General features: G+C 61.0%; 102 protein-coding genes and 13 pseudogenes (2 of these 115 cut by a window edge). 53 read left to right on the top strand and 62 right to left on the bottom strand.

The genetic code is table 11. The features are described 5' to 3' along the window. The 14 genes from AMC88_RS31665 to oiaX all read right to left on the bottom strand — a co-directional run. Positions 1–488: the 5' end (the start) of an extracellular solute-binding protein gene (locus AMC88_RS31665; protein ID WP_037147111.1), read on the bottom strand. Its footprint begins 766 nt before the window's first position; 488 of the gene's 1,254 nt are visible here — the first part of the coding sequence; its start codon is at positions 486–488; its stop codon lies beyond the left edge, outside the window. Positions 489–558: 70 nt separating this feature from the next. Continuing rightward, entirely contained in the window at positions 559–1,206 is a 648-nt protein-coding gene (gene dhaL, locus AMC88_RS31660; protein WP_037147114.1) for a dihydroxyacetone kinase subunit DhaL, read from the bottom strand. A gap of 3 nt (positions 1,207–1,209) precedes the next feature. Then, entirely contained in the window at positions 1,210–2,214 is a 1,005-nt protein-coding gene (locus tag AMC88_RS31655) for a dihydroxyacetone kinase subunit DhaK (RefSeq protein ID WP_012490389.1), read from the bottom strand. A 138-nt stretch (positions 2,215–2,352) separates the two neighbouring features. Continuing rightward, the gene (apnL, locus tag AMC88_RS31650) at positions 2,353–4,227 is read right to left on the bottom strand and encodes a D-apionate lactonase (protein WP_037147117.1); all 1,875 of its coding nucleotides are present in this window, start codon (positions 4,225–4,227) and stop codon (positions 2,353–2,355) included. After that, a complete protein-coding gene (locus tag AMC88_RS31645) occupies positions 4,224–5,258 on the bottom strand; it encodes a Gfo/Idh/MocA family protein (protein ID WP_037147120.1) in 1,035 nt (344 codons plus the stop codon). The genes apnL and AMC88_RS31645 overlap by 4 nt, the downstream gene beginning before the upstream one ends. Position 5,259: 1 nt before the next feature. Beyond that, positions 5,260–6,321 (bottom strand): ABC transporter permease, encoded by a 1,062-nt coding sequence (locus AMC88_RS31640; RefSeq protein ID WP_004678742.1) that lies wholly within the window; start codon positions 6,319–6,321, stop codon positions 5,260–5,262. Further along, positions 6,318–7,868 carry a sugar ABC transporter ATP-binding protein gene (locus AMC88_RS31635; RefSeq protein ID WP_064820541.1) on the bottom strand — a complete coding sequence of 517 codons (1,551 nt, stop codon included), beginning with the start codon at positions 7,866–7,868 and terminating at the stop codon, positions 6,318–6,320. The genes AMC88_RS31640 and AMC88_RS31635 overlap by 4 nt, the downstream gene beginning before the upstream one ends. Next, a complete protein-coding gene (locus AMC88_RS31630) occupies positions 7,865–8,509 on the bottom strand; it encodes a DUF2291 family protein (protein ID WP_029531710.1) in 645 nt (214 codons plus the stop codon). Before AMC88_RS31630 ends, AMC88_RS31635 begins: the two co-directional genes overlap by 4 nt. A gap of 73 nt (positions 8,510–8,582) precedes the next feature. After that, on the bottom strand, positions 8,583–9,524 hold the full coding sequence (locus AMC88_RS31625) for a D-ribose ABC transporter substrate-binding protein (protein WP_004678737.1): 942 nt from the start codon (positions 9,522–9,524) through the stop codon (positions 8,583–8,585). Positions 9,525–9,620: 96 nt separating this feature from the next. Then, a complete protein-coding gene (locus AMC88_RS31620; protein ID WP_004678736.1) occupies positions 9,621–10,448 on the bottom strand; it encodes a phosphogluconate dehydrogenase C-terminal domain-containing protein in 828 nt (275 codons plus the stop codon). Positions 10,449–10,525: 77 nt separating this feature from the next. Next, positions 10,526–10,972 carry a D-erythrulose-4-phosphate isomerase gene (gene derI, locus AMC88_RS31615; RefSeq protein ID WP_037147126.1) on the bottom strand — a complete coding sequence of 149 codons (447 nt, stop codon included), beginning with the start codon at positions 10,970–10,972 and terminating at the stop codon, positions 10,526–10,528. Further along, positions 10,969–11,772: a triose-phosphate isomerase gene (locus AMC88_RS31610; protein WP_037147129.1), complete on the bottom strand. Its 804-nt coding sequence runs from the start codon at positions 11,770–11,772 to the stop codon at positions 10,969–10,971. The genes derI and AMC88_RS31610 overlap by 4 nt, the downstream gene beginning before the upstream one ends. A 1-nt stretch (position 11,773) precedes the next feature. Further along, positions 11,774–13,108, bottom strand: coding sequence for a four-carbon acid sugar kinase family protein (locus tag AMC88_RS31605; RefSeq protein WP_064820591.1), 1,335 nt, complete (start codon positions 13,106–13,108; stop codon positions 11,774–11,776). A gap of 5 nt (positions 13,109–13,113) precedes the next feature. Next, entirely contained in the window at positions 13,114–14,409 is a 1,296-nt protein-coding gene (gene oiaX, locus AMC88_RS31600) for a 3-oxo-isoapionate-4-phosphate decarboxylase OiaX (RefSeq protein ID WP_237353200.1), read from the bottom strand. Between the two features lie 140 nt (positions 14,410–14,549). Between oiaX and AMC88_RS31595 the strand changes: the two genes are divergently transcribed. The 4 genes from AMC88_RS31595 to AMC88_RS31580 all read left to right on the top strand — a co-directional run bounded on the left by AMC88_RS31595 (position 14,550) and on the right by AMC88_RS31580 (position 19,511). Continuing rightward, positions 14,550–15,254, top strand: a complete 705-nt coding sequence (locus AMC88_RS31595) for a transcriptional regulator NanR (RefSeq protein ID WP_016735333.1) — start codon at positions 14,550–14,552, stop codon at positions 15,252–15,254. Between the two features lie 269 nt (positions 15,255–15,523). Further along, positions 15,524–17,665, top strand: coding sequence for a caspase family protein (locus tag AMC88_RS31590; RefSeq protein ID WP_064820540.1), 2,142 nt, complete (start codon positions 15,524–15,526; stop codon positions 17,663–17,665). 32 nt (positions 17,666–17,697) lie between these two features. Next, positions 17,698–18,996, top strand: a complete 1,299-nt coding sequence (locus tag AMC88_RS31585; RefSeq protein ID WP_064820539.1) for a phosphoribosyltransferase family protein — start codon at positions 17,698–17,700, stop codon at positions 18,994–18,996. A 194-nt stretch (positions 18,997–19,190) separates the two neighbouring features. Next, a complete protein-coding gene (locus AMC88_RS31580; protein WP_009997671.1) occupies positions 19,191–19,511 on the top strand; it encodes a hypothetical protein in 321 nt (106 codons plus the stop codon). Between the two features lie 163 nt (positions 19,512–19,674). On the opposite strand, the gene AMC88_RS34780 is transcribed toward AMC88_RS31580, so the two are convergent. Then, on the bottom strand, positions 19,675–20,790 hold the full coding sequence (locus tag AMC88_RS34780) for a hypothetical protein (RefSeq protein WP_418314122.1): 1,116 nt from the start codon (positions 20,788–20,790) through the stop codon (positions 19,675–19,677). A gap of 12 nt (positions 20,791–20,802) precedes the next feature. On the opposite strand from AMC88_RS34780, the gene AMC88_RS34435 reads away from it, so the two are divergent. The 4 genes from AMC88_RS34435 to AMC88_RS31560 all read left to right on the top strand — a co-directional run bounded on the left by AMC88_RS34435 (position 20,803) and on the right by AMC88_RS31560 (position 25,138). Continuing rightward, positions 20,803–21,852 carry a glycosyltransferase gene (locus AMC88_RS34435; protein ID WP_237353212.1) on the top strand — a complete coding sequence of 350 codons (1,050 nt, stop codon included), beginning with the start codon at positions 20,803–20,805 and terminating at the stop codon, positions 21,850–21,852. Between the two features lie 192 nt (positions 21,853–22,044). After that, positions 22,045–24,351, top strand: coding sequence for a type VI secretion system Vgr family protein (locus tag AMC88_RS31570; protein ID WP_037147143.1), 2,307 nt, complete (start codon positions 22,045–22,047; stop codon positions 24,349–24,351). A gap of 11 nt (positions 24,352–24,362) precedes the next feature. Next, positions 24,363–24,788 carry a DUF6484 domain-containing protein gene (locus tag AMC88_RS31565; protein ID WP_004678716.1) on the top strand — a complete coding sequence of 142 codons (426 nt, stop codon included), beginning with the start codon at positions 24,363–24,365 and terminating at the stop codon, positions 24,786–24,788. Further along, positions 24,788–25,138: a hypothetical protein gene (locus tag AMC88_RS31560; protein WP_004678714.1), complete on the top strand. Its 351-nt coding sequence runs from the start codon at positions 24,788–24,790 to the stop codon at positions 25,136–25,138. The genes AMC88_RS31565 and AMC88_RS31560 overlap by 1 nt, the downstream gene beginning before the upstream one ends. 7 nt (positions 25,139–25,145) lie before the next feature. Here AMC88_RS31560 and AMC88_RS31555 read toward each other — a convergent pair whose 3' ends face one another. The 18 genes from AMC88_RS31555 to AMC88_RS31470 form a co-directional block, all read right to left on the bottom strand. Then, entirely contained in the window at positions 25,146–26,075 is a 930-nt protein-coding gene (locus AMC88_RS31555; protein ID WP_064820538.1) for a beta propeller repeat protein, read from the bottom strand. Continuing rightward, positions 26,075–27,067, bottom strand: coding sequence for a DUF4150 domain-containing protein (locus AMC88_RS31550; RefSeq protein ID WP_064820537.1), 993 nt, complete (start codon positions 27,065–27,067; stop codon positions 26,075–26,077). Before AMC88_RS31550 ends, AMC88_RS31555 begins: the two co-directional genes overlap by 1 nt. Continuing rightward, on the bottom strand, positions 27,067–28,089 hold the full coding sequence (locus AMC88_RS31545) for a 3-oxoacyl-ACP synthase (RefSeq protein WP_004678708.1): 1,023 nt from the start codon (positions 28,087–28,089) through the stop codon (positions 27,067–27,069). The genes AMC88_RS31550 and AMC88_RS31545 overlap by 1 nt, the downstream gene beginning before the upstream one ends. Next, a complete protein-coding gene (locus AMC88_RS31540) occupies positions 28,086–29,192 on the bottom strand; it encodes a DUF2169 family type VI secretion system accessory protein (protein WP_064820536.1) in 1,107 nt (368 codons plus the stop codon). Before AMC88_RS31540 ends, AMC88_RS31545 begins: the two co-directional genes overlap by 4 nt. Next, positions 29,192–29,737 (bottom strand): type VI secretion system-associated protein TagF, encoded by a 546-nt coding sequence (gene tagF / locus AMC88_RS31535; RefSeq protein ID WP_051679620.1) that lies wholly within the window; start codon positions 29,735–29,737, stop codon positions 29,192–29,194. Before tagF ends, AMC88_RS31540 begins: the two co-directional genes overlap by 1 nt. Further along, positions 29,719–33,249 (bottom strand): type VI secretion system membrane subunit TssM, encoded by a 3,531-nt coding sequence (gene tssM, locus AMC88_RS31530; protein WP_064820534.1) that lies wholly within the window; start codon positions 33,247–33,249, stop codon positions 29,719–29,721. Before tssM ends, tagF begins: the two co-directional genes overlap by 19 nt. A 1-nt stretch (position 33,250) precedes the next feature. Further along, positions 33,251–34,576, bottom strand: a complete 1,326-nt coding sequence (icmH, locus tag AMC88_RS31525) for a type IVB secretion system protein IcmH/DotU (protein ID WP_004671483.1) — start codon at positions 34,574–34,576, stop codon at positions 33,251–33,253. A 4-nt stretch (positions 34,577–34,580) separates the two neighbouring features. After that, on the bottom strand, positions 34,581–35,915 hold the full coding sequence (tssK, locus tag AMC88_RS31520; RefSeq protein ID WP_037147154.1) for a type VI secretion system baseplate subunit TssK: 1,335 nt from the start codon (positions 35,913–35,915) through the stop codon (positions 34,581–34,583). Positions 35,916–35,932: 17 nt separating this feature from the next. Beyond that, positions 35,933–36,394, bottom strand: a complete 462-nt coding sequence (gene tssJ, locus AMC88_RS31515; RefSeq protein WP_004671480.1) for a type VI secretion system lipoprotein TssJ — start codon at positions 36,392–36,394, stop codon at positions 35,933–35,935. After that, on the bottom strand, positions 36,394–37,668 hold the full coding sequence (gene tagH / locus AMC88_RS31510) for a type VI secretion system-associated FHA domain protein TagH (RefSeq protein ID WP_037147157.1): 1,275 nt from the start codon (positions 37,666–37,668) through the stop codon (positions 36,394–36,396). The genes tssJ and tagH overlap by 1 nt, the downstream gene beginning before the upstream one ends. After that, on the bottom strand, positions 37,659–38,729 hold the full coding sequence (tssG, locus tag AMC88_RS31505; protein ID WP_037147160.1) for a type VI secretion system baseplate subunit TssG: 1,071 nt from the start codon (positions 38,727–38,729) through the stop codon (positions 37,659–37,661). Before tssG ends, tagH begins: the two co-directional genes overlap by 10 nt. Next, positions 38,693–40,567, bottom strand: coding sequence for a type VI secretion system baseplate subunit TssF (gene tssF, locus AMC88_RS31500; RefSeq protein WP_037147164.1), 1,875 nt, complete (start codon positions 40,565–40,567; stop codon positions 38,693–38,695). The genes tssG and tssF overlap by 37 nt, the downstream gene beginning before the upstream one ends. A 1-nt stretch (position 40,568) precedes the next feature. Then, positions 40,569–41,330, bottom strand: a complete 762-nt coding sequence (gene tssE / locus AMC88_RS31495; RefSeq protein WP_037113946.1) for a type VI secretion system baseplate subunit TssE — start codon at positions 41,328–41,330, stop codon at positions 40,569–40,571. Then, a complete protein-coding gene (locus AMC88_RS31490) occupies positions 41,317–41,766 on the bottom strand; it encodes an Hcp family type VI secretion system effector (protein WP_004671470.1) in 450 nt (149 codons plus the stop codon). Before AMC88_RS31490 ends, tssE begins: the two co-directional genes overlap by 14 nt. Positions 41,767–41,786: 20 nt before the next feature. Then, on the bottom strand, positions 41,787–43,295 hold the full coding sequence (tssC, locus tag AMC88_RS31485) for a type VI secretion system contractile sheath large subunit (RefSeq protein WP_004671468.1): 1,509 nt from the start codon (positions 43,293–43,295) through the stop codon (positions 41,787–41,789). Positions 43,296–43,298: 3 nt separating this feature from the next. Further along, entirely contained in the window at positions 43,299–43,835 is a 537-nt protein-coding gene (gene tssB, locus AMC88_RS31480) for a type VI secretion system contractile sheath small subunit (RefSeq protein WP_004671466.1), read from the bottom strand. Then, positions 43,832–44,995: a type VI secretion system protein TssA gene (gene tssA, locus AMC88_RS31475; RefSeq protein WP_004671464.1), complete on the bottom strand. Its 1,164-nt coding sequence runs from the start codon at positions 44,993–44,995 to the stop codon at positions 43,832–43,834. The genes tssB and tssA overlap by 4 nt, the downstream gene beginning before the upstream one ends. A gap of 91 nt (positions 44,996–45,086) precedes the next feature. Continuing rightward, positions 45,087–47,180, bottom strand: coding sequence for a serine/threonine-protein kinase (locus AMC88_RS31470; RefSeq protein ID WP_037147167.1), 2,094 nt, complete (start codon positions 47,178–47,180; stop codon positions 45,087–45,089). Positions 47,181–47,325: 145 nt separating this feature from the next. On the opposite strand from AMC88_RS31470, the gene tssH reads away from it, so the two are divergent. Beyond that, complete coding sequence (gene tssH, locus AMC88_RS31465) at positions 47,326–50,058, top strand: type VI secretion system ATPase TssH (protein ID WP_064820533.1); 2,733 nt, start codon at positions 47,326–47,328, stop codon at positions 50,056–50,058. A gap of 33 nt (positions 50,059–50,091) precedes the next feature. Here the strand turns inward: tssH and AMC88_RS31460 are convergent, their stop codons facing one another. Continuing rightward, positions 50,092–50,832, bottom strand: coding sequence for an OmpA family protein (locus tag AMC88_RS31460; RefSeq protein ID WP_064820532.1), 741 nt, complete (start codon positions 50,830–50,832; stop codon positions 50,092–50,094). 120 nt (positions 50,833–50,952) lie between these two features. Between AMC88_RS31460 and AMC88_RS31455 the strand changes: the two genes are divergently transcribed. The 4 genes and pseudogenes from AMC88_RS31455 to AMC88_RS34775 all read left to right on the top strand — a co-directional run. Then, positions 50,953–51,723 carry a PP2C family protein-serine/threonine phosphatase gene (locus AMC88_RS31455; RefSeq protein ID WP_064820531.1) on the top strand — a complete coding sequence of 257 codons (771 nt, stop codon included), beginning with the start codon at positions 50,953–50,955 and terminating at the stop codon, positions 51,721–51,723. 5 nt (positions 51,724–51,728) lie between these two features. Further along, on the top strand, positions 51,729–52,628 hold the full coding sequence (locus AMC88_RS31450) for a M15 family metallopeptidase (protein ID WP_064820530.1): 900 nt from the start codon (positions 51,729–51,731) through the stop codon (positions 52,626–52,628). A gap of 32 nt (positions 52,629–52,660) precedes the next feature. Continuing rightward, positions 52,661–55,090: an ImcF-related family protein gene (locus AMC88_RS31445; protein ID WP_064830327.1), complete on the top strand. Its 2,430-nt coding sequence runs from the start codon at positions 52,661–52,663 to the stop codon at positions 55,088–55,090. Positions 55,091–55,253: 163 nt separating this feature from the next. Further along, a pseudogene (locus AMC88_RS34775) lies at positions 55,254–55,340 on the top strand (nucleoside deaminase); the annotation flags it as partial. A 7-nt stretch (positions 55,341–55,347) separates the two neighbouring features. Here AMC88_RS34775 and AMC88_RS33850 read toward each other — a convergent pair. The 9 genes from AMC88_RS33850 to AMC88_RS31405 form a co-directional block, all read right to left on the bottom strand. Next, positions 55,348–55,524, bottom strand: coding sequence for a hypothetical protein (locus AMC88_RS33850; RefSeq protein WP_167355303.1), 177 nt, complete (start codon positions 55,522–55,524; stop codon positions 55,348–55,350). A gap of 29 nt (positions 55,525–55,553) precedes the next feature. After that, positions 55,554–56,999, bottom strand: coding sequence for an aldehyde dehydrogenase (locus AMC88_RS31440; RefSeq protein WP_064830307.1), 1,446 nt, complete (start codon positions 56,997–56,999; stop codon positions 55,554–55,556). Positions 57,000–57,023: 24 nt separating this feature from the next. Further along, positions 57,024–57,809 carry a coniferyl-alcohol dehydrogenase gene (locus AMC88_RS31435; protein WP_064830306.1) on the bottom strand — a complete coding sequence of 262 codons (786 nt, stop codon included), beginning with the start codon at positions 57,807–57,809 and terminating at the stop codon, positions 57,024–57,026. A 40-nt stretch (positions 57,810–57,849) separates the two neighbouring features. Then, positions 57,850–58,887 (bottom strand): branched-chain amino acid ABC transporter permease, encoded by a 1,038-nt coding sequence (locus AMC88_RS31430; RefSeq protein ID WP_064830305.1) that lies wholly within the window; start codon positions 58,885–58,887, stop codon positions 57,850–57,852. Beyond that, positions 58,884–59,798 carry a branched-chain amino acid ABC transporter permease gene (locus AMC88_RS31425; protein WP_012490353.1) on the bottom strand — a complete coding sequence of 305 codons (915 nt, stop codon included), beginning with the start codon at positions 59,796–59,798 and terminating at the stop codon, positions 58,884–58,886. The genes AMC88_RS31430 and AMC88_RS31425 overlap by 4 nt, the downstream gene beginning before the upstream one ends. Continuing rightward, positions 59,795–60,523 (bottom strand): ABC transporter ATP-binding protein, encoded by a 729-nt coding sequence (locus AMC88_RS31420; RefSeq protein ID WP_004671441.1) that lies wholly within the window; start codon positions 60,521–60,523, stop codon positions 59,795–59,797. The genes AMC88_RS31425 and AMC88_RS31420 overlap by 4 nt, the downstream gene beginning before the upstream one ends. Beyond that, a complete protein-coding gene (locus AMC88_RS31415) occupies positions 60,520–61,272 on the bottom strand; it encodes an ABC transporter ATP-binding protein (RefSeq protein WP_064830304.1) in 753 nt (250 codons plus the stop codon). Before AMC88_RS31415 ends, AMC88_RS31420 begins: the two co-directional genes overlap by 4 nt. A 6-nt stretch (positions 61,273–61,278) precedes the next feature. Next, positions 61,279–62,583 (bottom strand): ABC transporter substrate-binding protein, encoded by a 1,305-nt coding sequence (locus AMC88_RS31410; RefSeq protein WP_064830303.1) that lies wholly within the window; start codon positions 62,581–62,583, stop codon positions 61,279–61,281. A gap of 66 nt (positions 62,584–62,649) precedes the next feature. Continuing rightward, complete coding sequence (locus tag AMC88_RS31405) at positions 62,650–64,083, bottom strand: aldehyde dehydrogenase (RefSeq protein ID WP_190311521.1); 1,434 nt, start codon at positions 64,081–64,083, stop codon at positions 62,650–62,652. Positions 64,084–64,344: 261 nt separating this feature from the next. Here AMC88_RS31405 and AMC88_RS31400 point away from each other — a divergent pair, with 261 nt between their 5' ends. Next, positions 64,345–65,244: a helix-turn-helix transcriptional regulator gene (locus AMC88_RS31400; protein WP_064830301.1), complete on the top strand. Its 900-nt coding sequence runs from the start codon at positions 64,345–64,347 to the stop codon at positions 65,242–65,244. Between the two features lie 33 nt (positions 65,245–65,277). Here the strand turns inward: AMC88_RS31400 and AMC88_RS31395 are convergent, their stop codons facing one another. Next, a complete protein-coding gene (locus AMC88_RS31395; protein ID WP_064830300.1) occupies positions 65,278–65,763 on the bottom strand; it encodes a MarR family winged helix-turn-helix transcriptional regulator in 486 nt (161 codons plus the stop codon). Between the two features lie 197 nt (positions 65,764–65,960). Between AMC88_RS31395 and AMC88_RS31390 the strand changes: the two genes are divergently transcribed. Genes AMC88_RS31390 through AMC88_RS31375 form a run of 4 tightly spaced genes read left to right on the top strand, consistent with a single transcriptional unit; the run spans position 65,961 to position 71,035 of the window. Next, complete coding sequence (locus AMC88_RS31390; RefSeq protein WP_064830299.1) at positions 65,961–67,547, top strand: AMP-binding protein; 1,587 nt, start codon at positions 65,961–65,963, stop codon at positions 67,545–67,547. A 42-nt stretch (positions 67,548–67,589) separates the two neighbouring features. Then, the gene (locus tag AMC88_RS31385; protein ID WP_064830298.1) at positions 67,590–68,414 is read left to right on the top strand and encodes a p-hydroxycinnamoyl CoA hydratase/lyase; all 825 of its coding nucleotides are present in this window, start codon (positions 67,590–67,592) and stop codon (positions 68,412–68,414) included. Positions 68,415–68,467: 53 nt separating this feature from the next. Then, entirely contained in the window at positions 68,468–69,574 is a 1,107-nt protein-coding gene (locus tag AMC88_RS31380; RefSeq protein WP_064830297.1) for an NAD(P)-dependent alcohol dehydrogenase, read from the top strand. Between the two features lie 21 nt (positions 69,575–69,595). Continuing rightward, complete coding sequence (locus tag AMC88_RS31375; protein WP_064830296.1) at positions 69,596–71,035, top strand: coniferyl aldehyde dehydrogenase; 1,440 nt, start codon at positions 69,596–69,598, stop codon at positions 71,033–71,035. Positions 71,036–71,140: 105 nt separating this feature from the next. Here AMC88_RS31375 and AMC88_RS31370 read toward each other — a convergent pair. Together AMC88_RS31370 and AMC88_RS34430 are read right to left on the bottom strand one after the other, a co-directional pair. Beyond that, positions 71,141–71,296: pseudogene (locus tag AMC88_RS31370) on the bottom strand (cupin domain-containing protein); the annotation flags it as partial. Further along, positions 71,289–71,762 (bottom strand): annotated as a pseudogene (locus AMC88_RS34430) (cysteine hydrolase family protein); the annotation flags it as partial. The pseudogenes AMC88_RS34430 and AMC88_RS31370, both read right to left, overlap by 8 nt. Before the next feature lie 108 nt (positions 71,763–71,870). Here AMC88_RS34430 and AMC88_RS31360 point away from each other — a divergent pair. From AMC88_RS31360 to AMC88_RS32920, 3 genes and pseudogenes are all read left to right on the top strand, one after another. After that, positions 71,871–73,928, top strand: a complete 2,058-nt coding sequence (locus tag AMC88_RS31360; protein WP_150128092.1) for a ParB/RepB/Spo0J family partition protein — start codon at positions 71,871–71,873, stop codon at positions 73,926–73,928. Positions 73,929–74,062: 134 nt separating this feature from the next. Further along, positions 74,063–74,719, top strand: a complete 657-nt coding sequence (locus AMC88_RS31355) for a hypothetical protein (RefSeq protein ID WP_064830295.1) — start codon at positions 74,063–74,065, stop codon at positions 74,717–74,719. A gap of 73 nt (positions 74,720–74,792) precedes the next feature. Continuing rightward, positions 74,793–75,194: pseudogene (locus tag AMC88_RS32920) on the top strand (DUF932 domain-containing protein); the annotation flags it as partial. Positions 75,195–75,327: 133 nt separating this feature from the next. On the opposite strand, the gene AMC88_RS31345 reads toward AMC88_RS32920, so the two are convergent. Then, positions 75,328–75,882 carry a PadR family transcriptional regulator gene (locus AMC88_RS31345; protein ID WP_064830293.1) on the bottom strand — a complete coding sequence of 185 codons (555 nt, stop codon included), beginning with the start codon at positions 75,880–75,882 and terminating at the stop codon, positions 75,328–75,330. Positions 75,883–76,067: 185 nt separating this feature from the next. Between AMC88_RS31345 and AMC88_RS31340 the strand changes: the two genes are divergently transcribed. Genes AMC88_RS31340 through AMC88_RS31330 form a run of 3 tightly spaced genes read left to right on the top strand, consistent with a single transcriptional unit; the run spans position 76,068 to position 78,658 of the window. Then, complete coding sequence (locus tag AMC88_RS31340) at positions 76,068–76,955, top strand: zinc-binding dehydrogenase (protein ID WP_167355302.1); 888 nt, start codon at positions 76,068–76,070, stop codon at positions 76,953–76,955. Positions 76,956–76,994: 39 nt separating this feature from the next. After that, entirely contained in the window at positions 76,995–78,104 is a 1,110-nt protein-coding gene (locus tag AMC88_RS31335) for a WD40/YVTN/BNR-like repeat-containing protein (RefSeq protein WP_064830291.1), read from the top strand. Then, positions 78,062–78,658: a ketosteroid isomerase family protein gene (locus AMC88_RS31330; RefSeq protein WP_150128091.1), complete on the top strand. Its 597-nt coding sequence runs from the start codon at positions 78,062–78,064 to the stop codon at positions 78,656–78,658. Before AMC88_RS31335 ends, AMC88_RS31330 begins: the two co-directional genes overlap by 43 nt. A gap of 64 nt (positions 78,659–78,722) precedes the next feature. Here the strand turns inward: AMC88_RS31330 and AMC88_RS31325 are convergent, their stop codons facing one another. Then, entirely contained in the window at positions 78,723–79,634 is a 912-nt protein-coding gene (locus AMC88_RS31325; protein WP_064830289.1) for an AraC family transcriptional regulator, read from the bottom strand. A gap of 301 nt (positions 79,635–79,935) precedes the next feature. Between AMC88_RS31325 and AMC88_RS31320 the strand changes: the two are divergent. The 5 genes and pseudogenes from AMC88_RS31320 (at position 79,936) to AMC88_RS31300 (ending at position 84,348) form a co-directional block, all read left to right on the top strand. Continuing rightward, a pseudogene (locus tag AMC88_RS31320) lies at positions 79,936–80,822 on the top strand (oxidoreductase). Positions 80,823–80,996: 174 nt separating this feature from the next. Then, a complete protein-coding gene (locus AMC88_RS31315) occupies positions 80,997–81,911 on the top strand; it encodes an SDR family oxidoreductase (RefSeq protein WP_064830288.1) in 915 nt (304 codons plus the stop codon). Positions 81,912–82,034: 123 nt separating this feature from the next. After that, entirely contained in the window at positions 82,035–82,664 is a 630-nt protein-coding gene (locus AMC88_RS31310; RefSeq protein ID WP_064830287.1) for an MBL fold metallo-hydrolase, read from the top strand. Positions 82,665–82,790: 126 nt separating this feature from the next. Continuing rightward, positions 82,791–83,774, top strand: a complete 984-nt coding sequence (locus AMC88_RS31305) for an aldo/keto reductase (RefSeq protein ID WP_037144241.1) — start codon at positions 82,791–82,793, stop codon at positions 83,772–83,774. Between the two features lie 199 nt (positions 83,775–83,973). Then, complete coding sequence (locus AMC88_RS31300) at positions 83,974–84,348, top strand: YybH family protein (RefSeq protein ID WP_064830286.1); 375 nt, start codon at positions 83,974–83,976, stop codon at positions 84,346–84,348. Positions 84,349–84,628: 280 nt separating this feature from the next. On the opposite strand, the pseudogene AMC88_RS32915 reads toward AMC88_RS31300, so the two are convergent. Together AMC88_RS32915 and AMC88_RS31285 are read right to left on the bottom strand one after the other, a co-directional pair. Next, positions 84,629–85,649 (bottom strand): annotated as a pseudogene (locus AMC88_RS32915) (nucleotidyl transferase AbiEii/AbiGii toxin family protein). Next, positions 85,642–86,235, bottom strand: a complete 594-nt coding sequence (locus tag AMC88_RS31285; RefSeq protein ID WP_064820420.1) for a DUF6088 family protein — start codon at positions 86,233–86,235, stop codon at positions 85,642–85,644. Before AMC88_RS31285 ends, AMC88_RS32915 begins: the two are co-directional and overlap by 8 nt. Before the next feature lie 438 nt (positions 86,236–86,673). Between AMC88_RS31285 and AMC88_RS34425 the strand changes: the two are divergent. Beyond that, positions 86,674–86,883: pseudogene (locus AMC88_RS34425) on the top strand (transcriptional regulator); the annotation flags it as partial. On the opposite strand, the gene AMC88_RS31280 reads toward AMC88_RS34425, so the two are convergent. The 5 genes and pseudogenes from AMC88_RS31280 to AMC88_RS31260 form a co-directional block, all read right to left on the bottom strand. Continuing rightward, positions 86,871–87,071, bottom strand: coding sequence for an NUDIX hydrolase N-terminal domain-containing protein (locus AMC88_RS31280; RefSeq protein ID WP_064820419.1), 201 nt, complete (start codon positions 87,069–87,071; stop codon positions 86,871–86,873). The pseudogene AMC88_RS34425 and the gene AMC88_RS31280 sit on opposite strands and share 13 nt — an antisense overlap. A 290-nt stretch (positions 87,072–87,361) precedes the next feature. Further along, entirely contained in the window at positions 87,362–87,802 is a 441-nt protein-coding gene (locus AMC88_RS31275) for a type II toxin-antitoxin system VapC family toxin (protein WP_167355301.1), read from the bottom strand. Then, positions 87,795–88,385: a DUF433 domain-containing protein gene (locus AMC88_RS31270; protein ID WP_064820418.1), complete on the bottom strand. Its 591-nt coding sequence runs from the start codon at positions 88,383–88,385 to the stop codon at positions 87,795–87,797. The genes AMC88_RS31275 and AMC88_RS31270 overlap by 8 nt, the downstream gene beginning before the upstream one ends. A gap of 391 nt (positions 88,386–88,776) precedes the next feature. Beyond that, positions 88,777–89,350: pseudogene (locus AMC88_RS31265) on the bottom strand (YoaK family protein). Then, positions 89,347–89,913, bottom strand: a complete 567-nt coding sequence (locus AMC88_RS31260; RefSeq protein WP_064820416.1) for an amidohydrolase family protein — start codon at positions 89,911–89,913, stop codon at positions 89,347–89,349. The pseudogene AMC88_RS31265 and the gene AMC88_RS31260 overlap by 4 nt, the downstream one beginning before the upstream one ends. A gap of 107 nt (positions 89,914–90,020) precedes the next feature. Here AMC88_RS31260 and AMC88_RS31255 point away from each other — a divergent pair. The 4 genes and pseudogenes from AMC88_RS31255 (at position 90,021) to AMC88_RS34770 (ending at position 92,286) form a co-directional block, all read left to right on the top strand. Further along, a pseudogene (locus AMC88_RS31255) lies at positions 90,021–90,949 on the top strand (LysR family transcriptional regulator). A 163-nt stretch (positions 90,950–91,112) separates the two neighbouring features. Further along, entirely contained in the window at positions 91,113–91,295 is a 183-nt protein-coding gene (locus AMC88_RS32910; RefSeq protein ID WP_404817477.1) for an HAD-IA family hydrolase, read from the top strand. Between the two features lie 423 nt (positions 91,296–91,718). Continuing rightward, positions 91,719–91,955, top strand: coding sequence for a hypothetical protein (locus AMC88_RS31245; protein ID WP_064820413.1), 237 nt, complete (start codon positions 91,719–91,721; stop codon positions 91,953–91,955). Between the two features lie 74 nt (positions 91,956–92,029). Continuing rightward, positions 92,030–92,286 (top strand): annotated as a pseudogene (locus AMC88_RS34770) (FitA-like ribbon-helix-helix domain-containing protein). 159 nt (positions 92,287–92,445) lie between these two features. Here the strand turns inward: AMC88_RS34770 and AMC88_RS31240 are convergent. Together AMC88_RS31240 and AMC88_RS31235 are read right to left on the bottom strand one after the other, a co-directional pair. Then, the gene (locus AMC88_RS31240; protein WP_064820412.1) at positions 92,446–92,754 is read right to left on the bottom strand and encodes a hypothetical protein; all 309 of its coding nucleotides are present in this window, start codon (positions 92,752–92,754) and stop codon (positions 92,446–92,448) included. Positions 92,755–92,896: 142 nt separating this feature from the next. Next, positions 92,897–94,798, bottom strand: coding sequence for a potassium transporter Kup (locus tag AMC88_RS31235; protein ID WP_064820411.1), 1,902 nt, complete (start codon positions 94,796–94,798; stop codon positions 92,897–92,899). Between the two features lie 686 nt (positions 94,799–95,484). Here AMC88_RS31235 and AMC88_RS31230 point away from each other — a divergent pair. Continuing rightward, a pseudogene (locus AMC88_RS31230) lies at positions 95,485–95,932 on the top strand (integrase core domain-containing protein); the annotation flags it as partial. Positions 95,933–95,972: 40 nt separating this feature from the next. Here AMC88_RS31230 and AMC88_RS31225 read toward each other — a convergent pair. Further along, positions 95,973–96,374: a winged helix-turn-helix transcriptional regulator gene (locus AMC88_RS31225; RefSeq protein ID WP_064820580.1), complete on the bottom strand. Its 402-nt coding sequence runs from the start codon at positions 96,372–96,374 to the stop codon at positions 95,973–95,975. 135 nt (positions 96,375–96,509) lie between these two features. Between AMC88_RS31225 and AMC88_RS31220 the strand changes: the two genes are divergently transcribed. From AMC88_RS31220 to AMC88_RS34410, 7 genes and pseudogenes are all read left to right on the top strand, one after another. Further along, complete coding sequence (locus tag AMC88_RS31220) at positions 96,510–97,358, top strand: SDR family oxidoreductase (RefSeq protein WP_064820410.1); 849 nt, start codon at positions 96,510–96,512, stop codon at positions 97,356–97,358. Between the two features lie 14 nt (positions 97,359–97,372). Further along, positions 97,373–97,756, top strand: coding sequence for a DoxX family protein (locus tag AMC88_RS31215; protein ID WP_064820409.1), 384 nt, complete (start codon positions 97,373–97,375; stop codon positions 97,754–97,756). Between the two features lie 184 nt (positions 97,757–97,940). Then, positions 97,941–98,729 carry an NAD(P)-dependent alcohol dehydrogenase gene (locus AMC88_RS31210; protein WP_081279433.1) on the top strand — a complete coding sequence of 263 codons (789 nt, stop codon included), beginning with the start codon at positions 97,941–97,943 and terminating at the stop codon, positions 98,727–98,729. Positions 98,730–99,044: 315 nt separating this feature from the next. Further along, on the top strand, positions 99,045–99,353 hold the full coding sequence (locus tag AMC88_RS31205; RefSeq protein ID WP_064820408.1) for a type II toxin-antitoxin system RelB/DinJ family antitoxin: 309 nt from the start codon (positions 99,045–99,047) through the stop codon (positions 99,351–99,353). Continuing rightward, positions 99,350–99,643: a type II toxin-antitoxin system RelE/ParE family toxin gene (locus tag AMC88_RS32900; protein WP_081279432.1), complete on the top strand. Its 294-nt coding sequence runs from the start codon at positions 99,350–99,352 to the stop codon at positions 99,641–99,643. Before AMC88_RS31205 ends, AMC88_RS32900 begins: the two co-directional genes overlap by 4 nt. Before the next feature lie 513 nt (positions 99,644–100,156). Continuing rightward, positions 100,157–100,531, top strand: a complete 375-nt coding sequence (locus AMC88_RS33940; protein WP_190311520.1) for a hypothetical protein — start codon at positions 100,157–100,159, stop codon at positions 100,529–100,531. Next, positions 100,525–100,725, top strand: a pseudogene (locus tag AMC88_RS34410) (diguanylate cyclase domain-containing protein); the annotation flags it as partial. The gene AMC88_RS33940 and the pseudogene AMC88_RS34410, both read left to right, overlap by 7 nt. Positions 100,726–100,918: 193 nt before the next feature. Here AMC88_RS34410 and AMC88_RS34405 read toward each other — a convergent pair. Beyond that, positions 100,919–101,098, bottom strand: coding sequence for a hypothetical protein (locus AMC88_RS34405; RefSeq protein WP_081279431.1), 180 nt, complete (start codon positions 101,096–101,098; stop codon positions 100,919–100,921). A 1,034-nt stretch (positions 101,099–102,132) separates the two neighbouring features. On the opposite strand from AMC88_RS34405, the pseudogene AMC88_RS31195 reads away from it, so the two are divergent. After that, a pseudogene (locus tag AMC88_RS31195) lies at positions 102,133–102,552 on the top strand (helix-hairpin-helix domain-containing protein); the annotation flags it as partial. Positions 102,553–102,562: 10 nt separating this feature from the next. On the opposite strand, the gene AMC88_RS31190 reads toward AMC88_RS31195, so the two are convergent. Beyond that, positions 102,563–103,426: a LysR substrate-binding domain-containing protein gene (locus tag AMC88_RS31190; protein ID WP_037144412.1), complete on the bottom strand. Its 864-nt coding sequence runs from the start codon at positions 103,424–103,426 to the stop codon at positions 102,563–102,565. 139 nt (positions 103,427–103,565) lie between these two features. Here AMC88_RS31190 and AMC88_RS31185 point away from each other — a divergent pair, with 139 nt between their 5' ends. From AMC88_RS31185 to AMC88_RS31140, 10 genes are all read left to right on the top strand, one after another. Continuing rightward, complete coding sequence (locus tag AMC88_RS31185; RefSeq protein WP_064820405.1) at positions 103,566–104,327, top strand: SDR family NAD(P)-dependent oxidoreductase; 762 nt, start codon at positions 103,566–103,568, stop codon at positions 104,325–104,327. Between the two features lie 24 nt (positions 104,328–104,351). Beyond that, complete coding sequence (locus tag AMC88_RS31180) at positions 104,352–105,191, top strand: transketolase (RefSeq protein WP_064820404.1); 840 nt, start codon at positions 104,352–104,354, stop codon at positions 105,189–105,191. Then, entirely contained in the window at positions 105,188–106,225 is a 1,038-nt protein-coding gene (locus AMC88_RS31175) for a transketolase family protein (RefSeq protein ID WP_064820403.1), read from the top strand. Before AMC88_RS31180 ends, AMC88_RS31175 begins: the two co-directional genes overlap by 4 nt. Before the next feature lie 59 nt (positions 106,226–106,284). Beyond that, positions 106,285–107,292 (top strand): TRAP transporter substrate-binding protein, encoded by a 1,008-nt coding sequence (locus tag AMC88_RS31170; RefSeq protein ID WP_064820579.1) that lies wholly within the window; start codon positions 106,285–106,287, stop codon positions 107,290–107,292. Positions 107,293–107,318: 26 nt separating this feature from the next. After that, entirely contained in the window at positions 107,319–107,849 is a 531-nt protein-coding gene (locus AMC88_RS31165; protein ID WP_037113449.1) for a TRAP transporter small permease, read from the top strand. After that, positions 107,846–109,105, top strand: a complete 1,260-nt coding sequence (locus AMC88_RS31160) for a TRAP transporter large permease subunit (RefSeq protein WP_037113451.1) — start codon at positions 107,846–107,848, stop codon at positions 109,103–109,105. Before AMC88_RS31165 ends, AMC88_RS31160 begins: the two co-directional genes overlap by 4 nt. A 10-nt stretch (positions 109,106–109,115) precedes the next feature. Then, positions 109,116–110,618, top strand: a complete 1,503-nt coding sequence (locus AMC88_RS31155) for a sugar ABC transporter ATP-binding protein (RefSeq protein ID WP_004670111.1) — start codon at positions 109,116–109,118, stop codon at positions 110,616–110,618. Continuing rightward, positions 110,615–111,625, top strand: a complete 1,011-nt coding sequence (locus tag AMC88_RS31150; protein ID WP_037113453.1) for an ABC transporter permease — start codon at positions 110,615–110,617, stop codon at positions 111,623–111,625. The genes AMC88_RS31155 and AMC88_RS31150 overlap by 4 nt, the downstream gene beginning before the upstream one ends. Positions 111,626–111,665: 40 nt before the next feature. Next, entirely contained in the window at positions 111,666–112,643 is a 978-nt protein-coding gene (locus AMC88_RS31145) for a substrate-binding domain-containing protein (protein WP_064820402.1), read from the top strand. A gap of 64 nt (positions 112,644–112,707) precedes the next feature. Next, positions 112,708–113,601: an amidohydrolase family protein gene (locus AMC88_RS31140; protein WP_004670117.1), complete on the top strand. Its 894-nt coding sequence runs from the start codon at positions 112,708–112,710 to the stop codon at positions 113,599–113,601. Positions 113,602–113,861: 260 nt separating this feature from the next. Here the strand turns inward: AMC88_RS31140 and AMC88_RS31135 are convergent, their stop codons facing one another. Further along, positions 113,862–114,161, bottom strand: a complete 300-nt coding sequence (locus tag AMC88_RS31135) for a HigA family addiction module antitoxin (RefSeq protein ID WP_037144436.1) — start codon at positions 114,159–114,161, stop codon at positions 113,862–113,864. Between the two features lie 30 nt (positions 114,162–114,191). Next, positions 114,192–114,357, bottom strand: partial view of a type II toxin-antitoxin system RelE/ParE family toxin gene (locus AMC88_RS32885; RefSeq protein ID WP_037113455.1) — the 3' portion only. 116 nt of this gene lie beyond the right edge of the window; only the last 166 of its 282 coding nucleotides appear in the window; its start codon lies beyond the right edge, outside the window; the stop codon is at positions 114,192–114,194.

The raw sequence follows: 114,357 nt of genomic DNA, 5'->3' as shown, positions 1-114,357 counted from the left end.
ATGCCGGCCTGTTCGAACAGCTTCTTGCTGTAATAGACGGCTTCGCCCTTGAATGTGAAGGGAACGCCGTGCTTGCCGCCGGGATAGAGATCGGCGAAGGCGGCTGCGGACGGCAGCAGTTCGTCGCTCCACTTATATTCGGTGTAATACTTGTCGAGGGGCAGGGAGAGACCGGCCTTCACATATTCGCCGCCAAGGCCGAGGCCCGCCCAGCTGAAGTAGATGTCGGGGCCCTTGTCGGAGCCGGCCGCGACGCGCAGCGCCGTCTTGTGCTCGTCGACGGCGCGCTGGACGATCTCGACATGCGTACCCGGGTTCGCCGCTTCGAAATCGGATGCCACCTTCTTCAGAGCCGTATTGGCGGCATTGTTGTCGAAGTTGAGGGTCCAGAGCGTGATGTCTTCGGCAAGAACCGGCGTCGCGGCGAAAGACGCCACGGCGATCGCGACGATGCTCGCCGTCTTCAATTTCGCGGATAGGGTCAGCATTACCGTCCTCCTCTTGATAAGCCGGCCCCTTGTCGCAGATGATCATTTACATGTCAACTGGTATGATGAGCTAACCATCGCGATGCTGTGCGAATTTCGCGATCGAGGCGATGACGATCGCGGCCGACGCCGCGCCGGGGTCGATATGGCCGATCACCCGTTCGCCCAGCCGCGACGCCCGCCCCTTGGCCGCCGTCATATCCCTCGTCGCTTCGCATCCCCGGCGCGCCGCCCGCTCGGCCAGATCGAAGCACTGGTGAAACGAGGCCCCCGGCTGCCAGGCATCGAGCGCCGCATCCGCCGCGGGCCTCCAGGCATCGACCATGGTCTTTTCGCCGGGCTTGGCCTTGCCGCGCTCCTGAATACCCTCAGCCATCGCCGCAAAAGCGCGCAGGAAGTCGTCATCGCTGAGTTCAGGCCTGTCTTTGACTGCAGCTCCGGCGCGCATGAAGGCCGTGGCATACAGCGGGCCGGAAGACGCGCCGACCGCATTCAGGAATGCCTTTGCCGCGGTGTTGAAGACGGCCGTCGGCGGAGTCTGTGTAGCGTCGAGCGCGGCGACCGCCCTGGCCGCCGCCTCACAGCCGGCGTCCATGGCAATACCGTGATCGCCATCGCCGATCGCGCCATCCAGCTCGCAGAGATGGTCGCGCTGCGCCAAGATGTCTACAGCGATCATGGCAAAGAGGTGCTGCAGGTCTTTGGTCGTGATCGCCATCGATCACCTCCTGAACATGGCGCAATCGCAGGGATGGTCGATCAGCCGCTGAAGCTCGTCGTCGAGATGCATGAGCGTGATGGAGGCGCCGGCCATTTCGAGCGAGGTGCAGTAATTGCCGACGAGCGATGTGTGGATGACAAGTCCGGCCCCGTCGAGCCGCGCCTTGACGCGCCGCATCATGATGTAGAGCTCCATCATCGGCGTGGAGCCGAGCGAATTGACGAGGACGGCGACGCGGTCGCCGCGCTCGGCCTTCATCTCCCGGAGAAGATTGTCCATCAGTTCGTCGGTCACCACATCGGCCGTCTTCAGCGGCCCGCGCGCCACGCCAGGCTCGCCGTGGATGCCCATGCCGATCTCCATCTCCTCCTCGCCGATCTGGAAGTTCGGCTTCAATGTCTGCGGCAGCGAGCAGGGCGAGAGCGCCACGCCCATCGTATAGGTGCGCGCATTGGCATGGCGCGCGGCGCGCTCGGCCTCGTCGAAGGAATAGAGAAGATCGCAGGCAGCGCCGGCCGCTTTGAAGATGAAGACATTGCCGGCCACGCCGCGCCGCCTGTCCTGCTGATCGGCTGGGGCGGACGCGACATCGTCGGTGGTCAGAACGGTGCGCACCGCGATGTCGTCGAGCGCCAGCATTTCCGCGGCCATATCGAAGTTCATGACGTCGCCGGCATAATTGCCGTACATGAAGAGCACGCCGACGCCGCCATCGACGGCCATGGCGCAGGCCATGATCGGATCGGGCGGCGGCGAGGCGAAGACATTGCCGATCGCGGCGGCATCGGCAAGCCCCTTGCCGACATAGCCGAGGAAGGTCGGCTCGTGCCCGGAGCCGCCGCCGATCACCAGCCCGACCTTGCCCTTGCGCGGGCCGTTTCTGGCAATGATGGCGCGCGGCATGCTGTCCACGGCGTAGAGGTGCTCAGGATGCGCCGCGAGGACCCCTTGCAGCATCTCATCGACGGCATCCGCGCCCGCATTGATAAGCTTCTTCGTCTTCACGCCGATCCTCCCAGAACGAGCTCCGACTGCATAGATGCGGCGGGCGGGCCAGAGGTCAATCCGCTAGAGCATGATGGCGAAAAGTGTGAGCGGTTTTCGGACGACATCATGCTCTAACTCTTTAATTTAGAGCAGGATTCAGATTTTAGGCCAACCGGGCCTAAAATCATCCTGTTCTAGCGGCAAGGCGGCCGTCGCGAACGGCGCAAGCCGCACCTCTTTGTCCAATGCGCTGCCGCCGACCCTTCGCTCTTCGCCTGTGAGATTGACCACGTAGAGCCTGGCGCCAGCGGCATCCCTTGCGACGAAAGACAGCACTTCGGAGGGCGAGGACGAGATGCATTCCTGCCAGGATGCACCCGCAAGTGCCGACAAGGTCCGCACCGTGTTGGAGAGCGGCCGCCGCCCGCCTTGCTCGATTGGTTCATCGGAACCGGCGATCAGGCCGAAAGGACCGGTCAGCGCCGAAAGCGTCAGGCATTCGAGACCGGCATCGAGCACCCGGATCGCATAGCCGAGCGCGAAGGCCTCGGCGAAGCGGCCATTGTGGCGGGGGTCGCGGTTGGCCATCGGAATGCGCCCGCCGGCCGGATTGTCCATCGTGCGGCTGCCATAGGGGTTCTGCCGCATCGGGATCGTCGACGGGCCGATGCGATACGGCTTGTCGCCGTAGATCGCGCGCACGGAGCGCGTGATGAAGGGCAGCGCCTCCAATGTCTGCATGACGCTGAGATCGTCGGCCGCATGCACGATCGGGTTGGTGCAATGGCTGACGAAATCGATCTCGCCTGCCGGCACGCGCTTGCGGTTGAGCTCGGTGAAATAGCTGAGCATACCGCCGCCGATGCGAATGCCGGGGAAGGCGGCGCGGGCCGCGGCATAGACCTCCTCGAGGGGAGGGCAGTCCGGCCATTTGCTGCCGGGTGGCGTCGATTGCCGGTCGACGGAAGGCGAGATCAGGATCGCGCCCGGCTTGAATCCCGCCTGCTGCATCTGCCGGGCGATCCCGGCTGCCTCGCCTGCCGGCGACGATTTGCAGGGGAGCGCGATTTCCAGCGTCGAGCGACCGCGATGGAGAGCGGCGATCGCGGCGAAGTTCTCTAGCGCGTCAAGGCCGTGCCCGGCATCGGGATCGAAATGGAAGAGCAGTTCCTTGGGCGCGATCTCCGACAGGAGGAACGTGGCCGCGCGCGTCGCCTCGGCCTCCTCGGGCGTCACGATCACGCCGATATCGGGCATGGTGCCGGTTCGCGTACCGAGCTCGAGCCTTATGACGCTGCTCTGCGTCGCGACTGACGGCGCGACGGAACGGCTGATATCCGTGATGATGAGCGACGTCTTCTGCCGGACGGGCTGGTTGGCCGGTATGTGGTAAGGCCAGGGCAAAGCGAGCGGCCTGACATAGGTCTTGTAGGAGGCGTCCGACCAGTTGCGCTGGTCCTCCATTTCGAAGGTGTCGCCCTCCATCCGGCATTCCGCGGTAACGCCTGGCATGACCTGATGGGTGATGGCGCGCATGTCCTTGAAGGGCTGCCACGGCTCGATGACATTGGGAAAACGCGTCGCCGCGATCTGGCCGTCGACTTGTTCGACCGCCGCCGGCGAACCGGCGACGCCGACGATCGGATGCAGGATGCAGAAGCCGCAGCGATTGGTCTCGAAGCCGGTCTCGGAGACGGCTTCGGCCTCGAAATCGAGCCGGTCGCGATATCCGGTGATGCGGACCTCTATGGAGAGCGTCGTCGCATCCGGCCCCTGGCAGCGGGCGAGATAGGCGACCTCGAAACGATCCTCGCCTTGCTCGATCCTGAGGTCGGTGATCTCAGGGCTGTAGGTTCCCCAGTCCCGGTCTCGGACGAGGTAGGAAATCGCCCGCAGCGCCTCGACACCGTCGTAACGGATCGTGCGGAGATTGCCGTCGGCGAGATCGGCCGTCAGCTTTCCCGCCGTCAGGCGGACCGGCGGCCTTTCCGCAATGCGGGTGCCATAAAGCTGGAACGCATCGGCGGTCATCGCAGCATCGCCCCGATATCGATCGTCTGGCCGCGGGCGGCGCTGTCATAGGCGGCCTCGACGAGGGCGAAGGTCTTCAGATTGTCGGCGCCCGAGGTCGAGTGCTCCGCGCCGCGCCTGAGCTGGTCGACCCAATGCTGCTCTATCGCAAAGACGCTTTCCTGGATGTTGTGCCAGGGCCGCGAGGCCCAGGGCAGCAGCTTCGGCGAAACATCCATCCTGGTCGTGCCCCTGCCGTTGGTGATCTCCAGACCGTAGCCCTGGCTGAGGCGGATCGTGCCTTCGGAGCCGTCGAGTTCGATCAGCGTCTCGGGGAAGGGCTCCTTCGACAGCTTCGTGGCGTAGCTGACGTCGACGACCGAGGTGGCGTCGTTCTCATGATCGAGCAGGATGGTCGCGACATCCTCGCCCTTAATCCCAGGGTTGACCCGCTTGGTGCGGGCGGTCAGCGCGCTGACGTCGCCGAGGATATAGCGGGCGATATCGAGCGTATGGATGCCGAGATCTTCGATGATGAAGCGCTCGCCTTCGGCGAGATAGGGCTGGCCGGAAAAGACGTCGTAGCCCGAGCGGAAGGAGAAGCGGCCCCAGAAGGGCGTGCCGATGGCGCCCGCATCGAGCGCCTTGCGCACCGCCTGGATTGGCGTCTGCCAACGGAAATTCTCGTGCACCATCAAGGCCACGCCGGCAGCACGGCAGGCTTCGACCATCGCCTTCGCCTCCGAAAGCGTCCTGGCGAAGGGCTTCTGGCAGATGGCGGGGATCTTATTCCTCGCGGCCATTTCCACCAGGGCGCGGTGGCTTTGGACTGTCGTGGCGATATCGACGAAATCGAAGCCGCCATCGGCAAACATCGCCTCGGCATCGCTGTAGCGCCGCTCGATGCCGAACTGGTCGCCAACGAGCTTCAGCCGCTCGGGATCGCGGTCGCAGATCGCGACGATCTCCGCACCCTCGACATCGTTCCAGCCGTGCATCTGGTTGATCGCAAAGAAGCCACAGCCGATCAGCGCGCCTTTCAACCCGGCCATCTCAACCTGCCTTTGCCATCTGCATGAGGGTGACGCGCTGCTGCAGGCGACGCTGCGCCTGGTCGACGACCACGGCGATGATGATGACGAGACCCTTGATGACCATCTGCCAGAAAGAGGAAACGCCCATCATGACGAGACCGTCGGAAAGGATGCCGATGACGAAGGCGCCGATGATCGTGCCGCCGATCGTGCCGCGGCCGCCCGACATCGAGGTGCCGCCGAGCACGGCTGCGGCGATCGCATTGAGTTCGAAGCTTTCGCCGGTCGCCGGATGGGCGGCCATCAGCTCCGAGGAGATGACAACGCCGACGATCGCCGCGCAAAGCCCGGAGAACATGTAGACGAAGATTTTCACGAGATCGACGCGGATGCCGGACATGCGCGCCGCCCGCTCATTGCCGCCGACGGCGAAGATGTGGCGGCCGATCGGCGTCGAACGCGCGACATAGGCGGCCGCGAGCGCCAGCACGATCAGGATCCAGATCGACACCGGCAGGCCGAGAATGCGGCCGGCGCCGAAGAAGTCGAAACCGGTGGTGGCATATTCCGGCCGGCCGACGAGGTTCGGAAAGGTCTGGCCATCAGAGGACAGCAGCGCCAGGCCGCGGGCGATATAGAGCGTGCCGAGCGTGGCGATGAAGGGCGCGACGTTGAGCTTGGTGATCAAGAGGCCGTTGATGAGGCCGATGACAAGGCCGATCGACAGCGTGATCAGCACGATCTCGAAGAGGTTGAAATAGATGGTGTAGCCGATCGGCAGCTCGATGCCGTAGAGGATCAGCCCGCCGGCGACCATGCCGCAGAGCCCGACGATCGAGCCGACCGAAAGGTCGATGCCGCCGGTGATGATGACGAAGGTCATGCCCATCGCGAGGAACGCGTTCAGCGCCACATGCTTCGACATAAGGATCATGTTCGCCGTCGAGGTGAAGTTCGGCGCGAAGATCGCAAAGAAGATGATGACGGCAAAGAGCGCGATGAAGGTCCTGAGCTTCATCAGCGTCAGAAGCGCAGAGCCGTTGGCGCCCTTCGGCGCAAGAGTTGAGGTAGCCGCCATCATGACGTGAGTTTCCCTTGATGTCCGTGTCCCTTGGCCGAAGCCGCGATAATGGCGTCTTCCGTCGCTTCGTCCCTGTCGAAGACGGCGACGAGCTGGCCATTGCTCAAGACCGCGATGCGGTCGGATAGCGCCATGACCTCTTCGAGGTCGGAGGTCGAAAACAGGATGGCGAGCCCGTTTGCCGCCAGCCGCCGCATGGTGCGGAAGACGTCGGCCTTGGCGCCGACATCGATGCCGCGGCTCGGCTCGTCCATCAGCAGCACCTTCGGATTGGTCATCAGCGCCTTGCCGATGACGACCTTCTGCTGGTTGCCGCCGGACATGGAGGTGACCTCGAAATCCGGGTTCGGCGCCTTGATGGAGAGATCGCGGATCGCCTCCTGAATGGCGTTCTTCTCCGCGCCACTGTCGATATGAAAAAGCCGGGTGAAGCGCGACAGGCTCGCGAGCGTCAGGTTGGAGGCGATGGAGAGCACCTGCACCAGCCCCTCGCGCTGCCGGTCCTCCGGGATCAGCGCAAGGCCGCGGCGGATGCGCCGCGTGGTGTCACGGGCGCGCACTTGCCTGCCGTCGATGAAGATCTTGCCGGTCGAATGCGTATGGCGCCCGATCACGCATTCAAAAAATTCGCTGCGCCCGGCGCCCATCAGGCCGTAGATGCCAAGGATCTCACCCGCCTTGACCGACAGGGAAACGTCGTTGACCGCAAGCCCGCCGGTCGGTCGGGGAAGTGTGATGTTTTCGGCGCGGAAGACTTCCTTGCCGATGGAATGGGTGACGGATTTGGCGAAATCCTTGGCGTCCGAGCCGATCATCGAACGGACGATCCAGCGCGTGTCGATATCGCGCACCATGGCATGGCCGGTGATCTGGCCGTCGCGCAGCACGGTGATGTAGTCGCCGATCCGCATCAGCTCTTCCAGCCGGTGCGAGATATAGACGATCGCCACGCCCTGCGCCTTCAGCTCGGCGATCACCTTGAACAGGATTTCGACTTCGGCCGCCGACAGCGCCGAGGTCGGCTCATCCATGATCAGGATGCGGGCATTAAGCGACATCGCCTTGGCGATCTCCACCAGCTGCTGCTGACCGATCGGCAGGTCCTCGACCATCGTGTCCGCCTCGATGCCGGCATCGAGGCGCCGCAGAAATTCATTGGCCTTTTCGACCTGCGCCTTGTGATCGATGCCGAGCAGGCCGCGGGTGATCTCGCGCCGGGTGAAGATGTTTTCGGCGACCGACATGTTGGCGAAGAGATTGAGCTCCTGGAAGATCATGCCGATGCCGTTCGCCTGCGCGTCGGCCGGGCTGTCGAAGGACACGGGCTTGCCGTCCAGGATGATGCGGCCGAGCGTCGGGCGCTCGACGCCGGCAATGATCTTCATCAGCGTCGATTTGCCGGCGCCGTTTTCGCCGACGAGAACATTCACCGCGCCGCGGCGCAGCTCCAGATTGGCGCGCTTGACGGCGACGATGCCGGAATAGACCTTCGACACGTCGTCGAGACGGAGGATGATATCGTCCTGATGTGCGTCTGCCGCCGTCATGATCCCACCTTCAGTTCCGAAGGTGTGACCAGCGGCAGCTCGCCGCTTCTCGGCAGCGGGAAGGCGCCGATCACCGTCACCGTCTTGCCGGTGAGACCGTCGCGCGGAACGGCGGAGAGGAAGGCGGTATTGGCCTTCTCGTTGAACGCCTTGCCGAACTGCGCCCATTCGATCTGGTTCTTGAACTCGTTGAAATTGACGAAATCGAGCGTGTCGCGCAGTGCGGTGCCGCGCAGCGCCGGGCCGATCTGCACCTTCGCATCGGCCTTGCCGTCGCCATCGGCATCGACATCGAGCGTCGCCGCGCGCGAGGCCGTGTCGGCCGCGACGACCGTGCCGGTGATCTTCACCGCATAGGTCCAGGGCGAGCTGCTCTGCTTGCGCGGATTGCCGTATTTCTCGCCCGCGGCATCGGGGCTCGTGGAAACGAGCTGCATGACGTCCTTCAGCTCGCCGGCGCGCTTTTCGAAATAGGGCACGACCTGAGGCTGCCAGATCGCCTCGACCTTGGCATTCGGATCGAAAGCGGTCTTGGCTGCGGCCGCCGCCTTCTCCTCCGCGGTCGGCGTCTTGATGATCTTGCAACCGGGCAGGGCCGCCGCCACGACGGCAGCCAGCAATGCGCCCTTCATTCTCAACATGCGGGTGAACCTCGGCGTCTTGCAAAATGCATTGCGGAGGGCGCAACATTGCACCCTCCGCAATTGGGGCTGATCAGTTCGTCAGGGCGAAGGTTTCGAGCTTGCCGGCATTGTCGGCATTGATGAGAACGCAGTCCATCAGCTGCTTCTCTTCCTTCGGCGTCGTCTTGTTCTTGATGTAGGCGTCGGCCTGCTCCACCGCGAGCTGCGCCTGCGCATAGGCGGGCTGCAGCACCGTCGCCTTGATGCCGCCCGACTTGATGGAGTCGCGCACGTCGTTGGAGCCGTCGAAGCCGACGACGATCACGTCCTTGCGGCCGGCGGCCTGCAGGGCTGCGATCGCGCCCATCGCCATGGTGTCATTGCCTGAGATGACGCCCTTGATATCCGGATTGGCCTGAAGGATGGTTTCCATCTTCGAATAGGCTTCCGTCTGGCTCCAGTTGGCCGACTGCTTGGCGACCGACTTCAGCTCGGGATAATCGTCGATGACGTCGTGATAGCCCTGCGAGCGGATGCCGGCATTGGTGTCGGACTCCTTGCCGACCAGCTCGACATAGTTGCCCTTCTCGCCCATCAGCTTGACGAATTCCTGCGCGCCGAGCTGCGCACCCTGATAGTTGTTCGAGACGATCTGGGCCACGGCGACGCCGGTCGCGTTGATCTCGCGGTCGATCAGGAAGGAGGGGATGCCGGCATCCTTGGCCTTCTTGACGGCGGCGACGGAAGCGTCCGCGCCCGCATTGTCGAGAATGATCGCCTTGGCGCCGCGCCCGATCGCCGTATCGATCATTTCCGACTGCTTGTTGGCGTCGTCGTCATGGGTCATGACGAGCGTCTCGTAGCCGAGCTCCTTCGCCTTGGCTTCGGCGCCGACGGCTTCGGCCTTGAAGAAGGGATTGTCGTGCGCCGGGGTGATGATGGCAATGAGATCGGCCGCGAAGGCCGGCATGGCCGTGCCGAGCGCCAGCGCACTGGCGAAGGCTGCGAGTGTCAGTCTGCGTGTCAGTTTCATTCTTTCCTCCCTGTTGTGAATGACGCTCCGTCTCCCCGGAGCGGTGCCCCGTCTCCGGAGCGGTAGCAGGGGGAGGCTTGCCTCCCCCGGGCCGGTTCAGGTGATGCGCCGAATGCTTTCAGCGATCTCCTGCGGTTCGAAAACTTTCTTCCAGTCGTCGCGCATCAGCGCCGGGATGCCGAACTCGATCGCCTTGTTGCAGGCATCCGAGAAGACACCGTCGACTTCCTTGAAGATGACCGCGCCGAGCACGTTCATGTGGCCGAGCAGGAAATCGCGGGCGGCTTCCGCCGGCACACCGCGGGCCACGCATTCGTCCATGGCCTGGCGCATGATGACGAGCAGCGAGGCGCAGACGGTTTCGGAAAGGCCGGGCTCGAGCATGGCGAGCTGATCGACCGTAACCCGGTGCGAACGCATGACCGGCGCCCAGATGACCTTGGCGATTTCCTCGCCGAGCGCATAGGCGCTGTCGGGACCCTGCATCAGCGCCGAGACGATGTGCTGTTTGGCGAAAAGGCCGCCGAAATGATCCTTCTTGGCCTGCATGTCCGTCTCGTCGTTAAAGATCGGCGGATGGCAGGGATGGGTGACGAAATAGGTGAGGTCGTCGCGCTTCGGCAGATGGCCGGCGAAGGGTGCGGCGGCGTCGAGCGCCACCACCATGGTGCCGGGAGCGAGCTTGTCGACGATGCCGGCCGCGACCTTGCCGATCGCCGTATCCGGCACGGCGAGGATGACGACGTCGGCGCCGTCGAGCGCGGCATCGACAGGCACGCAATCGAGGCCAAGATCGTTCTTCAGGCGGGCCTTGCCGGCATCGCTCACCTCGACATGGCGCACTTCGAAGCGCGAGCCTTTGAGATTTTTGGCAAGCCGGTATCCCATTTTGCCGCCGGCGCCGAAGAGAGCAATCTTGGTCATGTTTTCCTCACCTTTTCAGTTCTGGATAGGATCATATACTGGTATGATGAGTCAATCACCATATCACTCTTAGGCGCTTAGGCCCGATGTTTTTCCGCATCGAGCCGGTCGATCGCCTGCACGTTGCCGGCCGACGGGCCATCGGGATCGAATTCGGAGGCGAGCCAGACGTCGACGATCGATTTCGCCAGTTCCGGCCCGATGACGCGCGCGCCCATGGTGATGATCTGGGCGTTATTGGATTTCACCGCACGTTCGGCCGAATAGGTGTCGTGGGTGAGGGCGGCGCGAATGCCCGGCACCTTGTTGGCGGAGATGCATACGCCGATGCCGGTGCCGCAGAACAGGATGCCGCGCTCATGCTCGCCGTCGACGATCGTCTGCGCCAGGCGCTGGGAGAGATCGGCATAGAAGCCGGATTGGCTGAGATCGTGCACTTCGAGATCCGCCTTGCCGGCGAGATGGGCGGCAATGACATCCAGGAGCGGTTTGCCGGCGCTGTCGGCGCCAATTGCGATCTTCATGGCAGTTTCCTTTCACTCGCCGTCTGGCGTGGAGATGAGCGGTCGATCGCCGCGCTGACGCGGGCGAGAATGTCGAGATAGCCTTCGACGGACCAGGCGGAGCGGCCGATGAACAGGCCGTCGATATCAGGCTCGCCGATCAGTTCCTCGCAATTGCCGGGATTGACGCTGCCGCCGTAGAGAACAGGCACCGGGCGACCGAGAATGGATTTCGCCACCTCGGCGATCTTGCCGTGCCGCTCGGAGGCATAACCGGCCGTCGCCGGAATGCCGTTGACGCCGATCGCCCAGACCGGTTCGTAGGCAAGCAGGATCGGAGCCTCGCCGGCCTCGGTGTCGACGCCCCTCAGGGCAGCCTCGACCTGCCGCCGCAGCACGGCGTCGGCCCGACCCTCGTTGCGCTCCTGCAGGGTCTCGCCGATGCAGACCAGCGGCGTCAGGCCGTGGCGGATGCCAGCGGCAACCTTAAGGCCGACGGTTTCGTCGGTCTCGCCGAAATGTTCGCGCCGTTCGGAGTGGCCGAGCTCGACGAGATCGAGTCGGCAATCCTTCAGCATCAGCGGCGAAACTTCGCCGGTCCAGGCGCCGGCATCCTCCCAATGCATGTTCTGGGCGCCGACCTTCACCGAGGTCTCGGAAAGCACGCGCTTGACCTCGCGCACCGCCGTGAAGGAGGGAATGACGAAGCGCTGCACGCGGGGATCGCGTTCAAGATCCGCATCGGCGAGGCCGCGCGCGAAGGCGAGCGCTTCCTCAAGCGTCTTGTTCATCTTGAAGCTGGTGCCGACCCAGACGACCATCTCAGTTCTTCCTCCCGTCGCGGATCTGCGCGAAATAGTCATCCGTGCCGACCTGCCCGCCTTTCAGCGCGATCTGTAGGCCGTTGGTCGGCGCATAGTCGCCATGGGCGAGGCAGAGCGGCGAGCCCGGCGTCTGGGGCAGCGGCAGCAGCGTCGTCAGCGCGTCGATCTTCAATTGCCGCAGCGCGTGGCTCGACGTGTCGCCGCCGGCGACGACGGCGCGCGGCAGTGCTTCCTGCTCGATCAGCCTGCGCAGGATCGTGCCGAGGTCGCCGCCCAACCGGTGGCGAGCGCCCGGAAGCCGGTCGATATCGGCGCCGCGGTCGGCGGATGGGCCGAGCGCCGTATAGAGAATGACGCTCCTGCCTTGCTTGAGCTTCCGGACACCGGCCTGCACCGCCGCATCCACCGCAGCCTCGCCATTCGAGACCAGCGCAAGCGGATCGAGCGCGATGCTCTCGAAGCCGTTTTCGACGGCCGTGCGGATCTGGCGTTCGGTCGTCGGCGAGACGCTGCCGGAGACGACGGCAAGCCGCTCGACCGGGCCGATATCAGGAAAATCGGCGCTGCCCCCGCCAATCGCGCCGGCCTGCCGCCAGGCGCTGAGCAGGGCATATTCGACCCCCGAGGAGCCGGCGACGAAGCCTCCCGAGCGGGCGGCGACACGCAGCATCTGCCGCCCGGCGGCCGCCTGCGTCGCGTGGGAATCGACATCGAGCAACAGAATGCAGTCCGGATGCGACGCCAGCTCGTCGACCCGCCGGTCGGCATCGGCCGCGGCGATCGCGACGAGATCGGCAAGCAGCACGGGGAGGGAAGTCTGCTTCGACAGGTGCAGCGCGAGGTCCGCCTCATCCATCGGCGTGACGGGATGGCGGCTCATGACGGGATGGCGGTCGATGCGGAAGACGCGGCCCTGATAGGCGGCGAAAAGATTGCCGAAAGCGGTATAGCGCTTCAATTGCGGCGCGCCGACGATGACGGGCACGATGGATTGCCCGAAACTCGCGCGGCCGATCTCGATCGCCTTGCCGATATTGCCGATGCCGGGGCTGGAATCGAAGGTCGAGCAGACCTTGTAATGGCAGATGGCGGCGCCAAGCGATTTCAGCCAGTCGAAGGCCGGGGCAAGCTGCTCCTCCATCCATGCCGGCGTCTCGCTGCGGCTCGTTCCGGCAATGCCGATGGCGCGGCAATGGCTGAAACGGGCAAGCAGCTCCGGCCTGGGAATGTCGAGGAAGAGCACGGTCTCGACGCCGTTCGAGGCCAAAGCCTCCATGACATCGGTGGAGCCGGTGAAATCATCCCCGTAGTAGCTGACGAGACGTCCATCCATCGCCGTCACGCGCCCTTGCCGTCGCTGAATTTGGCAATCGAGGCGGCAAGCTCCGGATGATCCTTGGCATAGACCTCCAGCGGAATGCCGGCGACCGCAGCCTGCCAGGCCTGCTGCACGGCGCGCACGCCGGCCGCAGGACCGCCGGGATGGCTGACGATGCCGCCGCCGCAGAGATAGAGAAGATCGACGGTGCGGCCGGTGCGCTGATAGGTCTCCGGCGCCTGCCCGCCCCACTGGCCGGAGCCCGCGACCGGAAGCGGGCAATCGGCGGCATCGAAGAGCGGCGTGCTCACGGCCTCGAAGGAGGAGACGAAGCTCTCGTCCGGCTCCCAATATTTGACCCGGATGCCGTTGATCTGGAACTGGTCGACGCCGAGCAGCCGCCAGAACTGCTGATAGACCTTGAAATCCATGCCGGCGCCCGGATCGCGCGTCAGCACATCCCAGCCGTTGCGATGCGCATGCAGCACCAGGCTGGAGCGCTTGCGCAGGAAACTCATGCCGCCGAAGCCGATCGAATTGATGTTGACGACGGCGCAATTGCCGCCGGCCGCAGCGACGATATCGTGGTTGCGCATCATCTCGTCAGGATCGGCATGCGAGATGCCGAAGGCATACATGACCTTCTTGCCGGTCTTCTGCTCGTGATCGAGAATGCGCGGCATGATCGCGGCAACGCGCTCCTTGAGCGGCGAATAGGCCGGGCTCATCAGCTTCTCGTCGTCCTTGATGAAGTCGACGCCCGACTCGATCAGTTCGCCGACGAGTTCCGCCGTCTCGTGCGGCCTCAGCCCCAGTGCCGGCTTGACGATCGTGCCGATGATCGGTCGGCCTTCGACGCCGGTGAGGTGGCGGCTGCCCGCTATGCCGAACTGCGGCCCGGGATGGGCGCTCCGGAAAGCTTCGGGCAGCTTCATGTCGACGATGCGGATTCCGGTCATGCCCTTGATCGAATAGACGCCGCCGATCGCGATGGTCATCAGCGCGGAGAGATCGGTGCCGATCGCCTCCAGCGGGAAGGCGATGTCGACATCGGCGCGGTGAAGCAGCGTGCCGGGCGCGGCCTCGGGCCAGGTCGGATGGCGCGCATCCTCGAGCGGGCGGATGGCCAAAACCCGGGCGGCGACGCGTGATTTCAGCTCTTCCGTCTCGCCGGGAACCGGCACGAAGGTTCCGGTCGACTGGTCGCTGGCGATCTTGTCCGCCATCGTCTCGACGCTGCCGGGCGTTTCGATGCGGTAGGTCAGGGTTATCATCATGAAACGGCCGGCTGCTCCTCTCGCCATGGAGATTGTCATGGCGTCAACTCGTGATCTGGTATAATGAGTATTCCAACTGTTGAAAAGCGGAATCTTCGACGGCGCAAATTTTCAGCCGCAAGCTTTGTTCTCGGCGCGGAAAACTGTTAGGAGGAAGCATTTTGAGCCAGCGAGATCTCATGACCCAGCCCATCGAACAAATCGTCCGCCGGAAACTCTCCGACGAAGTGTTTGATCGACTCGAGCGAATGATCACCTCAGGCGAGCTTCAGCCCGGCGATGAAATGCCCTCCGAGCGGGTGCTGATGGAGCGCTTCGGCGTCGGCCGGCCGGCGATCCGCGAAGCCATGCAATCGCTCGCCAACAAGGGTCTCGTCAGCATCTCGCACGGCGAGCGCGCGAAGGTACTGCGGCTCACGGCAAAATCGATCTTCCGCCAGGTCGATCTCACCGCCAAGATCATGCTGTCGCAATCGGCCGACTCGCTCGAACATCTGAAGAGCGCCCGCATCTTCTTCGAGCGCGGCATGGCCCGCGAGGCCGCACAGCGCGCTTCGGCAAATGATATCAGCGATCTCCGAGACATCATCGAACGTCAGCGCGCCTCGCTCGGGCGGGCCGAAGAGTTCATCGACGCCGATATGGAATTCCACACCCGCATCGCCCAGATCTCCGGAAACCCGATCTATGTCGCCGTCAGCGAGGCGATGCTCGCCTGGCTGAAGGAATATCATACCGAGATGCTGATCTGGACCGGCAAGGAAAAGTTCACACTCGCAGAACACGACGAAATCGTCGACCGCCTCGAAGCCAACGATGTCGACGGCTCGGAAACGGCGCTCCTCAAGCATCTCGAGCGCTCACGCGCGCTCTATGCGAAGTAATCGAAGCTTTCGAAGATCGCGAAACCGAGTGGGCTATAGTCGGCGCTAACACGATCGACGGCATAATGATGCGGGTGCATCAGATGAGATTCGCTCTCATTTGTGTATTGCAGAAGGGCCACTCCTTGGTGTGTAAATAGCTAGACTGGCTGAGATTATCCGGGCGCGAATCCACTTCAAATTCTCAATTGTGGGAATGAGGCAGACAAAGCGACGTTCGGGCTTTGCTCCGATGGTTTCGGGCGCGGTCTTGTCATGGAGCGATAGTGATGGTTTCCACATCTGCGCAAGGACGAGTCTTACGTTTTTTTATCTGCCTGTTCCTACTGATCGCGTGTCAAGTCTTCACGGGATCTGCTCACGCAGAAAGGCGTGCGGCAATTGTTATTGGCAATAGCGACTATCCTTTTGCGCCGTTGAGCAATCCCCAGAATGACGCCAAGCTGATCGCCAGTACGCTCACCGAATTGAATTTTGACGTGCTGTTGTTTTACGACCTGAAGAAAGAGGCGGTCGGGGATCTCAAAGAGACCGTTCGGACGCATCTGGTCGGTGCCGATATTGCCGTTTTTTACTATGCCGGCCACGCCTTGCAGGCCGCCGGCCGCAATCTCTTATTGCCGGTGGACGTCGATACCAGCTCCGCGCAACGGGTCGTTGCCGATGCAATCGTGCTCAACGACCTCATCGATATCGTCAAGAACGACCCCGTCGGGCTGAAGCTCTTCATTCTTGATGCATGCAGAAACAATCCGGCTGCCAATTTCCAGGGTCTGCATCAGGGGCTGGCAGACACTGAGGCGGGAAGTGGGCAGGTCTTGGTGGCTTACGCAACGAGCGCCGGTGAAGTCGCCTATGATGGCACCGGGCTGAATAGCCCGTATTCGTCGGCGCTCGCCAATGCCCTGCAGCGACCGAACCTGGATGTTTATGACACGTTTCGAACGGTTCGCGGCGATGTCAGGCAAGCGACTGGCAATGCCCAAATACCTTGGATCACGGGTTCGATTGAAACGCGGTTCGTGTTCCGGCCACAGGCGGCAATCTTGGACGCGGAAGCCGTCGTTCCCCCCGCCGAAACCTCGAGCCCGGTTAAAATTGACGAGGTGCTGTGGACCTTCATCAAGGATAGTCCGGATCCTGCCGATTTCGAGCGCTTCGCGAAGATCTTTCCCCAAAGCGCGCACGCGGCCGAGGCGGAGGAAAAGAGTCGTGTCCAGGTTGCCGCCCTTTCGAAACGCGGGCTCTATGTGCGCGAGAGCCTTGTCGCCTCATCCATTGCCAGCCAGGTGCCGAGCGCCGGCGAGGCCGAGGCTAAGGAGTTCGTCTTCCAGCAAGCGGGCGAGCGGGCGGTGAGCGAAACGTTCAGAATGTGGCCGAGTGTACTGCCCGAGACGGCGGGCGGGATGCGCAGTCTTGTGACCGAATGCGATCTTTATGGTGCCGACCCGAACGATCCCCAGCGACAGGTTCCCGGCGTCAGTAATGGTCTCGTCAATGTCCGCGACGCGTTACGGGCCTGCGCCTTTGCGCTTGCAGCAGACCAGAACAATCCCCGGCTGCAGTATCAGCTTGGTCGTGTTCTCGAGATCGCCGGTCGATATAATTGGGCGGAGTATTTCTATAAAGTCGCCGGCGGCCATCAGTATAGCGCGGCTCTCGTCAACCTTGGCTATATGGCTCGCATGGGGATCGGCCGGAAGGTCGACTACGACCAGGCGCTCTCCTACTACATGGCGGCCGCAAAAATGGGCAACCTGCGCGCGCGCACCAACGTCGGCACGGCCTATATTCTTGGCCAAGGGGTCTCGAAGGCGCCGGAAGAAGGTATTCTTTGGTATCGTCTTGCCGCTTCCAGCGGGTGGGCCAACGCCATCACGGCGCTGGGTGACTGCTACAGGCTGGGCACGGGGGTAAAGCAGGATGCCTCGCAGGCTGTCGCACTTTACACTGCGGCGGCCGATACGGGCCAGATCGACGCCATGGCAAATCTAGGCCAGGCCTATATCAGCGGAGAGGGCACCAAGAAGGACCTTGGACGTGGCTTGGAGACCCTGCTCAAGGCAACGGACATGGGCAACAAATACGCCCCCTATTATGCCGCGAGATTGTACCTGAAAGGCGCCGATAAACTTCCTGCCGATCGGAACCGAGCGCTTTCCCTCTTCAAGTTATCTGCCAATCGCGGCCTGGAACTGGCTAATCTCGATCTTGCCTTCGGTTACGACAAAGGCAGCTTCACGGGAAAGGCGGATGTGCCGCTCGCCTATTATTATGGGGTGCTGGCCGAAAAGCTGGGCGTCAATCGAGCCGATGAAGCGCGCGCGGCGATCGGCAAGAAGCTCGACACGGCAACACGGCAGAAGATCGAAGCCCAGGTCGATCTCTTTCTGGAACAGAACGGCAAATGACGGTTCGGAGGTGACCTGAAAGGGGTATCGGCATGGGGATAGCGTATCGCTCGATATCGGATCTGCACAGAACGATTGTCGACGGGTTGCACATGCTGCCTCGCGAGATCGATCTGGTCGTCGGTATCCCACGCAGCGGCTTGCTGGCTGCGAACGTGCTCGGCCTTGTCGCCAACCTGCCGACGACCGATCTGGACAGCTTCATCGAAGGCCGCGTCTATTCGTTCGGTGCAACGAAGAATACCGCTTCGTTCAGGAGCGCGTCGGATGTTCGAAAGGTTCTTGTCCTCGACGACAGCATCAATACCGGCGGCGCCATGCGGGAAGCCAAAGCCAAATTGATGGCATGCAAAACACGCGCTCAATTTGTCTTCGCGGCGGTCTACGGCCTGCACGGTAGCGACGACGATGTCGATTTTATATTCGAGGTCGTTGAACAGCCCAGGCTGTTCCAGTGGAATTTCATGCATCACGGCCTGTTGTCGAAGGCGTGCATCGATATTGACGGGGTGCTCTGCCTCGACCCGACCGATAGGGAAAATGACGATGGCCCGGCCTATGAAGCCTTCTTGAGAAATGCACGGGCGCTTCACAAACCGACGCGATTCATCGCCTATCTCGTGACCAGCCGGCTCGAGAAGTACCGGTCCTTGACCGAGGCCTGGCTACGTACAAATGCGATCGACTACGGCAAGCTCATCATGCTGGATCTGCCGAGCGCGGCGGAGCGTCGGCGGCGGGGCACGCATGCAAAATTCAAGGCGGCCTTTTATCGGCAGTGTGACGCTGAGATCTTTGTCGAGAGTGATCTTAGGCAGGCGAACGAGATTGCTAGATTGTCGAACAAGCCAGTCCTTTGCACGGAGACCCACCAGATGGTTTTACCAACCACCCCGTTGCGCGGCTTGTTCAACATGAGAATGCCTTTCGACCCTTTCGCGTTCTTGAGGCGAGAGCAGACAATCCCTGAGGCGCTCCGCTATACGATTGCCGATGCGCACAATCGGGCAAAGTCGCGAACGCTTGTCACCTGGCTCGGGCCAAGACCAGACGGCTTTCTCGAAGCCATCGAGTCCATCCGTAAAATTTGCATGGCCAAGAACGAATATCCGATCATCGTTCTTTCCGATTTCCATCAGGAACTCATGTCCCGGGTAGAGACGCCGGCCGAATTCATTCCGCAGGTGCGCCACCTTCCGTCGCTTTCGTCCGGGCAATATCAGGACTATGTTCGCCGACGCTACGACCTTATCTTGCAAAAATGGGCGATCTCGCGCGAGGTGACGTTGGGGCTGAGCTTCGAGGAATTCCTCGCCGAACAGTTGTCATAGCGAAAAGGCGGGCACCCCTGGACAAGCCGCTGATTAATCTGTCAGTTGAAACGTGCATCTATTCGTTGCTTGAAAGGCCGGAGAAGTCCTTCAAGGCCGCATCGTACCAGCGAAAATAATGAGTTTGGCCTTGCGGGCATTGACTTCGGTAGTTTGTGAATGCTTACTAAAATAAGCTGCGGGGAGGGCAACATATGCTTCGCAAAATTTCTATCCTCGGAACGCTGATTCTTGCCTCATGCACCTCTCAAGGCTCGAATATGACGCTGGCGTCGATGATCAGCGGTTACCGAAATGCGCCTACCGCCGATGAAGAAGTGGCCTGGCGCAACGCACGGCGAAGCAACACCGATCAAGCCTATCGCAACTTTATCAGCAAGTATCCGAACAGTTCCTATGTCCCGGTTGCGGCATCAAGGGTTACCCGGTCGGTCAAACCGAAGCCAGTAGCTGTCAGAAATTTGGACAATCCCGAACGTAACTCGTCTTTCGGCCGCAGCGGCAGCGCTTATTGAAGCAACCAACCTGTCAACGGCGAACTGACTCTGGTAGCATTGATAGACCCAATCTGGCTTTCGAATGCATTTTGATATTGTCCATGCAGCCGATCCTCGATTTTATGGCGGCTCCTCATCGGCGGTGCGGGTCGAGATCCAGTCCGCTCGGCAATTTGGCCTCTCAACGGCTCTGCTTCCATTTCTCGGTGTTTCCGACGTTCGTTCCAGACGGTTCGAGGAACGTCTTCTCGACGTTCTTGAGCGTCAGGAGGTGCCGTGGCTGACGGGCGAGGAGGCAGTCGAGTGCGACATTCTCTTCGCGCATAATCCGCTGGCGTTCGCGCACATGCCGACACGGCCGCTGCGCCTCAGATCGAAGGTCGTCCTCCTTGCGGTCCAGCATCCGCCCTTCGACGGAGCCGGCAATGCGCAATATAATTTCGAGGTGGTGAAACGAAATCTGGAGAGAATGTTCGGGGCGCCCGTCATCTTCGCACCGGTCGGCCCCAAGGTGCGGCATCAGTTCGAAGACATCATCGCCGGAAGACCTGAGCTCTTGCGCCATGATCTTTTCAATCTGATCGACCTCGACGAGTGGCCGATCAGGACCGCGCAGCCGCCATGCGAACGGGCGGTTATCGGCAGACATTCCCGTTGCGATCTCCTGAAATGGCCGGACACCGAGGCTGAATTGCGCGCGGCCTATCCCGATCTTGGTAATGTCCAGATCAAGGTCATGGGCGGTGTGCCAGAACAAATCGTGCCTTTGATTGGATCCAACTGGAACATCTTGCCCTACTCGAACAGCGGTGTGCCTCAGTTTCTGAGCAAGCTTGATTTCTATGTGTTCTTTCACAGCCGGCGATGGGTTGAGGCGTTTGGCATTGGCATTGCGGAAGCGATGGCGAGCGGGCTTGTGACCATCCTGGACCCTTCGTTTCGTGACCTTTTCGAAGACGGTGCGGTCTATTGCCGGCCTGAGGAAACAACCAAGGTTCTGCAGAGATTTCTCGCCTCTCCCGAGGCCTTCCGCGCACAGTCGGCAGCCGCGCGCACATTGGTCGAGAAGAAGTTTTCGACGAGCCGATACCCGGATAGAATGCGTGAGCTCTATGACGAACTCGGGCTTTGCTTGCCTCCCGCGCTTGTCACCGCCGGCAACCCCGTTGACGCTGACGCTCTCTCCGCGTCGAGCGGGCACGCAACGGTCCGTTCCGGGCCGGGAAGATCCCAACGGTCGCCGACGGGACGGCGGCGCGTCCTGTTTGTCGCGACAAATGGCATAGGCCTTGGCCATATCACGCGATTGATGGCAATCGCCGAGCGCATGTCGCCTGACATGGAGCCCGTTTTCCTGACAATGTCGGCCGGGTCTTCGATTATCGAAGCACGGGGACACCCGGTCGACTACATACCGTCCGCCCCGAAGATCGGAGTGACGGACGACAGCTGGAACGAGGTCTTCGCACAGGAATTGCTGGCTGCCGTGGAGGCATTTGCCATCAACAGCGTCGTCTTCGACAGCAACCATCCCTTTCCGGGCCTGCTGAAAGTGCTGGCCGCCCGTCCCGATCTGAACTGGGTCTGGATCCGCCGCGGGATGTGGGCTTCCCGTCACGATCTCGATCCGTTGATGCAGCATCGGTTCGACATGGTGATCGAGCCGGGCGAGTTTGCCGCGGACGAAGATCACGGCATCACTGCGCAATTGCGCGCCGGCGTGATCGGCGTTTCTCCGATCCTCCTCATTGACAATGACGACAGGCTCTCGCGGGCAGAAGCTGCATCGGCTCTCGGTGTCGATCCAGCCGGTCTTGTCGCCGTCGTGCAGCTCGGTTCGGAACGAAATTTCGACGTCAGCCGGCTGCGGCCGGCGATCATCAACGGACTCCTTAAACATGGCGTCCAGGTCGTCGATGCTATCAATCCCCTTGCCGCGAAGCGAGAGGATCATATTGCAGGCACCGTGCAAAAGGCGATTTATCCGATTGCCAGATATTTCAACGCTGTCGACCTGATGATCACGAATGCCGGCTACAACAGCTTCCACGAAGCTGTTTATGGCGGCATCCCGGCAATCTTCGTTCCGAATGAGGCGCCCGAGATGGACGAGCAAGCCATCCGAGCCGCCTATGCGCAAAGCGCCGGTTTGGGGCTCTGTCTCAGAGCAGTCGATGTCGAGCGAGCGCACGAGGCGGTCGAACTCGCCCTGTCGGAGGATTTTCTCGCCCAGCAGCGGATGCGAGCAGGCCGCATCGTTTTTGCCAATGGCGCACGTGAAGCGGCACGAGCGATCGAAGAGCTCGCATTCTCTGTCAGAACTGATCGCGCGCTGGGGGGAGCGATCGCACGCGTATGACACTTTCCCCACTGCTCCGATTGCGCGGATCGGGCCGAGTGCCTCCTTTCGGGCGTGTCGGGCGGTCTAGCGGGCAGCCAGGCGACAGGCATCGGATTGCTGCAGTGTCGATGTCCCTTCCGGGGCGACGGGCCTTTGTGCTAGGCTTCTTCATCGGGATCGCCGGCGTCACGGGACAGGGGCATTCTCCGCATGGCTGATGATCGCAAGACAACCGTCCAGACGCCGCTTGGATCCGAAGCGCTGACCTTCACGCATCTCATCGGTCGCGATGAGGTCAGCCGGTGTTTTGCCTTCACCGTCGGCTTCATCAGTTCCGATGAGAATGTCGACGCACTGAAGCTGCTCGGAAAACCCCTGTCGATAGAAGGAGAAAGCGGAGACAAGAAACGCTGGTTCAGCGGGCTCGTCACCGATTTTCGCCTGACGCGCATCGAGGAGAGGTTTGCCTACTACGAGGCGGAGGTGCGACCCTGGCTTTGGCTGCTCGGCAACAGCACCGATTGCCGTATCTTCCAGAATATGAGCGTCGTCGAAATCGTCGAGAAGATCTTCTCGAAATACAAGGCGGCAAAATACGAAAAGCGGTTGCAGGGTACCTACGAAGCGCGGGAATACTGCGTGCAATATGACGAGACCGACCTTGACTTCGTGCAGAGGCTGCTCGAGCACGAAGGCATCATGTATTTCTTCGAGTATGGCGAGGGCGAACACACCCTCGTCCTGGCCGACGCCATGAACAAGCTGAAGCCGGTGCCAGGCTATAGCAGCGTCAAGTTCCGGGCCGAGGGCGATCCCGTGCGTCGGGATGAGGAATACATGACGGACTGGGTTTCGACCAGTTCCGTCCAGCCCGGCACTTTTGCCCACACGGACTACGACTTCACCAAGCCGGGCGCCGACCTCATGGCGCAATCGGCGCAACCGTTCTCTCACGCAGAGGCCCAGGGAGAACATTATCGCCATCCGGGCGCGCATCTGACGGTCGGCCGGGGCGATGCGGTTGCCGTCGTGCGGCGGGAGGAAATTCAGGCGGCACATCAACGGATCGCCGCTGCCGGCACGGTGCGGGGTCTGGCTTCCGGTTGCACTTTCAAACTCGAGAATTTCCCGCGCAAGGACCAGAACGCGGAATACGTTGTGCTGCACGCCGACTATCGCCTCTTCGATCCGGGGTACCGACCTGCCGCCTATGCAGGGGAAGAAACCTTTCGAGCCACATTCCAGGTCGCTCCAACCTCCATCACCTATCGGCCGCCTCGCAACACGATAAGGCCGGTCATGCGCGGGCCCCAGACCGCGACCGTGGTCGGTCCCGCGGGCGAGGAAATTTTCACCGACAAATATGCCCGCGTGAAAGTGCAGTTCCACTGGGATCGCCTCGGCAAGAAGGATCAGAACAGCTCCTGTTTCGTGCGCGTGTCGCAGACCTGGAGCGGCGCTGGCTGGGGCTTCATTCAGATTCCGCGGATCGGCCAGGAAGTGATTGTCGACTTTCTCGAAGGGGATCCTGATCGACCCATCATCACCGGCAGGGTCTATAACGGCAAGGAAATGCCGCCCTACGAGTTGCCGGGAAACGCCACGCAATCCGGATTGAAGACGAATTCGTCGCCGGGGGGCGGTGGCTGGAACGAATTGCGTTTCGAAGACAAAGCCGGTTCGGAGGAGGTCTATTTACAGGCGCAGAAGGACCACAACCTCCTGGTCAAACACGATCGCAGCAAGCTCGTCCAACACGACCAGTCGGATCGCATCGACAACAACGCCAAGCACTCAGTCGGCGTGAACCTCGACGAGGATGTCGGCAACAACAAGACGACCAAGGTGGGTGTCGACCGCACCGTCAATATCGGATCGAACGACACCGAGACGGTGGGATCCAATCGCTCTCTTACAGTCGGTTCCAACGAGACGATCAGTATCGGCTCAAACTCGACGGAAACCATCGGTGCCAGTCATACCCAGACCGTCGCAATCGTCCAGACGGTGACGGTTGGCGCGGCACGCGTCGATACCGTCGGCGGGCCGGAGACACGATCGGTCGGCGCGACGCAATCAAACACGATCGGCGCGTCCCGTTCTGTCAGCGTCGGTGCCGGCCAGAGCCACGAAGTGGGCTCCTCCGACAGCTGGAATATCGGTTCCGACCAGAGCGTGTCGATCGCCGGTGGGCAGACGAGCAGCATCGGCAAGGCGCGTAGCGCCAAGATCGGCGATGACGATTCGACGGAGATCGGCGCAAGCAGGGCGGTGAAAGTCGCCAAGGGCAGTCTTGTCGAGGTGGGCGAAGACGGAGCGATCAAGATCGGTCAGGACCTGCTGATCGAAGCGGGGGACTCGGTCGTCATCAAGTGCGGGTCGGCAAGCATCGCGATGAAGAAGGACGGCACGATCTCGATCGAAGGCAAGGACATTTCGATCAACGCCTCGGGTAAATTCAATGGCAAGGCCTCGGGAGAGGTCACATGGAAGGGCAGCAAGATCAATCATAATTGAGGATGGGTCATATGTCCGACATTCTGGAGCGGATTGAGGGAGTAGTCATCGGGCTGTTGCTGGGTTTCGATGCAGGCGTGCCATTGGTCGTGTTTCCCGGCAATCCCGAGGAGACAGCGCTCCGTGCGAAAAGCTTGGCAGAGCTCACGTCTGCCATGGTCGGGGCTGAGGTAGCGTTACTCTTCGAGGGCGGGGACCCGTCTCGGCCGCTGATCGTAGGGCGCATCGTCGATCCGGCGCGCGGGGCGCCGACGCCGAATGTCGTTCGTGACGGCGAGCGTGTCCAGATCACAGCCGGAGAGCGGATCGAGCTTCGTTGCGGCAAAGCGACGATCATCATGGAAAAGGATGGGCACATCACCATCCGTGGCACTTATGTGACGAGCCACGCTAGCGCAGCCAATCGCGTCCGTGGTGGATCGGTGAACCTCAACTGATGCCCGCCGCGCCCGTCCTTCGTGAGATCGTCCGTCAACACGCCGAAATGGCGGCGTTCTTATGGACTGTCTACGACTACCATTTGCTTCACCCGGACGAAAATCCCGACATGGACGAAGTCCGTATTGCCCGGCTCGTGGCACGGCTTGAAGCGCACCTGGACGGATTGCGGGTCGCCGGTGAGGAGGGGCGCAAGATAGCACAGGAGCGATACGATGAGTTTCCGGAAGCGGGGGAGTTATTTGTTCTGCGGATGCTGTCGACGAGTAATCCAATACCCATCTTCGAATTGCAACTTGACAGGGTCCGGGCTTATCTGGCTCAGAATCTCCGCGTTGGTGAGCGGTAATGTTGGGTCATTTTATAAACGTCGTGTCGAATGGCCCGGCTTTGTAGCCGCCATTGTAGGAAAGCTCAATTCCGCGCCAATTTGTTCCGTCAAACTGAAAAATATACTCACCGCATGCTGCGGTCAGCCACTCCTTGGCGTTGAGGCGATACGTGTAACCGAGGTTGGCGACCGGTTCGAATGCATCGGCCGACAGGACATGAACGCCGAAATCGGAGTCGGCAAAATAGATATCGCCTTTGAAAGAGCATATCGATAGGATATCGCTTTCGATACCTGTTTCGAAGAGCACAAATTCATCGTCTTTGAGATAGCCGGCAATTCCATGGTCCCCAGCAATCAGCACGCGGTCATTCTCAACTAGGACGCAACGGAAATCAGTCCCTATCCTGACCTCTATCGGATCCCAGTTTCGACCTCGAGATTTCAAGATCAGGCCGTTTCCGCCAACGGCGAATAATCGATCCGTCGACAAGCCATTCATATCAAAAATTCGGTCTGACGCTTCGACCTTGTCTTGAGACCAGGTGGACGTACCGTCAAATCGCCAGATCTGGCCGTCGTCGCCGAACACAAAGTCGGCATGTGTGTCGAGCGAATATGCTCCAATGAGGAACGACGACTTTAGAACGTCCGTTCTCCACCCTGAACCCGTGTGGAGTCTCACGACGCCGCCGATTTCGAGCAAAATTTCCCCGCGCGTGCGGGTGGAATGAAATGCCATGGCAAACTCATCGAACGCTTCCTCAAGATCCACCCCCATAGAAACCATGGAAACCCGCAGGATTGCCAACTCTCCGACTTCTTCATGGACATCTGATAACTGACAGGCAACACGGATATGGTCGCGATCAAGCTCGTACGCATTCAGCGCATTGAATGACTGCATTTCCGGCGGCAGGTCCACTACCTTCTTGTGAACGGGAGTGCGTGTCATCAACGTGCCCACATCCTTGTTGGGTCGGGATTTACGTCCCATGCGATAGGCTGTTGCGCCGTCTTTGCCGCCGAGTTTTTCGGGTCCTTTTCCTTGACCGCCCGATCGAGATATTCCATGAACAAGGCCCTCAGGCATTCCTGGATGTTCTTCTGTGCCGCCGGCTTTGGCTTGGCGTTCTTCGCGCGTGGATCGTTGTCGACAACCGCCTTCGTGCAGTCGTCTATGACCTGGCTCAGCGTCGGCGTCTTCGTGCGCTTGCGGATCGCGTCATTGCACTGCTTTGTCTTCAGGTTGTGCGGCGACCCTGTCTTGCTGCCAGAACCCTTTCTCCGAAACCCACCACCCGGACCCTTGGCGTAAGACGCCATGCAGATACAGGGCGCTCCGTTGGTTGTGTAGTTCTCAAATTGCGGTGCGGTCTCGACGCCGCGCTCCCATTGCAGATATTCATTCTGAACGAAGTGTTCGGATTCGTATCCTTGAGGGCAATCCGCGTCCCTATGGGTATGGACGTCGAACTTTGCCAGGATGGTAGCACAATCTAGCCGGTTAGGCGAAAACTTGCATATTTCAGGCCAGGGAGGCGTCTGGCCCTGTGGGCTTGCATGGTTGTGTGTCGCCAGATCAGTGAATCGGATAACAGGCTCACCCTCGAACTTCACATCGGGCGACCACTTATGGAAATACTTCTTGCCGGTGTTCTGCGACGTAATGATGCCTTTTTTAGGCGCGCATCCGGCTTCCGTGCCGGAGGTCCGTTTCTCGTCGGATTTGTTCTTGATGTTAACTTCCTTGCCGCCAATCTTGACGGTACCGGTGCCGTTCTCGGTGTCTGAGGCCACTCCGAAGCTGGGGTAGGGGATCGGCACCCCAGGGGGGGTGGCCGGAGTCTGCGGTGGCGTGAAGCAGACATCCGGAAAGGCCGCAATCGTCTGGGCGTTGACGGCCTTGCCGGAAATTTCGAGATTATTGGCAAAGACGTTGGACATCAGCTTTCCTGCGGAACCAAGATCGCGGCGCCGCACGCGCCAGCGTCGTTTGATGCCTCGATAAGCACCGGTGCCGCCGGCGCGTAACCCTTCTTCGAGCCCATCCATGCCATTCCCAGCATCAACGGCACGACAGCCGCCCCTATATTGCCAAGGGATTCAGCCGGAGACCACAGATCCTGTGGGTCATGTCGCCCCCGTAGCAGCCGCAAGTTTGCCAATGCCGTCTGCTTGAACCAGTAGGTTTCTCCGATCAGATCGGCGATCCGATAACCGATCTGGTTCATTGCAATGCCGGTCTCATCGAGCGCCTTCCGGTAGGCCTCAGTCATTCCGTCGCCACGCAACGGGAGATCCGTGCCGTTATGAATAAAAGCCGGCTCCCGAGCGAGGCCGAGGCCGAAGAGCTGAAATCTGTTGCTGAAAGAACGTGAGCACAGGACCGCGGCCGCAGCTTCACCGGGTATGAAGCCATCCGAATTATTGGGGGTCAGAATGCGCTCGGCGCCGAGATAGTGCGATAGGGCTGCTGAAGTCAGATAGCTGTCGACGCCTGCAATCATAACGAAAGGGCTTGCGTCCCGCACGAGCAGCCTGCGGGCTTGATCCAACGCGACATGACCGGAGGGCCTGCCATGGGAAACGATGTGCGAATGCAAACTCAATTCAATCTCGGCGATTTGGCTGATTTGTCGTAACAGGGACGCCTCTTCCTGCAGCGGCCGACCTCGCCGGTCCTCCTCTGGAAGGCAGAGGATAAGCGCCGTCTTGCCGCGCGCTTCGGGAACCTCATCGAACGCTTCGCAAATTGCTGCCGCAGCCATATGCGCAAGGCGCTTTTCCCCGATCCAGTTTCGTGGCATCGGTACCGGCGCGCCGATTAGCCACTCTCCACCCGGGCCAACAAACTGTGTCTCCTGAAATCCGTCCAGTCGTGCTCGCATCGCGGCACAGGATGATGGTGCATCAAGACCGACTGCGGTCACCATGCCGATTGACACAATATCGAGCATGGCGCTCATGCGGCATCGGCCTCCGCTTCGCGACCAGACGGATCAATGAGACGAATGTAGCGCTTGCCAGCAGCCCTTGCTCTGAGCATGCCCCTTGTCGGCGGGCCAATCCAGCACTCGCTGAAATCGAGGATCGTTCGGTGGATGCGCTGCGAGACCCGCCAGACCAAAGAAAAGCGCCGATTTTCCAGGTCGAACAAGACGGTATCGGGCAATGCCGCGCTCTCAAGGGGTTTTTCATTACCGTTGAACAGGGTGATCGGTAGGCTGGCGGGCGGCAGCCGAAAACTTTCGCGCCCTGACGGGGTGAGGTTGACGATGACCACATCCTCACCGCCTTTCGGAAAATCGACCTGTTGGTCGGCGGGCGCCATCTGGAAATAACGCTCGTCGAAATCGGGCGGCAGGAATGGAAAGATGTTGTCGATCCAATTCTGGTCGTAGGTGCCAGCGAATTCGATCCTGCCGGGCCAGGCCCGGCCGTAGGGGCCAAAGCTCATCGGGCGGTAATCGCCGAAGGGCGACCGGATCTCCTCGCCGGTGGCCTGCGTATTGGGCAGCCGCAGGCCGGGAATGAGACGTTGATTGCGTGTGCGCGCCCAACCGGTCCCGCAGGGATTTTGCCGGTAACTAGCGGGCAGATCGTCATCCGGGTCGAGGCGGTCAGTACCACCCCATGCACTGTCATAAGAAAAGGGCTGCCGCAGGAAGGGCTGCGGGGCGGAGGCAGAAAAAACCGGTCCTAGCGCCCGCCACTCCCGATGACCGAGGACGTCGAATACCTTCGACCAGTTCCCTAGCTTTATTCCAACTGTGACGCGTTCGGTTGGTCGGCCGCCCGGAGCATAAGCGCATCCGTTGGCGATGACGTCGCAACGGGGCTTCCGGAATGCAAAATCCGTTTCCCAAAGTGTAGCCGAATAGCCCGGGTCACCCGTATGTGTGTCGGCCATGACCAGCGGCATCTGAATGGATGATTTCCGCACGAGGCCACCGGGTGCCTCGGGGAAGTCAAAGGTCCCCTTAACGACGACGACGATGTACTCATGGCCGGCCTTGTCCATGCCCATCGTGAATTCGGTCGGATAGCCGGTTTGGTTCCAGATCTGCATCAGGCGTCACCCTCGGCGCCGGGGAAAAAGGGGGCGAGCATTGTTTCAGGCGCATCGGCATCGACCTTCACCGCCTCGCGACCCCGCGTCCAGAATATCATGCCCCGGACCAGCTCGTCCGACACCTTGATCGGCGGAAAAGGCAATGCCGCAAGGCAGGTTGCAAGCCTGTCCCCGTCCATCTTGCTGTCTCTTGCCGATTTCCCTGTCGCCTCCAACTGACCGAACCAATCGGCTGCTCCGCTCGCTATGTTCGCGGCGGCAAGCAAGGGCGCCGCGGCGATGGTCAGCGGAAACCGCCGGCCCGCACGATCGGCGCTGGCCAGGATCACGCCGGTCATCGCGCCGAATGTCTCTCCGCCGAGCAGAAAGCGCAGGACCGGAGCGTTCTCCATCGGCCCTTGCGAAAACCGGTGAACCAGATGGCGGCTGATCCAGCGGTCCCATCGACCGACGAAGGAGGCCGGCAGGCGGCGGGTGACGAAATCGCCCATCGCCGGGAGCTTTCCGAAAAATCCAGGCAGGATCAAAGCTGCGTCGGGCACGAGAACCTCGCAAACATCTTCAAGTCGAAGGGATTGGCGACACTTGCCGCGCGAAGCTCGAAATCGGCGTAATACCCTTGGGCAGCAAGGCGCAGCTTGTAAAGTTCGGCAAGATTGGTCCCGCTCAGCCGACCGGCACGCAGCATCCGCAGAAATGCCCAGCTTCCAGTCTCGCTGACCATCACTTCCGGCGAACCGTCGAGGGGCTGGAAGGCGAGGGTGATCACACCGGTGCCATCCTTGCCGGGCCAGGTCATTGGCTGCGGGCGCGTCGGGTTGTTGAAGTAGGAGAGACTCTGACCGTCGACATTCAAGGTCACGCGGCTGACTGTCGGCGAGAGATCTTTCGGCTCGAGCGTGAAGGTCAGGATTGGCCCGGCGCCCCCCGGAAAGAGACTGTCGCGGATCAGCCGCGCCTGCTCCAGCGCCGCCAGAGGCCCGGGATCGAGCTTGATGTCGGAGCGCCATTTCCAGGGATGGCTGGTCGTGTCGATGTAGTTGACCAGATTATTATTGATGAAACTGTCGATCAGGCCGCCGGGACCAAAGACGCGCTGAAAATCGACGACATTGACGTCGATTGCGCTGTCGGGGACGAACGGATAGCGGTTGGTGAGCGCCGCCTGGCAGAAGGGAAGCACGTCGGCACGCCAGATGGCATTGAGCTCTGAAGTGACCGCTCCTGTTGCCAGAGCGCTCGTATTGCCGGCCAGTCCGGCCAGCCAGTCGTCCAGCGGATCGGGAAGGGTCACGGCTTGTTTTGCCACTGCGCCGGTCAGCTCGGCCAGTCCGCCCTGTCTTTTCATCGCGTCCTGCGCATCCGGGCTTGCCGACACGGTCTGAAGCATGTTCGACAGCGCGGTCAAGGCTGCGACGGCATCATTGAGTGCGGGAGGCTGGCCATCGACCTCGACAATAGCAGCCTTGATGGGTTTGAAATGCTCCGCGACCAGCGCGCCAGAAAGATCGACGTCCGACTTGGAGCCGGCTGCAGGCATCATCTTCACGCCCTTGGCGGCGAGTTTGCCTATCTTGCCGAGCTTGGACAACAGCTTGGATGCTCCCGGCGGAGGTGCCTGGCCGCCGCCGTCGTCATCGGGACGGGTCAGTTCCGTCTCCCTTACGATGGCGGTCAGCAGACGCTTCATCGAGGAATCGGCGCTGGAGAGATCCTTAAGGTTTTCGCTGGCGGTTTGCAGGTCGGCCAGTGGTGCAAGCCTGATGTCACGCATGAAGCTGTCCCACTTGGCGATATAGTCGTCGTAGTAGAGCTTGAGGATATCCTGCGAGAGAGCGGCGACCGAGGGGCTGGCGCTCTCCGAACACCCGCCGGCAAAGACTGAGCGGTCCAGCGCGGCCTGCGTTGCAACATCTTCAAGCCGGGTCAGGATCACATTATGAAATCCGTCATAGGTGAAGGCACCGCTGATACCGACCCTCAGCGTCTTGTCGGAGCGTCGCGCCAGAACCTTCAGGCCGTTGGGGCCGACATGGTCCGCCGGGACCCATTCCTTCAGAGCCGCGACCTCCGGATCGGAGAGCAATGCGCTATAGGCGCGCACCGGCAGCGGGATTGAGCAAATCGTGCGGAGCGCTTCACCCACCAGCGCTTCGTCAGGAGCGACGAAAGTCTGTTCCGTGGCCATATTATCGATCGCTGCAAGCTGATGATCCGCTGCCATCTCGGTCTTGAAAGGCGGCACGGGGGCCGATTCGGGCAATTTCTCCGTCCACCATTGTTTGGCGAAGTCCGGGTCCATCGGCGACAGGCCGGTCATCATGCGATAGGTTTTCAGCGCGCCCAACTGGAACTCTGGATCGCGGATCTGCCGCCACATCGTCGCCTCGAGCAGGGCGACCATGCGAGGTTCCAATATATTGCGCAGGGTGCGGTTATAGGCGTCCGACTGCGCCTGGCCAATTTCGGTTTCGGCCGAAGGACCTATCAAGGCAGCTATTCCGCCTGGCTGGTCGGTCCGTGCATTTGCCACGTCCGTGACGGCTTCGAGCGCCAAATCGAGATCAAGAGGGTCGACCGGCGCTTGGCGTGCCGCAACCGGGGTCAGGGGAAGCTGCAGGGCTTCGAGCTGCTCGGCCTGCGCCGCCAGGGCGGCATCGTTCTTCCGATAGGATATCGTGAACAACAGACTGGCAATGACCACGAATGCCGTTGCTGCCACGGCGGCGCCGCGCCATATCCAGATACGCCGATCCTCGGCCGCCGGATCGAAGGTGCCGAGGCCAGCCTCCTTGAAAATGACCTTCGTCAGCAGGTCTTTGAGAAAGAAGCTGCGCTTTTCGGCCCGCAGCATTGGTGCGGCGGGTTGGGCAGGCAGGCCGAAGGATGATGCCAATGCTGCTGTCAGCCGGTCTATTGCCGTGCCTTCCTGAGTGGCGGAGGTGAGATAGATACCCCGCAACCAGGCGCTCTCCGAATATTTGCTTTCGCCGAAGACGGTCTCGATCAGCACACGAACAGGTTCTGACAGGCTTTCGACCTGGGCTGGGAAACGAAAAATTTCGGCCCGGGCGGCCAGATTCTCTTCACCTTCCAGGCGCGGAATGAGACGTCGTTCGAGCACGCCCGCCAAGGCGGAGAATTCCCCGGTGACTTCGGTGCCGTCGATGCGCGCGCCCGGCGGGAAGGTTACACCCCACACCTGTTCACGATCGGCTGTCGAGAGCGCACCGAAGAAGCTTTCGAAGCCCTTTATCAGGTCGGCTTTCGTCAGCATGAGATAGACGGGCAAGCGAATACCGATGCGTTCCTGAAGCTCGGCCAAGCGTTTGCGGATCTGCCTTCCATGCATCCGGATCGCCGCATCGTCCTCGGAGAGCGTGTCTATGCCGAGCGCCACGATGACGCCATTTAGCGCACGACGGCCTCTGTGCTTTTTCAAGAGATCGAGGAAGCCTAGCCATTCCGCTGCATCGACCTCCGGCTGGCTCTCCTGCTGAACGTAGCGGCCGGCGGTATCGATCAGCACCGCCTCCTCGGTGAAGAACCAATCGCAATTGCGCGTGCCGCCAACACCATGGAGATCGTCGGTGAGATCGATTGGAAAGTTTAATCCGGATTGACGCAGGGCTGTTGTCTTGCCCGTCGCAGGGGGCCCGATAATGACATACCAGGGCATCTCGCGGAGAAACTTTCGGCCGCCGACCTTCCGGCGCTTGAGATCCGCCATGACCTCGCGGAACTTCACTCCGACGGCGGCAACGCCCTCTTCAGCCGGACTTGGCGGCGCCTCGGGCTGCGGGGCAATCTCGGAAACGAACAGGCGGTTGGCGCGCACCGCGCGCCGCCGCGCCGCAACCCACCAGACTATGAACACGAGGAATAAAAGGCCGATGATGACCAGTCGCACGATTTCGGAAGCAAACGGCGCGCTATCTCCGACGCTGACGATCGGACCGAAGATCCAGATGATGAGGGACAGCAAAATGAGCCCGATGAAGGTCCACAGCCAGCGAGAGGTGAGGAAAGCCCAGAGGAACCGGAAGATCGCCATCTCAGAGCCTCTTTTGAATAAGAATTTCGATGCGGCGGTTGGCGGCCCGGCCCTCGCGGCTATCGTTTCCGGCAAGCGGCTCTGTCGCCGCGCGGCCTTGCGATTTTAACTGTCCGGCCGGCACGCCGGAGGCTGCCAGCAATGAGGCGATCGTTGCAGCCCGGGCTTCGGAGAGGCGCTGGTTGTTGGACAGCGGATTGCTCGCTTGCAGCGGGACGTTGTCAGTGTGCCCGGTAATGGTGATGCCGCCGATCAGCTCCGCATTCTGCTTGAGAACCGTTGCGATGGAGGCGACGAGGGGTTCAAAGCCCTTCGTCAATTCGGGTCTGGCGGACTGGAAAAGCTCCGGCGTGCTTGACTGCAAAAGAAGCGTGACGGAAGAGGCGTTTTCATTTCCCTTCAGGGCCGGCAGCAGGGAAGCGGGGGCTGCGGCGCGGAATTCCGGCAGCAATTGGATGATAACGGGCTCTACGGGGGGTGCGTTCGGCGGCGGCGTCCGCTTCTCGGGACGATATATTTCCGCCCGTTCAGGCGGCGGCAGTGCCCGCACCAGCGTTGCGAGTTCCTCGGCCTTGGTATCGAGGCGCATCGACAACAACATGTAGATTGCAGTCGACAGCGCTGCAGCAACGACGGCAAGGACCCAGATCGGCACGGCAAATCTGGATGGCTCGTCAGGCGCCGCAACGCCCTCCCATCTCGGCGAGAGCGGCGCAGCCTCTGCATCGGCGTCACGCAGGAAACGAGCCGCGGCGGCGCGGACGGCGCTGATCGAGCGGTCGCCCGCACGGCCAGGCACACGGTACTTGCCGCGAAAACCAAGCGCCAGACAGAAATAATAAAGCTCCAGGAGTTCCTGATCACGACCTGGATGGCGTTCCAATTCTTCCAGTCTGGCAAAAAACTGCGCTCCGGCGTCGACGTCGCCGCGGAGCATGACGACCAGCGGCTGGCGCGGCCACGCGCTTGCCCCACCCCAGGGCGTGTTCAGCGCCAGATCGTCGAGTAGCGAGGCAACAGCCCAGGCAGCCGAGTCCGCCCGCGCGAGGGCCGACCCCGACGCCACCGCGGCGTCGCGCGCTGAAACAAGCTCTTCCATCAGTCTCGTTCGCAGCACGTCCGGATTGCTCGGTGGCAATGCACTTTCGAGTTCCGGTGCGAATTCGAGCAACTTTGCGAAGGCACTGATCAGTCTGTTCGGATGAGACCGTGCCCCTCTTGCCAGAATTCCCCCAGCAGGGAGCTGTCTTGCGCTCGCCGAGGGCGGGGGGCGGATGCGTGTACGACCCTTATCGCCCGAAAGACCGAATGGATCCTCACTTGCCATGGCGCTACCTGTTAACCGAATAGCAGTCGACCTGCGGTTCGCTGGGCAACACGCCGGACACGCCGATGACGAAGCCCGGCGAGCGCAGAAGGGATTCCCAGTGCTCGCTGCGTTGATCGAGCTCAAGGCAGAGACGGTCACCGTCATAGGGGATCTCGCGAGGCTGCGAGTGGAGCGGCTTTAAACGGATGCCCGGCAGTCGTGACTTCCACAGGGCCTCAAATTCGTCGGCTGCACCCACCGTCACCTGATCGACGAAGATTTTGCGCAGCGCGTCCTCGGACATGTCGCATCCGACCCGCACGACAATGCGACTGGCGGTCAGCAATTCGGGATTGTCGACACGAACCTTCCAGATATTGGTCGCATGTTTGAGCACCGGAAGTGCCCGCGACTTCGGCTCGACATAACGCAGGCTGAGCAGCAGCGAACGCAATGTATCGGCGAGCGCCGCAAAGGCAGGTCCCGGCGCCATGTGCTCATAGGTCGGAAGCTCGGTCAGCCGACGGGAGCCGGAGCCGTAGGTCGCCATTCGCCCCGCAAGTCCACTCAGTTCGAGAAAGAGTTCAGCCGGATGAAAAACCTCCTGGGGAAACATATGGGCCAGCCGCGGACGCGCCGTGTTGGCAAGATCGAGGACCAGCAGATTTTCCACGCTGCGGCCGGCGCCACCAAGAACCATCTTGCCATGTGCTTCGGCAATGCGGTCGAGCCCGGTTATCACCTCCTGCATCAACTGGCCGTAGAAGGCCACGGCGCCGGTCGTCAGGGCTGGTGGCAGAAAGTTTTCCCCCATCGCGACGCCGCCGTCGGCCAGCAGCCCGTTGACCTGCGCTACCGGCATCGCGGTATAGCCGCCGGTCGTCTGCACTGGCGACAGGAGCAGGGCTTGAGGACGGGCGATCTCGATCTCTTCGGGATCGGCGCCACCGTGCACGGCGTCACGCACGCGTTCGATCTGTCCCTTATAGCGCGCTCCGGTCGGCTCGCTATGAGCGGCATCGAAGCAAGCGCCGCCTGGGGGTTCAAGCGGCAGGGCAAGCTGCACCGGCCCCGCCCCCATTTCGCGGGTGACGGTCAATGGGACCGGCGCGTCCATCGTTTCGGGAATGGAAAACGGCGTGCCGTCCGGAAAAATGCCGCGCGCCGACAAGACGGCAACGCGGCCTGCTTCAAGCTGTGCGGCATCCAGCGTGAGGGATCTAAAGCCGAAGGTCTGCAACCTTCCCGCCTGCAGCGCGCCGCGTATCAGGGCCTCGGTATACCGGTCTTGCTGCTGAAAATGCTGCGTCCGAAGGAAGAGACCCTCGGACCAGAGCACCTTATTCGTATCCGTCATGCTGGAACGCCCTCCCTTCAGGCGAGCGCGAGCGCCATGCCGCCGCTACTCAATGCTACATTCGCCGTCACCGTCGATTCCGGCTTGATCGGGACCGCCTGTCGCCAGACACGGCCGCCCGGCGTCCTGAAAAAGGCGACCACCCCGAGGAACGTTGCTTCCGGCGGGAACGCCACCGTCTTGGTCGCCGATCCGCCGGGAGAGACCGTTAATTGGTCGGAGCCGATAAGGTCTGCCCCGAGTGCGGAAGCAGGGTCGGACTGGAGGGCGAAAATATCGGCAGAATTGAACTTTCCGACATCCTTGAGCCTGAGGACGAGCACGGTCACCGGGCGATCTCCGCCATCAGCGGCAAGATTCATTCCCGCCTGTCCCGTCGCCTTGACGGTCACCGTCGAGGATTTTGGCGGACCGCCCACGCAGCCGGAAATCAAGCCTGTCACGCCGAGCATCATCAAAAAAACACGTCGTTGAAGCATCATTCTTTCTCCCTCTCTTCGTAGCCGTCCCGGAAATCGCTGCCGATTTCGCCGAGGAAGCGCGTTGATGCACTCCTGGCAATTTCGCGATAGCGTTTCTCGTAAAGTTCCCAGAGTTTTGCCCGTCGCCCGCCGGCAAGCAGCGCGTCCCAGGCCGATTGAGACTTTAATTCGCTTTCCAGCGCCGCCGGATCGAAGCGGTTGACCATCCTTTCCAGCGCGGCCTGGACACCACGCCACGTGCGCACGTGATGGTGCGCGAGATCGCGGATGGAGCCGTTGATCGCTGCATCGGGCGGTAAGAATCCGACATTGCGTTGCGTGAGGAACATCGCGATCACATCGTCGACGGTCGGCATGAATTTGAGAGGGTTGACATCGGAGGCCCCGACAACGGTCTGTGCGATCCGGGCCTCGCCCTTTTCTTCGGCCCGCTTGCGCAGAAGATGGATCAATCCTTCCAGCATCATCCGGTATTCCCGGCCAAAATTCTCCATTTGGGCGATGGGATCGGCAGAGGGATATTCCTCGCCACGGAAGCCCAATCCGCGCAGGAAGGCGTCGCGCAGGTCGGTCTCGACCGGCGCTGTCTTCTGCTGCCTCGGCTCCAGCTGTGGTTCCGGATTGGGTTGCTGGTTGATTGGTGCTTTGGCGGGCTCCGGCGCCGGCTGCTCTATAGGCGTGCCCGTCATAAAAAGATCCCAGGCCCGGTTGTCCTGCCGCTGGGCCGGTAGCGGGTCCAGGCTGAACGGGTCGTCGAACAGGGGCGCGCTCTTTTTCGGCTCCTGTCGATCCGGATCGGCAAATGGCGCCGCAGCGGGGTGTTCGAACGGGTCAGGCAGTCCGGGGGGGCGCCGGGGGGATTCAACCCGCTCGCTGCGTTCCGAGAAGAAAGAATCCCGTGCGAAGCCGATCGCCGGCTGCGAGGTCGTTTGTTCAGGCGAACGCTCTGCCTGCATCCCTTGCAACTCGACCCGGACCACGTAATTGCCGAGCTGCAGCCGGGCGCCGTCATGCAACGGGGCGGAATTTCCCGCTCCAAGTGGTGCGCGCGAGCCGTCTATGAAGAGGCCGCCGCTTGACGTGTCCGTCACCTGATATCGACCGTGAACGCAAGCAATCGTGCAATGGGCACGGGAAACATACATGTCCGGATCGTCGATCTGCCAGTCGGCCTCTGCGCTGCGACCGATAACGAGCTCGCCCTCGACGAGCCGCATCTGGTGCACGGCCTGGGGCCTGGGAGACTGTTCGAGGGTAAGGATCAAGGCCATGCGGTGGCCTCCGCAATCTCATGACGAAAGCCAACGAGGGTGCGCATGCACAAATCGGCAGCGTCGCCTCGATCCTGTTTCGGAGCGAGCCAGGCGATATGCCCGAGCCGCGCTTTTCCCAGCTGGGCTGCGGGCACCTCGTCTCGTTTGAGCACGAGCCTGACATCCACATCGAGCCCGTTTCCCATCAGATCGCGGATCGCCGTTTGCAATTTCGCACGCCGTTCGCTGCCGGGCAGAAAGGCTGCGTAATCACGAAGCGTCAATGGTCCGACGGAAAGTTCGATTCGTTGCTGTCGCTGGAATGTTCTCGGCCCGATCGTGGCGCTTCTGCCAAGCTGTGCATGGGCGCGGGCAAGACGGGACTGGATCCTCAGCGGTATGTCCATCCAGACACCGACAAATTCCCGAAGCCTGAAAGGAACCTTGAAATGATCGCCAAGAAACTGCGTGAGCCTTTCAGGCCCGTCGACCTGATGAGCAAGGGCCGCGGCGTGAGCAAGCTTCGTCAGGTCGATCGCCGTCGGCTGACGCTCAACCCGGCCTCGCAGGCCGATCCCTGCCATGGCCGCCGCCATGGCACGAATGCGACCGCCCTCGGCGCGCTCGATCTGCACGGCCGGGTGCGCATCCGCCCACGCCCGATAGAAGAGTGCGATCATTCGATGTTGAAGCACATTGACGAAGTCGACGAACGTGGTGTCGCTGACCTCGCGCATGTCGGCACCGGCAAACCAGCGCTGCGACAGGCGATCCAGCACCCAGCGCGTCAGATAAAGCGGCATCGGGCCTTCCGGACCGAGCAAGCCGATCGTCGCCACTGTTACCCGGGCGGGCGCTGTCTCGGTGGAAGGCTCGAGCCTTGCGATGTCATGCACTGCAAACCCAAGCCGAATGTGCTGTCCGAGCCGGGCCGGCTCCCGCTGCGGCGGGCCTGCCTGACCAAAGAGCCTGTCGGTATTCTCGAGCCGCCGCAGGAGCTCAAAGAAATCGAACTGCTCGGCAGATCCGACGAGCTCGTTCTTCAGATCAGGAAGCGGTTGCCCGGCGTTATCGGCCATAGCACATCCTCCTGTTTCTGCAGGATCCGCGCTCGTGTGCGCACGAATCCGTTTATCGCCGCGTAGCGTGCGAAGAGCCTCGAGAGCAGCGCCGTAAGCAACAAGCTGCTATGCCCGGCAAGCACCGACTGGTCGACATGGAGCGTGATGTCGCTGCCGCGGGCAAAGCACATCGGCCCGGCGATCGGCAAGCGCTCGATGAGAGGCCGGGCCTCGACTCGTGCTATGGCGCGTACATGTCGCGAAAGGCTCGGATCTCCCCGCTGCGCATAAAGATCGAGCAGGGCGTGAAGCGGATCGACCCCGCGTCCTTCCTCCGCCAGGCTGAGAAAGTTCAGCGACAATTGTGCGATAAAGCGCCAGGCGAGTTCATCGGCCCTTGAGGCTTCGACAGCGCCGGCCGGAAGCGTTGCCGGAATGGCAGGCCAGGGTTGGCGTAGCGCGCCAAGCAATTGCACGGTCTCGACAGGATCGCCGCTTTCGAGCGTAAGGGAGGGCGTGTCGTCCAGTATCGGCAAGTCCCGGTTCGTGCAAAGGGCCGTCACCTCGATCCGCTTGAGCGGTCGCCCCGGTTTCGACTGCGCCGGGCGTGAGAGCGTGATGAAGACGTCGTCTCCGACATAGGATGTACGGGTTTGTCCCTGACGAAGCTCGTCCTCGCTCGGTCGCCGTGGGCGACGTTCGGTAAAATAGACCCAACCGTTTGTGCGGTTCTGACCGAGACTGAAAAGAGCCGGTATCTCGGCGTCGGAGCCTTCGGCATCGGCGTCCTCCACGCGCACCGCGCGATAGATTTCGAAATCGCGCGGCCGCGTCCGATCGGCGTGGAGGACCTGCCGGGTCCGCCGCGCATCGAGCTCGATGACGCTGCAGGAACGCTCGAACAGGTTGATGATCGGCGTTGCGAAAAGCTCCAGATCCTTGGCTGTGAGGCCCGCAAGTTCCGGAGCGGGACGACGAAGCAGGAAAACCAGTTCAAGCCTCTCGCCGCAATGGCGAACGACCGGCCGCATCCCCGTCACACGCGCATAGTGAAACCGCTCGGGGGCGATAAAATATTCGCGCAGAAGCCTGTAGCCCTCAAAAGTTTCGCGCGTACGAGGCATGAGCGCTTCGTCGTCAGATATGCCGACCATTTCGGGGGCGGGCAGCGGCGTCAAGGGGTTGTCGCGCCCCTCCGGGCGGGCGCCAACGCCAGCGCAGGCGCCAAATAGCGTATCGAAGAGCAGTGGCGCCTTGCTCTTCTCACTGAAGTAAAAGTCCAGGCGATCGAGCGACAGGTCGGCGAGTTTGCCTTTGCCGGTTCGGTTGAGGGTGATGCTCAAGCCGGAGGCGCCGGCAACCCCGTCAATGGCGCCGATCCCCGCCGCCGCGAGTGCGCTTCGGTCCTGAATGTAGGTCACGGAACTGATTGCAAGCGGCCAGAGCGTCACGTCCTGGACGGTGGTGAAGATTGATCTTGTCGAAATTCCAGGTCGCACGCTCGACACGAGCCGCGTTCCCCGCTTCAAAAGGTGCCCGGCAAGCATGGTTTGAACTTGCTGGCCGGGCTTCAGCAAGGCCATGGCCGTTGCCGGCGCCGGCGAGACGAGGTCGGGATAGAAGTTTTCAAGCACGCTGCGGACATAGCGCGTGCTTTCTGCATCCACCTTCTGGCGGGTGCGGGCGGCCAGAAACGCGACGCCGTCAAGGAGCCGTTCGACAAAGGGATCGGGACAGGGAATGGTATCCAGGGAAAGATTGCGCGCGATCGACGGGTGCATATGGGCAAATTCGGCGGCAAGCGCGCGAATATGGGTGAGTTCCTCCTCATAATATTCAAGGAAGACCCGATCCATTTCAGGTGTCCTTCAACTCGGTTCTCGCCGAGCCGTTGTCGAGATCGAGAATGGTGCGGATGCGTAGCCGTTCCGGGGCCGGTGTCGTCAGGAGAAGCGCGTCAATATCAATCCTGAGGCCAATCGACTTGTCGCCAAGACTGACGGTCACCTTGGTTGCGCCTTCTTTGAGCCGGGGCTCGAATGCCGCAAGCACTTGTGTGATTTCCTTGGCGAGTTCCTCACGGTCGAAGTCACGCGATGAGCGGCCCGAAAATGGCGGCACGCCGTAGTTGACCACACTGCGGCGCACCTGCGGAAAATCTTCGAGCGAGGGAGGGTTCTCGCCCACCAGTTCGGCCTCCGCATCGGTCAAAAGGAGCGAGGATTCGAAACGCTGCACATTGAAAAGCGCCTCGATGTCGCGTCGCACCGCCTCACGAAGCACATCGCTCGAAACGACCACGCCGCGACTGTCCAGTTCCATGCGACGACGTTCCAGGGAAAAGAGACGATGGATGTTCTTTTTCTGCTCGATGCTGAGATCCGTTGCCGACTCGATTTGCCCGACGCCACCGGCCACCATCGCGTCCAGCCGCTCGGCGTCTATCTCGCTTTGCAATATCTGCCGGAGATCTTTGATTTCGGAGCCGAGCCCCGGCAGGTCATTGACCAGGCGATCCCACAAGGATGGCTGGATCGTTTCGCGGGTTGCGCGCTGGTGCCCGCCAAGCGGTCTCGACTCCCTTCCAACTTCTTTTCGCCAGCCGTCACTTGCCGACATAGACATCCATTTCGACCTCGTCCTTGTCGTCGTAGTTGAAGGTGATGTTCTTGTAGGCGAAGCCGACGCGCTCCTCGATGAGATCGGGTTCGTCCTCGCTTTGCTTCATATTGTACTGGGTGACTGAAGCGTCCTTCAGCGTAACGACCAGATAATCACTGGTCTCGCCTTCGATCGTTCTGCGCGCGGAGAACTTCACCTCGCCGAGAAGCGTGTTGTCGAACAGCGCCTTTTTCAGATAGGGCGAGGATTTGTCATAGTGCTTGATGAAATTGATCATGCCCAGACTGACGCGGCCCCGTCGCGAGAGCGAGTTGGGATCGTAGGGGGCGACCATTTCAAACTCCACGCCGTGGATTTCGATCTCGTCTTCGTGGCCATCGCGAACGCTCGGTCCCGTAATATCCGGTACCTTGAGAAAACCGTCAATTTTCATGAATAACCTCCCTTGTGAATTCAGCTCTTCGTCGACGGCAGCTCCGATACGAGACGCAGTGACGCATTGATGCCTTCCAACTGATAATGGGGGCGCAGATAGAACCGGGCATTGTACCATCCCGGGCGGCCTTCGACGCTGTCGACCTGAACCTCGGCGGCAGCCAGCGGCCGTTTGGCGCGGGCCTTGTCGTCGGCAAAGGCAGGGTTGGCAAGAACGTAGCGATTGATCCACTCCGTCAGCCAGATCTGCATGTCGGACCGCTCCTTGAACGAACCGATCTTGTCGCGGGCGATTGCCTTCAGGTAATGCGCGAAACGCGAAACCGGGAAAAGATACGGCAGATTTGCGCTCAGGCGCTCATTGGCCTGCGCATCCGGATCGACCAGGCGCCCGGCGCGCGTCTCGTCATCCTGTAACGAGTGCGCACCGATGAAGGCTGCGATGTCCGTGTTCTTGCGATGCAGGATCGGCATCAGCCCAAGCTTGGCAAGCTCTGCCTCGCGGCGATCGTCGATGGCGACCTCCGTCGGGCATTTCATCGCGACAGTACCATCGTCAGTCGGGAAATTGTGGACTGGAAGATTGACGACCGCTCCACCGTTCTCGACGCCGCGAATTTGCGTGCCCCAGCCAAACAGCTTGTGGCTTCGATTGATATTGACGCCCATCGGGAAGGCGGCATTCATCCACACGTAGCGATGATGATCGCCCTGGACATCCTCCTCGAAGGCGAAGCCCTTTACCGGAATGGTTTCCGCGCCATAGGGCAGGCGCGCCAGGACCCGGGGCATCGTCAGACCAATGTAACGCGCATCCTCGCTCTCTCGCAGGGACTGCCAGGACGCGTAGGCGGGCGACGAGACAATCTGTTGCAGGTCCTGGGGGTTTGGCAGTTCCTGCCAGCTTTCCATGCGGAAGAGTCGCGGGGCAGCGGCGGCAATGAAGGGTGTGTGCGCCGACGCGCAGATGCCGGACATGTTGCGAAGGAGAGCGACGTCCTTCGGGTGGTTGGAGAATTCGTAGGCACCGATCAGGCATCCGTACGGGCTGCCGCCAAGCATCGAGTATTCGTCCGTATAGACTTTCTTGAATATAGGACTCTGATCCCACATCTGACCTTCGTAATCTTCGAGCGTGTCGGCCAGAGCTTCTTTCGAGATATTCATGACGCGGATCTTCAGCTTCTGATCCGTCTCGGTATTGTTGACGAGATACCACAGACCGCGCCATGTTCCCTCGAGTTGCAGCACTTCGGGCGCATGGAGAACTTCGTTGACCTGCTCGGTCAGAAGCTTGTCGATGCCGGAGATCAGGGATTTGATCGACTTGATCGCATTCGAGGAGATTGTCGTCGACTGCGAACGCGCGCGCGCTGCAAGCGCCAGATTTTGCACAAGGGTCTGCAGCTTCTCGCTGTCGTCCTTCTTGACCTTGAAGTCCTTTTCAAGAAGATCACTGAATTCCTGAAGATCGACGCCTTCGGCTTCCTTGACGTCGACAGCGGCTGTTTTTTCCTGTTCGGCCATGTTTCAGCCCTCCGACTTGCTGCCATCATCGATCGCCTGGTCGGCGATTTTTGCCAAAAGGGGCTCGTTGTTCAAAAGCTGGGCGATACGCTTTTCGGCGTCGACACGGCCATCCATGAAGCCCAGCAATTCCTCGAGTTGGCGGCGCATCCTCAGGAGTTCGGCGAGCTGGGGAACCTGTTCGGCAATCCGGTCCGGAGCGAAATCGCCCATGCTCGTAAAGGTCAGGTCGACGGCAAGTTCCTCGTCCCGCTCTTCGCCGGGCGGTTGGGGAAGCGTGTTCTTGACCCGCGCCTTCACGCGCGGGCTCAGTGCTTCCATGAAGCGGCCGAAGCGGTTGGCGTCGGTCTCGACAAAGGTCCGGTCCCGAACGGATTTCAGTGCCTCCGGCGTTTGGGACGCGCCGGCGAGATCTGCCATCACCCCCATCACGAAAGGCAATTCGATCGTGGTCGGGCTGCCATATGTTTCCACTTCATAGGCGATCTGGACGCGAGGCGCCCTGTTGCGTTCGATCACCTTCGCCTTAGTTTCGCTCATGGATGGTCACCTTTTGTCCCAGGGGCAGGTTTCTTGCTTTCCGAAACGCCGGCCAGAAGCCGGAATTCTTTCAGCCCGGAAGGAGCGAGGTCCTCCATGAGCTCGAGAAAATCCATCGGCACCATACGCTTGATCCTGCGGGCCAGATGGGGAATAGGGCTTGACGGCTCCGTGCGGTCGTAAAAGGCGATGATGAGGTCGATGCAGCGCGTGACTTCGTCTCGCGAGCTCAGGCGGGAGGGGAAGACTGTCGCCGGCTGGATCGGCCCCTGGTCTGCTCCGCCGTTGGTGGCAACCGGCGCTGCTTCGCCGCCTGAAGTGTCTTCTTTCGGACTCTCCTGTTGCGCACTGACCTTGGCGCGCTCCAGGGTCGCCGCCACGCGCTGCAGAAACCGGCTCAGATCTGGCAGGGTAACGCGCAAATCGCCGCCGATCTGCAGATTGAGCGACCGTTCGGCCGCCTCCAGTGCTGCGACGGCAGTCCTTGCATCGGCGGCCAGCGCCGCGGCTTCATCAGCGGCCTGTTCGGCAAATGCGGCGCACCCGAACCGCACGCGATTGAGCAATTGCTCATGTTCGCTGACGAGCGAAGCCTTCTCAGCCGCACTCAAACCCGGCGCCGCTTCGTTCAGGACGGTGCGGCCGTCAATCGCCCCCCGCTCCAGATCGCGTCCCGTCACCGGGCCAGCGCCACGAGGCGCAAAGAACGTCATCTTGCGCAGATCGGCGAGCAGGCCATCTTTGTCATTTTGAAGCTGAATCAGTGCATTGATGCGGCGAAGAGCGGCCTCGCGGGGAGGCAGGCCGTCGCGAAGCTCCGGATGCATTGTCTGCCAGTGCATGTCGAAGGTTTGGCCGATCAGGTTCAATCCGTCGGCAAGGCCGGCCAAGCCCCGTTCATTTGCAAGGGCGCGCGTTACGATCACCAGCAGCCTGAGATCGCGGCCCTGCGCCCGCAGCTCCTCCGACTTGCGAAGCACGGTCGACCAGTCGACCGGCACTTCCGTTCGTGCGACCGGGTTGTTGCGCTCGTCTCGGCTGATTTCGATCTGCGGCTGTACGAGGCGTTCGAGCTCGTGGAATCGTCCGTCGTTCCGTAGGCTTTCGCCGGACGGGTTGTCACCGTTTATCGGATTCAACCAGAGCGCAGAGTCGAACAACAGATCCCCCGCTTTACCGAATACTGTTCTCCAGATCCTGTCTTATCATAAATTTTCGCTCTGTACTAATACCACTTATCGACGAGCGACACTAATTCCGAGTATCGATTAGTCGGGTTGTCATCGACAGGATCGAAACCTGCCCGCTGGCAATAACCGCATGTAAATCCTCGGCAAAGGACTTCGTGGATTCGGTTGTGGGGCGAAGCTGAGAGAACAGAGGGCGGTCAGTCTGCATCGCGATGATCAGGCTTCTGCCGAACGTATTGTCGACGGCGAAGGAAAGCTTAGCGGGATCGGTCGCACCATCTGCAGTGGAGTAGGCGACGCGGATGGTGCGCATGCCGTTGGACACCGTCCCGAGACCGGAAAGCGCGTTGTCCGGCCGCTTGATGTTGGGAAGGACGTTGAACAGATTGCCGGTGACATCGGCAATCGCGACCCAGAGGTAGCCGTTCGTGATCGTAGCCGGAGCCAGCACATCGATGACGGGATTGTCGCCGACGGAGTAGATGCCGGACATGTTCGGTTCGGACTTGTCGCCATAACCGAGCACGATCGTCATCGGCCCTTGCGGCACGTCGGGCAACAATGACTGAACGACACACAACTGATTATTGAGCACGGTCGTATCAAATCGCAGATCGCGATCACCCAGACGTGGTGTGAGCGCCTGCCGGAGCGCTTCGACGTCGCCGCTCGCCGCGACGTTTCCCCGAATGGCGACCGTCGACCCAAGAGGAAAGCTTGCCCCTTCCGGTGGCTGGACGACAAGCGGACCGCAGGTCTCCAACGGTGCGATGGTTGATTTCAACTCATCGGGCGTCAGGTTTCTCGGTCCCGCGGCAATCCGCACGAGAGCTTGATAGCCGGCGGCCTTGCTCGCCTCGCCGAACCGGCTGACGACAGTGTCTCGTGCCGCCTTGTCGGGTGCAAGGCCGGTCAGGCGGACGGTGCGGTCCGACACATCGAGCCTCCACTCCTCCAGCCCGTCGGCGGCGGCGAAAAAGCTGTCGATGTCCTGTGCCCAGCGCCCGGAAGGTTCCCCCTTCGCAAGTGCAAGCGCACCCGCGGGTGCTGGCAATCCGGCTGTTCGCGAAAAACCTGCCAATATCGCCTGTTGCTGCTCGGCATCGGGAGCAAAGCCGGACAAGCTCGCCTGGTGTTGCCCGTCGAGCCCGGCGCTGAGTTTGTAGGGTGCCTGAACCGGAAGGCTTTTGACAAACAGGCCGTCACCGAAGCCGGCAAACCACAGTCCCGCGACCGCCGCGGCGACAGCAAGGGCTAAGATCGCCGGCCAATGCCGCCAACGCGGACTGGCGCCACTCCCACCTGCCTTCTGGCCGCTGCGATCCGTCCGTAACATCTCCTCCACCTGCTTGACGACGGCCGCAGCCGTTGGGGGGCGTCGCGATGGATCGGGTTGGGTGAGATCGTCGATCAAAGCCTTGAGCGGCTCCGGAACGCCTGTCGTGTCCAGCCGACGCTCCTTGTAGCGGACGACCTCACCAGGACTTGTTCCGACGTTGGGAACTTGTCCCCGAAAGGTCGCAAGCAAGGAGGCGCCGAGGGCATAGAGGTCGGATCGCGGCTCCGCCTGCCCATGCAATTGTTCGGGCGCGGCATATTCATATTTTCCGGCAAACTCCTTGCCGACGATTGTGCGTGCGCCCGTCTTGCTGTCCTTGGCGATGCCGAAGTCGATGATGACGGCTTCCTCCGGCCGGCCGCTGCGCAGGATGATGTTGTCGGGCGACAGATCCCGGTGGACGATCTTGCGTTCGTGTGTCGCAACCAGGCCCTCGGCCACTCTTTGGGCCACGATCAGCAGGTCTCTGGAGGAAATCCCGCCGCGCTCGAGATAGTCGTTGAGCGGCGTACCTGCGACATAATCCATGACCAGATAGACGTAACCCTCGGCTGTCTGGCTGCAGTCCGTATAACGCACGACCGCGTCATGCGAGATGCCGCGCATCTCCTCTTCCCGCTTCATCAGTTCCAGATAGCCGGCATCGGCGGACAGCTCCCGCTTGAGTGCCTTGAGCGCCACGACACGGCCGGTGATCTTGTTGCTGGCGCGGTAGACTTCGCCCGTCCCGCCGCGGCCAAGCACACCCTCGATCTCGTAGGTATTGTTGAGGACCTGGTTCTTGCGAAAGATGTCACCGGGCAATGGGTCAATCATCTGCTAACTCCAAACCACGCGGTCACTATTCATCAAAGGCATGCGGTTCGAATATTTGTCAAGAACACTATAATATGGCAGTTTGCCATTGAGATTGAAGACTAGGCTCGTTCATTCACGAGCACCTGGCAGGAGCCCGAACGGCATGCAGCAGAACGTGTCTTCTCACAGCTTCAAACGTAAGGAACTCGTCGGCAAGCTCGATCCAATCTGTCTGCGTGCATTCAGGGCGGCAGCCGACGCCGCCAAGCTTCGCGGCAATCCCTATGTCGAACTCGTGCATTGGATCGAGCAACTGGCGCTGGTCGACCGAGCGGATTTCCAGCTGATCCTCGCCGATGCCGGCGTGGATCTCGGCCGCCTTGCAGCCGACTTGGCGCGGTCGATCGACAAGCTGCCCTATGGCGCGACGTCTATTGAAGAGTTCTCAGACCACATATTCCACGCTGTCCAGGAGGCCTGGAGTCTCGGAAGTCTTCAATTCGGCTCGGAAGAGGTGCGCGGCGCCTACGTCCTTCTGGCCTGTAGAAAGGTGCCGGTGCTTGATGGCTTGCTGTTGAAGATCAGCAGTGAGTTCGACCGGATCGAAGCCGATTCCGTCCTTGCTCGCCTCGACGACGTACTCTCGCAATCGCTTGAGAATAGAGGCCGGCGCGAAGCTGGACAACCGGTGCGAAAGGAACGACCGGCTGGCGGCGAGTCCGCTTTGGCCAAATATGCGACTGATCTGACGAGCCGTGCTCGAGAAGGAAAGATCGATCCGGTTGTCGGTCGCGATCCGGAAATTCGCCAGATCGTCGATATTCTCATGCGCCGACGGCAGAACAACCCGATCCTGACGGGCGAGGCCGGGGTCGGCAAGACCGCGGTCGTTGAAGGCTTTGCGCTTCGCCTTGCGGCAGAAGACGTGCCGCCGCCGCTCAAAGGGGTCGCGCTCCACATGCTGGATGTTGGCCTGATGCAGGCCGGAGCGAGCGTCAAAGGCGAGTTCGAAAAGCGCCTCAAGATGGTGATTGACGAGGTGCAGTCATCGGAAACGCCGATCATCCTCTTCATCGACGAAGCGCATACGCTGATCGGAGCGGGTGGGGCTGCTGGAACGGGAGACGCCGCAAATCTTTTGAAGCCAGCATTGGCGCGCGGCGAGCTTCGCACGATCGCCGCCACAACATGGGCGGAGTATAAACAGCACATCGAAAAAGACCCGGCGCTGACTCGGCGCTTCCAAGTGGTCAAGATCGAGGAACCCAGCGAAGAAAGCGCCGTTCTCATGCTGCGTGGCGTGGCAGGCACGCTCGAGAAACACCATCAGGTTCAGATCCTCGACGAGGCGATCGAAACGGCGGTCAGCCTTTCACATCGCTACATTCCGGCCCGCCAGTTGCCCGACAAGGCAGTCAGTTTGCTCGATACCGCTTGCGCGCGCGTGGCGGTATCTCAGCATGCGACGCCGGCCGAGGTTGAAGATCTTCTGCGACGCAAGCAGGCTCTCGAGATCGAGCAGGGGATTATCGGCCGCGAAAGGTCGATCGGCATCGAGGTTGCGGAGCGTCAAGCTCGCGTCGACAACGCCCTTGGCGAGGTGGAGACGGCCCTAGCGGAGGCGCAAGCCCGCTGGGAAAAGGAACGTTCGCTGGTGTCTGATATTCTCGACCTGCGGGCCAGGCTGCGCAGCGAGGGAGTTCCCCTCGATGCGGCGTTGTCGCAACAGGGCGATAATGCGCCCATTGCGACGGTCCCCAATGGAATTCTTTCAGCGACCCTTGAGGGCGAAAACGAAGCTCCCGATGGAAATGCCGACCTTGCGCGCCTTAAGGCAATGACGCAGGAACTCGCCGAAATGCAGGGCGAAACGCCCTTGATGCTGCTGTCGGTAGACCGCAACGCGGTCGCATCGGTGGTAAAGGATTGGACCGGTATCCCCGTCGGGCGAATGCTCGCGGGCCAGACGGAAAGAGCCCTCAAGCTCGCCGGAATTCTCGGCGAACGCGTTGTCGGCCAGGACCTTGCCATGGAAGCGATCGCACGCCGCGTCCGGACCAGCCGCGCGGGACTGGGGTCGCCGGAAAAGCCGGTTGGCGTTTTCCTGCTTTGTGGACCGTCCGGTGTCGGCAAGACGGAAACGGCGCTTGCCCTTGCCGAAGCATTATACGGCGGCGAACAGAACCTGATCTCCATCAACATGTCGGAATTTCAGGAAGCCCATACGGTTTCGACGCTGAAGGGAGCACCCCCCGGCTATGTCGGTTATGGCAAGGGAGGTATTCTGACCGAGGCCGTGCGCCGCAGGCCCTATTCCGTCATATTGCTCGACGAGGTCGAAAAAGCGCATCCCGATGTCCACGAGATTTTCTTTCAGGTCTTCGACAAGGGAATGATGGACGACAGTGAGGGTCGACGGATTGATTTTAGGAATACACTTATATTGCTGACCTCCAATGTCGGTTCGGATGTCATCATGAGGCTGACCGGCAACGGGGTCTCCCGCACGCCGATCGAAGAACTCGAAGCTGCATTGCGCACACCGTTGCTGCAGGTGTTCCCCGCCGCCTTCCTCGGGCGCGTCATCGTTGTGCCCTATTATCCTCTCTCGGATTCCATGATCGAAGCAATCGCTCAGGCAAATTTTGCGAAGATCGCGCAGCGGCTGCGTAGGAGCCATAACGCCGAACTGATCATAGGCGAGGGCGTTATCGACTTGGTCAAGGCGCGCTGTACCGAAGTCGAGTCGGGCGGTCGCATGATCGATGCGATCTTGACCAACACGCTTCTGCCGGCCCTCAGCACCGGCATATTGAACTGGGCGCTGGATGGCAGACGCCTGACGAAGGCGACGGTCGGAGCATCTGCGGAAGGCTTCACCTACGCTTTTGAATAGCGCTTAGATGGCATTTGTGCCTGCTGTCTGCCTTTAGCTGACGGCCTGGAATTCGACACGTCGGTTCTCGTCAGCTTTCGGCTTTTGTGGATCGAGCGGAAATTGCTCGCCAACACCGACAGCCTCGAGGCGTTCAGGAGGAATATGGCAATCCTCCGTGAAGAAGCGCGCCACTTCCCTTGCCCGCAGCATGGAGAGATTCTGATTGTACCGGGCTCCACCGGAGGCGTCGGTGTGGCCGACAATGCGAATGAGCTTAATGTCCATTTCCTTCACCACACTGCAGAGCTTCTGCAGCATCGGCTTTTGCTTGGGTGCGATCGCGGAGGAATCGAAGGCAAACTGCACCCGGTAGTTAACCTGATCATCGTCGGGCAGTTTCCAATATGTCTGGGGTGTTGTTATCGTCGCTGCTGCAGTTGTTGGTGCTGTCTCGGCCGGCCCGTTTCCCGGGGTCGGACTGACCCCGACAGTTTCCTGTTTAGCCGGATTTGCCGAAGCCTCAGGATTGCTGCTCGCTTGAGTGGAGCCGACCTTGGTCGGCGTGGTCTCGGGCGTGGCGATCGGCAGTGGCGTCGCCTCCGGCGCAGGCCCGGAATTGGTCAGCACGAGGCCGCGTGACGGCCCCAGCTTGGCGGCCTTGAACAATTCCATTTGTCTCTGGAAACGTTCCTTGAGCGCCGTCTCATCCAGTTCCTGTGCACGCAATCCACTTTGTAGCGTGAAGACTAAAGCGAGAGACACCAGCAGCTTCACAGTCAGCAGGCGCTTCATTTTAGGTTCCTCTCGGCAAAAATGTTTCGCCTGGTCAAAAAATTACTATAGGATGATCGTGGGTGCAACCGCTTCCATGGCGGTCCTCACGGCGGAGCGAATGATGAGGTTCTTCCGGTCATGACCCCGGAGTATCCCGAGAGTCCCTCGACGCGCGTGCCGAAGTGGCGGGGCAGGCCGCAAGGGGCCGGGCTGAGCCACACGGGTCATGTTCGCAAACGCAACGAGGACGCAATACTCATCGATCCCACAGGCGTGCTTTGGGCCGTTGCCGACGGTATGGGTGGCTACGGGCACGGCGACGTAGCGGCTGGCCTGGTGATCGAGCATCTAGCCCTGCTTCCCCATGAGCCAATTTCAAGCGCCGATCTGGTGGGCGCGCTCGAGGCTGCCAATTCCGCCATTCGGCGATGGGCAACCTCGGCCGACGTGGCACAGATGGGTGCAACCGTGGTGGCCGCACTTCTGCAGGGCAGTGCTCTTTCGCTTGCATGGGCCGGCGACAGCCGTGCCTATCGCTGGCGGGATCGGGAATTGCTACAGCTGACGCGCGATCATTCGGTCGTGCAGGAGCTTCTCGACGATGGGCGCCTTTCTCCCGCGGCGGCCTGGCAGCACCCGCAAGCGCATGTTGTAACACGCGCAATTGGAGCGTCCGATCATCTTGTCGTCGAAACCGCTGAAGTTTCGGTTTACCCGGGGGATGTCCTCATTCTTTGCTCCGACGGGCTAACCGACTGTGTGGCGGACGCCGAGATCGCTGCCCTTACGAACGCCCTTTCAACGCCGGCGGCGACCTGTCAGCGATTGATCGACGCTGCTCTCGATAACGGTGCCCCGGACAACGTCTCGGTGATTGTCGTCCGGATTGATGGAGCTGCGATATCTTGAGGCAAATGAATGCCATCGCGGCCGTCGTCATCGGCATGAGCATCATTCTCGCGGCCATCATCTTTGCGTTTGTCGGAAACCTCTTGCAAGATACGGAGCGTGATCCGAATGCCGGCAAGATAGATCGGCTCACACAGCAACTTGCCCAGCAGGACAGTGAAATTCGGGGGTTGCGGTCTGAATTGAACGGCCTCAAGGGTCAGATGGCGGACGTCGGCGGCAGGGTGACGGAGTTGGAAAAAGCTCCACAAGCCGAGCCTGTTCGGACAGAGCCTGTCACCAATCCGCAGACCGTCCAGCAGGCCGGCCCTTCCCCCCTCTTCACGGACCAGTTCGGCGGTATGGCACCGCGTGAGGAAGAAGGTGATCTGACTGAACCGATGCAACTGGCCAAGAAGCGGTTCAACGAGAATGTCATACGCCCGACCCCGGCCGTGTTGCGACAGATATTGGGCGAACCGAGAAGCACCTATTCGACCAGCTGTGAACCGGTCACCAATCCGAAATTGCTGCATGCACTCGACACCCGCGACATCGGCGGCATTCGTCTGACCATGATCAGGCCAGCGCTCGACTCGCTTGAGCAGATCATGGCGCGCTTGAAAAAAGAAGAGCCCGACATCTATGCTGCTATCGGCACCGCGGGGGCCCTCTGTGCGCGGTATGTACGGGGGTCGGCGAAGTCGGTGTCCTCCCATGCATGGGGGGCGGCCGTCGACCTGACGCTCAAGAAGAACCTCGACAACATGGGCGATAACAGCACGCAATTCGGGCTCGTGGTGCTTGCGGAGTTCTTCAATGATGCTGGCTGGTATTGGGGGGCGGGCTATAGCCGCGAAGATTCCATGCATTTCGAGGTAGGCGAGGCGCTGCTGCGAAAATGGGCGGCCGAGGGCAAGCTGTGAAGGGCGTTTTCGAACCGCCGGGGCCAGCCACGATGCAAGCAGATGTGCTCGCCGCACTGGCGCAGCCGCTGCTGGATCTTGCAAGACGTGCCGAAAGCGAAAAGAATCCAGATCCACGCGAGCTTGCGGCCATGGCACGGACCCTCGTCGCCGCCTTCGAGACGGAAGCACGACGCAGGAAAGTTCCCCCCGACTGGCTCCTGGATGCCCGCGATGCCCTTGTCGCTTTGGTTGATGCGCGAGCACGCAACAATCCGGCATTGCCGATCCGAAAATGGGAGCGCGCGCTTGCCGCTGCTCTTCCAATCGGGGGCGTTATGGCGGCCAGCACCCTTGCCGAACGGGCGAGGGCGGCAGCGAAAGCAGGGCCTGCACGCCGGGATCTCGCCCGCTTCCTCGGCCACTGTAACGACGCCGTCCAGGCAGCGCTTCTATCTCGCACGCAGCACAAAACCGATCGCGGTCTTGCTGCTCTTGTGATCGGCATCTTCCTGGCAGTTCTGGTGGTATGGGCCGGATGGGCCGAATGGCGGTTTCGTGAGCGGCTTTTGTCGCAGCTGCCCGATGTCGCACGTGTCGTAGAAGCAGGACGCACGGCAAAACCGGCAGCCCGCGCAGCCCAACTCGACGCATTCCTTGCAGGCGTTCGGCTTGTTGAGGCGGATGCGCAGCGTTCCCCCCTTGGTCTCATTCATCATTTAAGGATTTTTGATCCGGCAGAGGCCGCACGCCGACGCTATGGCCAAGCCGTCGACGCCCTGGCCAGCGGCCCGCTTGCCGAGGCCCTTGGTGTTGCTCTCGCCACGGAAGGCGAGGCAACTGCACTTTACGATTCGCTGCGTGCCTGGTCTATCTTGAAGGGCACATCGGACTGGCAACCGCGGTTCCTGGCGGGCTGGATCGAAGATCGCACTCAGACATTTCCCGAACTTGCCGGCATGGCAATGCATGTCGCTGCCATGTCCGGGCCTCCAGCAGATCTTGAAGAGCCGGATCCTGAAGCAATCGCTCAAGCCAGACAGTTTGCTTCAGAGGGCTTGGCAAACGAGCGCGCCATGCTGGAACTCGCCCGGGCCGAGAAAACTGCGGGCCTGCCTGGCTGGTCCCTCGGGCAGGCAGCACCTGGCCTCGACAAGATCCTGATTCGCAGGTCCGGACTGCCCATCGAGCAAGCCGTGCCTGGTCTTTACACTGAGGCAGGATGGGCTTACGCGCGCTCCGGCGCTGCAGAAGAGGCGATCGGGAAGGCGAAGTCCGAAACTGCCAGCCTCCTGCACGCCGGAGGCGAGACAAGCGCCGATGCAGTTATGGACCTGCTTCAGAAGCGAACCCTGGAGACATGGTCTCGGTACCTCGGCGATCTTCGCGTCAGGCCATTCACGGACCAACCGAGTGCGGTTATTGTCAGCGGCGTGCTCAGCGCGTCTAACTCGCCGCTCTCGGCGCTGATTCGCGAGGTATGGCGTCAGGCGGGCGGCACCGACCGCAGCCGCAGCCACGCGAACCAGCTTCGAATTGCCGCAACACTCGGACCTGCCATCCAATTCGTGGAGCAGGGTCGCATGTCGGAAATCTCCCGACTTTTCGTGTCGCTGAATGTCGCGCTTGCCTTTCTCGACGGAAATTCCGATATCGGCAAAAAGTCGCTGATGGACGCACAGGAGCGTGCGAACTCCGTCGTCGCCCTGCAGCAGGCGCCGCTCCTCGTCGTCCAAATGGTCGAAGACGTGATCTCGCAGACGGCATCTCCAAAGCCGGTAGAAAAGGCCGAAGATCCCGTCCCGACGGCAAAGCCGTCAGGGGCTTGGGGCGAGATCGCGACGGCCTGCCAGGCTGCTGTCGCAGGCCACTATCCGTTCTTTGACGGGTCGGATGCGGATCTGGCTGAAGTCGCGCGCATTTTTGCGCCCAATGGTCTCGTGGAGACCTATTTCCGGACGCAACTGGCGCCTTTGATGGATATATCAACGACGCCGTGGCGCTGGAAACCGGGAGCACGGCTTTCTGGTTACGCGCCCGAAAGTGCGACATTCTTTCAGAAAGCTTCCGCGATCGGCGACGCGCTCTTTCGCCAGGGAAACGCGCCGCGTCTTCCTGTGTTGCTGGAGGCACTTGCGCAACGCGGTGCGGCTACCATCTCAATCGGCGGCGCTCGCGCGCCGGTTACCACATCAGGCGGGGCGGTGTCCTTTAACTGGCCGGGCGATCTGCCATCACGCGGCTTCGAGATCTCCTTCGACAGCGGCAGTGCGGTTGAGAAGAAGAGCACGCCCGGGCCGTGGGGCCTGCTGCGATTTCTGGACGGGTCGCGCTTGCGGCCACGCGACGGCGGCCGGCGTTTTCTCATAGACGTGCGGGCAACCGGCGCACGCGCCTACCTGCAGATGTCGTTCGCCGAGCCTGCCAACCCTGTCTCCGTGCGCATCCTGATGCGGGAACTGACATGTCCATCGAGCCTCTGACGTCACCAAGGATTTAGAGGCGGACGCACTCGCCTAATGAATTCACGTATGCCTCCGGGATGCTGCGGATCACGGATGTTGCGAGTCCTGATCAGCCAAGGTCTTGCCTTGCCTCTTGTTTGCCGTAAGACGCGAGCGCTTCCACTGGCATGCCAGGACCGGCGTCACAGTGGTCGACCCGACGAATGTCGAAGACGAGGCCGCCAAAGTCCACCAGGAATTCTGGCCGAAGCATCTGGGCAAGGTTTAAGCCAGGCTCATTGATCAGACCAGAAAATGACGGCTGCGATGCAGATGGCCCGGAAGAAGGACCGGGCGCATCTGTCGTAGCGGGGCGATGCGCCGAATACAATACGGACGCCCTTGTGGTCGCTCATCTGGCTGCGAACAGCGCCGACCTTTGGCCGGGGCGCCATGGCCGCAATCGCGGTCATGGCATGCCCCGTCGGCGATGCTGCGACGGTCAGAAGGGATAATGCTGGGCGGAATCCTCGACCGTGATCCAGCGAAGGTCTGTGAATTCGGCGATCGCGGCCTTGCCGCCGAAACGGCCGTAGCCGCTGCCCTTTACGCCGCCGAAGGGCATTTGCGCCTCGTCATGCACCGTCGGGCCGTTGATGTGGCAGATGCCGGATTCGATCCGTGCGGCAACCGCCATGGCCCGCTGCACGTTGCGGCTGAAGACGGCGGATGACAGGCCGTATTCGGTGTCGTTGGCAATACGGATCGCTTCCTCTTCGCCGGAGACGCGAATGATCGGCTTCACCGGCCCGAAGGATTCTTCCGCATAAACGCGCATGTCAGGTGTGACGTGATCGAGCAGTGTCGCCTCGACCACGGTGCCCGAGCGCTTGCCGCCGGCCACGAGTTTTGCGCCTTTTTCCGTTGCGTCGGCGATCAGCTCTTCCATTTTCCTGGCGGCATCGAGGCTGATCAGCGAGCCGAGCACGACGTGGCCGCGCGGGTCGCCGGCTGGCAACTGGCTGGCGCGGGCGGCCAGCCTGGCGACGAACGCGTCGGCGATCGTCTCGTCGACGATGATCCGCTCGGTCGACATGCAGATCTGCCCCTGATGCATGAAGGCGCCGAAGACGGCGGCATTGACGGCACCGTCGAGATCGGCGTCGTCGAGGATCACAAGCGGCGCCTTGCCGCCGAGTTCGAGAAGGGCGGGCTTGAGATATTTGCCGCAGGTCTCGGCAATGATCCTGCCGACCTTGGTCGAACCGGTGAAGTTGACACGCCTGACAGTGGGATGGGCGATCAGTGCGGTGACGATCTCGGGCGCGTCTTCCGGTGCGTTGGTCAGAACATTGATGACGCCAGCCGGCAGGCCGGCCTCGGTCAGCACGGTGGCGATCAGCCGGTGCGTGCCGGGGCACTGTTCCGATGCCTTGAGGATGACCGAGTTGCCGCAGGCGATCGGCATGGCGATGGCCCGGGTGGCGAGAATGACCGGTGCGTTCCAGGGCGCGATCGCCAGACACACACCGGCGGCCTGGCGAACGCCCATGGCAAGCGCGCCGGGCTTGTCGGAAGGAATGATTTCGCCTGATATCTGCGTCGTCATGGCGCCTGCCTCGCGCAGGATATTGGCGGCGAGCATGACGTTGAAGCCGGCCCAGGGCGCAGTCGCACCCGTCTCCTCGATCATCAGCCGGGTGAATTCGCCGACCTTGGCATCCATGATATCGGCCGCCTTCATCAGGATCGCGCGGCGCTGGCTGGGCCCGGTTTTCGACCAGGTGGTGAAGGCGGTGGAGGCGGCGTCGACGGCGGCGGCGACATCCTCCAGGCTTGCGGCGGCGGCGCGGCTCGCGAGCTTTTCGGTAAAGGGATCGAGACGATCATAGGTGCGGCCGTCGGCGGCTGCGCGGTCGGCGCCGTTGATGAGAAGGGAAATATTCATGACGAGATCTCCTGAAGGAAAGAACTAGAAGCCGAGCACTTCGGCATTGATGGATGCTTCGAGGCCGCCGTCTGCGGCAAGATTGGCGCCGTTGATCCAGCGTGCGCCATCCGAGCAGAGGAACAGAACCGCGGGCGCGATATCGGCGGCGGTACCCGCGCGGCCGACGCGGGTGATGTCGCTGTCGACCCTGGCATCGCCGAGCACGGCGCGGAACTGCTTGAGGATCGGCGTTTCCACCGGTCCCGGGCTCACCGCATTGACGCGGATACCACGCGCCTTGAATAGAGGGTCGTGCGCGGCGCGCATGGTCCAGAGCAGCAGCAGTTCCTTGGACAGCGGATAGCCTTCCTCGTCCCTGAGGCCGTGTTCGGCGGCGACCGCCGAGACATCGGGAAAGCCTTCAATGCCGGTCAGGATCTTTGCCCGCTCGAGATTGGCGCGCCAGCCATAGCCGGCAATCGAGGCGACGTTGACGATGGCGCCGCCCTCGCGCAGTCGTGGTGCCACGGCTTCCGACAGGGCGCGAAGGCCGTAGAAATTGACGGCGAGCGTCGAGACGACGCCGGTATTGCCGGAAAGGCCGGCGACGTTGGCGAGTGCGTCGAGACGCTGCGGAAGCCGTGCTACGATCTCGGCAACGCCCGATGGCGTGGACAGATCGCCCCGGATGAAGGCGGCGTTCCCATTGGTGGGTTCGCGCACGTCGATACCGATCACATCGGCGCCCATCTGGCTGGCCAGTTGCGCCGTGCGCGCGCCGATGCCGGACGCTACACCTGTTACCAGGATCGTTTTACCAAAAAGCATGAATGTCACCTTTCACAAGAGGAACTGGAGGCAAGCAGGCTCATTCTTCCCATTTGATCTTGGTCGGTCCGGGAAGTTTCAGCCGATAGCCGACGGGCAGAAGCTGGAAATCGAAGCGGCGTTCGATTTCGCCCCAGAGCCCGCGCGGCAGGTAGAGGGAGAAGATCAGAGCGGTGGCGCCGAGGCCGATCAGATACCAGACGCCGGTACCGCCGAAGAAGGTCTCGATGACGAAGAACAGGATGGCGCCGAGGATCGCGCCTTCGAACTTGCCGATGCCGCCGACCAGCACCATGAAGATCATGTAAGCGGTCCACTGGACGCTGAAATAGGTCTTTGGCTGGAAGGTCGTGGCGGTTGCAAGCCACAGGCCGCCGGCAACGGCGATGCCGAAGGCGGCGAGCACGAAGAGCAGCCGTTTGGTTGCGGTGACCCGCACGCCGACCGAGGTCGCCGCCTCCTCATTGTCACGGATCGCCTGCATCGCCGCGCCCGCACGGCTTCGCATCAGCATGAAGAGCGCGCCGAGCAGGGCGGCCATGGACGCGAGCGCCAGCCAATAGATCGCCGCCCGCCGCATGCCGCTGTCATAGAGGTTGAGCGAGATCAGCGAGGTTCCCGTTTCGCCCTGGATCAACCGGTCGAGATTGACGAGCAGGTGGGCGAGTTCGGCGACGACCCACATGCCGATCGCGAATTCGCCGCCCTTCAGCCGCAGCATGAACAGCGAAAGCGGGATCGACAGCGCGCCGGTCACCACCGCGGCGGCAAAGACCGAGACGAAGGGATCGAGGCCGGCATCGGCAAGGCGAATGGTAAAATAGGCGCCGAGGCCGAAAAACACCTGCTGGCCGACCGAGACGAGGCCGCCGAAACCGGCGAGCGCATTCCACATGGCGGCAAGGACCACATAAATGAACAGTGCCGTCATCCGGTCGATCGCACCGGCGCCGAGGATGGCGGGGGCGAGCGCCAGCAAGGCAAGCATTGCGGCCATCGAGCCGAGCGCCACTCGCGACGATTTCGTCCAGCGTTCGATCGACATGCCATGGGAGGCGAAGGTCGTATGGGAGGTCATGTCGGGCTCCGGAGACGCGCGCGGGGTTTTAGAAATGCGCCGAGTTTATCGAGGAGGGGCATGCCCGACCGGGACAGCCTGATGAAAAGCACGAGCAGGAACACGGCATGGCCGCCGATCAGGAAGCCTTGCGGATGCAGCTGCGCGCCGAGCGATTGGGCAAGCCCGAGGACGATGCCGCCGGCAAGCGTGCCCCAGAGCGATCCGGAGCCGCCGATCACCGCCGTCTCGAAGGCGAAGAGCAGCTGCGGCCCGCCCGCATAGGGGCTGAAGGTCGCCCGCATGCCGAGAAAGGCGCCGGCGATCCCGATCGTGACCATGGTGATTGCCGTGGCGACGGCATTTACCCGACGTGCATCGATGCCGACGAGCCCTGCCGTATCGGGATCTTCGGCCGTGGCGCGGATGGCGCGGCCGAGCGCAAAGCGGCTGAGGAAGAATTGCAGAGCGCCGAGAAGGAGGATCGCCGTTACCATCATCATGACGGCGAGCTTGCCGACGAAGATATGGCCCGGCAGCTGCCACGACGCATAAGAGAGATTGCCAATGAAGGGCGCGAGCGAGCGCGTGTCGGCGCCGAACTGTTCGAACAGCAGGTTGTCGATGACGATCGACAGGCCGAAGGTCGTCAGGATCGGCAAGAGCGTGCCGCCGCGGGCGCTACGTTCCAGGATGAAGCGCTGCAGCAGCCAGCCGAAGACCGCCATGGTGGGCAGCACGATCAGCAATCCGGCGAAAGGCGGAATGCCGGCTTTGGCGGCGAGCAGCCACAATCCATAGGCGGCAGCGATCGCCAGGCTGCCATGCGCGAGATTGATGATCCGCATGACCGAAAACATGAAGGACAGTCCGCAGGCGATGACGGCGTAATAGCCGCCGAGCAGGATGCCCTGGAGCAGGGAATTGATCATGATGCGCTCCTCTCGCCGGCGGCCCGGTGCAATCCGAAATAGGCCTGGGTGACGTGCTCGCGGGTGACGGCCGCCGCCGGCCTGTCGAGCACGATGCGTCCTTCCAGCATGCAGATGACGCGGCTTGCGACACTCATGGCGCGGGCGAGATCCTGCTCGACGAGCACGATCGTCGTCCCCGATGTGAGCAGGGCTTGCAGCTGAGCATAGACGCGGTCGACGACGAGCGGCGAAAGCCCGAGCGAGACCTCGTCCAGCAGCAGGATGTCGGGGTTGCTCATCAGCGCCCGGCCGATGGCGGTCGCCTGCTGCTCGCCGCCGGAGAGGTGCCCTGTCTTGGCGTGGCGGCGAGGCTTCAGGTTCGGAAAGGCGTCGAGGACGCGGTCGACGCTCCATTCGCCCTTGCGCCCGCAGCTCTTTCCGAGAAGCAGGTTCTCCTCGACGGTCATCTGCGAAAACAGGCGCCGGCCTTCCGGCACCAGGGCGATGCCCCTGGCGATCCGCTTGTGGGAAGGGATGGCGGCAAGATCCTCGCCGTCGAGAAGGATCTCGCCAGAGGCGGGCAGGTGAGCGCCGGCGATCGATCGAAGCAGCGTCGTCTTGCCCGCGCCGTTGGCGCCGACCAGCGCCAGCACCTCACCCTTGGCGATATCGAAGCTGACACCGCGCACCGCCTGCAGCAGGCCGTGGCGGACGTCGAGGTTGCGGATGGAGAGAAGGCTCATGCCGGCGTTCCTCCAAGATAGGCCTTGACGACTTCGGCGTTGCTCATGACCGCTTTCGGCTCGCCATCGGCGATGATCCGGCCGGCATCCATGCAGATCAGCCGTTCGGCCACCTGCAGCAGGATATGGACGATATGCTCGATCCAGACGATGCCGATGCCGCGGCGGCGCAATTCGAGAATGGTTTCCACCAGTTCGCTCGCTTCGCCATCGGTCAGCCCGCCGCCGATCTCGTCGAGCAGCAGCAGCCGCGGCTGCGTGGCAAGCGCGCGGGCAAGCTCCAGGCGTTTGCGATCGAGCAGGCCGAGCGTATCGGCCGGGCGGTTGGCGACGCCGAGCATGCCGCAGAGCGAAAGCGAATCCACCACCCGCTCATAGGCTTCGTCGCGGCTTCCGGCATTGCCATGGGAGGCGGCGACGAAGACGTTTTCGAAAGTCGTCATGCCGCTGAAGGGTTTCGGGATCTGATGAGTGCGCACCAGCCCCGAGCGGCAGCGCTCCGCCGCTGTCCGGCTGGTCACGTCGGCGCCATCGAAGGTAATCGTGCCAGCGCTCGGCGGGAAGGCGCCGGCGAGCACGGAGAGCAGCGTCGTCTTGCCGGCGCCATTCGGCCCGACGATGCCGACCGCGTCGCCATCGCCCATGGAAAAATCGAGATCTTCCAGCACCACGAGCGCGCCGAACCGCTTGTGGATTCCGTTCGCCGAGAGAAAGGCTCCTCCCGGCCGATTTTGGGTTTGCTGCTGCACCGTGCGTTATCCGTTGTAGGCGATGAGCGTGGCGCCGACCGGGACGTTGGGATCGGTGGCGTTTTCGGTGACGACATAGTCGAGCGCGAATTTCGAGCCCTCGGCCGCTTTTACCCATTGCGTGCCGATGATCGGTCCGGGCGAGACATTGGCGACCGGACCGCTGGTGAAATCGACCTTGCCGGCGATCGTGGTCGTTTTCAGCGTGGCAATCGCCTTGGCGACGGCAGCCTTGTTCTTGGCGTCGCTGCTCGCCTTCAGCGCGTCGAAGCCGGCATCGAGAAGCGCGAGGCTGGCGCCGAGCTGCTGCGTCCACTGCTTGCCGCTTGCCGCTTCATAGCCGTCGGCAAGCTCGGTTCCCGAGACGCCGGTCAGCGTCGATTTGTAGGGGAAGGCCTTGTGCCAATAGGCGGCGCTGCCGATGTTCATGCCGAGATCGCCGAGCGCCTCGATATCGGAAGGAAACAGTCCTGTTTTGGCGACCTGGCAGATCTTGATCTGCTGGGTGAGGCCCTGCTGGGCGGCCTGGCGCCAGAAGGCGGCGAAGTCGGGCGGGATGGGGAAGGAGTTGAAGATCTCGACGCCCTCCTGCCGGAAGAGGGCGATCTGTGCCGAGAAATCGGTGGTGCCGGTTTCATAGGCACCGGGATCGACGATGGTGAAGCCCGCCTTGGCGAGGGCGGGCGCCAGATGGGCGCGGATCGCATTGCCGTCGGCATCGTTGGGATACATGACGCCGACCTTCTTGTTGGTCTCGATCAGGCTCCACTGCGAAACATAGGCCTTGTGGAACTCTTCGACGCCGAAGCCGAAATGATAGGTCCATTTGAAAGGCGAGGGTGCGCCGGGCTTGGCGCCGCGGCCGAAATACCAGGCCTCCCACGGCATGACGGTCGAAAGGCACGGCACGCCGGCCGCCTCGCAGGCGTCGGCCACCGGATTGATCGTTTCGGGCGTGGAGACGGCGAGCATCAGGTCGGTCGCCCGGTTGTTGATCAGCTCCTTCGCCAGTTGCCCGGCCCGCGAGGGATCGGACTGGGTGTCCTGGTCGAGGATATCAACCTTCCAGGTCTTGCCGCCGGCCTGCAGGCCGTTCGCCAGCGCCTTGCGTGCGAGATCGAGCACATAGCCGTCCGTTTCGCCGAAGCCGCCGAGCGGACCGGTGCGTGGGCTGATGAAGCCGACCTTCAGCGTGTCGCCGCTCTCGGCGAAGGCCGTGCGGCCGGACAGCGCGAGCGCCGCGCTGCCTGCGGCGGCCGATGCGATGAAAGAGCGGCGCGTGAGAGACGCCGTGTTGAATGTCCTGCTCATGAAATTGTTCTCCCTCTTGGTGCGGGCCTCCCGCCCGTTTCCTGTTCATTTCCGGCCGATCTGGCTTCAGATCGGGTATTGATGTTTTCCCGATGCGATGGTGACCCATCGAAGCTCGGTGAATTCGTCGATCGCGGCCTTGCCGCCGAAGCGGCCGTAGCCGCTCGATTTGACGCCGCCGAACGGCATTTGCGGCTCGTCGGAAACGGTCGCCTCGTTGATGTGGCAGATGCCGGATTCGAGCCGCATGGCGACAGCGAGCGCGGAATTGACATCACCGCCGAAGACGGCCGCCGAGAGCCCGTATTCATTGTCGTTGGCAACGGTCACCGCCTCGTCGACGCTGCCGACGCGGATGATCGCCGCGACCGGCCCGAAACTCTCCTCGCGATAGATGCGCATGGCCGGCGTCACCTGATCGATGACGGTCGCATCCATCAGCGTGCCATGCGCCTCGCCGCCGCAGACGAGGACGGCGCCTTTCTGGAGAGCGTCGTCGATCAGCGACCGCACACGGCGCACGGCCTCGGCGTTGATCAGCGTGCCGAGCGGCGTATTGCCGTCCTTGGGATTGCCGGCGATAAGCGTTGCGGCCTTCGACCTGAATTTGCCGACGAAGCCGTCGGCGATCTCGTCCATCAGGATGATCCGCTCGGTCGACATGCAGATCTGGCCCTGGTTCATGAAGGCGCCGAAAGCGGCGGCACTGACCGCCTCGTCGATATCGGCGTCGGCAAGCACGATGAACGGCGCCTTGCCGCCGAGTTCGAGCAGGCAGCGTTTCAGATGCCGTGCCGAGGCTTCGGCGATAATCCGGCCGACGCGGGTGGAGCCGGTGAAGTTGATGCGGCGCACGGCCGGATGGGCGATCAGCGCATCGACGACGGCGGCGGCATCGCCCGGGGCATTGGAGACGACATTGACGACGCCGCGCGGGAAGCCGGCGTCGCGCAGGACGTCGCCGACCAGCCCGTGGGTCTTCGGGCAGAGTTCGGAGGCCTTGAGGACGACCGTATTGCCGCAGGCAAGCGGCATGGCGACGGCGCGGGTGCCGAGGATGATCGGCGCGTTCCAGGGCGCGATGCCGACGCAGACGCCGGCCGGCTGGCGCACCGCCATGGCCATGCTTCCGGGAATGCCTGATGGAATGAGCTCGCCTGCGATTTGCGTCGTCATCGCCGCCGCCTCGCGAAAAATATCTGCGCCGAGGCCGCAATTGATCGCCGCCCATTGGGTGGTGGCGCCGGTCTCGCCGGTCATGGCTTCGATGAGTTCGGGGGCGCGGGCTTCGAGAATATCGGCGGCGGCGTTGAGCAGCCTCCTCCGTTCGCCGGGGCCGGTCTGCGACCAGTCCGGGAAGGCGGCCGCGGCAGCGTTGGCCGCCCTTGCCATGTCGGCGGGGGAGCCTGCCGAGGCGATCGTCGCGACGTCGCCCGTCAACGGATCGATGCGTTCGAAGGTCGCCCCGTCGTCCGCATCCACCGCCTCGTTGTTGATCATCAGCTTCGCCGAGAACACAGTTTTCCCCGTTCATCCCCAACTGGTGCTGCCAGCAGGCGCGTTGTTTTTGCCAGGGAGGGACGAGCGGAAGCCGCGGCTAAAACGCCGGCTGACCATCCTGCATCTGTTGAAGAGCCTCCTCCCAAAGGCTGATGACAATGAGGTTACGCCGATCGGTTCAGGATGGAATGCGATTTACTGGGTTAATATTGTAATTATCCGGCGATTGGCCCATGTTTGCCGGGAGCAGGAGGAGATGCGGTGGCGACGGACGGGGGGATTCACCACTATGCGAGAGGCGAATGGCACGCGCCGTCGCTCTCGCACCGGCGCATTCGTTTTCAAAAGGGGCTCTATGCCGACTTCCATCATTTCCTCCTGCTTGGCGAGGGGAGGGGCGAGCTTCATTTCGACAACGGCGAAGACCGGCCACTGCACGGGCCGCTGATTGCCTTTCTGCCGCCGCAGGCACGCTGCGATCTGTCGATCGCCGCGGGAACCGCCGCCCATCTGGTCGGCGTGTCGGCGCAGATCATGGTCGATGCGATCGGCGACAAGGTGGAATCCTATTCGCTGCGCCTCTTCACCGAGCAGCGCAAGCTGGTCGAAGCGGCGGATCCGTTGCTGGTGGCGGAGGTCGCTCCGTTGGTTACGGGCTTCGTGCGCGAACTCGGCGATCCCGCCCGCTCCTCCTGGATGGTCGCAGCCGCCTATATCAGGCTGGTCCTGATGGCGCTTTGGCGCGGCCGTGGCGGGGAAAGAGGCGAGGAGCGAGGGCAGGGCGAAACCGGTTCGATCCTGCAGCGATATCGCCAGCTCGTCGAGGCCGGTTTCCGCAACCACCGACCAATCAACGATTATGCCGCCGAACTCGGCGTCACCGCCGACCGGCTTCATTCCATCTGCCAGAGGGCGCTCGGCCGCTCGCCGATCCAGCTCCTGCACGAACGCGTGGTGCAGGAGGCGAAGCTGAGATTGGAGCGCTCGGCCCGCAATATCCAGGAAATCTCCGACAGTCTCGGTTTCCGCGACCCGACCTATTTCAGCCATTTCTTCAAGCGCAAGACCGGCCTTTCGCCCGCCGGCTACCGCCAGATCGCTCGCGCTTCTGCCGGCTCGTACAACAACATGCTGTCCTCGGGCTACGCGGATTGGCCCTAGAGCCTGGGTAGGCGGGCTCCAGGAACGAGCCCACTAGTTCCCCCTGTAGATCCGCTTCAGCGCGGCAAGCAGCCCGTCCATTTCCTCGCGTGAAAACAGGGTGATGAAACGCTGTTCGTGCCGGTCGATCCGCTCGCGCGCCTGCACGAGCATTGCGTGACCGGCCGGCGTCAGATGCAGTTCCTGGCGGCGGCGGTCTGCCGCGGAAGAGCGGCGTTCGATGAAGCCGCGGGCGGCCAAGCGGTTGACGAGGGCCATCATGGTGGCGCGGTCTGTGCCGAGCGTATTGGCGAGGTCGATCTGCGATGCGCCGGGATTGCCGGCCAGCAGTTCCATCACAGCGAGTTGCTTCTGGGTCAGCCCCAGCTCCTCCATGGTTGCCGCGAAATCGCGATAGATCGCGACATGCGCCATACGCAGGTGAAAGCCCAGAAGATCGCCAAGCCGGCCGACATCGAGCGGCGGCGCCAGCGGGGTGTCTTCGCCCTCCAAATCATCCTGCGGTGGTTTTGCGGCCATCGTTCCTCTCGCATCATCAAGCGTCATAACCATCAAAATCAGCGGGTTAGTCAATATCGGCGATGCCGATTTTGCTGCGTGAAGTCGAATGGCAGGATTGCCGCGAACAGCCTCTTGCATTGTCGGAGAAAAATAATAGTATGTGTTGCATACAAATTTGATGCCTGTCGGAGGAGCAACGGGCATGGGAGGAGAATATGGCGCATTCCTTTTCCGGGGTGGTTTCGTCGACGGATTGCGGGCTGGTGCAGGACGATCCGGTCCTCTACCGTGCCCGCGTCGCACCGGATCGTCAGGCTCTGTTCGAGATCGCCACCGGCCGGCAGCTTACCTATGCCGAACTCGATCGGCGGATTGCACGCTGCGCCGGTTTTCTGGTCGCGTTGCTTGGGGTGCGGCGGGACGGAGCGCGTGTGGCCATGCTGGCGCGCAATTCCGTGGATTCAATCGTGCTTGCCTTTGCCTGCCAGCGCGCCGGCGCCATCTACGTGCCGCTCAACTGGCGGCTCAACGCCGCCGAGCTTCGCCCGATTCTTGCCGATTGCGCCCCGGCTGTCCTGGTTCGCGATGACGAGTTTGCGGCAACGGCAGCGGACATTGCATCGGCTGATTCCGAGATGATGGTGATATCGACGGCCGGTGGACCGGCCGGGCTTGCGGCACGGATCGAGGCGAGCCTTCCGGCGGCCCCCGTGCCCTGCGATGCGGATCAGCCTTGCATCCTTCTCTATACGTCGGGCACGACGGGACAGCCGAAGGGCGTCGTCATCAGCCGCCGCAACGCCTTTTTCGCCGCGGTCAATTTTTCCTTCGTCGGCGAGATCGGACCGGGCGCCGTCGCGCTCTGCGACCTGCCGTTCTTCCATACGATCGGGCTGATCGCGGTAGCGCGCACGACCTTGATGCTCGGCGGTACGCTCGTCGTCTCCGACCGCTTCGCGCCGGCGCGCACGCTCGCGGCCCTTGCCGACCGTGAACGCGCCATCACCCATTACTTCGCCGTGCCGCAGATTGCTCTGGCCTTGCGCAACGATCCTGCCTATAGCGCTGCGGCTCTTTCCGGCCTGCACGCGCTCTTCGTCGGCGGCGCGCCGCTGACGCAGACGCTGATCGAAAGCTATCTCGACGACGGCGTCGCACTGGTCAACGGCTACGGCATGAGCGAAGCGGGAACGGTGCTGCATGTGCCGATCGACCGGCGCGCCGTGCAGGACAATCCCGGCAGCGTAGGCCTTCCGGCACCGCTGCTCGACATCCGCATTGTCGGCGAGGATGGCCGCGACGTCGGGGAGGGCGAGATCGGCGAATTCTGGCTGCGGGGGCCGGCGGTGACGTCGGGATACTGGAACAAGCCGCGGGAAACTACGGCGGCCTTTACCGACGGCTGGTACCGCACCGGCGATCTCGGCCGGCGCGAGGCCAACGGCTTCTATCGCATCGTCGACCGGCTGAAGGACATGTACATCAGCGGCGGCGAAAATGTTTATCCCGCCGAGGTCGAGGCCGCGCTCGCAAGTCATCCTGCCGTTCTCGACGCCGCCGTCATCGGCGTTCCCGACGAAAGGTGGGGCGAATGCGGCGTCGCTTATGTCGTGCTGCGGCCGGGAGTTGCGGCGACGGGCGAGGAGATCGCCGGCCATTGCGCGGAAAGGCTCGCCGCCTTCAAGCGCCCGGTTCGCATCCTCTTCGTCGAGACCATTGCCCGAACTGCCTCCGGCAAGGTGCAGAAACATGTTCTGCGCCAGCACCATTCCGAAGAAATCCTTCAACGACAGGCCATGTGAAACGGCTGCGGCCAATCACGCCGAAACCAATGGAGTGAACTTATGACTGAAAACACATCGCCAGTCCTGGTCGAATTCGATGGCGGCATCGCCTTCGTGACGCTGAACCGTCCGGAAAAGCGCAATGCGATGAACCCGGCGCTCAATGCCCGGATGCTCGAAGCGCTCGACGAACTCGAAGGCGACGAGCGCTGCGGCGTTCTCGTGCTGCGCGGCGCCGGCCAATCCTGGTCGGCCGGCATGGATCTGAAGGAATATTTCCGCGACAACGACGACAAGCCGCGCGATGCCACGCTGAAGGCGCGGCGCCAGTCCGGCGGCTGGTGGAACCGACTGATGTATTTCGAAAAGCCAACGATCGCCATGGTCAACGGCTGGTGTTTCGGCGGCGCCTTCACGCCGCTCGTCTCCTGCGATCTCGCCATTGCCGCCGAGGAGGCGAATTTCGGCCTCTCCGAGATCAATTGGGGCATCCTGCCGGGCGGCAACGTCACCCGTGCGGTGGCCGAGGTGATGCGCCATCGCGATGCCCTCTATTACATCATGACCGGCGAATTGTTCGGCGGGCGCAAGGCTGCGGAAATGGGTCTCGTCAACGAGGCGGTGCCGCTCACCGAGCTCGAAACCCGTGTCCGCAAGATCTGCGCCAGCCTGCTCGAAAAGAACCCGGTGACGCTGAAGGCCGCCAAGGACACCTACAAGCGCGTGCGCAACCTGCCATGGGATCTCGCCGACGACTACATCTACGCCAAGCTGGAGCAGATGCTGTTTCTCGACAAGACCAAGGGGCGCGACGAGGGGCTGAAGCAGTTCCTCGACGACAAGGCCTATCAGCCGGGACTCGGCGCTTACAATCGCGGCCGTTGAGGTCAGGCCCGGCATGGCCGGGCCGTTCGTATTGCTATCGGGAGGAGGAAGCAATGAAGATTAACGCCGCGGTGGCGCGTGCGCCGCATATGCCGTTTTCACTGGAAAGCCTCGATCTGGAGGAGCCGCGCGAGGGCGAGATCCTGGTCCGCGTCGTGGCAACGGGAGTTTGCCATACCGACATCGTCATGCGCGACCAGCACCTGCCGGTGCCGCAGCCGGTCGTGCTCGGCCATGAAGGAGCCGGCATCGTCGAGCGCGTCGGGCCCGGGGTCAGCAAGGTGGCGCCCGGCGATCACGTGGTCATGACCTTCAATTCCTGCGGTCATTGCCCGAGTTGCGACGATCACGAGGAGACCTATTGCCACGAATTCTTTCCGCGCAATTTCTTCGGTTCGCGGGCCGATGGTTCGAGCGGGCTTTCCTATCGGGGGGAGCGGGTGCACGGCAATATTTTCGGGCAGTCCTCTTTCGCCAGCCATGCGCTCTGCCATGAACGCAACATCGTCAAAGTACCTGATCACGCCGATCTGGCGCTGCTCGGGCCACTTGCCTGCGGCATCCAGACCGGCGCCGGCGCGGTGATGAATGCATTGAAGGTCGAGCCGGGAAAAGTGCTCGCGGTGTTCGGCATGGGCTCGGTCGGCCTTGCCGCCGTCATGGCGGCGCGGGTCGTCGGCGCTTCCAGGATCATTGCGGTCGACGTCAATGTGGCGCGGCTGGCGCTTGCGACTGAGCTCGGCGCGACCGATATTGTCGACGGCAAGGCCGGCGATGCGGTCGCCGCGATCATGGCGCTGACCGGCGCCGGCGTCGATTATGCGATCGATGCCTCAGGCGTGCCTGCCGTCATCGATCAATGCGTGCGGGTGCTCGCGCCGCGCGGCACCTGCGGTATCGTCGGGGCCTCGCCGCACGGCGCGACGCTGACGCTCGACCTCACCCATATTCTCTCGGGCGGACGCCGGGTGCGCGGCATCGTCGAGGGTGACTCCAATCCCGATGTGCTGATCCCGCTCTTGATCGATCTCCATCAGCAGGGCCGCTTTCCCTTCGACAGGCTCGTCACCTTCTATGATTTCGCCGACATCAACCAGGCCGTGGAGGATGCGCAAAAGGGCATAGTGCTGAAACCTGTCGTGCGTCAGTCGGCCGCCTGAGACAATTCAAGGGAGGAAAGAATGAACATCGTCAGCCCAATCACGACCGATACCAGCCCCGACGCCATGAAGGCGCTACTTGCCCGGCAAAGGGCGTCATTCCTTAAGGAAGGGCCGCCTGATATTGCGACCCGCATCGATCGCATCGACCGCGTCATCGCCCTTCTCGTCGATCATAAGGACGCGATTGCCGCCGCCCTGTCGGAGGATTTCGGCAGCCGCAGTGTCGAGGCGAGCCTGCTTCTCGACGTTTTCACCTGCGTCGGTTCGCTGAAATACGCCAAGGCCCATCTGGCCGAATGGCTGAAGCCCGAGCAGCATGAGGCCTTGTTCCCGGATGCGCTCGCCGAGGTGGTCTACCAGCCGAAAGGGGTGGTCGGGATCCTCAGCCCCTGGAATTTTCCCTATCAGCTCGCCCTTGCCCCGCTGGCCGGCATCCTTGCCGCCGGCAACCGCGCGACGATCAAGCCGTCGGAGGTCACCCCGGCATCGGCGGCCTTGATGGCGCAACTCGTCGCCGGTGCCTTCGACGAAACGGAAATCGCCGTCGTTCAGGGCGGGCCGGCCACCGGCACGGGCTTTACATCGCTTGGTTTCGACCACCTGATCTTTACCGGCGGGACGGCGATCGCCCATCATGTCATGCGCGCGGCGGCGGAAAACCTGACGCCGTTGACGCTCGAGCTCGGCGGCAAGTCGCCCGTCGTCGTCGGCCGTTCGGCCGACCTTGCAGATGCGGCGCGCCGGGTCATGACCGTCAAGACACTGAATGCCGGCCAGATCTGCCTTGCGCCGGACTACGCCTATGTGCCCGAGGAAAGCGTGGCGGCCTTCGCCGAACATGCAGTCGCTGCGGTCGGCGCAATGTATTCGGGATTGAAGGAAAATCCTGATTACACCTCGATCGTCAATGCCCGCCATCACGCCCGAGTTCAGGCGCTGATCGACGATGCCAGGGCCAAGGGCGCCCGTGTCGTCGAGATCAACCCAGCGGACGAGAATTTTTCCCAGCAATCGGCCCACCGAATGCCGCCGACCCTCATCCTCGATCCTACGGAAGACATGCGCATCCTGCAGGAGGAAATCTTCGGGCCGGTGCTGCCGGTCATCGCCTATCGGGATATTGCCGATGTCATCGACCGCATCAATGCCAAGCCGCGGCCGCTTGCGCTCTATTATTTCGGCCGGGACCCCGATGAAGAGCGTCGTGTACTCGACAATACGACCTCCGGCGGCGTGACGGTCAACGACTGCATGAGCCACGTCACGGCGGAAGGTCTGCCTTTCGGCGGTGTCGGCCATTCCGGCATGGGCGCCTATCACGGTAAGTTCGGTTTCCTCACCTTCTCGCATCCACGCGCCGTCTATCACCAGAGCAGGATGGTAGAAGCCGAATACATGATGCGGCCGCCTTTCGGCGATGCGATGCGTGGCTTTCTCGCCGCGGCGATCTGCAAGTAAGGGCATCACGGGCGGCGGCGGCGCGCTGCCGATCGAGCAGCGCGATGGTCATCTTGGCGTCGCCGAAGACGCTAACCCATTCCTGAAGCTCAGCTTGGTGGTGATGATGACGCCGCCGGCCTCGTATTTCAGCAGCGCCACGCCCGGCTGGTCGTCCTCGAAGGGACGGATCCAATGGATGGTCACCTGATCGCGGAAGGGGCCGAATGCCAATTCCTTCCAGCCGCCGGATGTCATAAGTTCGCGGGTGGTTTCAGGCATGGGCAATGCTTTCCAGAATGTCGTCGACATGGGCGGTCCAGCCGACGATCGCGCCCTGGGCGCGGATCATGGCGATGGCGGCGGCCTTGAACTCGGGAAAGTAGCTTTCCGTCGCCTCCTCGGCGAGCAAGCACTCATAGCCGCGGTCGTTCGCCTCGCGCATGGTCGTCTGAACGCAGACCTCGGTGGTCACGCCAGCAAAGACCAGTTGCCTGATGCCCTTTCGCTGCAGCGCCTCCGCGAGTCCGGTGGCATAGAAGGCGCCCTTGCCGGGCTTTTCGATGACCACTTCGCCATCGATCGGAGCAAGCTCCGGTAGGATCGCCGTTCCCGGCTCGCCAGCTATGAGGATGCGGCCCATGGGGCCTTCGTCGCCGCTCGGAGCAGGACGGCCGTGCCTGAATTGCGGGCTTTCATAATGCGGGCCCGGATCTCGGGCGCGGCTGAGGAGGAGGACACCATCGGCGATGCTGTTGCTGGCCGGCCGAGTGAGAGGCAGAGGAGGGAAGGGGAGGCCGTGGCGGAATGAGAGGTTTGGAGAGAGGCTCCAGCCGGTCCGCCATGGAGAAACGACATGGCACAAGCCATCCAGAAAATCACCCTCAGTGCAGCCCGCGACATCCCCTTCAACAAGCTGGTGCTCAGCCAGCAGAACGTCCGCAAGATCAAGGCGGGTGTGTCGATCGAGGATCTTGCGGAGGACATCGCCCACCGCGGTCTTTTGGCCAGCCTTAACGTTCGGCCCGAACTTAATCATGAGGGCAAAGAAACCGGTATGTACCGCATCCCGGCCGGCGGGCGTCGCTATCGTGCTCTTGAGTGGCTCGTGTCGCAGAAACGGCTTGGCCAAACCGCCGGCGTTCCGTGCATCGTCAGCAGCAGTGGGACGTCGGAGGTTGAGGATTCCCTTGCTGAAAACGTCCATCGCGTCAGCCTGCATCCTCTTGATCAGTTCCGCGCCTTCCAGGCGCTGCGGGAGCAGGGGCTCGGCGAGGAAGAAATCGCTGCGCGGTTCTTCGTCTCGGTCGCCACGGTGAGGCAGCGCCTGCGGCTTGCGTCCGTCTCGTCCCGGCTTCTCGATCTCTACGCCGAAGACGAAATGAACCTCGAGCAGATCATGGCGTTCTCGATCACCAACGATCGTGTCCGCCAGGAACAGGTCTGGGATAGGCTCTCCCGATCGCATAGTCGCGAGCCATATTACATCCGGCGCTTACTGACTGAATCCGCGATCCGCGCCAGTGACCGTCGCGCCGTCTATGTCGGCGTCGATGTCTATGAAGCGGCCGGCGGCGTGGTGATGCGCGATCTGTTCGAACAGGATCAGGGCGGATGGCTGCAGGATCCGGTGCTTCTGGAGCAGCTCGCGCTCGAAAAACTCAAGGCTGACGCCGATGCGATCCAGGAGGCCGAAGGCTGGAAATGGATCGAAGCCGCTTTCGATTTTTCCTATGGCCATACATCCGGGCTTCGTCGCTTCTACGGGGCGCAGGCCGAGATGGCCGAGGAGGAGCGCGCCCGCTACGATGCTACACGGGCCGAATACGACAAGCTCGATGCGGAGTATGCCAAGGCGAGCGAATATTCCGCGGCAACCGAACAGAGGCTCGAGGAACTCGGCACCGAGATCGACCGGCTCCATGATCGACCCTATGTCTTCGACGCCGAGGACGTTGCTCGCGGCGGCGTCTTTGTTTCGCTTGGCGCCGGCGGCGAGCTCAAGATAGAACGGGGGTTCGTACGGCCCGAAGATGAGCAAAAAGCGGACGTCGAGGCCTTCGATGCTGACGATGGTGGTAGCGTCGATCTCAATGGCCGTTCATCCGTCACCGAGGAAACGGCTGCTGGCGGTGATCAATCGGAAGACGAGGATGAGACGGTCAAACCGCTACCCGATCGCCTGGTTCTCGATCTGACGGCCGCGCGGACTGTTGCGCTCCGCAATGGGCTCGCCAACGATCCGGTCGTGGCCTTCATTGCCGTGCTGCACGCCCTCGTGTTGAAGACCTTCTATTCCTATGGTTCGGACTCATGCCTGGAGATAACGTTGCAGAGCGCGAAATTCAGCCAAACTGACGGGCTCGGCGACACGGTATGGGCAAAGGAAATCGACCAGCGGCAGGAGGGCTGGGGCCAGGATCTTCCCAGGGATCCGAATGATCTCTGGGCGTTTCTGATCGGTCTCGACGATGTGAGCCGACAGGCGCTTTTTGCGCATTGCGCCTCGCTATCGGTCAATGCTGTGATCGAGCCCTGGAACAAGCGAACCCGCGCAATCGCGCACGCCGATCAACTGGCCCGCTCAATCGGCTTTGGGATGGTCGAGGCAGGATGGGCGCCGACGGCTGACAACTACTTCGGACGCGTCACCAAGGCTCGTATCCTGCAGGCGGTCCGCGAGGCGAGGGGCAATCGGTCGGCGGAACTGATCGGCCATCTCAAGAAGGCCGACATGGCCCTCGAAGCCGAACGGCTGATGACCAATAGCGGCTGGCTACCCGAACCGCTTCGGCTTGTCACAGACAGCGCCTCGTTCGAGCAGGGGATTGTCGAAGCCGGCGAGATTGCTGATGGCGGGACAGTCGAGACACCGGCGCTTGATCTCCCGGCTTTCCTCACCGACGCCGGATAATGCCTCCGCGCCAACTGACGAGATCGACGAACACCGGCATCTCGACGCGGCCGAATAATCCCCGTTTCACGAGACCGAACCGACGGCCCGGCTCCGAAATGAGACCGGGCCGCATCCGTTTCCAGGAGAGTGTAATGTCCGATTTTACGATCGAAACCACCTTTCACTTGCCGGTTGTCCGGCATCGCACCTATGCCGCCGAGACCTTGGAGGCGGCCTGCCGTGCAGCAATCGACGACGACAACTGGAAGATGGCCGGGAATGATCACGATTCCTCCCGCCGGGTCCATGTCACCGGCGCCTGGGAAGGAGCGCACACTGCTTATAACGGCCCATCGATCCCGGTACCGTCGCAGTTCGAGGACACGCTCCAGCGTCGGGCTCGTCATTTCGAGATCCTGCTCGGCCTGCTGAAGGTCTTTTTCGACGATGCCCATGCCGACCGAGAGCCGTCACTCGACTGGCTTAATCGTTCAGCTTGGGAGATTGCACGAGGAGAAGCCATTCTCGCGGGAGGTCCGGATCCTGATGAGCCTGCCGAACCGCCGAGTCCTGTCCACGTTCTCGCCCGGCTGCAGGAAGACCGGGTTCGCGAGGCCATCGTCGCTGTTCTCGAGGTCGATCACCGTTTTGGCGGGCTTTCGACCGAGGCGGTGAGCGATGACGAGATCCACGAGGCGTGCGTCTCCATGGCGACGACGACGGACGTCTCTGATGTCGTCAGCAACGCGGAATTCCAGGCGGCCCTGACGGCGATCCGGGCAGCGCACCGGCGCCTCCATCGAGAATGATCCTTTTCCGCCCTTATACCCTCAACCCAGCCCGGCCAATGCGCCGGGCTCTTGCTTTTCAGGAGATAGTCCAATGAACACTCTCAGCACCAACACTCGGCCGACAGTTTCTGGCTTCAAAGTCGATATTTCCCGTGGCGAACGGATCGGCCGCGTTTCGTCGGAATGGTTTTCGCGCCCTGACGACGAACGGTTCATGTCCTTGACCGAGCTCTACGACACCGTCCGGTCCCGGGCGGACCGCGCGCATGCGCGAACGATCGAAAGTGCGGCGATCCGCGTCGAGGCGACCCGCGATAATGCCGAGCGGCTCGAGCTCCTCGTTCCCGGTGAGCGCCAGCCGATCGCCCCGACCCATTGGAGCTACGGTCAGCTCTGCAGCCTGGTTGGAGCTCCCGCCACCTACATGCGCCAGCTGCCGGCGCCGCTTGCCGCCATCAATCTTCAGCATGGTCTGCTCAATCACCGTGCCCAGAGGCCGTATAGCGCTGACCGGCGCTGGCGCAATTTTATAATCAGGAGCTTGCAGGCTTGCTGGAAAAAGCGCGCGCCGGAGAGCAGCGTGCGGTCTATGCTGGCAAGAAGGAACCTGGATTATCCAACACGTTTTAGCCGTTGGCTTCAAAGGCGGGCTTTTCGAAAGCAGACGTGATCAGCTCGTCGAGAAATTCGAGGTCTGCCGCCAATCGCCGCTCACTGTGCTTGAGAGCCCAGACCTGCATCCCGCTGACGCATTGCATGGCGTCGCTGGTTATCTTCCGGCGCTGTTCAAGCAAGTTCGCTGTCGCCTCGCGACGCTTGATAAGCGTATCATGAAGCCATTTTGGGTCGTATCCTTCCGCAACGCTGATGCCCAGGTCAAATGGATCATATCGAAACCAGACCTCTTCTAGGAGTTGCCGACGAAGGTCTTGCAACGCTGCGCGACCTTCTTGGGTGATCTCGAATATCTGCCGTGCCGGTCGGTTGCCCTCCGACTGCCGGTCGATCTCCCGCAGCAATCCTTCCGACGCCAGCCGGCCTATCGCGCCGTAGACCGCTCCGACCGTTATGTCCGTCCAGAGCGGCATGCGCTTGCGTTCGGCTTCTTTCCTTAGGTGGTGACCATGGGTCGGACCGATTTCCTCGAAACAGGAAAGGATGAAAAAGCGGATGGATGACATATTGCTCTCGCGCGAGTATTTTCGTAGGATGTCGATATTAGACGAATGTAACGCTAATCGAGGGTATTATGAAAGCGGTTATTGTCGGTGCGACTGGCGATCCCAAAGATGTCGTGAAACTTGGTGATGTCGACGAACCTATCGCCAGGTCAGGCGAGGCGATCGTTCGGGTAACGAAAAGGGTTGTGCATGCCGCCGATCACCAAGCGGTTCGTGGCGTCCTTCCCCGGCAGTTCTTCTCCGAACAGGGCATTCCCGGCATCGACGGGCTTGGTGTGATCGAAAGCTTTGGTGAGGGAGCGCCGGCCGATCAACATTTCTCAGTCGGTTCCCGAGTCGGCTTCTACCCGACGCGCGGCACATGGGCGGAACGGGTCGCAATGCCGCTCGGCACGTTGGTCCAACTTCCCGACGATATCGGCGACGCGGTTCTCAGCCAGTTGCTCACCAATGGCATGGCAGCCCTGCTGCTATTGCGCGCAGCGGTCCAGGCCAACGGCGAGACGGGAAAAGACAGGCCCATCCTTGTCTCCGCCGCGACCTCGACCGTCGGCCGAATCTTCATGACGCTTGCCGCAATCCAGAACCGCAAGGTCATCGGGCTCGTCAGGCGCGATGATGCCGTCGATGCAATCCAGCACGATTTCCCAGGCACGCCTGCGATCAACACCAGCGTGAGCGACTGGCAGGATACGCTTAAGGCTGCCGCTGGCGGCGATATCGGTGTTGTTGTCGATCCCGTCGGGGGCGCGCTGCTGCCTGCGTTGCTGGGCGTACTTGCTCCAGGCGGCACCGCCATTGTCTATGGTGGCCTTGATCCCCATCCATCGCCGATCTCGACGCTGCTCATCACAGCCCGCGGTCTTACTATAAAAGGACTTTCGTCCGCAGGATTGGCCTCTGCCATGCCAGCAGCAGACCGCGCTGCGTGTTTCAAAGAGATCTTCGAGGCGGCACGACAGAAACCGCATATATTCGACGTCGCGACCGAGTATCCTCTGGCTGAAGCCGCACGAGCCGTTGAACTCTCCGAGGTTGGTCCCAGGCGTGGGGCGATCATACTCACGTTCTGACCGGCTTTGGCTGGCGATTGTCCGACGACTGGAGGCATCATGACACACTTCCTCATCGGCATGAGTGGCGGGCTTTTCCGCTTCGAACGGGAAAGCCAAAAGCCGGCGGTGCTTATGCCGGCCACGCAACCAACCGCGTTTGCGATCGATCCCAGCGAACCCGCGATCATCTATTGCGCTACCTACAATCGCGGTCTTTGGCGAAGCGATGATACGGGGCGCACCTGGCTTCCGGTTGGGACGCCGCAAAGCTATTACGGCCCAGAGGTCTATGGCGCATTGCCTGAACGCGAGACGACTTTTGTCAGTGTCGATCCGCAGAAAAATCATGACGGCCGACATCCTGTCTGGATCGGGACAGAACCCAGCAGGCTCTATCGGTCGGACGATCACGGCCTGACCTTTCAGCTGGTCAACGCACTGGACAGTCTCCCCTCCCGACGTAGCTGGGCCTATCCGCCGCGGCCGGCAACGCACCATGTGCGATGGATCGCACATGGTGAAAGCGGACAAATCTACGTGTCAGTCGAGTTTGGCGCCTTTCTTCGCAGTATGGATGGCGGCAAAACCTTTGAGGACCGCCGTTCTGACAGTCCCCTTGATACCCACGTGTTGTTGACCCATCCGCTGGCACCGCGAAGGATTTACGGCGCGCTTGGAGATGGACTGATGAGGCCGGGTCGGTCCTTCGGCGAAAGCCTGGATGGCGGCGAGTCCTGGAACTACGTCAGCCGCGGTCTCGAGGAAATGGTCTACCTCTATGGAATGTCGATCAACCCTTCGGATCCTGACGACATTCGCGTTGCCGCATCGCCCAATCCGGGCATGGCACACGGCCGCGACTGGAAGGCACAACTTCACGACAGCCAAAATAATCGCCAAGCCGTGTCCGGCCGACATCCCTCAGCTGGACCCTCTTCGATCTTCAAACGTGTCGGCCAAGCCTGGAAGGAGGACGCCATCGGCTTTCCCCGCGACCACAGTCTCATTCCGGTCCTGACAGCTGACCCGCATAGGCCAGGATACTGGTTTGCCCTTTCGAACCTTGGCCTCTTCGAGCAGGCGCCGGGCAAGGAGGGTTGGCAGCTTATCGCAAACGATCCGGCATGGGAAAACATGCACCCGATGAGTTTGCTGCCACTTGGTTAAGTGCTTCTTCAGAGAAGACTTGCAACCGCGAGATCGTTGCCGGGGCCAGCACCGGTAAGCCCAATACATGCAACTTAGGAAACACCACCATGGATAGTAATATATCTCTGAGCGATCAGGATTTGATTGAAATTGTTCGCTCCTATTACAGCGCCGTTGACTCGCGAGATCCTGATCGTCTTGCCGCCCTCTATCTGGATGCGCCGACGACTACTCTGAAGTTCAATGCTGACCCGGCTATCGTGACCGTGGAAGCGATCAGAACGTTTACAGCCGGGTTCTCTCTGGCCGTCGCAGGCATTCATCATACGATGATCGAGATTTGGAAGACCCCTTTGCTCGGCAACATCGTCCCTGTCGATCTCGAGCCTTCACGCGAGAACGCCGTGACCGTCGCCTCGACAGCCCTGCCGATCTTCTCGTTTACGAAAGGCTCGGACGATATCGCTTTACCGGCGACATCGATCTTCACCATTGACACCGAAACGAAGAAGTTCATTTCAGTGCACAACATGTTTGACATCGGCAAGATCTATGCCGCGTTGAACACTTAATTCTAACACATCTCTCGCTGGCGAACATTTCCGACCGGACTTCCTGACGAAAGCCCGGTCGCAGTCAGTTTTGTGTTGCGACGTGCGTGCCGTTGCGTCGGGGCGACCTTCCCATCACCCGCTTAAAGGCCGTGCTGAACGCGCTTTCCGACTCATAGCCGAGCGAAAATGCAATCGCGGAAATCGGCTCGTCGGACTGCAACAGGCGATCACCGGCGAGCAACATCCGCCATCGCGTCAGATAGTCGATCGGTGCTGTTCCTACGGTTTCCTTGAACCGCTGAGCGAAAGCTGACCTGGACATTCCCGTCAGTTCGCCAAGTTCCTGCACTGTCCACGACCGGGCAGGGTTCTGGTGCATCGCGATCAGCGCCGTGCTGACATTCTTGTCGGCCAGCGCCGACAGCAGGCCGACGCCACCTTGGCCGAGGTTGCGGCGCAGCGCCTGAAGAAGGATCATGTGCGCAAGGTGTTGCAACACCAGGACCGTGCCGGCCGTCGGCGAGCGCAACTCCTCCATCATCTGTTCGACCAGCCAACGCAATGGCGTGTGCTCCGTGCCGTTGCGGATGTGGACGATATGCGGGAGCAGGCTCAAGAGGATGCCAATCTGCTGCTCCGAAACGGTAAAGCGGCTGCTGACGATGAACGTCCCGCCGCCGCCGTTCAGTTGGATGATGCCACCGTTTTCAGCGCCGCTGAACACCGTCTCGGCGAGGATCGGCTTGAGCCCAGGCTCACTTGCGAGCTGGAAGGTCTGGCCGCGGGGAAGAACGAAGCAGTCGCCAGCATGCAATTGCACCGGCCTTGCAACACCTGTTACCGAAACCCAGCAACTGCCGACCACAACGGCCGCACTTTTGATCGTTCCTTGCTGATCGGGAAAATCGATTGCCCAGTCTCCGCCGGCGTCAAAGCCGGCCGACATGTAATTCACCGGCTTCAATAGGGATAGCAGATCGGAGAGCGGATCCATCGGCGCCTCGGACAATCGAAAGTAAAATCGTTCAATTTCATTTAAATCGTCTACCATCTGCGCGATAGGGCCTTTTTGGTCTCTAGGAAAAATGCGCCGGAGAAGGGGTTGCGACGGCGCGTATTTTATCTTTTCGGATGATCCGCGCCGAGTGAACTGAAAAAGACCCCCGTGGACGAAGGCGAAGGAAACTTGGACGATCGAAAATGGATCGCCTCTGTCGGCCATGCTTTGCTGCCGGCCTTGTTGCATTCGGCCGATCTTATGGATCGGCCCAAGCGACCGAACAGAGGAGTCATCCATGACTACGGTCAAACCCGCCGCCGGAAAAGCCGGTACCTTCATGCTTGGAGATCGCGAGGTCAGCCGCATGGGCTACGGCGCGATGCAGCTTGCCGGCCCGGGCGTCTTCGGCCCGCCTCGCGACCATGGTGCCGCGATATCGGTCTTGAAGGAGGCCGTGGCATCAGGTGTCAATCACGTCGATACGAGCGATTTCTACGGGCCACATGTCGTAAACAAGCTGATCAACGAGGCCCTTTCGCCCTATCCGACTGGCCTGACCATCGTCACGAAAGTCGGCGCTGTCAGAGGCGATGACGGCTCCTGGCAAAAGGCGGCAGAGCCGGATGAATTGCGCGCCTCGGTAGAAGACAATCTGGGGAACCTCGGCATCGATCGTCTCGAAGTCGTCAATTTGCGGATCCATCCCGACGATCAAGCGAAGGGCGACCACTCGATAGCAAGAAGTTTCAGCGCGCTTGCTGCCATGCGCGACGAGGGATTAATCAGGCATCTCGGTGTCAGCGGCGCAACACCGCAGCAGGTGTCGGAGGCGCTATCGATTGCGCCCGTTGTTTGCGTCCAGAATGAGTACAATCTTGCCCACCGGGACGACGACGCTCTGATCGACAGTCTCGCCGAAGACGGTATCGCTTATGTGCCTTCTTCCCACTAGGTGGGTTCAACCCGCTTCAATCGGAAAGCCTCTCCAAGGTCGCCGGACGTCTCGGGGCCAGTCCATTGCAGGTGGCCCTCGCCTGGCTGCTGCAGCGCTCGCCCAACATATTGCTGATCCCGGGCACCTCTTCGGTCGCGCATTTGCACGAGAACCTTGCGGCCGCCGCGCTCTCGCTGCCCGCCGATGCGGTAGCCGAGCTCGACACGATCGGCTTGAAGGTGGGCTAACCGCATGGGGTCGCCGTCTAGGCTGTTTTCGATCTCGGTGGACGATGACCAAGGAAACTTGGACGATCTAACATAGATCGTATTTGTCCTCAGGCCTATAAACGACGCGTAGCTCTCGCGCGAGTAATCGCGCTAAGAGCGAACCAATAGTCACGAAACGATGGAAAAATTACCATGCGCGTTTTTGTTACCGGAGCGACCGGATTCGTCGGCTCCGCAGTCGTGAAAGACCTTCTCTCCGCCGGTCATGAAGTTCTCGGCCTGGTCCGATCCGACCGGTCCGCAGCTGAGCTCACTGCAGTTGGCGCAACGCCTCATCGCGGCGATATCGAGGACCTTGATAGCGTGCGGGCAGGCGCAATCGCAAGCGATGGTGTGATCCACACCGCGTTCAGCAACGATTTCTCGAAGTTCGTCGAGAACTGCGAAGCGGATCGCCGGCTGATCGAGGCCCTCGGTTCCGCCGTCGAAGGTACGTCGCGCCGCCTCGTCATCACCTCGGCCGTCGGCATTCTCCCCAAGAGCGTCAGGGTAACCGAGGACACGTTGCCGGAAACCGGCGGCCCGCGCGCGGCGACGGAAGAAGCAACCGATGCGATCGTTCAGAAGGGAGTGCATGCCGCGACCGTCCGTCTCGCATCGTCGGTCCATGGTGAGGGCGACCACGCTTTCGTGCCGATGCTGATCGAGATTGCGCGCAAGACTGGCGTCTCCGTATACATCGATGACGGCCAGAACAACTGGCCGGCCGTGCATCGGTTCGACGCGGCGGCGCTGTATCGCCTTGCGCTCGAGAAGGGCGAGTCAGGCCACCGCTATCACGCGGTGGCGGAAGAAAAGGTTCCCTTCAAGGACATCGCGACCGCGATCGGTCGCGGGCTGGGCGTGCCTGTTGTTTCCAAGTCGATGCCTGAAGCAGAGGCTCACTTCGGATGGTTTGCGAATTTCGTCGCCTTTGACCTCGACCCCTCGAGCGACCTCACGCAGGCGCGTCTGGGCTGGAAGCCGACGATGCCAACCTTGCTATCGGACCTCGCAAGCGGCGCCTACTTCAAGCCGGCCGAAGACCCGAAAGCCTTGCGCGGATAACCCCCGCGCGGGTGAGGGAGGGCCGTTCCGAGAACCGCCCTCCCGCACCTGACGCTGGGTTCAATTCGAAAAAGCTAGATCCGGATCACTTCACGGATACGGACAACTATAGGGAGACTAAGGGTGAAACAAATCTATCCCGATCTCTGGCAGACCCGCGCCGAGCATCCGTTCTCGGGCGTCAGCTCCCACGCATACCTGCTCATCCGCGAGACTGGCAACATCCTGTTCTACAGTTCTGGCGTCCCGGAGGATCTCGATCATATGGAGGTCCTTGGCGGTGTCGCCTACCACTGTATCAGCCACAGGGACGAGGTCGGGCCAGCCTTGCTCAAAATCAAGCAGCGGTTTGGTGCCAAACTCTGCTGCCACCGATTGGAGGCGAAAGCGGTGGACAAAGTGGCCGCCATCGATCACCTGTTCGAGGGAAAGGAAAATTTGCCCGGTGGCGTGGAGGTCATCCACACGCCTGGTCACACTGACGGTAGCGTCTGCTTTCTGGTGCCTTCCGGCGAAGAAACCTATCTGCTGACCGGAGACACTATCTATCGGCATGACGGCGCCTGGGAAACCCGCGTCAATCGGTTTGTTGGGGGCGGTTCGAGATCCGACCTCAAGGCAAGCCTTGCGCTTTTGGGCGAGCTGTCGCCAACCGTCGTCATTTCCAGCGCCTCGATGGGCGATGAGCCCTACAGGAAACTGACGCCTGACGAATGGCGCGCAGACATTGCCAATGTGCTGCGCAAGGTCTGATCGGTTTTCGTGATCGCCCCTGACCCCAGCTCGTTATCACTGCGACTGGCAGCAGGGACCGACTGCACATCGACCGAACGTGAGAAAACGAACCATAACAGACGTAAACGACGACGGGGGATAGACATGCAAAAGCGCAAACTCGGCCAAGGCCTGGAAGTTTCGGCATTGTCTCTGGGAACCATGGGATACGGCCAGGAACGAAACCTGCCGGACCGCGAGGACATGATCACACTGATCAGAACTGCGGTCGACCGTGGCTTGGATATGTTCGATACGGCCGAAGTCTATGGCCCTTGGACGAATGAAGAGATGGTCGGCGAGGCGCTCGCCCCGGTCAGAGACAAGGTCAAGATCGCGACCAAGTTCGGCATGGACGTCGACCAGGATACGGGCGAGATCCGCATGGCGGCAAACAGCAAACCTACTCAGATCCGCCGATCTGTCGAGGGAAGCTTGAAGCGGCTCAGGACCGACCACATCGACCTTCTCTACCAGCACCGCGTCGATCCGGAAGTGCCGATGGAGGATGTCGCGGGCGTTGTCAAAGACCTCATCAGTGAAGGTAAGGTGCTCTGGTTCGGCCTGTCCGAAGCAAGCGAGGAGTCCATCCGGCGCGCTCATGCGGTTCAACCGGTCGCTGCGCTCCAGAGTGAGTATTCGCTTTGGACCCGCGAGCCGGAGGCGGAAATCATTCCAACGATCGAGGAACTGGGCATCGGATTTGTGACATACAGCCCGCTCGGCAAGGGATTTCTCACAGGTAAGATGGACAGCCGCACGAAGTTTGACCCGTCCGACCTTCGTGGCCATACGCCACGGTTTTCCGAAGAGGCACGCCAGGCAAACCAGAAGCTCGTCGACCTCATGTACAAGATCGCCGAGAGGCGGAACGCCACGCCCGCACAGATTGCACTCGCTTGGCTTCTTGCGCAAAAGCCGTGGATCGTGCCGGTTTTCGGAACCCGGAAACTGTCGCGTTTCGAGGAAAATATCGCTGCAGTCGAGATCGAGCTTGAAAAGGCAGACTTCGACGAGATCGATCAGGCGGATATCCAGATCCAGGGTGCACGTTATCCCGAGGCCATGCTGAAGTTGACCGGTCTATGAACACAGGCGTCGAGGAGCAGGAAAATCCCCCGAGCTCGCAAAGTTCCCTGATGCCTTCCGGACAATACCTGCCGATCGGCAAACGATAGAGCCTCAAATTACGAGAGTCCAATTGCCTATTGGGATGTCCGCTAATCGGTGAACCCGATAGCGCATCATAGCTGCATGTCATCAAGTAACATAACATCAAGGACGGAACATGCCTGACTCCAGACCACAAGATGCGCACCGCAACTTCGAAGACGCCTTTAACTCTGGCGACATCGAAGCGCTGTTTGCCCTTTATGCTGTTGACGCACGCCTCGTCTCCGATTCGGGGAGGGTAGTGATCGGTCACGATGCGATACGCGAGGAGCTGGTAGGTTTATTCGCGATCAAAGGTCGGATGACGGTTCAAACTCTTTCGGCCGTTCAGGCCGGCGACATCGCCATGCTGCGCGCAGAATGGCGTCTCGACGGACTAGGTCCCGATGATCAGCCTGTCGCTGTAAGCGGAAAGACATCGGAGGTGGTCCTGCGACAGCCGGATGGGCAATGGCTCTACCTCATCGATAACCCGCATGGCTCAGAATAATTGAAGCGGTCACTCGGTTGCCGTTTTAGGAGTAGACACCGTCGGCGACCGGTGACGTAAGGATGAAAAATGAGCGTACTTCGGTAGCAGCGCGGATAGCCGATCAATCGTCATATCGAGTTCCATGCCAAAGAATTGGGGCGGTCCGGGCCGGCTAGAAACGCCCAGTAGCCTCCGGGACTTCTTGAGCGGAGCCCTTATGTTCCATAAATACCCGTTACGCCACTGACACTGAAAATAGCGGGGGTCGACGGTCCTGTTCCTTTCAAATTGTAAGCGGCTATTTCGGCGTGTCGGCTTTGTTGGCGCGCGCCTGAATTTGCGTGCATCGCTCGAACAGGTGCTCGAACGGCTCGGAATCGCCGAGCAGCAGACCGTCGTCGACCATCCGCGCGTAACCTTCGCGAGCGCGCGCAGACCTTCTCCGGATGGCGTCAGAACCAGATTGCCGTTGACGGCTGCGGCGTAGTCGATAGGTGAGCGGTCGGCCGCCTTTTCCGCAAAGAACATGGATTTGTGTTTGGCCACGGCATTGGCAAGCTGCCGATCCGCGAATGCTTTGTCGGCGAAACCGGCATCATCCAGCCGGACGACGTCATGCCAGTGGCGGGTAGAACGATCGCCGCGGAGACGTTCCTGCAGGCAGAAGACATGGATTGCGGTCGCTTTCTCCCAGAACGTCCGCTCCGCGTGCATGACGCGAGGGCTCGTTTTCGGAAATTCGACACCATCGACGTGACCCGAAGCGTCGCAGCCGACATCGCGGATACTGGCTGGCTCACCGGTTGACCGTGCGCCGAATTCGAGCATGACGCTCGGGGCGACATAGCAGGATCCGCTGCTCACCGCGTCATAGTCCAGATAGAGCGTATAATCCTCGAGGCGGATTGCCGCCGGAAGAGATTGATCGCGCAGCGCGCCGGCGATCACCAGCTCCACCGAGTCCGAGACCCAAAGCGGAAGCCGCTTTCGCACTTCGCTGGTCCAGCGCTTCTCCTCACTGCGGGTTTTCGGCAGCGCCTCATCATTGTTGCTGACCAAGTCCGGCGCCAGGGCGCGGATATTATAGGTCAGGTCGACGTCCTCGGAGAACCTTTTGATGACGCCGTAGGCTTCGAAAGCGAAGTGCCGCCCTTGAAGACGAGGTGCTCGCCGAGCTTGGACGAAAAGAGCGTCTGCAGCGTCCAGACGACCCAGACATCCTTTTCGAGCAGGTGAATGGGCCGTCCGGTGCGGTCGGCCGCCACGGCCAAGGCTTCGCGCCGGTCGTCCTTTGACAAGGTCAGGAACTGATCAGCCATGCGCAGCCTTTCCCACGCTTCTTGCAAGCCAGGTCGGGAACTGCGGTGCCGCCGCCACCGGCTCGCCGAACGCGTCTGGCGGCAGCTTTCGCTTGATCCGCGACAGTGCTTCATCGGCCTTCTCGGGCCCAAGCCAGGCGAGCGCACGGACTGCCACGCCGGCGGGCCGATCGGCCAAGGCCAGTTGCCAGCGAGGCACATGCCTGAGCTCGACCGACTGCTGTCCAAGGTTCATCGTCCGGCTGCGGCCGGATGTAAGGTAGACGGAGCGGACCGGGACCTGGGTGGTCAGGCCCAGGGAATTCGCAGCGGCGGCGCCGTTTGAGACGATGACCTCGCCGCGTTGCTGCGCCACGGCCTCCACCGCCTGTTCAACTGTCGGCGGCCGGCTGCCAAAACGGCTTTTGACAGGCCGCATATAGATGCCGCGGCCGGCCCGGACGAGCTCGCCGCGCTCGGCCAGGCGCGACAGAGCTTGGTCCAGGGCGGCACGATTTCCGAGATACAAAAAGCTCTTTGCCGAAAGCGCGGACCCTTCCGGCAGTCGTTCAGCATGGCCCATGATTTGTGACGTCAGCTTTTTCATGGCATGTCTCCTGTCAGAATTATATGCAGTTTTCTGACAGTTTACAATGAGAGGGGAAGACGACGCGTGTCATACTGGTATTTTTCGCCGCGTTCGTATTTCTGGGAAGATCGAGGACGGCGCCCGCTGCCAGGGCGTCGAACGTCGCTGGCAGGCCAGAACTCTCGAGGCCAGCGACCGGCCTGTTGCCAGAGAGTTCGCGTTTTAGGCCATCGGGAACCTTTTGAAAAATGTCTCGGGACAAACTACTGGCCGCGGCTTCCTTTTAGGAGCTTTGAGCGTATAGCGTCCCCTATTGGATTTGCCACATATTCTATCCCGGAGATGCAGCGGTGGATCGGATGTCACAGTGGTATCGACTGGCAGTCCGGTTGGCGCTATTCGTGATGGACCAGCACATCACCAAACCATCCCGTGGATTGTCCAAGGCCTCCTATATTGAAAAAAGTGCAACGCAGTTTTGCCGTCGAGTACAAAGGCGGCAGGCGAAAACTCGATCCCAGGTCAAACTCGATCTGGGGCAACGTCGATTTAAAGTCCGTGGCTCGCGACCTAGACGAAGAGGCAATGCCTTTTCTGTCGGCTAGCTCTCAAAGTGGCAAATCCCATTACGACATGTCTCTACCAAAAGCAGATCAGGAAGAGTCAACGGCAAGGAGCGCCGCTATTCGCTCGTGGTCGGCGCCCGTGTGATGGGCTGAGATCTCAGCGGAGAGCTTTCTCAGCTGTTCGAAACGTTCTGCATCATAGCGGTCGCGCGTGAAAGCCAATCCCGTCTGTGCGATTGCTGCGGTTTCGCGTGCCCACCGCAACCAGTCAGCGTCAGTTTCGCTCATCGATTCATCCGTACACGATTGCGGTGAATCTCCTCCCATCGAGAGTTTGAAGCAAGAAGTTAGTTTGCTGCCGAGCCACGGCGCCGCCGCACGTGCCGGCGATGTTGGTCCCATCAATTGGCTGTTCATTGGTATGATTAACCTCGTCGAGATATTCGATGTGAACGCTTGCATATCGTTGGTATGGACGCTGCGGAGACCCGCTCATTCCGCAGGCTCGCCAAGAGTATAAGTTACCTTATCTGAGTTTCACTAAATACCTGTAATTGCTGGATAATAATGGACGAAATTTATCGTGCAATGTTTCTGGAGCCTTTGGTCGCCTTCTTGAACGGATCCAGGATTGTGACGCCGCGCCCCTGAAAATCAGAGGTGTTTCGGGTGACCACGACAAGGTCATTCACCTGCGCCGTCGCGGCCAAGCCGGTATCGTCGGAATTCTTATCCGATTGTCCCAGCATTTGCCCCCACCGGCGGGCGACAGCTTCATCAACAGGGAGAATACGACCTTCATAGGCGGCGAAGATGGCGTCGGCAGCTTTGGCGATGCTGTTCGCCACAGCCTCGTCCGTTTTCCGCTTTCTCTCGATGCCTTTCGCAATCTCTCGAACCGAGATCACGCTGATCGCGAGATCTGTATCGTCAACCGTATCGAGCCAGGCCGCCACATTTTCGTGCGGCTCGGGTCGACCGATTTCCTTTAAGACATTTGTATCGAGCAGCTCAATCATCCAGCGCGCTAAGATCGGCGGCGCGCATGGCGGCTTTTGCCGTTTGCTTTGGATACGGCCTGCCTGCCTTCGGATGCGCCTCCGCATAGACTCGCGCTGCAACGATCTGTTGTTCCTTCAGAGAGGGATAGTCGCGAATGACATCTTCGACAGTCGCGCCGGCCTCGAGGAGAGCGGCAATCCGATGGGCCTCGATTTGCGTTCCCCGGATTAGCGGTTCCTTGCCGGATAGGTCGATTTGAGCAGTGAGCTTGTCGAGTTCCTTCAGCTTACGCTCGACGAAGACCAGGTGCTGACCAATGTCGTAGCGCTGTTTACCGAACACTACCTCCTTCGCGAGACCGCGTTTGAGAGAGCTCCGCAACGCCTCGTAGAATTCGGACTGGCTCTTGGGTGTCAGCGCCTGTTTGAGTTCGTCATAGGCATGGAGAAATACCAACTCGGCTTGACCGAACTGTCGGATGTTTCGACCGCCTCGCTTCACGAGCTGCGGCTTGATCGGAGCGCGCTCGACGACCTTCTTGAAGGTGTCCAATGGCGCGCCAACCACGAAAGCAGCCTGTGCAGTTGTCAAATGTTCCATACGATCACCTTCCTAATACGCTCCGCAAGATAGGGGTGAATTAGAAAGAGTGCAAGGCCCGCGGAGCTGACGGGCAAGACTGCCTTTCACGAACGGCATGATCAGGTCAACTCGCCGCTTATCTTAGCAAGGCCGGCACGGTCGCGCTTGATCAGTGATGGCTCGCCAGTTTTGAAACTCTTCGGCTCGTGGATCGAACGAGGATCAGCAAATCGGCCATCACTGATCGTCAGGATCGCCGCTTATAAGGTTAGCGGCGCCTCGAGGTCCCCCGTTCGACGGAACCACGAGGCCGCGCCGGAAGTCCTCTGACTGCAGGAGCTTAACGCACCTCAAGAAACTTCCCCGAACAGCAGGGGCTATGCCTAACGTCCATGCGATGACAGTGTCTTCAATCACGCGAGACGAAAAGCAGGTATCTGACGCAGAGCAGCAGCAAGACAATTGAGAACGCGCAGAACACTGTGCCACCGGCAGCTCGATAACAAAGCACGCCGACCGTGCCGCCTGCCAGAAATGACGCCACCGTGGCGCTGTGCAGGAGAAGGCGATCTCGACTGTGCCTGCCAGCATGAGCGTCGGAGGGATCGAGCAGTTGCGCAATGCCAACTCCAATATCTGTCGCGACGCCAGATACGTGGGTAGTGCGCACCCTGCTTCCGGATCCGCGTGGACGCCGCATTCTGGATGCCCATGGAGAAGCTTATCACACCGATGGTTCCGACACCGCTGATAGCTGAACCTGATTTGAGAGCGTACACGCCGATGCCCATCAGCAGGGCCGCTTCGGCGAGGAGGGTCAGAGGATAAATCGCCGGCAGCTTGTAACGTTTCCCGATCTGGATGAATAGCGATGCCGCGAACGCTCCCGCCACGAACATCGCAACGATGCTGAAGAAGGCGATCGCAAGGTACAGATCTCCCGCAGAAACGTGGTCGGAAATCAGTGAGACGTTGCCGGTCATGTTGGCTGAAAAATAGCCGGATTCCAGAAACTTTCGTCATCGAAGCCGAACAGCGCGTCCGAGCGCGGATTGATGGTGACATTCACGCCGGCATCGGCAAACAGCCGCCATGTTTCTTGCCGGACCCGCGTGCAATGGTTGAAGATGTTGTGGGGACCCAGTACGCCGGCTTCAGCAAACTCCGGGCCTAACTTGGCCAAATCGCAAGCGTCGAGGCAGGCTAGCGCTGTGAGCTTGGTGCTCAGATACATATCGAAGGGCCGATAATGGGCGCCCATGCCCTCCGCGACGAAATCGATATAGGCAAACAGGTCGCTCACGTTGGGCATCATGCGGCGCATGACGCCGAGCCACATGTGGTGATGAGCGTCGATCAAACCGGGCATCACGATACTGTTGGAGGCGTCAACGACGGCCGCATCGCCCAGAGCGAGATTGCGTCCGACGGCTGCTATTTTGTCGCCTTCGACGAGCAGGTCGGCTGTTCCAATATAGGGAGCCTTCTTGTCCATTGAGAGGATGGTGCCGCCTTTGAACAGCGTCCGTCTTTTAAGATCGCTCATGATTTAGTCCTTTCGAGATTATCGGGCAGGACCGTTATCGCTCTGGCACGCTCTTGAATTAAATGCTCTTATGTCAGATGCTTCCTGACAAAAAATCAGGAGTGGTTATGTCTTTCGATACGCGCATCCTATCGGGGGTCAGCGTACTTGCGGCCGTCGTCGAAGGCGGTAGCTTCGTGAAAGCCGCCGAGCTTATTGGCATTACCGATTCCGGCGTCAGCCGGGCAATCAGCCGTCTTGAGGGGCGCCTCGGAGTACGACTGCTCGACCGGACGACCCGCTCATTGACGCTGACCGATGAAGGCCGACGGTTTTACGAGGAGGTCAAACCGCACCTCAACGCGATCGAAGATGCCGCGCTGATTGCCTCGGGCTCGGCATCAGCGGTACGCGGCCGGCTCAAAGTCGATATCGATCCCTTCTTTCTGCCACTCGTTCTTGCAGGCCGCCTCGGCACCTTTTGCGAACGTCACCCCGCCCTGTCGATCGAATTCGTAACGAGAGAGCATGTCGGCGATCTTGTTGCTGAGGGGATCGACTTGGCAATCCGGTTCGGACAGCCGCGTTTTGCCACGCTGGTTGCGCGTAAACTGATCGAAGCACCTATCCTGACCGTGGCATCGCCGCGTTATTTGAACCGCTACGGTCATCCGGCACATCCCTCGGACCTTATCGCTCATCGATGCCTGCAGTTTCTTGACCCCTATACTGGATTACCCTTCGAGTGGGAGTTCGTTCGCGGCGACCAGACGATCGTCGTTCCGACGGCCGGACCGCTGACGTTCACTGATCCAAAGTCGATGCTCCAGGAATGTATCGCAGGTACGGGCATCGCTCAGGTGATCGGTTGGGGGATAGGGAGGCACTGGCGAGAGGTTCGCTGATTGACTTGTTTCCCGACTGGCATGGCGAGCGTTTTCCTCTCTTTGCTTTCCATCCCTCACGCAAGCATCTGCCCGCGAAGGTCAGAACGTTCATCGATTTTTGCGCCGAGATCACGATGGCAATCGAGCGCTCTGCGCCCACAAGTCCTTAGGCGCATTAGGACCAACAGGTGCAATCTTTTCCCGGTTTGTGTCGTGCTCTTAGGAGCCGAAGGCAGTTTTCCCAGCAGTGGCGTCCCTCGAAATTGCCCCTCAAGCAAATCAGCGAATGCTCGAACTTACCCGGGAACGCGTCTGTCTTTGGATGAACGATAAATATGCCGCCCAAGACCAGGGGCGGGTGATCCAGCTCCAGCTTATCTCGCGGCAAAGAGGCTCGGATTTCGGGCTGCGACTTGTCTTGTTTTTGACGATGTTGAGGCGGGCGCGAAAGCCGGACAAGCAGCAGGCGCGGACGTAGTGCTCGTCACAGCGGCCGGGCAAGATTTCCCGACATAAATGAACACGGACGTCGTGCCGGTAGTCTGCGCAGACGGACTACTGTCGATCACACTTGCGTATTCGTGAGAACGCGCTCTTGGATGAACCGCCGAGTTCCGAGCAGCTCGCATCACGATCACCCTACGTGGGGTGGTGTCGTCAGGCGAAGCGACTTGGCGAGATCTAAAGTTCGATTCCGATCAAGGCGGCCGAGAACGGCAACTGCATATCGTGATGAAGTAACAATTAAATTGCAAAGGGCGGGGCGTACCGATTGGTACGAGTCTTTCTCGCAACACTTGAGCGAGAACTGTTGTCTTGGACAGATTTGCCTGGATCAGCGCGTTCGAGTTACGCTATCCGTAGGGCTGCTCTGCAAAGTGATTTGCACGAGCCGGACAGCTAGAGAAAGCATGCCCGCATCTCCTGAGCAGGACCTTGATGAACGCGGATATGATAGCCGCCTGGGCGGTGGAAAACGGATTCCATGCGATCAATTCCGGGAATTATCGTCGCCATGACAATGAGGGCGTGATCACGATCGAGATAAAGAGAATGTCATTTCTCCTCATCGATCAGAGGCAAGGATTGCGGCCGCGCCTCATATCGCGATTGTTCAAAGACATACCTCTTTCAAGCGGGAGCGTTCGCTTGCAGGTTCTTCTTCTTGACCGCTGAGCCAATAATCACACGCTGGTCAACAGGCGTTACTGCGGCTGTGTCTCCGGCTCCTGCGTCGAGGCGGCGGTCGCATCGGCGGCGTTCTTTGTCATCTCCGTCTTTCTGATGAGACACATCGTGCGCTGCGGGTGCGAGCAGCTCACCATGGCTGAAGCACCGAGGCTGAAATCCGTTTACGAGGCCGCCGTTCGTCCGATCTGAACGCGTGAAACTCGGCTCCAATGCTCGCGGCCATAGGCGCCGTGACACTGAGCTTTCCAACCACGACGTTGATGTCCTTCAGCATCTGGGCGGAAATTCGGCGCAATGTCGACTGAGTTGGAGCTAGTTCATGGAACGGAGAGCCGATGACTTCATGCGCCTCCGGAGCCTCGCGTCGAGGGCGATGAGAAGCTCGTCTAGCTGTTCGAGCTGCTCCGACGTGCAACCCGCCATCGGGGTGCGATGGCTTCGTCGAATTAGCTTCACTAACTCACCAAGTGTCTGTTCAGGCGCCGGTAGGCGACCTAACCACAACAGCTGAACCGATCCCCTGTATCCGCTTCCGATTTTTCTCGAACTCCGCGGACGATTTCGAGGACAGTGGTGTTTTTCCAAAGTGCCGGCTGAGTTCGATGGAAAGGGCGGCGGGCGAGGTCATTCCATTATTATAAAGATTGAACAGCAATTTGACGGCGATGTTGTAATATTTCGGATCTGCGAGGCTACTTGTGGGATCGTATCCGGCGTCGTCGAGGACGCCTTGCAATACAGCCAGGTCAGACGTCCGCACAGATATGTTGAGATTGGAAGACATGCTGTCCTCCTTCAATTTGGGGCGAAGGCAACAAACGACCTCCACGCAGTAGCGCCCTGAGAAACAGCTACTGAAGACCTACCATGCGCCTAATGAACACGGCTGGCAAACTGTATATTCCAGGACAGGCAGCTATCGCGGCTCAGATTGTCGTTTGGAGACCGAGTTCGACCACGCGGCCGGTTGGAAGCCCGAAATAGTCTGTCGCGTTCCCGGCGTTCTGCGCTAGCGCGATGAATAGCCGGTCCTGCCAGAACGGCATGCCACGCCGCTTCGACGGAAGGATGGTCCGGCGCGAGAGGAAGAAGGACGTCGACATGATGTCAAACTTCAAACCGAGCTTTCGGACCAGGACGAGGGCGCGCGGGATGTTGGGCGTCTCCATGTAGCCGAACGTTATGATCAAGCGGCTGAAGCGCGGATTGAAGCTCTCCAGGAAGATTTTCTCGTCATCGGGAACGAAGGGGGTGGCCGCTGTCACCACGCTGAGGATGACGTTGTGCTCGTGAAGAACCTTGTAGTGCTTCAGACTGTGGAGGAGGGCCGTCGGCGCGCCCTCGATGTCGCTCGTCAGGAATATCGCGGTACCTGGGACGGTTGGCGGTTGTTTCTGGGCCAGCTTGTCGATGATCGCAGCCAGGGGGATCTCGTCCATCTTCGTGCGGGCGGCAAGCAGCCGGCGTCCCGACATCCATGTCTGCATGATCAGCCCCATCGTACAGGCGACCGCGACCGGCACCCAGCCGCCGTCCGCGAACTTGGCGACGTTGGCGGCAAGGAAACCGGCGTCAATGATCACAAGCGGCAGCACTACCGCTGTGGCGATGATAGTTTTCCAATTCCAGATGCGCCGCATGACGACATAGAGCAGCACCGATGTGATCAGCATCTCACCGGTGACCGCTATGCCATAAGCCGCCGACAGGCCGCTCGAATTGCGGAACTGGAGCACCAGTGCGACCACGAAGATGAAGAGGAGCGAGTTCACCTGCGGCATGAAGATCTGCCCGGAGTGGGTTTCCGAAGTGTGGAGGATCTGGAGGCGCGGGAGCAGGTTCAGGTGCATCGCCTGGCGGACAAGGGAATACGCGCCCGATATCACGGCCTGGCTGGCGATAACGGTTGCCGCGGTCGCAAGGCAGACAATCGGAATCTTCGCCCAGTCTGGGTGCATACCGAAGAAAGGATGGGCTGCCATCTCCGGGTTTGCCAGCACGAAGGCGCCTTGCCCGAAGTAGTTGAGCAACAGGCACGGAAATACAAGCACGAACCAGGCAGTGACGATCGGCCGCCGACCGAAGTGGCCGAGGTCGACGTACAGCGCCTCTGCTCCCGTGACGGCAAGAAACACGGCCCCGAGAACCGTGATCGTGGTGCCGACGTTGGAAGCGGCATAGCGAAGCGCATGGAGAGGATTGACGGCCCAGAGAACATCCGGATCGTCGATAATGTGAACTGTCCCGCTCACGCCCAGCACCACGAACCAAAGCGCCATGACGGGACCAAATACGGAAGCGACGCCGCCCGTTCCAAATCGCTGCACGAAGAACAAGACCGCGATAATCGCCAGGGTGATTGGGACGATCCATCCGGAAAGAGCGGGCGCGACCACCTGGATGCCTTCAACTGCCGACAATACCGATATGGCCGGAGTGATAATGGCGTCGCCCAGGAAGAGCGAGGCACCTGCGACGCCAAGAACAAGAACCCAGGCAGGCCGACTTGACAGGCTTTCCCTCGCGAGCGTCATCAGGGAAAGCGTCCCGCCTTCGCCGCGGTTGTCCGCCTTCAGGACAAAGGAAACATATTTGATCGTCACGACGATTGTCAGCGCCCAGACGATAAGGGAGAGGATACCAAGCACGTTCTCTCTATGCGATCCACTCCCCATGGTCGCATGCAGCGCCTCCCTGAAGGCATAGAGCGGACTGGTGCCTATGTCTCCATAGACGACGCCGAGAGCGGCGAGCACCAATCCAGGAAGACCGCCGCCGGTTTTATGTTCGATCTCGGGATCTTGCAATCTGAGTTGGGGATAGGTCAAAGGGCCTCGCGTTGAATTTTGGGTGCTCGATCCGCCGCTGACGGAGATAACGATTGAAATGCGAGGCGGGTCCTCGGCGGGTTCGTCCGCCTCATGTTTATTCCGTGTGGGGACGCGGCCGCAGTCACCTCTGCCTGGCGCCGCTGCTGGCCGTACGGATCCACACATTGCCGGTTGGCGCGACAGCGCGTTCGATTGCCGCGTCAACAGATCGGCAGTCAAGCGGAAGCGGCCGAAATGAAACGATTTACTCGGCTATTTTCCCAAAAACCTCCACATTGTCCTCCCGCTCTCGCAGTCGCTTATCCGATGCATTGTCAAAGCTTCCCGTCATGCGTCCACGCCCGACATTCGGCGAGCAGCAGCCTCCCAATTTCGCGAAATGATAGGACCGACCTCTCATACCCAACGATCACGAAGCCACCACTCTGATGCTTGATCTTCACCGAGTCATCGGGACGACCGCTGCGATAGATGGTGTCCCCAAACACGGATCGATGCGTGGCAGCATCGGTCTAGAGTGAGCTGAAGCCGGCCGCGGGCGCTTTTCTGACGCGGGCGGCTGCGGATCGGGGCTTCGGCATTTCCGAGCAGCGGCTTGGCAGGCTTGCGGGGCTTTGTCATACCTCGATCACACCAGCAACAGCAAAAAGCAACTGACCCAAATGGATTATCGCGCCTGCAGCGTGTGGGCGATGGACTTCGTGCACGATCAGCTCGCAACCGGAAAGAAACTGCGGGTCCCGACGGTGGTCGACACCTTCTCGCGCTACGAGCCGGTGTTGATCCACATCATAGCTATAGAGGCGAAGACGTTGTGCAAACCCTTGAACGGGTGTGCCAAAAAGCCGGCTATCCGAAAACGATCCGTGTCGACCAAGGGACCGAGTTCGTGTCGCGCGACTTGGACCTGTGGGCCTATTCCAAGGGCGTGACGTTGGACTTCTCACGCCCCGGCAAGCCAACTGATAATGCTTTCATCGAAGCGTTCAATGGCCGCTTCCGTGCCGAATGTTCAAACCAGCATTGATTCCTAACCTTACGGATGCCCCTGAAAAGATGGAGGATTGGCGTAGATACTACAACGAAGAACGGCCTCATGGCCGAGGCGGACTTGGTAAGGCCACGTCATGACGATTGCTCATCCTCCGCAGACGAACTCTTTTGAATGTGGTTAGTCGGTGTTCTTCGCCGCGTCGAACTTCGCACGGGCCTTTTCCATCGTAGGACGATGCTTGACTGCCCAAGTGGCAAGAACCCGCAGCGGCTCGATAAGCGAGCGGCCGAGTTCGGTCAGTTCATATTCTACTTTCGGCGGGATGGTGGCGTAGGCAGTGCGCGTGACAAGACCATCTCGTTCGAGTGCGCGCAACGTCAGTGTGAGCATGCGGTGGGAGACACCGCCGACCACGCGCATAATCGCGTTAAAGCGCAAGGGGCCATTTGAGAGCGCGCCGACAACCATGACAGTCCATTTGTCGCCAATACGATCCACTATTTGACCAATGGCCCGGCATTCCTCGGGCGGATGCTGAACGAAACCAGGATCTACATTCTCCGAGACTTTCATATCCATCACGAAGACCTCCAAAGGCTTGAAAGCGAACACAAATGTTCGCGACGTACATCATTGTGCATTCTTGTGCTCTTACCCGATATCGATCATATCGTCACTAACATTTTGTTCGTGGATCGAAAGGGAGCATCCAAAATGAAGATCGGAGTGAGTGGTGCGAGTGGCAAGCTCGGCGGGGCCGTCGTTGCGGAACTGATCGCGCGCGGCGGCGGCCATGATGTCGTGGCGATATCGCGGTCGCCCGAAAGCGTCTCTGGAACGGTCGAGGCGCGCCTCGGCGATTATGACCAACCCGCATTGCTTGTGAAGGCGTATGCGGGGCTTGATCGGCTGCTGATCATCCCGAGCGCCGACCTGCGTCCGGGAGTGCGCGGAGGCCAGCTCAAGAACGCCATCGATGCCGCTCTGGAGGCTGGTGTCCCGCACATCTTCCTGATGTCGGCGGCCGGCACGCACGAGGAGGCCGAGCCGAGCCTTGCAGCGGCGTACTGGACGGGCGAGCAGCACCTCATCAAGACCGCCTCGCGATGGACGATCCTGCGGATGAGCTACTACGCCGAGAGCATGGCCGACGAGATCAAGATGTCCCAGGGCCAGGGTGTGCTCGCAGGTTTGGGCGATGAGCGCGTTTCCTACGTCTCTCGCGATGATCTAGCCGCCGCGGCTGCCGGCGCGCTGCTGGGGCACGATCACGAAGGCGCAATCTACACTACCACCGGACCCGCCGCCGTCAGCGGGCCCAAACGCGCTGCAATCGTCTCGGAACTGCTTGGCAAGCCGACCAGCTTCGCCGTCATCTCGGAAGAGCAGTTACGCGCCGGACTTTCACAGTCGGGCTTGCCTGACCCCATCATCGAGGCGTTCGTCGAGATCAAGCGCAGCTTCGCCAACGGCAAGTTTGATATCGTGACCGGCGATGTCCAGCGCCTCTCTGGGCGTGCTCCAAAATCCTTGCGCGACATCCTCGCTCAGCAACTGGTTTGAGAGGCTCGTCAAACATGATTAGGAAATATGCCTATTGGATCAGCACGGCGCTTGTGTGCCTGCTCTATCTCGCTTCGGCGACCCACTACCTGCTGATGGGGGACCAGGTGCGCCAAGCCTTCATTGGGCTCGGCTATCCCGCCTATCTCCGGGATGTCCTGATCCCCGTCAAGATTCTGGGTGTCGTCGCGGTCCTGTCGCGCGTGAACGTTCGTCTCAGTGACCTCGCCTATGCCGGGATGTTCTACCATCTGCTGCTCGCCTTCTCGGCACATATCAACGCTCACGACGGAGCGTTCGCCCCGGCGGTCGTCGGGCTCGTTGCGCTGGTCGTCTCGTTCCTGACTCAGAACGCCGCGCGCGCGAAGAAGTCGCCGTATCCGCCGCTACCGGCCTGAGGCACCAACGCGTGGTCCTTCTCTGGAGATTGCAATGTAGAGAGCACAGTTTCATCGATATGGCGGCCCGGAAGAGATGCGCCTTGAGGAATATCGGCTGCCCGAGCTAGCCGCCGACGAAATCCTCGTAAGACTAAGGGCTGCCTCGATCAATCCCGTCGACTAGAAGATTCGTCAGGGCGCGATGAAGATCATGACCGGCCGCAAGTTTCCACGTGGTATGGGACATGACTTCTCGGGCGTGGTTGAAGGGATCGGCAGCGAAGTGAAGCGTTTCAAGATGGGCGATGAAGTTCTCGGAGTGACGCCGGTAAAGACCTCCGGTTCATTTGCGGAAACACTCACCACCAAAGGGGCGCTGGCGATCGCGAAGCCTGCCGCCTTGTCCCACGAAGACGCCGCGACCCTACCTGTCGCCGCCTCCACCGCCTGGACCGCGCTCGTGCAGAAGGCCCGGCTCAAGCCGGGCCAGTCGGTCTTCATCAACGGCGCGTATGGCGCGGTCGGGCAAGCGGCGACACAAATCGCAAAGGCCTTGGGGGCATCGCTGACTGGACGCGTCGCTGGTGACGCCGCGGATGCCGCGCGTGGCATCGGTGTCGACGCTGTGCTCGACTACAGGCAGCCAATTCCGCCTGAGCAGTACGGAAAGTTCGATGTCGTTTTCGACACGCATGGTGGGTTGACGGTCCGGAAGGAGAGCAGGCTCAGCAAGCCTGGAGGCGCAATCCTCGATATCAATTCTTCGTTCGCAAAGATCGTGCGTATCTTCCTCTCTCGCTCCCGCAAATTCGTGATGGGCAAGCAGGACGAGGCGACTATGCGTGAAGTCGTTGCGCTCGCGGCCCAGGGAAAACTCAAAATCTCCATCAGCCGCACAGTGCCGCTGGATCGCGCTATCGATCTCATTCGGTCGCTGGAAGGTGGGGAGCGCATCGCCGGGAAGGGTTTTGTTGCGGTGAGCGCCCAGTGATAACAATATGCGGCGCCGCACCGACGGGCGCGGTCGCCACAAACATTGTGTTGCTGAATACGGCAGCGGGTAATCATGGCACGAAAGAATGCATATTGATCAGCATTCTTTGCACAGCCGTTCTCGCCCCCTGAGTCTCCTACTCTTTGCGCTGCTAAGTGGCGTCAGAAGTACCCACCTGATTGAGATTACGCCGTCTGTTCAGATACATTCAAGAGCAACTAAAAGAAACGAGAGGGGCGAAAGCCGCTCAAAATGCGCTATGGCATTTGTCATTCATTTGCATTACTATCGCACCGAAAAGTGGAGATAGCTATGGCTGCAAATGCACTCGTGCAAACTCGTATTGATGCCGAAGTCCGGGATCGGGCCTCCGCAGTGCTTGAAAACATGGGGCTTACAGTATCGGACGCGGTTCGTATCTTGCTCACCCGGACGGCCAATGAGGGTGCGCTGCCACTCGAGCTTCTCTCAGGCAGCGAGGCGCATGACGCGTGGTTTCGCACCAAGGTGCTTGAAGCGCTGAACGATACTCGACCAGACGTCTCGGATAACGAAGCCGAGGCACATTTTGCCGCACGTCGAGCGGCAGCCCGACTTAAAGCGGGTTCTCGAAAATCGTGAAGCTTACCTGGTCTGTCTTCGCATTATCTGACCGCGACGCCATATTTACGTACATAGAAGCGGAAAATCCGTCAGCCGCTATTCTGGTCGACGAACGGATCGTTGCTGCCGTTCGTCGGTTGATAGATTTTCCCGCAAGCGGTCGTGTTGGCAGAATTGCTGGAACCCGCGAACTGGTAATTAACGGTACGCCGTACGTCGCGGCTTATGCAATTACCGAAACAGCAGTCCGTATTCTTCGCGTCCTCCATGGCGCGCAGGAATGGCCAGACACTTTGCCAACGAGCTAGGCTTTGTTCTCGGTGCTGAGAATTAACGGGTCGGTGGTTCGAACTGGTTCAAGGCGACCACCGTCGGATCTGCTGCACTTCGCCTGCTCGCCTCTAGGCAAGCGAATCCACGACACCGCCATCGGCTCTCAGCGCCGCACCGTTCGTGGTGGACGACGCATCGGCCGACCTCCATCATCCAGCGGCCGGCAACGGTCTAGGAGATCGCGAACATGGTGGTCTAGGTCGCCTCGCCACTTGCGACACTCGCCATCCCACTTTCGTGGGCTGGCTTCGATCAGGCAACCAATGCGCTGCAAAAGCGGATGTGAGGATAGAGGAGGCCGCGACTGGCTCCAGTCAGTCACAACGCGACCGTTTCTGACCGCCTGCGATCGCGCATGCGGACTAACGCCGCATGCATTTGTCCGCCCTCGCTTCCCTGCCGGGCGGCGGCAGCATCGAAGCTCTTGTCGTTTTTTCGGCGGTCATGCCGCGGCTGTTTTTCATAGGAGCACAAATTGATCTCGTCGGTTGGCTCAGTCGGTGCGGCGGTTACTCCAGAAATCTCCGTTTGCCGGGACGACTGCCGTTCAGGCACGCGAAGACGTCGCGGCGCAAGTTCGAACCGGTGAGCAAAGCGGAGCCTCGACGAACGAGCTCGAGCAGATTGTCGGCCGTGCCGGTCCGCCGAGCTACAGTGAAGAAGAACTGGTCGCCAACGAAAATGAGATCAACCACCGGGAATCCCTGAAAGAGAAACTACGTGCGGGCATTGCTGATCCCGACGAGGAACTGAAGGTGAAGGCTGCATTGGTCTACCCTTCGTCCTGGCCTGACGAACAAAAGCTGGAAGCTGCTCGGACAGCCCAAGCTAACGGCAATTTGGACAGTGCAGTTACGTTCTGACGGGATTGGCAAACCGCCGCCAATTCACCAGCGATCTCGAGACAAGCTTTCCCATGCCGAAGGGTCAAAAGCTGGCGCTGATGCTGCTGGATCTGGATGACTTCAAACCGGTCAACGACACCCTTGGGCACGGCGCCGGCGACACGGTGCTCAGGATGACGGCGGAACGGATCCAAGCCGTGCTTCGCCGACGACCTCTCGTTGTCTTCCTCGAGCAGCAGACGACCGTCCAACAAAACATGAAGTTGGCGAAGTTCGCCCTGAAGCTTGAGGGAAGTTTCTTGGAGTTCGAAGCCTGAAAAGGTGAAGGAGTTGGCAGCCCACAGCGTTCCGTCCGCACGAACTGACTGCGACGGACGCTCGGCTAGCGATGAGCCGGGCGTAGCACTAACGCCACCGGGGCTTTCGCCGAGCGTTATGAAGAAGTTCGGATGCTGTAGCAAAGGGGCCGAATAGCTGCAGCAGGCGGGCTTCCTCAATGTCAGTGAGATGGTGGCGCTTGGCGAAATGCTTTACCGACCACACCGGTTTGGTTTCGACATTCTCGAGAGATTTAATACGCTGCATGCTTACTCAGTCCTCCTACTGCCAAGTAGTTGGTTTATGCAATGCTAAATTAGAATGCTATTAAATAAGACATGTCGAACCACGTGGTACGTTGTCGAACACTTGTCCGAGATCTAATGGACAATGATTGCGGCCATGCTCATCTGCGCATCGCTGACCGCTGTCGATGGCAATACCATATGCGACGGCCGAAGATGCGTGGCTGCTGGGGAAAGTGTACCGCTCAGGCATCGACATACCGGAGACCGGATCGCACGCGAAGCATCAAGGAACGGAAGAGGCGCTGGTCGCCAAGGGCTGGCTGAAGGAGCCTCCTGGCTGAAAAGGGCCTGCGGGTGCTTTTCAGTGGCCCGCTGGAGAAGACATTGGGAAGACGCTGCTTCAGGAGGGCGTTCCCTAAGCGGCGCAACAATTGGCGTGACTGATCAAAGACCGGATCGCCGCCCGGCGCAGGAGACAAATGCTTGGGGTTAGCAAATAATCGCCGAGCGGCCTCTAGATAATAGGATGTGTTAATTCGATTTCTAGTTGCCTTCCCTCTATTGTCCGATAACGTACAACAAGTTACTTTACAACGGGAAACATAACTCGAAAAGGGTAAAGTACTACTTATTGCAATTAAAGTATTGTCGCGCAAAATAGGCGTGCACCCTGGTGCGCAATGCTTACAAACCAACCCCACCCACTCATCCCCGCTAAAGCGGGGATTTTTCGTCCGGCATCGTACGGGAACCGTGGAGCGACAATGAGGTTAGTTCATTGGATCGCAGGAGAAAGCAAGTACTGTTTAGATCGCAAAATGCTTCCTCCTCGCGATCCACCCGACTCCAGAGTTGGGTCGTGCGGAGGTAAGTTTCCGGTCTGCTCCCAAAGCGACGCTCCGCGCGGCCCGACGCCTTTTGTATAGGCCAAACACAAGTCGTGAGATCCTGTCGCGTTGAAGCACATCGCGCCCCGCGGCCTGGCCTTCGGTGCCCTGCACGAAGTCGCCGGCGGCGGGAATGGCGCTATCGACGGCGTGGCCGCGGCGCTCTTTGGGATTTTATGCGCCCGCTCAAATCGTCATCGATGCGAAGAAACACGGCGCCGAGGTGCGACCGGTCTGCATCAATCGCTCGCGTTGGGACTGCACGCTGGAGGAGGTCGAAGGCACTGCGGTGCGGCTCGGCATGCGGCTGGTGCGCGGATTGGCAACCGCTGACTCATCCCGCATTGTCGCCGCGCGCGGCGACGAACCCTTCGCTTCGGTGGATGACATGTGGCGCCGGTCGGGCGTGCCGGCCGCTTCTCTTGTCGAGCTCGCCGAGGCCGACGCGTTCCTGCCGTCATTGCGGCTCGAACGACGCGATGCGCTCTGGGCGATCAAGGCGCTCCGCGACGAGCCGCTGCCACTGTTTACGGCCGCAGCCGAGCGCGAGGCGCGGGCGATCGCCAAGCAGCAGGAGCCGGACGTCGCAGCGATGACTACGACGTGATCCAGTCCGCAAAGGCTTTCGAGAGCCGACGTTGGCTGCCACTTTTCGGATAAGCCAAGTAATGTCCAATGTAACGATTGTCTCTACAATTGGTGAAGGGCCGCACAAGGCGGCCGCTGTCGAGTTCCCGATTTGCGAGAGTGTTGGATTCTAAGGCAACCCCCAAACCATTTGCTGCCGCGTCAACCGCGAGAAAACTTCTGTCGAAGCTCATCGCAGGAAGAGGAGGGGGACCGAGATTGTTGAGTTCGAACCAGTCGATCCATTGAATGCGCTTTAAATCGCTTCTGATAAGTGGCAGGCGTTCAAGATCGCGCGGCGTTTTCAGCCGCTCTGCCATTTTCGGACTGCACAGGGGCGATACGACTTCCTCCCCCAAAGGCACGACGATGAGATCCTCCCGGTTGGAAGGCTCGCCGTAAACAATATCAACGTCGAACAGGCCGTCGACGAACCTTGCGTAATTTGTGCTCGCCGCCACCCGGACCTCGACCCCCTCGTTTTTGCCCAGGAAGTCGGGAAGGCGTGCCGAGAGCACCTGCGCTGCGTAGCTCGGCGCGCAGTGAACCCGCAGGAGGTGGGTCTTGTTGGATGAAATCATCTCAACACCGCGACGAAGCTCTTCAAAGGCATTGGAAGCATGGGACAGGAGTGTCTGACCGGCCAGCGTCAGGGTGACTTTTCGGGTGCTGCGTTCGAATAGAGAGGTGCCCAGGTCACGCTCCAGCTTGGCGATCGCATGACTCACCGCACTCGGAGAGAGATGGAGTTCCTCCGCGGCAGCGCGAAAGGAGCTAAGTCGTGCCGCGGCTTCGAATATGCGCACCGTAGATAAGGAGGCCATCTGTAGCATTCGATTAGTGAACCAGATTCACCTACCGTTGTAAACTTCGCGTTTGTCGAATGGCGTCAACTCGATCAGTTTCGACCCCGCAAGCCAACTGACTTGCCGAAGATTTGCCAGATGCTGGGACGCATCGGGAGGAGATTACATGTTACTCAATGGGAAGACCGCGGTCATTTCGGGCGCGGCGAGCAGGCGCGGCATCGGCCGTGCGACGGCGAAGCTTTTCGCCGAGCATGGCGCTCGCGTCGCCATCCTAGATATCGACGCTGACGCTGCTGCGGAGGTGGCCGCGTCGCTGCCCAGCGTCAAGGCCGGTAGCCACGTGGGATTGCGCTGCGACGTCGCCGACAAGGCATCCTGCGCCGAGGCCGCATCCAAGGTGATCGCCTCCTTCGGTTCGGTAAACGCGCTCGTCAACAATGCCGGCATCACCCAGCCGGTCGGCACGCTCGATATCACCGAAGCCGACTGGCAGCGGATCATCGCCGTCAACATGACCGGTGTGCTCTTCCTGAGCCAGGCATTCATCCCATACATGCGCGACAATGGTGGCGGATCGATCGCCTGCATGTCCTCCGTCTCGGCGCAGCGAGGTGGCGGCATCTTCGGCGGACCTCATTACTCCGCAGCCAAGGCAGGCGTGCTCGGCCTCGCCAAAGCGATGGCTCGCGAATTCGGTCCAGCCGGCATTCGCGTCAACTCCGTCACGCCGGGCCTCATCCAGACGGATATCACCGGTGGCAAACTCACCGACCAGATGCGCGCCGACATCATCAAGGGCATCCCTCTGAGCAGGCTCGGAGAGGCCGAGGACGTCGCGAATATCTATCTGTTCCTGGCCTCCGATCTGTCGGCCTACGTCACCGGTGCGGTCATCGACGTCAACGGTGGCATGTTGATCCACTGAGGTTCAATCCGGAGAGAGACCGACATGAGCCAGATTGGCCACAATATCAGCCTGACAGAACGCGCCCGGCGCATCCGCCGTCACGCGCTGCGCATGGGCGAAGTGCAGGGGCAGGGTTACATCGCCCAAGCGCTCGGCGTCGCCGACGTCCTTGCCGTATCCTACTTCTACGCCACGAATTACCGGCCGGAAGATCCGGAATGGGAAGGGCGCGACAGGTTCCTGTTGTCGATCGGCCACTATGCGATCGCGCTTTACGCTGCTCTGATAGAAGCCAAGATCATTCCGGAAGACGAGCTGGAAACCTATGGCACGGATGACAGCCGCCTGCCGATGTCCGGCATGGCCGCCTACACGCCCGGAATGGAGATCACCGGCGGATCGCTTGGACACGGGCTTGGCATCGCGGTCGGCATGGCCTTGGCGCTGAAGCGGAAGAAGTCCTCTTCCTTTGTTTATAATCTGTTTTCCGACGGCGAACTTGACGAGGGTTCCACCTGGGAGGCCGCGATGTCGGCCGGCTCCTATAAGCTCAACAATCTGATTGGCATCGTTGACGTCAATCAGATGCAGGCCGACGGCCCATCGATCGGGGTGCTCAATTTTGAACCGCTGGCCCCCAAATTCGAAGCCTTTGGCTGGTTCGTGCAGCGGGTCGACGGCAACGATATCGGCGCGCTCGTAGTAGCCTTCGACGCTGCTCGTCATTACGCCGAGGCGAAGCCTCGCATCATCATATGCGACACGAAGATGGCGAAGGGGGTGCCCTTCCTCGAGGCGCGCGATCGAAACCACTTCCTGCGCGTCGAACCCCACGAATGGGGCGAGGCCCTCAGGATCATCGATGCGGGAGTGCAAGCATGAGGCGTTCCAAGTACATCCGGCCTGCGCATCTTGAAAGCGGCGTCGACAAGCCCCGGCTTACGACGTCGGCGATGATCGCATCGATTGCCGGCCCCGATCAGCCGACCAGGCCCGCGCCTTTCGGTAACGCCCTGGCAGCTCTGGCGCGGAAGGACGACAGCATTGTCGGCATGTCCGCCGACCTCGCGAAATACACGGACCTTCACGTGTTCCGTGCTGCCCATCCCGACCGCTTCTACCAGATGGGGATGGCGGAACAGTTGCTGATGATGTCGGCGGCCGGCATGGCGCGCGAAGGCTTTCAGCCTTGGGTAACGACATATGCCGTCTTCGCATCCCGGCGGGCCTACGACTTCATCTGCCTGGCGATCGCCGAGGAGATGCTGGACGTGAAGATAGTCTGCGCCCTTCCGGGCCTCACGACGGGCTACGGGCCGAGCCACCAGGCGACGGAGGATCTCGCGATGTTCCGTGGGATGCCGAATCTGACGATCGTCGATCCATGCGACGCGAGCGAGATCGAGCAGGCGGTTCCGGCGATTGCCGCCCATAAGGGGCCGGTCTACATGCGCCTGCTGCGCGGCAACGTTCCGCTGGTTCTGGAGGAATACGGCTACAAGTTCGAACTCGGCAAAGCCAAGCTCCTTCGTGATGGCAAGGACACTCTCATCATCTCGTCGGGCCTGATGACGATGCGCGCGCTCGAGGCTGCCAAGCAGCTTCAAAACGACGGCGTCGACGCTGCCGTCCTGCACGTCCCGACCATAAAGCCGCTCGACGAGGCAACCGTCGTCGCCGAGTGCCGCAAAGGTGGGCGGCTCGTGGTCGTGGCAGAGAACCACACCGTCATAGGCGGCCTTGGAGAGGCAGTCGCCGGAGCGCTGTTGCGTGCCGGCGTCGCACCGCCAGGCTTCCGCCAGATCGGCCTGCCCGACCAGTTCCTGGAGGCGGGCGCCTTGCCGACGCTCCATGACCAATACGGCCTGTCGACCCTCAAGGTGACGGAGGCGGTCAAGGCATGGCTCTCGACCTGACGACGTCTGCCGGTTGAGGAGATGCCGGCCGCCCAAACAAGCTTGTGATGGAGGATGAAATGAGCTTGCAGATCAATCGAAGGTTTTTCCTGGCGACCGCAGCGGCGGCGCTTGCGGCCCCGGCAATCGTGCTTTCAAGCCGGTCCGCCAGCGCTGCCGCCACCACCCTGACCCTTGGCCATGGCGCCGCCCCCGGCAATCCCAGAACCGTCGCTGCCGCTAAATTCGCGGAACTCGTCAAGCAGAAGACCGAAGGTCGTATCCAGATCAACGTCGCAGGCGCCGAGACGCTTGGCAGCGACTCCGCGATGCTTACCAGTCTCAGGACAGGCGCGCTGGACTTCACCGCCAACAGCCAGGGCGCAACTTCGGCGATCGTTCCGGAACTCAGCGCGCTCGGCCTGCCGTTCCTGTTCGAAAACACCGACAACGCGATGGCCGTCCTGAACGGTCCGGTGGGGGTCGAGCTCAACCGCCGCTTCGAAGCGGTCGGAGTCGTACCGCTCGACTGGTGGGACAACGGCATCCGGCACCTGACGAACTCGAAGCGGAAGGTGGCTTCGCCTGCCGACCTGGTGGGCATGAAAATCAGAACACCGGCCGATCCCATGACCATCGACATTTTCCAGGCATTGGGAGCAGGCACCGAACAGATCGCCTTCGGCGAGCTCTACATCGCCTTGCAGCAGGGCGTTGTCGATGGGCAGGAGAATCCGCTCGCCAATATCGAAAGCTCGAAACTTCACGAGGTCAACAAATACATCAGCCTGACCGCCCACAAATGGGAATCTACACCGTTCCTGATGTCGAAGATCGCTCAGGGCCGGTTGGGGTCTGATTTAGAGGCGGTCAAGGCCGCGGCAAAGGAGGCGGGTGCTCTTCAGCGGAAGCTCTCGAGCGAGAAGGCCGCTGACGTGCTCGAGAAATTCAAGAAGAACTCCGCCGTCGAGGTTGTGGAAGTCGACCACGACGCTTTCGTCAAGGCGACCGCGTCCGTCGCGGACAGCTGGAAGAAGAAGCCTTTCGGCGATTTTGTCACCCAGGTGGAAGCGGCTGCGAGGGGCTGAGGCTCCTCTCACGATCCGGAGGCCCCATGAGCAGGTTTTATTCAGCCGTCGATCTGGTCGCCGGTATCATCGTCTTATTCGCCCGTTTGGTCATCATCGTCAGCGGCATAGCGCTGACAGTGGTCACGACGGCCAACGTCGTGGCTCGATACGTTTCGGCGAGCGGGGGACTGTCGTTCGCCCAGGAGCTGCCCATGCTGATGTTTCCGTGGTTCATCATCGCGGGGATCATCATTGCGGCCCATGCGGGCGGGCATATGGCCGTCGAATGGCTCTACGAAAAGCTCGACGGCAGTGCTCGGACGACGGCGCTCATCGTAGCGAACGCGATCAGCGTCGCCGCATTTCTGGTGCTGGCATATCAGGCGACCGTGGTGGCCGAGATTGCCGGGGCAGAACACAGCCCCGTTCTGCAGCTTCCGAACAGCATCGGCTATTACTCGCTGTCGATCGGCGCGGTGCTGGTGTCCATCGTCACCATCGCCGCGACCGTCCGCGTTCTCCGCTTGGGCTGGGATCACCGCCTCGAGATCAAGCCCGAGGAAATCGCGCTATGACACTCGTCATGATCATTTCCTTCTGCATCCTCATGGTCCTCGCCGTTCCCGTCGGCTATGGGCTGATCATTGCAGCGGGGCTTGGAGTCCTGTTCAACGGTTACGTTCCGCTCTCGGTGGTCGCCCAGCAGGTCTACGACCAGACCCAGTCCTTCCCGATGCTGGCGCTTCCGTTCTTCATGCTTGCAGGCACGCTGATGCTTGGCGGCGAGTTGGGGCGTCAGCTCCTTGAACTCGCCTCTCGCGCCATGCAGCGGTGGAGGGGCGGACCGCTCTCGACCACCGTCGTATCCTCGGTCGTCTTTGGCGGCGTATCCGGTTCGGCCGTGGCGAATGCGAGTGCGCTCGGCTCCGTCCTCATCCCCTGGCAGAAGAAGCACGGGTTTCCGCCGGCGCTCTGCGCCGCCAACAACGCGACCTCCGCTGTCATCGACGTCCTCATCCCGCCTTCGATCCCGATGATCCTCTACGCTCTGATCAGCGGCGTCAGCGTCGGCGACCTGTTCATCTCAGGCATCGTTCCGGGGCTGATCATGGCGGCGAGCTTCGTGTTCGTCTGCTGGTATGTCTCCGTGAGGCGCGGCTATCCCGTCGAGGCCGTGAAGGTCCGCAAGCGCGAGCTGGCGCGACTGGCACTAAAGAGTTTCCCGGCAATCCTGCTGCCGATCCTGATCATTATCTTTTTGCGATCCGGCCTGGCGACGCCGACAGAGGTCTCGGTCCTGTCGGTCGTCTACTCGCTGCTGCTCAGCATCCTCTTCTACCGTGACCTGACCTGGAAACGCTTCTGCGAGAACATGGTGGAGGCGGGCGTCGCGACGGGCGTCGTCATGCTCGTGATCATGGGCAGCGCGGCGGTCGGCTGGGTGCTGACATTCGATCAGGCTCCGCAGCACATGGCCGAATGGGTTTCGACGCACATCTCCAGTCCGATCGTCATCATTCTGATGATGAACCTGATCATGCTGGTGGTCGGCATGCCGCTCGATATGCCGCCGGCGATCCTCCTGCTCGGGCCGATCTTCGTTCCTCTGGCCGATTCCATCGGTCTCGACCGGGTCCAGCTTGGACTGATGATGGTGATCAACCTCGGGATCGGGCTCTACACGCCGCCGATCGGCACCACCCTGTTCATCTCGTCGTCGATCGCAAAGGCGCCGCTGGGAACGACGACCAACGAACTATGGCCGTATTTCGGCATGGCCATGCTCCTCCTCCTCGCGGTCAGCTTCGTGCCCGCGCTGACGATCTACTGAGGAGCGTTCGATGAGTGAAACGTCGAAGAACATCATCACCGTCCGAGGACTTACAAAGTCCTACGGTGCAACCTCGGTCCTCAAAGGCGTCGACTTCTCCGTTGCTCGCGGGGAGGTTCATGCGCTGCTTGGCGGTAACGGCGCCGGCAAGTCGACGATGATCAAGATCATTACGGGTGCGGCCTCGAAGAATGATGGAGAGATCCGCTTCTTCGACAGCGACGGTAGCGAACGGAGCGAAGCCGAGGGCAGGGCGAAGGTTGCGGTCGTGCACCAGGAACTTGCGCTCCTGCCGCACCTGACCGTCGCCGAAAACATTATCCTGCCGCATCACAGGAGAGGTGCGGCCGTGTTTCGGCGTACGACCGCAGCGGGACAGGCCTACGACGCGCTGCGGATGATCGATCAGGACTTTGCCGCCAGGTCCTTACACAGCCTGGTTGGGAGCCTCAGCCTCCATGAAGCTCAGATGGTTGAAATCGCCAGGGCTCTTTCATCGGGTGCGAAATTGATCCTCCTCGACGAGCCGACTGCCAATCTCACAGCTCTAGAGACAGAGAGGCTGTTTGCGGTGCTGAGGCGCCTCACCCGGGATACCGGTCTGTCGGTCGTGTTCGTCTCGCACCGAATGAAGGAGATCAGGCACATCGCCAATGTCTGCACGATCATCCGCGACGGCCGCACGGTGGTCGATCGTCAGCCGATGGAAGACCTGACGGACGCCGGCATCATCGAAAGGATGGGGCAGGTGGCAGCCTCTCATGCACCGCAACGGGCGCCGCGGCCCGACTACCGGTCGGACGCCTCCGCTGCGACGGACACTATTGCCATCGAGGAGGCAGGTTTCAGGCTGGAACTGCAGCCAGGCACCGTGCTCGGCGTGGCCGGCGCACCGGCTGGACCGTCGGCACTGATCGAAGCGCTGACAGGTGCCGCCCGGAAGAAGCGATGGACGGTTGCGCGTGCGGGATGGCCGGACCAGCTCCGATCGCCGCGCAAGGCCGCCCGCCTGGGAGCGGGATATGTGACCGGCGATCGTGCACACAAGGGAGTCCTCCACAGTCTTCCGATCATCGATAACGTCATGGCGTCCCGCCGCGTGACAAAAGGCGCGCTCTTCGCCGGCGGCTCTGAAGGGGGCGAATGCCTCGATCTTCTGGAGGCCCTGAAGGTGAAGGCCGCTTCCGTCTGGGATCTGCCGAGCACGCTGAGCGGTGGCACGCAGCAGAAGCTGCTGCTTGCCCGCTGGCTGGGCGTGCCCTCCCGGCTGCTCGTCCTCGAGGAGCCAACCAGAGGCGTCGACATCGGAACCAAGCGAGAGATCTACCAGCTCATCAGACAGATGGCCGCTTCAGGCACAGTGATCGTCTGGTGGTCCACGGAAAATGCCGAACTGCTGGAAGTCTGCGACTGCATCATCGCCTTCGACACCGAGGGGCGGTGTGCCGGCGTGATGGACCGCGACGACTTCAGTGAAGAGAAACTTGTCACTTTGACTGGAATGGCCGCATGACTGGGACACGGGCACACATCGCGCCGACTGAGGCGCCGGCAACACAAATCAGACAGAGGGAAAGCCTCTTTAGCGTCTACAGGACGGAGATTGCGATCGCTCTCGCCATCGTGCTGCTGGCCCTTGCGGTCGGCTCGCAGGTTCCGCAGGCGCTCACCTGGGGCAACTTCGCCAATATCACGCAGGCCGGTGCGCCTCTTATCATCATGTCGCTGGGCGTCCTGCTTGTCGTCATCACCGGCGGTATCGACCTCTCCGTCGGCTCGGTCTTCTCCTTGACCGGCATGGTGACCGCGCAAGCGATGGCAAACGGGTTTGGCGGCATCTCGGCAAGCCTGATCGGCCTCGGCGTCGGACTTCTTTTCGGATCGATCAACGGCTTCTTCGTCACGATCGCCGGTCTGGCGCCCTTCGTCGTAACGCTCATCACCTTTGCCGTCGCCGGCTCGCTCGCCTTCATCGTCACCAACGGGCGCTCGATGCCGATCGGCGATCCGGACTTCTGGCTCCTCAACAGCGGCAGCCTGATACCCGGCGTTCCGAATTACATCCTCTTCTGCGTGGTCCTCCTGATCGCAATCGAACTCTTCCTGAAGAAGATGGTGGCAGGCCGCTGGTTCTATGCCGTCGGCAGCAGTTCGACGGCTGCCTATCTGCTTGGCATCCCGGTCAAGCGGACGAAATTCATGGCCTATGTCGCGTCGTCGCTGCTGGCATCGTTCTCCGGCCTCCTGACGATCTCCTACATTCTCAACGCCGAATCCACGGCTGGGTCGAGCCTGATGCTCCAAGCCATCGCGGCGGTCGTGATCGGCGGAGCAAGCCTGCTCGGCGGCACGGGCACCGCTGTCGGCGCTGTGCTGGGGGCTCTGACGATCACTGTCATCCAGAACGGCGTCAATCTCATCGGCATCAACAGCTTCTGGCAGGGGTCGGTCACCGGCATCGCCATTCTCATCGCGGTCCTCATCGACCGCTTCAGCAAGTCGCGGCGGGGCGCCGTTTGACATCAACCCGGCAAAGCCGGTTTTTGGAGGAGGAATGACAATGACAAAATCGATACGCGCAGTTGGCCTGTTTGCCGGCGTCGCAATGGCGGTCCTTTCACTTGCGGCGGCCGCCCAGGCGGGGGAGAAGAAGACAGTGGCATACCTGGCGCCGTCGCTTGACATCTCCTACTGGCAGTGGGTCGGCTACGGCGTGAAGGAAAAGGCTAAGGAACTCGGCATGGACTACGTCGAGTACACGTCGGAAAATTCGCCGGCCAAACAGATGGATAACGCCCGCACCGCCGTAACCAAGGGCGTCGACGCCATCGTGATCGGCCCCGTCAGCTCGACGAGCACGCCGCCGCTCCTCGCATATTTGAAATCGCAGAACATCCCGATCGCCTTCGCCGGCATCGGCCCGCAGCCCGGCCAGACAGACTACACGTCGTCGGTTACGGCAAACAATTATGAGACCGGCAAGGCGCAGGGCGAATTCGTCTGCAAGCTTGCCAAGGACCGCGGCGGCAACCAGGTCGGCATGCTCTCATTGCCGCAGGACCGCGAGAACGCCCAGAAATATCTGAAGGGTGCAGAAGAGGCGTTCAAGGCGAGCGGCTGCGATCTGGCGCAGATGCTGGAGACCAGGGGCCTTACCGTCAACGAGGCGGTCACGCAGTCCAATGACATGCTCACCGCCCATCCTGACATCAAGGCCATTTACGGCATGTATGATGAGGCCGGTACAGGTGCCGCGAAAGTGCTGCAGACCCGCGGTCTTAACGGCAAAATCGGCATTGCGGTTGCAGACGGCAGCCCGACGACGATCTCGCTGCTGAAGTCGAACGCCATCCAGGGCATCTTCTTCCAGGAGGCGGTCGGACAGGGAATCGACGGGACGCAGCAGGTGTTCAACGCGATCTCCGGTGCGCCGGTCAAGAAAGACCTCGCTCTCGTGATGCCGCTGGTGACGGCCGACAAAGTCGACTCGCCGGAAGCGAAAGCCGTCATCGCACGGGTGTTCCCGCCGGCCAACTAGGTGGTGCGGACGCCGGCTGTTCTGGCCGGCGTCCTTTTCGGCAATCTCTTGAAGGGCCACAGGCATGAAAGACCTCCCGATCATCGATCCGCATTTTCATCTGTGGGATCTCGACCACAACTACTATCCGTGGCTGTCGGACGGCGTGAAACCGTCTGCCTTCGGCGACTATACCGCCATCAACAAGACTTACCTCATCGACGACTTTCTGGCTGACGCGAAAAATCAGAACCTCGTAAAGGCAGTTCATCTTGACGTTGGATACGATCCTGAGGATCCGGCCGGTGAGACGCGGTGGCTGCAGGGCGTGGCCGACAAGCACGGTTTTCCTCACGGCATCGTCGGATATGCCGACTTTAGAAAGCCGGACGTCGGCGATCTCCTTGACGAGCACATGTCCTACGCGAATTTCCGCGGCATTCGGCAGTCGATGAACTACCACCAGGATCCTGCCAAGACTTATCTGACTGAATCTGGTGTTAGCCGGACGCCGGAGTGGCGCAGCGGTTTCAAGCAGCTTGCCCGACGGGGTCTCAGCTTCGACCTTCAGCTCTACTACTGGCAGATGGAAGAATTTCTCGATCTTGCCCGCGATTTTCCCGACGTGCAGATCATCCTGAACCACACGGGCATGCAGGTAGACGGGCCAAGCCATTTCGAGGAGTGGCGAAGTGGGATGCGCGTGCTTGCGCAGGCGCCCAATGTCGCCTGCAAAATCTCAGGTCTCGGAATGGGCGACTGGACCTGGACCGTCGAAAGCATCAGACCCTATGTCGAGGAGGCGATCGAAGCGTTCGGCATCGAGAGGTGCATGTTCGCTTCGAACTTCCCGGTCGACAAGCTGTTCGGCAGCTACGACAAGATCATGGACGCGTTCAAGTCCATCACCGCCAGCTATTCTCCAAACGAGCGCCTCGCACTTTTTCACGACAACGCAGCGCGCTTCTATCGGTTATAGCGGCCTCTCGGAGCCAGCGTAAGTGTCGGCCACTACCTGCACCCGACAGCGGCTAAACGCCAAGCCGCTAATGATGCAGTTCAATGCATTTCCATAAATACCTCTTATGCCAGCGGCGCTGACAGTTGCGGGGTCGACGGCTCTGGCACGGCGAGATGCTTCCGGGCCAGAGTCCGGCTTGTTGCTATGGGGTTCACGTTTTGGGCCAGGAAGATCGCATAATGGATCGAGTGGAATGTGCCTGACGGGGGCAGGCCCGACTATGCCGCTCTATCGATTTCCGGGATAAGCTCCAATTCGCTATGAAGTGCCATTTCTTCTGTCTTGAGGTTGAAGCTTGTCTGCATGTTCATCCAAAATTCCGGCGTTGTGCGGAAGTACTTTGCAAGGCGCAGTGCGGTATCCGTCGTAATCGGTGTTTGCTCCGCCGCTATACGTTCGATGCGCGTGCGAGGAACATTAAGCTTTTTCGCCAGTGCGCCGGCGCTCATGTTCAGAGGAAGTAGGTATTCCTCGCGGAGAATTTCGCCCGGATGGACCGGCGGAAGTATATGGGTCATCTCAAGCTCCCTGTGTGCCACGATAGGCCTTCAATGGTAGTCAACTATTTCGACGTCTTCGATACCGGCATCTGTCCATACGAAACAGATTCGCCACTGATCATTGATCCGGATCGAATGCTGGCCTTCCCTATTGCCCTTAAGGGCTTCTAATCGATTTCCCGGAGGAGAACGCAGGTCCTCAAGCACGGCAACG

This window comes from Rhizobium phaseoli, from assembly GCF_001664385.1.
GTDB classification, from domain to species: domain Bacteria; phylum Pseudomonadota; class Alphaproteobacteria; order Rhizobiales; family Rhizobiaceae; genus Rhizobium; species Rhizobium phaseoli.
Note: the sequence above shows the minus strand (reverse complement) of the source record. Positions and strands in the feature narration are given on the sequence as shown.

Bases quoted from the DNA above. Each gene is read 5' to 3' on its own strand.
- icmH (WP_004671483.1), bottom strand. From the start codon at position 34,576: ATGGCAAGTGAGGATCCATTCGGTCTTTCGGGCGATAAGGGTCGTACA.
- AMC88_RS31240 (WP_064820412.1), bottom strand. From the start codon at position 92,754: ATGTCTTCCAATCTCAACATATCTGTGCGGACGTCTGACCTGGCTGTA.
- AMC88_RS31460 (WP_064820532.1), bottom strand. From the start codon at position 50,832: ATGAAGCGCCTGCTGACTGTGAAGCTGCTGGTGTCTCTCGCTTTAGTC.
- AMC88_RS31550 (WP_064820537.1), bottom strand. From the start codon at position 27,067: ATGTCCAACGTCTTTGCCAATAATCTCGAAATTTCCGGCAAGGCCGTC.
- tssG (WP_037147160.1), bottom strand. From the start codon at position 38,729: ATGGCCGATAACGCCGGGCAACCGCTTCCTGATCTGAAGAACGAGCTC.
- AMC88_RS31425 (WP_012490353.1), bottom strand. From the start codon at position 59,798: ATGATCAATTCCCTGCTCCAGGGCATCCTGCTCGGCGGCTATTACGCC.
- AMC88_RS31645 (WP_037147120.1), bottom strand. From the start codon at position 5,258: ATGGCCGGGTTGAAAGGCGCGCTGATCGGCTGTGGCTTCTTTGCGATC.
- tssE (WP_037113946.1), bottom strand. From the start codon at position 41,330: ATGTCGGCAAGTGACGGCTGGCGAAAAGAAGTTGGAAGGGAGTCGAGA.
- AMC88_RS31160 (WP_037113451.1), top strand. From the start codon at position 107,846: ATGACACTCGTCATGATCATTTCCTTCTGCATCCTCATGGTCCTCGCC.
- AMC88_RS31225 (WP_064820580.1), bottom strand. From the start codon at position 96,374: ATGGATATGAAAGTCTCGGAGAATGTAGATCCTGGTTTCGTTCAGCAT.
- AMC88_RS31155 (WP_004670111.1), top strand. From the start codon at position 109,116: ATGAGTGAAACGTCGAAGAACATCATCACCGTCCGAGGACTTACAAAG.
- AMC88_RS31635 (WP_064820541.1), bottom strand. From the start codon at position 7,868: ATGACGGCGGCAGACGCACATCAGGACGATATCATCCTCCGTCTCGAC.
- oiaX (WP_237353200.1), bottom strand. From the start codon at position 14,409: ATGACAATCTCCATGGCGAGAGGAGCAGCCGGCCGTTTCATGATGATA.
- AMC88_RS31555 (WP_064820538.1), bottom strand. From the start codon at position 26,075: ATGACACGCACTCCCGTTCACAAGAAGGTAGTGGACCTGCCGCCGGAA.
- AMC88_RS31560 (WP_004678714.1), top strand. From the start codon at position 24,788: ATGCCCGCCGCGCCCGTCCTTCGTGAGATCGTCCGTCAACACGCCGAA.
- apnL (WP_037147117.1), bottom strand. From the start codon at position 4,227: ATGACCGCCGATGCGTTCCAGCTTTATGGCACCCGCATTGCGGAAAGG.
- derI (WP_037147126.1), bottom strand. From the start codon at position 10,972: ATGAAGATCGCAATTGGCGCCGACAGCGCCGGCAAACCGCTCCTGGAT.
- AMC88_RS31300 (WP_064830286.1), top strand. From the start codon at position 83,974: ATGCCTGACTCCAGACCACAAGATGCGCACCGCAACTTCGAAGACGCC.
- tssM (WP_064820534.1), bottom strand. From the start codon at position 33,249: ATGGCGATCTTCCGGTTCCTCTGGGCTTTCCTCACCTCTCGCTGGCTG.
- dhaL (WP_037147114.1), bottom strand. From the start codon at position 1,206: ATGGCGATCACGACCAAAGACCTGCAGCACCTCTTTGCCATGATCGCT.
- AMC88_RS31470 (WP_037147167.1), bottom strand. From the start codon at position 47,180: ATGATTGACCCATTGCCCGGTGACATCTTTCGCAAGAACCAGGTCCTC.
- AMC88_RS31420 (WP_004671441.1), bottom strand. From the start codon at position 60,523: ATGAGCCTTCTCTCCATCCGCAACCTCGACGTCCGCCACGGCCTGCTG.
- AMC88_RS31360 (WP_150128092.1), top strand. From the start codon at position 71,871: ATGGCACAAGCCATCCAGAAAATCACCCTCAGTGCAGCCCGCGACATC.
- AMC88_RS34780 (WP_418314122.1), bottom strand. From the start codon at position 20,790: ATGGCCAAGGCCTATGCCATTTGTCGCGACAAACAGGACGCGCCGCCG.
- AMC88_RS31140 (WP_004670117.1), top strand. From the start codon at position 112,708: ATGAAAGACCTCCCGATCATCGATCCGCATTTTCATCTGTGGGATCTC.
- AMC88_RS31345 (WP_064830293.1), bottom strand. From the start codon at position 75,882: ATGTCATCCATCCGCTTTTTCATCCTTTCCTGTTTCGAGGAAATCGGT.
- AMC88_RS31205 (WP_064820408.1), top strand. From the start codon at position 99,045: ATGGCTGCAAATGCACTCGTGCAAACTCGTATTGATGCCGAAGTCCGG.
- tssB (WP_004671466.1), bottom strand. From the start codon at position 43,835: ATGAGCGAAACTAAGGCGAAGGTGATCGAACGCAACAGGGCGCCTCGC.
- AMC88_RS34435 (WP_237353212.1), top strand. From the start codon at position 20,803: ATGGCAATCGCCGAGCGCATGTCGCCTGACATGGAGCCCGTTTTCCTG.
- AMC88_RS31280 (WP_064820419.1), bottom strand. From the start codon at position 87,071: ATGAGCGAAACTGACGCTGACTGGTTGCGGTGGGCACGCGAAACCGCA.
- tagH (WP_037147157.1), bottom strand. From the start codon at position 37,668: ATGGCCTTGATCCTTACCCTCGAACAGTCTCCCAGGCCCCAGGCCGTG.
- AMC88_RS31565 (WP_004678716.1), top strand. From the start codon at position 24,363: ATGTCCGACATTCTGGAGCGGATTGAGGGAGTAGTCATCGGGCTGTTG.
- AMC88_RS31620 (WP_004678736.1), bottom strand. From the start codon at position 10,448: ATGACCAAGATTGCTCTCTTCGGCGCCGGCGGCAAAATGGGATACCGG.
- AMC88_RS31595 (WP_016735333.1), top strand. From the start codon at position 14,550: ATGACCCAGCCCATCGAACAAATCGTCCGCCGGAAACTCTCCGACGAA.
- AMC88_RS31405 (WP_190311521.1), bottom strand. From the start codon at position 64,083: ATGATCAACAACGAGGCGGTGGATGCGGACGACGGGGCGACCTTCGAA.
- AMC88_RS31220 (WP_064820410.1), top strand. From the start codon at position 96,510: ATGAAGATCGGAGTGAGTGGTGCGAGTGGCAAGCTCGGCGGGGCCGTC.
- AMC88_RS31305 (WP_037144241.1), top strand. From the start codon at position 82,791: ATGCAAAAGCGCAAACTCGGCCAAGGCCTGGAAGTTTCGGCATTGTCT.
- AMC88_RS31260 (WP_064820416.1), bottom strand. From the start codon at position 89,913: ATGAGCGATCTTAAAAGACGGACGCTGTTCAAAGGCGGCACCATCCTC.
- AMC88_RS31610 (WP_037147129.1), bottom strand. From the start codon at position 11,772: ATGGTCGTCTGGGTCGGCACCAGCTTCAAGATGAACAAGACGCTTGAG.
- AMC88_RS31170 (WP_064820579.1), top strand. From the start codon at position 106,285: ATGAGCTTGCAGATCAATCGAAGGTTTTTCCTGGCGACCGCAGCGGCG.
- AMC88_RS31145 (WP_064820402.1), top strand. From the start codon at position 111,666: ATGACAAAATCGATACGCGCAGTTGGCCTGTTTGCCGGCGTCGCAATG.
- AMC88_RS31640 (WP_004678742.1), bottom strand. From the start codon at position 6,321: ATGATGGCGGCTACCTCAACTCTTGCGCCGAAGGGCGCCAACGGCTCT.
- AMC88_RS31285 (WP_064820420.1), bottom strand. From the start codon at position 86,235: ATGAAAAAGCTGACGTCACAAATCATGGGCCATGCTGAACGACTGCCG.
- AMC88_RS31430 (WP_064830305.1), bottom strand. From the start codon at position 58,887: ATGACCTCCCATACGACCTTCGCCTCCCATGGCATGTCGATCGAACGC.
- AMC88_RS33850 (WP_167355303.1), bottom strand. From the start codon at position 55,524: ATGACCGCGATTGCGGCCATGGCGCCCCGGCCAAAGGTCGGCGCTGTT.
- AMC88_RS31585 (WP_064820539.1), top strand. From the start codon at position 17,698: ATGGGGATAGCGTATCGCTCGATATCGGATCTGCACAGAACGATTGTC.
- AMC88_RS31625 (WP_004678737.1), bottom strand. From the start codon at position 9,524: ATGAAACTGACACGCAGACTGACACTCGCAGCCTTCGCCAGTGCGCTG.
- AMC88_RS34405 (WP_081279431.1), bottom strand. From the start codon at position 101,098: ATGCAGCGTATTAAATCTCTCGAGAATGTCGAAACCAAACCGGTGTGG.
- AMC88_RS31545 (WP_004678708.1), bottom strand. From the start codon at position 28,089: ATGAGCGCCATGCTCGATATTGTGTCAATCGGCATGGTGACCGCAGTC.
- AMC88_RS31165 (WP_037113449.1), top strand. From the start codon at position 107,319: ATGAGCAGGTTTTATTCAGCCGTCGATCTGGTCGCCGGTATCATCGTC.
- AMC88_RS31150 (WP_037113453.1), top strand. From the start codon at position 110,615: ATGACTGGGACACGGGCACACATCGCGCCGACTGAGGCGCCGGCAACA.
- AMC88_RS31580 (WP_009997671.1), top strand. From the start codon at position 19,191: ATGCTTCGCAAAATTTCTATCCTCGGAACGCTGATTCTTGCCTCATGC.
- AMC88_RS31605 (WP_064820591.1), bottom strand. From the start codon at position 13,108: ATGGATGGACGTCTCGTCAGCTACTACGGGGATGATTTCACCGGCTCC.
- AMC88_RS31440 (WP_064830307.1), bottom strand. From the start codon at position 56,999: ATGAATATTTCCCTTCTCATCAACGGCGCCGACCGCGCAGCCGCCGAC.
- AMC88_RS31380 (WP_064830297.1), top strand. From the start codon at position 68,468: ATGAAGATTAACGCCGCGGTGGCGCGTGCGCCGCATATGCCGTTTTCA.
- tssK (WP_037147154.1), bottom strand. From the start codon at position 35,915: ATGACGGATACGAATAAGGTGCTCTGGTCCGAGGGTCTCTTCCTTCGG.
- tssH (WP_064820533.1), top strand. From the start codon at position 47,326: ATGCAGCAGAACGTGTCTTCTCACAGCTTCAAACGTAAGGAACTCGTC.
- AMC88_RS31180 (WP_064820404.1), top strand. From the start codon at position 104,352: ATGAGCCAGATTGGCCACAATATCAGCCTGACAGAACGCGCCCGGCGC.
- tssC (WP_004671468.1), bottom strand. From the start codon at position 43,295: ATGGCCGAACAGGAAAAAACAGCCGCTGTCGACGTCAAGGAAGCCGAA.
- AMC88_RS31335 (WP_064830291.1), top strand. From the start codon at position 76,995: ATGACACACTTCCTCATCGGCATGAGTGGCGGGCTTTTCCGCTTCGAA.
- AMC88_RS31190 (WP_037144412.1), bottom strand. From the start codon at position 103,426: ATGCTACAGATGGCCTCCTTATCTACGGTGCGCATATTCGAAGCCGCG.
- AMC88_RS31325 (WP_064830289.1), bottom strand. From the start codon at position 79,634: ATGGATCCGCTCTCCGATCTGCTATCCCTATTGAAGCCGGTGAATTAC.
- AMC88_RS31210 (WP_081279433.1), top strand. From the start codon at position 97,941: ATGAAGATCATGACCGGCCGCAAGTTTCCACGTGGTATGGGACATGAC.
- AMC88_RS31385 (WP_064830298.1), top strand. From the start codon at position 67,590: ATGACTGAAAACACATCGCCAGTCCTGGTCGAATTCGATGGCGGCATC.
- AMC88_RS31355 (WP_064830295.1), top strand. From the start codon at position 74,063: ATGTCCGATTTTACGATCGAAACCACCTTTCACTTGCCGGTTGTCCGG.
- AMC88_RS31390 (WP_064830299.1), top strand. From the start codon at position 65,961: ATGGCGCATTCCTTTTCCGGGGTGGTTTCGTCGACGGATTGCGGGCTG.
- AMC88_RS31490 (WP_004671470.1), bottom strand. From the start codon at position 41,766: ATGAAAATTGACGGTTTTCTCAAGGTACCGGATATTACGGGACCGAGC.
- AMC88_RS31540 (WP_064820536.1), bottom strand. From the start codon at position 29,192: ATGCAGATCTGGAACCAAACCGGCTATCCGACCGAATTCACGATGGGC.
- AMC88_RS31570 (WP_037147143.1), top strand. From the start codon at position 22,045: ATGGCTGATGATCGCAAGACAACCGTCCAGACGCCGCTTGGATCCGAA.
- AMC88_RS31435 (WP_064830306.1), bottom strand. From the start codon at position 57,809: ATGCTTTTTGGTAAAACGATCCTGGTAACAGGTGTAGCGTCCGGCATC.
- AMC88_RS31245 (WP_064820413.1), top strand. From the start codon at position 91,719: ATGAACGCGGATATGATAGCCGCCTGGGCGGTGGAAAACGGATTCCAT.
- AMC88_RS31590 (WP_064820540.1), top strand. From the start codon at position 15,524: ATGGTTTCCACATCTGCGCAAGGACGAGTCTTACGTTTTTTTATCTGC.
- AMC88_RS31270 (WP_064820418.1), bottom strand. From the start codon at position 88,385: ATGGAACATTTGACAACTGCACAGGCTGCTTTCGTGGTTGGCGCGCCA.
- tssJ (WP_004671480.1), bottom strand. From the start codon at position 36,394: ATGCTTCAACGACGTGTTTTTTTGATGATGCTCGGCGTGACAGGCTTG.
- AMC88_RS31445 (WP_064830327.1), top strand. From the start codon at position 52,661: ATGCAAGCAGATGTGCTCGCCGCACTGGCGCAGCCGCTGCTGGATCTT.
- AMC88_RS31275 (WP_167355301.1), bottom strand. From the start codon at position 87,802: ATGATTGAGCTGCTCGATACAAATGTCTTAAAGGAAATCGGTCGACCC.
- AMC88_RS31410 (WP_064830303.1), bottom strand. From the start codon at position 62,583: ATGAGCAGGACATTCAACACGGCGTCTCTCACGCGCCGCTCTTTCATC.
- AMC88_RS31175 (WP_064820403.1), top strand. From the start codon at position 105,188: ATGAGGCGTTCCAAGTACATCCGGCCTGCGCATCTTGAAAGCGGCGTC.
- AMC88_RS31330 (WP_150128091.1), top strand. From the start codon at position 78,062: ATGGGAAAACATGCACCCGATGAGTTTGCTGCCACTTGGTTAAGTGCT.
- AMC88_RS31395 (WP_064830300.1), bottom strand. From the start codon at position 65,763: ATGGCCGCAAAACCACCGCAGGATGATTTGGAGGGCGAAGACACCCCG.
- AMC88_RS31630 (WP_029531710.1), bottom strand. From the start codon at position 8,509: ATGTTGAGAATGAAGGGCGCATTGCTGGCTGCCGTCGTGGCGGCGGCC.
- AMC88_RS31375 (WP_064830296.1), top strand. From the start codon at position 69,596: ATGAACATCGTCAGCCCAATCACGACCGATACCAGCCCCGACGCCATG.
- AMC88_RS31185 (WP_064820405.1), top strand. From the start codon at position 103,566: ATGTTACTCAATGGGAAGACCGCGGTCATTTCGGGCGCGGCGAGCAGG.
- AMC88_RS31215 (WP_064820409.1), top strand. From the start codon at position 97,373: ATGATTAGGAAATATGCCTATTGGATCAGCACGGCGCTTGTGTGCCTG.
- tssF (WP_037147164.1), bottom strand. From the start codon at position 40,567: ATGGATCGGGTCTTCCTTGAATATTATGAGGAGGAACTCACCCATATT.
- AMC88_RS31455 (WP_064820531.1), top strand. From the start codon at position 50,953: ATGACCCCGGAGTATCCCGAGAGTCCCTCGACGCGCGTGCCGAAGTGG.
- AMC88_RS31315 (WP_064830288.1), top strand. From the start codon at position 80,997: ATGCGCGTTTTTGTTACCGGAGCGACCGGATTCGTCGGCTCCGCAGTC.
- AMC88_RS31135 (WP_037144436.1), bottom strand. From the start codon at position 114,161: ATGACCCATATACTTCCGCCGGTCCATCCGGGCGAAATTCTCCGCGAG.
- AMC88_RS31450 (WP_064820530.1), top strand. From the start codon at position 51,729: ATGAATGCCATCGCGGCCGTCGTCATCGGCATGAGCATCATTCTCGCG.